A 110293-nucleotide genomic window follows, 5' to 3' on the forward strand; every position below is an offset into this window, starting at 1 on the left:
GCCCCAGCCCCGTCGCCGTCCAATAGATACCCCCCAGCAGGTGCTGCAGATACCGCTCGTCCCGGTACATCTCCGCCTGGTGCCCCAGCAGCGTCACGAACACGCGCCCCTGTTCGTGCCGGTGGTGCCAGGCCTCCAGGTGGTGCGCACCCATCCGCCGTCCGACCTGGCCCGGCCAGATCCGCGTCGGGTCATAGCTCGCCTCGTCCACCTCCAGCACGGGGTTCACCGCCACCCGGTGCGGGTTCTCGGTCACGTAGAACTCGTCGCTCCAGATCCACCGCTCCGGCAGTCCGAAGCTCGCGGGAAAGCCCTTGTCGGCGACGGTGACGACGCCCGTCTGCACCTTGGGATGGTTGACGAAGGACCGGCCGACCAGCCGCTCGTACCAGGGCCACGCCCCTGCCGGCACGATCGCGGCCCGGTGCACCACCATCGCGTTGCCGCCGCCGCGCATATAGGCCTCGAACCGCTGGCGCTGCGTGGCACTCAGCTGCTCGGCCGGCGTGTTCAGGAACAGCACCGCCGCATAGGAACTGAGGTCGCCGTCGAACACCGCCGGGTCGCTCGTCCAGGTCAGCCCGATCGAATGCAGCCGCGCCAGCTTTTCCAGGCTCTCGCGCGCGACCGGGATATATTCATAGTGATAGGTGCTGGGCGTCGCGATCACGAGCAGCTTGAACTGGTCCTCGGCCCACGCCGCGCCCGGCACCAGCCCCCAGGCCAGCACCGCCAACAGCCGCAGGATCGCCTTCATCGCCTTCTCCCCCTGTCGCCCCCTTGTAGCGAACCCGCGCCCCGGCGCGAGGGCGACCTTCGTCGCAGGGGGGCTCAGCAGGAAGCGCTAGCGAACCGCCGCGGTCCGCAGCTCGTGCACGCGCAGCCGCGGGAACACCTCTTCCAGCGGCTTGCTGTCGGGCAGAACATAGACATAGCCGCCCTTCTTCGCGAACTGCGGCCGCAGGAGCTTGCCGTAGAACGCCCGGGGCACGTTGATACAGCCGAAGGTGACGCGATTGTCCTCCGCCGTCGGCGACAGCATCCGCTCGCGGCGGCGCTCCTTCTTGGCCGCATCCGCCGGGATCGTGTGGATCGCCACCGAGGTCGCATAGTCCACCCACAGGATCCGCTCCTTGCGGAACGGGATGCCGAACTTCGCCAGGAAGCGCCCGGCCGGCGTGGTCTTCTCGGCAGGGCCGATCTCCGCCAGCTTCTTGCTGCCGACGCCCGCAGTGGCATCGTCGCCCAGGGCGATGCCGATCAGCACCGGCTCCTGCGCCAGCTGCTCGCCCTTCGCATCGAACAGCAGCATCGTGGCATTGGGCTTGTCGATGATCGCAAAGGGGAGCCCGTGGTTGTCGCCCGATGCCGTCACCCAATCGGCGACGCGGCTGGCGTCGGCGGAACGAACCGTCCCGGCCTCGGGCTCGAAGCTGGGGGCTTCCAGAGCCGGTGCTTCCTGGGATTGCGCAACCGCTGCGGCGGGAGCGGCCAGTGCGATGCCGGCCAGCACCCGGAGAAAAAAGGTCATCAAATGCAGATACTCGAAATCCGGCCGTCCCGTAAGGGACGACCGGATGTTGCGGACGGGTAGGTCGATCAGTGGCGCGGGCGCTTCGGCCGAGCCTCCTGCGCCTGGAGCCGCTGCTCCACGCCATCCACGCGGCCGTTGATCTGGTCGATCCGCTGGCCGTTCGCCTGCGCCTCGGCCAGCGCCGCCTTGGCGGTGCCGTCGGTCTCCTGCAGTCGCGCCTCCAGCGTGTCGACCCGCTGGCTCACCGGCGCGATCTGCTCGCGGACGTACGACTTGGTCGCACAGCCGCTCAGCCCCACACCAGCCACCAGGACGATCAGGGCAGGTGCGAATTTAGAGGCATTGAATGACATCGTAGTTCTTTCACTCGTTGATCTGCCGGAACAACCAAGCTGACGGAGGAAAGTTCAACAATCCCGATTGGGTTCGGATGTGCATTGCGTCAGATCAACCGACAGTGTTGCACGGTTTCAACACTTTCCTGAACATCTATTCATCCACCTGAACTGATATTCATCTAGCTGAACGAATGTTCATCTCTGCACATCACGAGCGAGATCGCGGCTAGTTTTTACCCTTGCGTCCGGCTCCTGCCGAGAAGGGATCGATCGGGATCCCGTTCGGCGCTTCCTTTTCGCGCGCACCCCCCGCGGGCTTGCCGCGCTGGCCCTCGACGCAACGGCGCAGTTCGGCGACCGCCGCCCCGCTTCCGTCCAGGCTCAGCCGCTCGACGGGCACGTTCCCGCGAAAGATCTGCAGCGTGGGGGAAGCGGCGAAGTGCGCCGGGAACTTCGCGCCGAAGTCGGTGACGAACCCCTGTTTCCCGCCAGAGGCCATGCCCACCGCGAAATGCTTGGGGAAGCTCGCCTTGGCGAGGCGGAAGGTGAGTTCCAGCCGGTCCTTCGGCTTGATCGACCAGTTGGCGTTGAGCACCGTCAGGTGGTTGGTGCCGTCGACCTCCAGCCCCAGCAGCAGCGTCGTCCGCCCCGCGCGATCATATTCGCGCGTCAGGAAGCAGCCCTTGCCGTCCCGGCTCGCCGCCACCGTCCAGGCCCCCACCTCGCGCGTCGCATAGTCGCCCGCGACCGCCGGCACCCCGGCGAGCAGCCCCACCGCAGCCCCAAGCGCAGCAAGCCCCGTCCGCAGGCCCGCCCGGCCCCGGCCGGCAACATCGATCGGTCGTCGTGGCGATCCCATGCGCGTCCTTCTCCAACCCGTTCCGCCGGCAGCGACCCATCGCACCGGCACCCAGTGCCGTTCTCTACCGGCGTTGAAGCAAAGCTGAACGCTTAAAAGGCGGCAGAGGGTGTCGGATCGGCTCGTTCAGGGCAGGCATAACTTGGGGTAAGCTGCCTTCCATCCTGAAGTTCGCCGGCGCAGAGCAAACAAAATCGTCAGTTGCTGCAGGCGACCGGTTCAGACTAAACCTCGCCGCGTTACCAATAAATCGCCACTACCTCGACATCGAGCAACCGCGCGGGGGTCGCCTGCTCTTCTACCGCTTCATTACCGCCGATGGTGACGGTTGCATTCGATAGCGCGGGGAACAGCGACAGACCGCTCTCGTTGCGGGCCTGCTGGCGCATCAAACTGTCCTCCCCCGCATCGATCATGCTCGCTGTATCGGCGGCCAGGGTGTCGTGAACAACCTGAAAAGCGCTGCGTTGGCCAGTCGCCGAAGACGCCCGCGGCAACAACCTTTCGATCTCCATTGCGAGACGATCACCTTGATCGACGCTGAGGGTGGAGCCGCTCTTCGCGAGCAAAAGATCGCGGTACACATTGAGCGCGTGGCGCAGGGCTAGTTCGTTCACGTTCACGCTCGTTCCGCCGCCAGATCTGCCAAAGGGTATCTTGCTTGCGGTCGCGATCTGCTCGTCAAAATCAGGTGCAACGACCCTGAATAGATCGCCTAGCTTGATCGCGGTCCAGGTGTCCTGAAGGCCGGTTCGGGCGACGCGTCCGAGGATGGTGAATTCGGCATCGGAGAACAGGACGCGGCGCAGATCTTTCCAATAGGCGAGGTGCTCGGTGACGCCGACGATCTCCAACGGACGGCCCGCGAGTGCCAGCCCTGCGACGCTGTCCTTACGAACTATATATTCGACACCACCAATTTCAGCCACGATATGCTCGAGAGCTTCGCAGCGGATCGGTATGAGGCCGGCAAGGAAACGCTGCAGCATCCGGTTGATCGGCATGAACGCGGCAAGCTGCCGCAACGCCCCGCTCTCCCCGAACATCTCAGGCGTTTCGTCCGCAATGCCCGCAAACTCGGTCATCATCGTTCCGAGGTGGAATATCGGATCGGCACGTAGGCGGACCCGGAACTCCACCAGCGCGCCCCGCTGGAGGTCGCCCGCCGCGACCAGGGTCGACTTGTCCTTGATCGCGAGAAGCTCTGCTTCGTCGGCGGCGGCAGCGCGTTCGTGCCCCGGCTCTACCAGGCGCAGCCCATCGATTCGGTGAAGCTCACCGAACCAGGACTGCACAGTCGCTTTGCGTGAGGTCTGCAGGGTGCTGCTATTCGAGGTCTGGTACCGCGACCCAAAATCGGCCTTGCTGAACCCTGGCGCCTTGAAGCCGACCGCGTTCTCGGTGTTGATCTGGGAGCCTTCAACATGCTGCTCGGATCGGGTGTCGGTAACCTCGCCCGTCTGCGATGATAGAAGACTGCGCAGACTGACCTCGTCCAGATAGACGAACTCACGCAACGGACGCGCGCCAGGCGAGGGTGCGGCCGACCTACGGCGCAGCCAAGGGATGCGACCTCGTACCCAGCTTATGAGACCCATGCCGCCTCCACTATCTCCTGGCGCCGTGGACGCGCCGCGGCGCGTTCGTAGGCCTGCGCTGCGTCCTCCTCAGTAATGCTGTTGCGCCCTTCCGCCGCTGCGAGGAGCGCGGCCTCGGTCCATATCGACGATAGCTGCGCGGCGGACCAGCCGTCAGTCAGCTGCGCGAGATCCTCAAGCGGGATTTCGCCGAATGTCCGCAGCTGACGCGTCCCGACCTGGAGGATGCGGTAGCGGTCATCAAGGGTCGGCATGCCAAATTCGATCTCCCAGTCAAATCGCCCAGGCCGCGTAAGCGCCGGATCGAGCGCATCGGCGCGATTGGTGGCCGCGATCACGACGACGTTCACGCCGTCCTGTCCGAAGCCATCCATCAAGGTCAGTAGTTGCGCGACGAGCCGGCGGGACGCCTCATGCGTATCCCCCGAGCGGCGTTCGGCGATGCTGTCGATCTCGTCGAAGAAGATTATAGCGCGGCCACCGGCGCTTGCTGCAGCCGCCTCAAAGATACGGCGGAGAGTTTCTTCGCTATCGCCGACCCATTTGCTGACGACGGTCGGTCCGCTGACGAGATAGAAATCGGCGCCCGACTCCTGCGCGATGATGCGCGCGAGATGAGTCTTCCCCGTGCCCGGCGGTCCAGTGAACAATACGCCTTTCACCGGCCGAGCGCCAATTGCCCTAAGCTCGTCCTGGCGTAGCATCTGTGTGTCGATCAGCTTGCGAGCACGCTCGACGACCTCCGGGTAGCCACCGAAGTCGGCGAAACCCGGTCCATTGCTGGCGGTCGAGACTTGGAACTCCTTCTGGATATCGGCTGGCTCACGGTCGAAATGTTGGCTGCGGATTGGCGTTTCGGAGATAATGGCTACGACACCGTCATCGTCCAATTCCACTGTGTTCCCAGCGGAAACTGGTAGGTCACGAGGGTTGCCGACCTGGCGTAGCGCGACGCCCTCTTCGATGACCACGTTGCCGTCATCCGTGATGTGGCGGACGATTGCGATGCCGCGGTTGTGCACCGGCCACAGATCCTGCGGCGCGCGCTCCCACCGATTATCGTACAACAGGATGATGTCACCCTTGTCGGGCATCTCGCCAGTGGTGACGGTGAACCACAGATAGCGGCCATCAACCTGCCGGCCGTGGATCTGCCCGCTTTGGTCGTCGGCACGCGCTACCTTGAGGAGCTTTGCCGTGGGTGTGGATTCGTCCGTCATGCTGGCGAGAGTAGAAAAGCGTCACCGGTAATCAATATCTCCCTGAGCGCTGATCGACGCCAGATAGTGACTGACGAGTTCGGGATCGCGCCGAATCGACCCGAACGGCGACCTCTGGGCGCATAGCCGCCGTTTTCACCCTTAAGTCCGCCCCCTCACCCCACACTCCCCACCGCCGCGCGGTCATCGCGCAACCGCAGGTACAGCGGCGTGCCCTTGGGCACCGCCAGGCTCGTGCCCGTAAACCCTTCCGGCACGCGCACCGGCTGGGCAAAGCCGCGGTCGCTCGCCACGGCGTCCAGCAGGAACAGGTCGCTGCCGGTGAGCGTGCAGCGCTCCTGCCCGTCGGCGCAGGCCACGCCCGCGATCCGCGGCAGCCGCACCAGCGTGCCGAGCGGCGCCCAGGGGCCGGCCGCCTCGCCCTGCACTACGCGATAGCGCAGCGGGCCATAGGCGGAGCCGCCCAGCGCCTCGGCCGGGGCGATGCTCGCGATCGCGATCGTCGCGTCCTGGAGCTTCACGGGCAGAAGCGTGGTCGCGCGGCCGTCCTCGGTCGCGACCTCCACCCGCTCGGTGCCGGCAAAGCGGGTCGAGCCCTGCCCCTTCAGCGCAAAGGTCAGCCGCGCGTCGTTGGGGATCACCGTGTCGCCCTCGATCCGGATCGCCATGCCCTCGGCTCCGCCGCCGCGCGCGACGGTGCGGCTCACCACCGCCGCCATCGGCCGCTGCGCCTCCACCGTGCCGTCGATCGACAGGCTGCGCCCGTCGGCCAGTACCGCCTTTGCCTGGAACGGCTGGCCCGCGGCCGGCGCCGCAACCGGCGCGGCCCCGCGCAGCACCAGCCGGTCGGCCTTGCCCTCGCGCCCCAGGTCGGCGGGCTCGAACACCGCGTCGCCGATGGTCAGGCGCGTGACCTTCTCCAGCCGCGCGCCATAGAGCGTCGCCTCGGCATCGCCGGCGTGGAAGCGCAGGCGGTCGATCCGGCTCGCCTCGGCCAGCGCCGCGATCGCGATGCTCTCCGGCTGGGCGACGCCCTGCTGCTCGACCAGCAGCGTCATCTTGCCGGGCCTGGCCTTGGCGAGCGGCAGGGTGGCGGCGATGCTGCCGTCGCCCGCGGCCTTCCACGCCACCTCCTGCACCGCCCCCGACGCATCACGCAGGGAGAGGCGGGAGACGCAGGCGGCGGCACCGCCCTCCAGCGTCAGCGCATTGTCGCGGCCGACGACCACGCCCGCGCCTTCGCCCGCGATCCGCCAGCCGCCCCGGGGTGGTTGCAGGCGGAAGCTCGGCCCGTCGAGCGGGGCAAAGCCCCAATTGCCGTGCAGTTGCGCCTCCACCGGCTCCTTCTGCCCCGCCAGCAGGTGCGCCGCGACGACATAGCCGCCGCGCAGCGCGTCCGCGCGCGCCGGCAGGTCGACGGTGGCGCCGTTGGGGCCCTTCACCCTGAGCGCCATGGCGTGGGCATAGTCGGTCGCATAGACCAGCGGCGCGCCCGTTACCGGCAGCACCAGCTCGCCCGGCGGCGCGCACAGCACCTGGTCTGCGCCGGCACGCAGCAGCGGCGGATCGACCGGCCGCACCGGCGGCAGGCCGACGACCATCACCGACTTGGGGCTCGCGAACGAGGGCGCCGTGTTGAGCAGCAAGCTCGCGCGTTCGCCGTCGAGCTGCGCCAGCGCCGGGATATAGGTGAAGCGCGTCGTCTGGAACGCGCCGAACAGCCGCGCCACGTCGCGCACCACGCCGATATACGGGCTGTAATAGCCATATCCGCCCTCGGGCGTGGCGGCGATCTGGAGCGCGAGGTCCGTCGGCGCCCCCACCAGCGTCTCGGCCAGCGAAGTGCGGGTGCCGTCGGTCAGCAGCAGCGTGTTCTCGCTCTGCCCCATGCAGGCGGCGCGCTGCTCGATCGGCTGCTGCAGGCACTCGTCGCGCACCTTGATGGAAAGCGCGCGGGTCAGCTGCTCGGTACGCGCCGGGATTTCGGCCGGGCGGGTGCGCTCGGCATCCTGGATGCCGTCCAGGAACAGGTCCAGCCGCGCCCGATCGCGCGAGGCCTGGGAAAGCTCGATCGAGGCGCGCACGAAGGCGCCGGGCTGGCGCTGCACCGTGTCCACCACCGCGTCGAAGCCGCCGCCCGTCTCCGGCACCACGAACAGCACCAGCTGCTCGGCGCCCTTGGGCACCTCCAGGTCCAGGCTGCCCTTCTTGCGCTCCCAGCTTTCCGCCTTGAAGAACCAGCGCTTGGGCGGCGGGTTGGTGGCGCCGCGCAGGAACGCCGCGACCAGCAGGTAGCGCACGCCCTGGCTCTCGGGCAGCTCGGCGGCGATCTTGATGCGGTCGCCCGCGGCGATGCTCGGCACCTTGGCGATCGGCAGGGTCGCGCCGCCGCGGGTCACCGACATGCGAAGCGCCGGGCCGGGCAGGTCGAACTGCTGGCTCTCCGCCTGCACCGCGGCCGGCAGCACCATCGCCGCCGCCGCCAGAAACGCTCCGAACCGCTGGAATCTCATGCGCAACGCCACTCCCGATGATCCTCGGCACCGCTGCCGTGCCGCCGCCCGGTGTCGATTTTAGGGCACGGCTGGCACCAGATTGGTCCCCTCGCGCCCGCATCCCTCTTTCACTAAACCGTCACGGTGCCTAAGGACGGCCGCATCGGTGGGCAACGAAAGTCGGACATGAAACTCCTCGCGGGCAACTCCAATCTTCCTCTCGCGCAGGCGATCGCAGGCTATCTGGAGATCCCCCTCACCCGCGCGAGCGTCCGCCGCTTCGCCGACGAGGAGATCTTCGTCGAGGTGCTGGAGAATGTCCGCGGCGAGGACGTGTTCGTCCTCCAGTCGACCTCCTACCCCGCCAACGACAACCTCATGGAACTGCTGATCATGATCGACGCGCTGCGCCGCGCGTCGGCACGGCGGATCACGGCGGTGCTCCCCTATTTCGGCTATGCGCGCCAGGACCGGAAGCCCGGCCCGCGCACGCCGATCTCGGCCAAGCTGGTCGCGAACCTGGTAACGGTGGCGGGTGCCGACCGCGTCCTCTCGGTCGATCTCCACGCCGGGCAGATCCAGGGCTTCTTCGACATCCCGACCGACAATCTCTTCGCCGCCCCCGTCATGTCCGCGGACGTCGCCACCCGCTATGGCGAGCACAACCTGATGGTCGTCTCCCCCGACGTCGGCGGCGTGGTGCGCGCCCGCGCGCTCGCCAAGCGGCTGGGCAACGCCCCCCTCGCGATCGTCGACAAGCGCCGCGAGAAGCCGGGCGAGTCGGAAGTCATGAACATCATCGGCGACGTACGCGGCCGCTTCTGCGTGCTGGTGGACGACATCGTCGACTCGGCCGGCACGCTGTGCAACGCCGCCGGCGCGCTGAAGGCCGCGGGGGCCGAGGGCGTGGTCGCCTATTGCACCCATGGCGTGCTGTCGGGCGGCGCCGTCTCGCGCGTCGAGAACTCGGCGCTCACCGAACTCGTCATCACCGACTCGATCGGCAACCACGACGTGATCGCCGGGGCCGCCAAGATCCGCCACATGACGATCGCCCCGCTGATCGCCGAAGCGATCCGCCGCATCGCCGAGGAAGCCTCGGTCTCCAGCCTGTTCAACTGATCGGGCGAGTTCGGACGCGAACCCTGTTCACGCTTCCTGTACCCCGGCGGAGGCCGGGGCCCAGTTGCGACGCGGCTGTTGGGTTTCGCTCCCTCGCTTCCACCTTCCCGACTGGGCCCCGGCCTTCGCCGGGGTACCGCCAGAAAGTGCACTCGGCCGGCTACCGCTCCCGCTCGGCGATCCGCGCCATCAGCGTCGTGATCCGCAGCAGCACCAGCAGCCCCGCCGCGGCAAAGCCCGCCAGCGCCAGCACCGCATAGGCCAGCGTTTCCAGCGAGTCGGCGATGCGGCTGTCGGCCGCCGCCGACTCGCGCTGTGCGATCGCCTGCGCGACGTCCGGCGTCACCTTGCCCATCGGCGTCGGCTCCACGCCGGCGAAGCTGTCCTGCCGCGGATCGACCGGCGGGATGCCGTCGGGCGGCACCGGCCGGCTCACGAGGGACCCCGGCGGCAAGGTCGGCCCGCGCGACAGCGTCGCCAGCGCCCCGATCAGCGCCAGCGTCGAAAGCCCGCTCAGCACCAGCATCGCAAAGCGGCCGAGCCGGTCGGCCATGCTCATGCGGGCGTATCCTCGGTCAGCGGCGCGTCGCGCGGATCGCCCGGCTGGCGCGCGCCCGCATTGCCGCGCCGGCGCAGCTCCGCCTTCAGCGCCTCCGGCCTGGGTGCCCACAAGAAGCCGAAGCTCACCGTGCCCTCCTTGGTCCCCACCGCATGGTGGAGCCGATGCGCCTGCATGATCCGCTTCATATAGGCCGAACGCGGCAGATAGCGGTGCGGTACCCGCTTGTGCACGATCACGTCGTGAAAGCCGAAATAGATCGCGCCATAGGCGGCGATGCCCGCGCCGATCCACGCCCAGCCCGGCCACCAGCCCAGCTGCACCCCGCCTAGGATCAGCACGAACGACGGCACCGCGAAGATCGCGGCATAAAGGTCGTTCCACTCGAACGCGCCGGTGCGCGGGCGGTGGTGGCTCGCATGCAGGAACCAGCCTGGCCCGTGCATCAGCCAGCGGTGCGCGGCATAGGCGAACAGCTCCATGCCAGCCACGGTGCCGATGAACAGCGCGATGCCGATTGCCCAGTGCATGGCCGCGATATAGCGATGCACCATGATGAGTGCGAGACTTGGATCGACGCTGGTCGCCGCCTCGGCGGCGCTCGCCGGCTGCGCCCTGCCGGAAGCGCGGGTGCGCACCGGCCTCGAACGTGCCGGCCTGTCGCCGCGCGTCTCCGCCTGCATGGCCGAGCGCATGGTCGATCGCCTCAGCCTCGCCCAGCTCCGCCGCCTCGGCGACCTGCCGCACGCCCGCGACGCCCGGTCGCTGCCGGACTTCCTGCGCGAGGTTCGCGCCCTAGGTGATCCGGAAATCCTGGGCGTCACAACCAGTTCCGCCGCGCTCTGTGCGACGGGCCTGGCGGGCTGATCTTTATTGCGACCGCTTCGCAATCGCATCAACGGCGTTCAGGGGTGGATTTACCGCACGCGCTGTGCTTAAGGCTGGCGGAATTTTTCCGTTTCTCGAACCAAGCGAGGCAGGAACTTCTCCATGAACATTCACGAATATCAGGCCAAGGAACTCCTCGCGAAGTTCGGCGCGCCGATCGCCGCCGGCTATGCCGCCTTCACCGTGGACGAGGCCGTCGAGGCCGCAGGCCGCCTCCCCGGGCCGCTCTATGTCGTCAAGTCGCAGATCCACGCCGGTGGCCGCGGCAAGGGCAAGTTCAAGGAACTCGGCCCTGATGCGAAGGGCGGCGTCCGCCTCGCCTTCAGCCTGGACGAAGTCCGCGCGCATGCGGCCGACATGCTCGGCAACACGCTGGTGACGATCCAGACCGGCGACGCCGGCAAGCAGGTCAACCGCCTGTACATCACCGACGGTGCCGACATCGCCAAGGAATTCTACCTGGCGCTGCTCGTCGATCGCGCGACCGGCCGCATCGCCTTCGTCGTCTCGACCGAGGGCGGCATGGACATCGAGGAGGTCGCCCACTCGACCCCCGAGAAGATCCACACCTTTGACGTCGATCCGGCGACCGGCTTCATGCCGCACCACGGCCGTTCGGTCGCAGCCGCACTCGAGCTGAGCGGCGACCAGGCCAAGCAGGCCGCCAAGGTCGCAGCCGCACTCTACAAGGCGTTCGAGACCACCGACGCCTCGCAGATCGAGATCAACCCGCTGGCACTCACCGAGCAGGGCAACATCCTGGTGCTCGACGCTAAGGTGGGCTTCGATTCGAACGCGATGTTCCGCCACAAGGACATCGCCGAGCTGCGCGACGAGACCGAAGAGGATCCGATGGAGCTCGAGGCGTCGAAGTACGACCTCGCCTACATCAAGCTCGACGGCGACATCGGCTGCATGGTGAACGGCGCCGGCCTGGCGATGGCCACGATGGACATCATCAAGCTCAACGGCATGTTCCCTGCAAACTTCCTCGACGTCGGCGGCGGCGCCAACAAGGAGAAGGTGACGGCCGCGTTCAAGATCATCCTGTCCGATCCGTCGGTGAAGGGCATCCTGGTCAACATCTTCGGCGGCATCATGCGCTGCGACATCATCGCGGACGGCATCGTCGCCGCGGCGAAGGAAGTGAACCTGCAGGTTCCGCTCGTCGTCCGCCTCGAAGGCACCAACGTCGAGAAGGGCAAGGAAATCCTCGCCAACTCCGGCCTCGCCATCGTCCCCGCCAACGACCTGGGCGACGCCGCCAAGAAGATCGTGGCAGAGGTGAAGAAGGTCGCCGCCTGATCCACTAGGCGCCCCCGCCCACGCGGCGGGGGCGTTTGGTTCGGGACTGAGCTGAGCGGAAGCAGCCGGCCGTCCTAGGACAGACCTAGTACCCCGGCGAAGGCCGGGGCCCAGTTGGGAAAGCGGCTGCAAAAAGGGCGCCACGCCCACCTTCCGTGCTCCTGCGCAGGCAGGAGCCCACGGTTCCAAGAGCCCCCAGCGGTTGCTCTGCCGGACCCTGGATCCCTGCCTTCGCAGGGATACGGAGGATTTCGCGGAAGGCGCGTGCGTTTCGCACCCGTCCCAAAAGCTCGACCAATTCTCGGGGCCCGCCCCGGCCAAGGACCGGGGCACCGCCTCGAACCATGGCCGCGGCGGGCCCCTTGCTATAGGGTCCCCGGCATTTCCGTTCACGGAGAGAAACACATGAAGCTGTTGGTGCCGGTCAAGCGGGTGCTTGACTATAATGTGAAGCCGCGGGTGAAGGCGGACGGGTCGGGCGTGGACCTCGCCAACGTCAAGATGAGCATGAACCCGTTCGACGAGATCGCCGTCGAGGAAGCCATCCGCCTGAAGGAAAAGGGCGTCGCCACCGAGGTCGTGGTCGTCTCGATCGGCGAGCCCAAGGCACAGGACACGCTGCGCACCGCGCTCGCCATGGGTGCCGACCGCGCGATCCTGATCACCTCGGACGTGCGTCCCGAGCCGCTGGGCGTCGCCAAGCTCCTCGCCAAGGTGGTCGAGGAAGAACAGCCGCAGCTCGTGATCCTGGGCAAGCAGGCGATCGACGACGACAACAACCAGACCGGCCAGATGCTGGCCGCGCTGCTCGGCTGGGGCCAGGGCACGTTCGCGTCCAAGGTCGAGGTCGAGGTCGAAGGCGACACCGCCAACGTCACCCGGGAAGTCGACGGCGGTCTGGAGACGGTGGCACTGCCGCTGCCCGCGATCGTCACCACCGACCTGCGCCTGAACGAGCCGCGCTATGCCTCGCTGCCCAACATCATGAAGGCCAAGTCGAAGCCCTTGGCGCAGAAGACGCCGGCCGATTACGGCGTCGACCTCACCCCCCGGATCACGATCCTCAAGGTGGAGGAACCCGCCAAGCGCGCCGCCGGCATCAAGGTCGACGACGTCGACGCGCTGGTCGACAAGATCAAGAGCCTGGGAGTGATCGCATGAGCGTGCTGGTACTGGTCGAACAGCTCGACGGCCGCGTGAAGGACGCGACGCTCGCCACCCTCACCGCTGCCGCAAAGCTCGGCGACGTGGTCGCGCTGGTCGCCGGCCACGGCGATGCCGCCGCGCAGGCAGCCGACGCCGTCGCAAAGGTCGCAGGCGTGTCGAAGGTGCTGCTGGCGAACGACCCGGCATACGCCAACATGCTGGCCGAGAATGTCGCAGCCCTGGTGGTGCCGCTGATGGCCGACCATGACGCCTTCCTCGCCAACGCCACCTCGATCGGCAAGAACGTCGCCCCGCGCGTCGCAGCGCTGCTCGACGTCATGCAGGTGAGCGACATCGTCGCGGTCGAGAGCGCCGACACCTTCACCCGCCCGATCTACGCCGGCAATGCCGTTGCGACCGTCCAGTCGAGCGACGCCAAGAAGGTCATCACCGTGCGCGCGACCGGCTTCGAGAAAGCGGCGGCCGAAGGCGGCAACGCCCCGGTCGAACTCGTCACCGCGCCGGGCGACCAGGGCAAGTCCCGCTTTGTCGGTGCCGAGACCCAGGAGTCGGCCCGTCCCGAGCTCACCAGCGCCGCGGTGATCGTCTCCGGCGGGCGGGCGCTCGGCTCCGAGGAGCAGTTCCACGCCCTGATCGAGCCGCTCGCCGACAAGCTCGGCGCTGCGATCGGCGCCAGCCGCGCGGCCGTCGACGCGGGCTTCGCGCCCAACGACTATCAGGTCGGCCAGACCGGCAAGATCGTCGCCCCGGACGTGTACGTCGCGGTCGGCATCTCGGGCGCGATCCAGCACCTGGCCGGCATGAAGGATTCGAAGACCATCATCGCCATCAACAAGGACGAGGACGCCCCGATCTTCCAGGTCGCCGACGTCGGCCTGGTCGGCGATCTCTTCCAGATCGTCCCCGAACTCACCGAAAAGCTCTAAGCCACAGGGGCGGGAGCAATCCCGCCCCTTCCTTTTACGCGGGACGCAGGCCGGCAGACGCGGGACGCCCGCCCCACACCCTACCACCGTACCCCGGCGAAGGCCGGGGCCCAGCTACGGTGCCGCCACGATAGCGCGCCCCATCCGCCACACCCCAACTGGACCCCGGCCTCCGCCGGGGTACCCGTGGTGGAGGGCGTCCGCCTGCTCGTCGGGAACACGACGGCGCAGCGCCCACGACTCCTGGGCTCCCGCCTGCGCGGGAGCACGCGGGCGGGAGCCCAGGGTACCAGCACACGACCCCCGCGATCGCCTCCCGCCTCTAAGCCATTACCCGCCGAAACCCCTTCAGCCGGAAAACCCCCTGCCCTAGTCTCCGGCCACCCTCACGCACCGGATACCTGCCATGATCCACCGCCATCTCTCGATCACCGGACGCGTTCAGGGCGTGTCCTACCGCGCGTGGATGATCGAGCAGGCTCAGGCGCTCGGCATCACCGGCTGGGTGCGCAACCGCGCGGACGGCAGCGTCGAGGCGGTGGTCGCGGGCCCGGCCGAGCAGGTGGACGCACTGGTCGCCCGCGCCCATCGCGGCCCGCCCGCCGCACGCGTAATCGCGGCCACGGTCACTGAGGCGCCGGCGGCGGTTCATCCGGATTTCGCCAAGCGCCCCACCGTCTGATCGGCCCGGCTGTCCTACACGCCGCCAAGCTGCTTCGGTGCGGCCATGGACCACGCACCCTTCCGCTTCGGCATCCCGCCTCCACCGCCAGCCGTGTGACGGCGCGTCTTGGACTAACTTTCGCCTAACCTTTCACATGCTGGGACGGTTGCGGTACGACCCGGAGAGGCTTGCGCGGCGCCAGCCGCAGCACCGCATAGCCGGCTAAAGCCGACAGCACCGATCCCGCGAGCACGCCGATCTTGACCTCGTCCACCAGCAGCGGGTCGTTCGGAAATGCGAGGCCGCCGATGAACAGGCTCATGGTGAAGCCGATGCCCGCCAGCAGCGACAGGCCCCAGATCTGCACCCAGCTGGCGCCGCCCGGCCGCGGCGCAAAGCCGGTGCGGTTGGCGATCCAGATGCTTCCGAAGATGCCGATCTGCTTGCCCAGCAACAGGCCCAGCGCGACGCCCAGCGGCAGCGGGTCGAGCAGCACGCCGGCCGAGGTCCCGGCGAGCGACACGCCGGCATTGGCGAAGCCGAACAGGGGGACGATCGCATAGGCGACCCAGGGATGCAGCGCATGCTCCAGCCGGTGGAGCGGCGAGTCGACCGCCTCGGGCGCGGCCGGGGTGGGCTTCACCGGGATCATCAGCGCGGTCGCGACCCCGGCGATGGTCGCATGCACGCCCGACAGGAAGACGAAGTACCAGAGCGCCAGCCCGAGCAGGAGATAGGGAGTGAGCGACCGCACCTTGGATTGGTTGAGCACATACATCGCCGCCAGCACCAGCCCGGCCGCGGCCAGCGCCAGGCTGGCGATGCCATCGGTATAGGCGAGCGCGATGATCGCCACCGCCCCCATGTCGTCGACGATGGCGACCGTGGTCAGGAACAGCTTGAGCGAGGCCGGTGCCCGCGACCCGAGCAGCGCCAGCACGCCGATCGCAAAGGCGATGTCCGTCGCCGCCGGCACCGCCCAGCCGCCCTGCAGCTCGGGCCGGCCGCCGGTCACCGCCAGGTACACCAGCGCCGGCACCACCATGCCGGCCGCCGCCGCGACCACCGGCAGCCGCCGGTGCTCCCAGGTGGCGAGCCGCCCGTCCACGAACTCGCGCTTGATCTCCAGCCCCACGAGCAGGAAGAAGATCGCCATCAGCCCGTCGTTGATCCACAGATGGACCGTCATCGGCCCATATTTGGAGCTGAGCACCGGGCCGGTGGTCCAGTGAAGCAGGTGGAAATAGGGCTCCGACAGGCCCGGCAGATTCGCCACCACCATCGCCAGCGCGGCCGCGGCGATCAGCAGCACGCCGCCGGCCGCCTCGCTTTTCAGGAACTCGCGAAGCGCGGAACGGGGCGAATGGGGCGTGTCTGGCATCATGGCTCCTGCTGGCGTTCCTGCCGGACTACCGTCGCAAGCGCCCAGGGGCAAACCGCGCGCCCGCTCCGGTCACGCGCGGGCGAGCGCCTCCGCGATCAGCTTGCGGCTGTTGTCGATGCCGTAGAGCGCGATGAAGCTGCCCATGCGCGGCCCCTGGCTGGTGCCAAGCAGCGTCTCGTACAGCGCCTTGAACCAGTCGCGCAGCGACTCGAAGCCGCCGGTCTTGCCGATCTCATAGACCGCGTCCTGGATCGTCTCGGCGCTCGCGTCCGCCGGCATCGCCGCCAGTTCCGCGTCCAGCCGCTGGAGTGCCGCCACCTCGACGCCCGCCGGAGCCCGCCGCTCGGGCTTGTCGGCGACGTCGCGGACATAGGCGAGCGCACGGTCGATCAGCCGGTCCAGCGCCGGGTACGCCTCGGGCGAGGCATCGGCGACATAATTCGCCAGATAGCCCCAAACCTGCTCCTTGGTCGCTTCGCCCATCACGCCGACGAGGTTCAGCAAGAGGCCGAAGGTGACCGGCAGCGTCTCTTCCGGCGGCGGGCCGCCATGGATGTGGTGCACGGGGTTGCCCAGCTGCTGCTCGACCGGCTGGCTCGGGTAGTTGCCCCGGAACTGCCAATATTCGTCGATCGCCCGCGGGATCACCCCCAGGTGCAGCTGCTTGGCCTTCTTGGGCTCGCGATAGGCGTAGAAGGCGAGGCTCTCTTCCGGGCCATAGGTCAGCCACTGCTCGAGGCTCAGGCCATTGCCCTTGGACTTGGAGATCTTCTCCCCCTTCTCGTCCAGGAACATCTCGTAGTTGAAGCCTTCCGGCGGCCGGCCGCCGAGTACGCGCGCGATCTTGGAGGACTGGACGACCGAGTCGATCAGGTCCTTGCCCGCCATCTCGTAATCGACGCCCAAGGCGACCCAGCGCATCGCCCAGTCGACCTTCCACTGGAGCTTCGACAGGCCGCCCAGCGCCGACTGGACGATGCGCTCGCCCTCGTCGTCGAACGCGATCAGCCCGGCCTCGGCATCCACCACCTCGACCGGCACCTGCAGCACCACGCCCGACTTGGGGCTGACCGGCAGTACCGGCGAATAGGTCGCCTGACGCTCCTTGCGCAGCGTCGGCAGCATCACGTCCATGATGCCCTGGTAATGGCGCAGCACGCCGCGCAGCGCCTCGTCGAAGCGGCCGGAGGTGTAATATTCCGTCGACGACGCGAACTCATAGTCGAAGCCGAAGCGGTCGAGAAATTCGCGCAGCAGCGCATTGTTGTGGTGCGCGAAGCTCTCGTGGCAGCCGAACGGATCGGGCACCTGCGTCAGCGGCTTGCCCAGGTGCTCGGCCAGCATCTCGCGGTTGGGCACGTTGTCGGGCACCTTGCGCAGGCCGTCCATGTCGTCGCTGAACGCGATCAGCCGGCTGGGCGTGTCCGACAGCTCGGCAAAGGCCTGGCGCACCATGGTGGTGCGCAGCACTTCGTTGAACGTGCCGATGTGCGGCAGGCCCGACGGACCATAGCCGGTTTCGAACACCACCGGCGCGCCGCCGGGCTTGCCATCGGGATAGCGCTTGAGGAGCTTGCGCGCCTCCTCATAGGGCCAGGCCTTGGACACGAGGGCGGCGGTACGGAGCGCGGGATCGATCATCCCGGCCCTGTAACGCCTCGGCGACGGCTTGGCCAAGCCGGATTGCGCGGCGTGCTTTCGCACTGCAACAAAGTCCGCGTTCCAGGCGTCTCCTCCGTTCACGCTTTCACCAAGGTACCGAAGTCTCGTGATCGTCAGTGCAACTCCTCGATTCCGCAACATCCTCCTGGACGTGTGGCAGCCGCTTTTCATCCTGTTCCTGTGGGACGTGGCGGTGACCGTCTTCTATTTCATCTCGCCGTTCCGCGCGCCGGCACTGCCGCTCACCCTGTTCGGCACCGCCCTGGCGCTGTTCCTCGGCTTTCGCGTCAATTCCGCCTACCAGCGCTGGTGGGAAGGCCGGGTGCTGTGGGGCGCGATGATCAACGCCTCACGCAGCCTTGCGCGCGGCTCCATGGCGTTCCTGCCGATCGACGACATCGGGCCCGCGCGGGAGCTGAAGCGCAGCATCGTGCTGCGGCACATCGCCTATGTGCACGGCCTGCGTTGCCAGCTCCGGCGCCAGGATCCTGCGCCGGAGGTGCTGCGCTTCCTGTCGCCGGCCGAGGCCGCCGATCCGCTCAGCCGCACCAACGTGGCCAATGGCCTGCTCGACGGCACGGGCCGCCGCATCGCACGGGCGATGCGCGAGGGCTGGATCGACACCATCCAGCAGACCCAGCTCGAAAGCATCCTGGTCGACATCGCCAATGCCCAGGGGGGCATGGAGCGGATCAAGAACACGCCGCTGCCCAACCAGTACCGCTTCCTCCCGACGCTGTTCGCGCGGCTGTTCTGCATCCTGCTGCCGATCGGACTGGTCGAGTCGCTCGGCTGGGCGACCCCGATCGGCTCCAGCCTGGCCGGCCTGATGTTCCTGACGGTGCTGCACATCGGCGACGACCTGGTCGATCCCTTTGCCGACACCATCCACGACGTGCCCATGACGGCCATGTGCCGCACGATCGAGATCGACCTCCTTCAGGCGATCGGCGATGCGGCACCGCCGCCGCTGCAGCCCGAAAAGGGCGTGCTGTGGTGACGCCGTTCCGCTTCCGTTCACCGGCGAGGCGTCTATAGAAGAAGCCATGCTCCCCTATCCCGCGCTGCACGCAAGCCACGGCGGCATCTGGGTCGCCACGCCCGACGGGGAGGTGCGCGGGATCAGCCGGGGCGAGGCGATCCGGCTCGCCGCCGACACGCCGACGCTGGTGCTGAACGCGCCGCTGGTGGCGCAGCGGCTCGGCTATGCGGAATTGTCGGGCCTCGACCTTCTGGAGCTCTTCGCCTTCCTGCGCCCGGCGCGCTTCATGGTCCCCACGCCCAAGGGACTCGCCGCCGTGACGGGTCTGCCCACGCCCGAGAGTGATGCGGCAGTCGCCCCCTTTCTGCGCGATGCCGCCGCCGCGCTCCTGGCCCTCCTGGAAGGCGAGTGGCCGGAACGCGAGGGGGCCTGGCACGCTGCCCAGTCCCTGTTCCGGCTGCGCTGGACCTGGGCACCTGCCGTCACCCAGCGGCTGGCGAAGCCGGAGCGCGCCGAGCGCTGGCTCTTTTCCAAGCTTCCGGAGTGGGAGGAGCGCGCGCCCCGCCCCGCCCCACGCACCATCGCCGTGGACGGCGCCGACGTGGTCGCGCGGCTCGATGCCCTCACCGGTGCCGGGGCCGAACGGCGGCACGGCCAGCGCACCTATGCTGCCGCCGCCGCCGATGCCTTTGCCCCGCGCGTGGTGCGCGACTCGCCCAATCTGGTGCTGGCGGAGGCGGGCACCGGCATCGGCAAGACGCTGGGCTATCTGGCGCCCGCGTCGCTCTGGTCCGAACGGGCTGGCGGCGCCGTCTGGGTATCGACCTATACCAAAGCGCTCCAGCGCCAGCTCGCACGCGAAGGGGAGCGACTGTTCCCCGACGAGGAGGAGCGCAAGCGGCGGATCGTCACCCGCAAGGGACGCGAGAACTACGTCTGCCTGCTCAACCTGGAGGATGCGCTGCAGGGCGGTTTCGCCGGGCGCGCGGCGATCCTGGCGCAGCTGGTCGCGCGCTGGGCCGCCTATACCGCCGACGGCGACATGGTTGGCGGCGACTTGCCCGGGTGGCTGCCGACGCTGTTCCGCCGCAACGGTTCGACCGCGCTCACCGACCGCCGCGGCGAGTGCATCTACGCAGGCTGCCCGCATTACCGGAAGTGCTTCATCGAGCGCGCGGCGCGTGCGTCCGCGGATGCCGACCTGGTGATCGCCAATCACGCGCTGGTGATGGTGAACGCCGCCCGCGGCCGCGAATCGGCGACTCGGCCCACGCGCTACGTCTTCGACGAGGGGCATCACCTGTTCGATGCGGCCGACGCGATGTTCTCGGCAGCGCTGACCGGTGCGGAGGCGATCGAGTTGCGCCGTTGGGTGCTCGGGCCGGAGGCGAAGGCCCGCGGCCGCAGACGCGGGCTCGCCGCGCGCTTGTCCGACGTCGCCAGCTACGACGACGGCGGGGCGGAAGCGATCGCAGCCGCGGTCAACGCCGCGCAGGCGCTGCCTTCCGACGGCTGGCTCGGCCGCATCAACGAAGGCGCGCCGTTCGGGCCGGTCGAGACGCTGCTCGCCGCGGTCCGGGGGCTCGTCTACGCGCGCGCACCCGATGCGGGCGAGGCGGGCTATGGGCTCGAGACGGAACTGGCCGAACCCGATCCCGGGCTCGTCGATGCCGCCGGTCCGGCGAGTGCGGCGCTGGAAGCCTTGCTGCGTCCGCTGCTGGCGCTCGGCCGCCGCCTCGAGTCGGTGCTGGCGGAAGCTCCGGACTGGATGGACGCACCGGCGCGGGCACGCATCGAAGGCGCCATCGCCTCGCTCGGCTGGCGTGCCGAAACGGTCGGGGCCTGGCTCGCCCTGATCGCGCGAATCGGTGGCCCGAACGATCCCGATTACGTCGACTGGCTCGCCGTCGATCGGGTGGAGGGGCGCGAGTACGACGTCGGGCTGCACCGCCACTGGCTCGATCCGAGCCGGCCCTTTGCCGACACCGTGCTGAAGCCGGCCCATGGCGCGCTCGTCACCTCGGCCACCCTGAAGGCCGGTGGCGACTGGTCCGTGGCGGAGGCGCGCGCCGGCGCCCCCCATCTGGAGCGGGCGCCGGCCCGGTTCGAGGCCGCGAGCCCGTTCGACTATGCCGGCCAGGCGGAGGTGGTCATCGTCACCGACGTGAAGCGTGGCGATCTGCCAGCGCTCGCCAACGCCTATGCCCGGCTGATCGCGGCGGCCGGCGGCGGCACCCTCGGTCTGTTCACCGCCATCCGCCGCCTGCGGGCCGTGCATGCGCGCATCGCTGACCGGCTGGCGCGCGAAGGCCTGCCGCTGCTCGCCCAGCATGTGGACCCGATCGACACGGGGACGCTGGTGGACATCTTCCGCGACGATCCCCGCGCCTCGCTGATCGGCACCGACGCGCTGCGGGACGGCGTCGACGTGCCCGGCGACTCGCTGCGGCTGGTCGCGATGGAGGGCGTGCCCTGGCCCAAGCCGACCGTGCTCCACGCTGCCCGCCGGCTGGCAGGGGGCGGCAGCGCCTATGACGACCGGATCGTACGTGCACGCCTCGCCCAGGCGTTCGGCCGGCTGATCCGCCGTGCCGACGATCGCGGCATGTTCGTGCTCCTCTCCGCCGCGATGCCGTCGCGCCTGCTCACCGCCTTCCCGGAAGGGACACCGGTGTTGCGCACCACGCTCGACGAGGCCGTCGAACGTGCATCGCGGCTTTCCCTCGCCCGTCCCTTGGGGCATGAGGCGGCGACCGCCTGACGCCTCGCCCGACGGAAATGCCATGAAGACCCTGACGCTGCTTCGCCACGCCAAGTCCGGCTGGGACGATCCTGTCGCGCGGGACTTCGATCGCCCGCTCAATGCGAAGGGCGCCCGCGCCGCCGAGACCATGGGCCGCCACCTGCGCAGCCTGGGGCTGGCCTTCGACCTGGTCGTCGCTTCGCCCGCGGTGCGGGTGCAGGAGACGCTCGACCATTTCGCGTCCGGCCTCGGGGAGACGCTGGCGCCCGAGTGGGACCGCCGACTCTATCTGGCGTCGGAAGCGACTCTGCTCGATGTGGTCCGAGCTCTTCCCGACGCCGCCAATCAGGTGCTGCTGGTCGGCCACAATCCCGGCCTTGAGGAACTGGTGCTGCTGCTCGCCGAGACCGGCGCACTGCGGCAGGACGTGGCAGAGAAATTCCCGACCGCGAGCGTGGCGGTGCTGGAGGTGGGCGCGCACTGGAGCGAGACGTGCGACGGCGGCGCGACGCTCCTGCGCTTCATCCGGCCCCGCGACGTCGATCCGAGCCTTGGCCCCGACGTCGGCTGACGCTCAGCGGGCGTCCGCGGCGAGCGCGTCTGCCAGCATCGTCCGGATGCGAAGCAGCGGATCCTGCGCTATCGGCTTGCCCCGCTCGGCGGCCAGCAGGTTCTGCACCCCGCGGATCGTGTAGCCCTCTTCGCTCAGCAACTGGTGGATGCGCCGCACCAGCGCGACGTCCTCGGGGCGATAGTAGCGGCGCTGCCCGGCGCGGGTGACCGGTCGCAGCTCGGAGAAGCGGCTTTCCCAATAGCGCAGCCGGTGCTGCGGAAGGCCCAGCTCGGCCGCGACCTCGCCGATCGTGCGAAAGGCCGTCGCCGATTTCTCGGACACGGCTGAAATCCTCAGCTGGCAGCGACGATGCGGTCGCGCATCATCTGGCTGGCACGGAAGGTCAGCACCCGCCGCGGCGCGATCGGCACCTCTACCCCGGTCTTGGGATTGCGGCCCACGCGCTCGCCCTTGTCGCGCAGCACGAAGCTGCCGAAGCCCGAAATCTTGACGTTCTCGCCCTTATGCAGAGCCTCGCACATGTGGCCGAGGATATCCTCCACCAGCTTGGCTGAATCGGCGCGTGAAAGCCCGACTTCCTTGTGCAGTGCCTCTGCGAGGTCCGCGCGTGTCAACGTCCCGCCCGCAGTCATGGCAAACCCCCTACCCAGTGAATGCGCCAAGCCGCGTACCACAAGGTTGCCCTTGGTCAAACCACCGGCTGCCGGCCGTGCGTCCGGCCAGCCTAGCCGATCAGAAGCGAACCACCGCCGCGCCCCAGGTGAAGCCGCCGCCCATCGCCTCGAGGACGATCAGGTCGCCGCGCTGGATCCGGCCATCGCGGACTGCCGTATCGAGCGCCAGCGGGACAGAAGCCGCCGAGGTATTGGCGTGCTGGTCGACGGTGACGACGACCTTTTCCGGTGCGAGGCCGAGCTTGCGCGCGGTCGCTTCCAGGATGCGGGCGTTCGCCTGGTGCGGCACCACCCAATCCACATCGGCGGAGGTGAGCCCAGCGGTTCCGAGCGACTCCTCCATCACCTGTGCCAGGTTGACCACCGCGTGGCGGAAGACCTCCCGCCCCTTCATCCGCAGCTTGCCGACGGTACCCGTCGTCGAGGGTCCTCCATCGACATAGAGCAGGCCATTGTGGCGGCCGTCGGCGTGGAGCTTGGTCGCGAGGATACCCGGCGCGTCCGCATCCTCGGAGTCGCGCGCTTCGAGCACTACGGCGCCGGCACCGTCGCCGAACAGCACGCAGGTCGCGCGATCTTCCCAATCGAGGATGCGGCTGAACGTCTCCGCGCCGATCACCAGCGCGCGCTGATGCGCACCCGCGCGGATCATGCTGTCGGCGACCTGGATCGCGTAGAGGAAGCCGGAGCACACCGCCGCGACGTCGAACGCGACGCAGTCGTTGATGCCGAGAGCCGCCTGAACGGTGGTCGCGGTCGCGGGAAAGGTCTGATCGGGCGTGGCGGTCGCGAGGACGATCAGGTCGATCGCGTTCGGCTCGAGACCGGCTGCCGCGATCGCCTTGCTCGCCGCCTCGACCGCGAGCGACGAGGTCGTCTCGCCTTCCTCGGCGATGTGGCGGAAACGGATACCAGTCCGTTCGACGATCCATTCGTCCGTGGTGTCGACCCGCTCCGCGAGCTCGGCGTTGGAGACGCGGCGCTTGGGAAGGGCAGAGCCGGTGCCGGCGATCACGGAGCGACGAATCATGCGGCCTTCGCTTCGATCGCTGCCAGGTCCTCAGCGATCCGATGGGTTAGATTGTTGCGCACCAGCTTGGCCGCGACCTCGATCGCGTTCGAAACGCCGGTGGCGTTCGCACCGCCATGGCTCTTCACCACCAGGCCGTTCAAGCCCAGGAAGATCGCGCCATTGTGATTGTTGGGATCGAGGTGATGCCGCAGCAGGTCGGTCGCGGGCTTAGAGATCAGGAAACCGACCTTGGAGCGTACCGAACTGCGGAAAGCACGCTTGAGCAGGTCCGCCACGAAGCGGGCGGTACCCTCGGCAGTCTTGAGCGCGATGTTGCCCGAGAAGCCGTCGCACACCACCACATCCACTTCGCCACGCGAGAGGCGGTCGCCCTCGATGTAGCCCGTAAAGGTGAGGGGCAGGTGGGTGGAGGCGCGAATCGCCGCGGCCGCATCGCGGACGCTGTCGATGCCCTTCATGTCCTCGGTGCCGATGTTGAGCAGCGCGACGCGCGGGCTCTCCAGATCCAGCACGGCGCGGGCATAGGCAGCCCCCATTACCGCGAACTGGACGAGGTTGCGCGCATCGCACTCGGCATTGGCGCCGAGGTCCAGCATCACCAGGTCGTTCTCGCCCAGGCTCGGCAGCAGCGCTGCCAGCGCCGGACGATCGATGCCGGGCATGGTCCGCAGCGCGAGCTTGGCCATCGCCATCAGCGCGCCGGTATTCCCGGACGACACGGCGGCGGCTGCCCGGCCCTTCTTCACCAGATCGATGGCGATCCCCATCGACGTGGTGCGGGCGCGACGGATCGCCTGGCTCGGCTTGTCCGAAGACCCGACCAGTTCCGGCGCGTGGACCACCTCCGACGCAGCGGTGAGATTGGGGTGCGACTGGAGACCGGCGCGAATCGCCGTCTCGTCGCCCACCAGCAGGAACCGCAGGCCCGGATTGCGGCGACGCGCCTGGGCGACGCCGGCAAGCATCACCGCAAGGCCCTCGTCACCGCCCATCGCATCGACGGCGATCCACGAGTCCTCGGCCACCACGCCAGCGCCTCCGTTTACGGTCAGGCTCAGCCTTCGACCGAGATGATCTCGCGGCCGTTATAGTGACCGCAACCCGTGCACAGGTTGTGCGGGCGCTTCAGCTCGCCGCAGTTCGGGCACTCCTGGAACGACTCGACCGAGAGCGAGTCGTGCGCGCGCCGCATGCCCCGGCGGGAGGGCGAGGTCTTTCTCTTGGGAACTGCCATGTCGGCACCTTTACCGGAAATCTAAGGATCGTTGGCCGTGAATACCCAAGTTTCGACCGGGCAAGCAGTGCCGGGCGACCGGCCGCTCGCCGGACCGGCAGCATGGGCCATGTCACGAAGCGAGCCGCGCCTATAGCGTTTTTGGCAGTGGTTGCAAGCTTGTGGCGGGAATGCGCCTCAGCGGCCGTCCGCAACTCCCCTGCCGGCCAGCACCGAATCGGCGACAAAGGGATTGGTCTGCCGCTCCTGCCCGAAGCGCCCGGGCTGCCCGTGACCGGGGATGAAGCTGGTGTCGTCGCCCATCGGCCACAGCTTGGTGACGATCGAGTCGATCAGCGCCTCGTGATTCGAGAGCGGGAAGTCCGTCCGGCCGACCGAGCCCGCGAACAGCACATCGCCCACCAGCGCGAACTTGGTACCGGGATGGTGGAAGACGACGTGGCCCGGGGTGTGCCCGGGCGTCTCGTACACGTCGAACGCGACCTCCCCCACCGTCACCTGGTCGCCTTCGACCAGCCAGCGATCGGGTTCGAACGGCACCCCGCGCAGACCCCAGCGCTTGCCGTCTTCATCCAGGCGCGCGATCCAGAAACGGTCCGCCTCATGCGGCCCCTCGATCGGCACGCGCAGGGCATCGGCCAGCGGCTTCGCCTCGCCACAATGGTCGATGTGGCCGTGGGTCAGCAGAATCTTCTCGATCGTGACGCCGTTCTGCTCGGCAGCCTGGCGAAGCCGGTCGAGGTCGCCGCCGGGATCGACAAAGGCGCCCCGCATCGTCCTGGTGCACCACAACAGCGTGCAGTTCTGCTGGAGCGGCGTCACCGGCACGATCGCCGCACGGATGGGAGAAGGCGTCATTCGGACGGGATAGGCGCGCATGCGGGCTTGCGGCAAGCGCCGCGCCGCTGCAATCCGCGGGAGGGATGCTCTTGCACGACGCCACGCCCTTCGTCCTGCTGGACGATGCCCGCCCCGGCGGGACTGCCCGGCTGTACCGGAACCCGCGTGCCGTCGTGCAGGCGGATACCCCCGAGGATGTGGGACCGCTGCTGCAAGCGCTGGAAGACGCCCGAGCAGAGGGGCAGGCGGTTGCGGGCTTCCTGAGCTACGAAGCGGGGCGGGTCATCGAGGGCATGGCAGCCGCCCCTGCCGGGGCGCTGCCGCTTGGCTGGTTCGGCATCTTCGACGCGCACGAGCAGCTGGATGCCGATGCGCTGGCCACGCTCCTTCCGGACCCCGCCGGCGCCTGGATCGGCACGCCCGAACCCGAACTCGACTATGCCGGCTATGCCGAGGCGTTCGATCGCGTCCGGGGGTGGATCGAAGCAGGCGACATCTACCAGGCCAACCTGACCTTCCGCGCGACCGCTCCCGTCCTGGGCGACCCGCGCGCGCTCTATGCCGCGATCCGGCCGCGCGCGGCGGCAGGGCATGGCGCGCTGGTGTGGACGGGTGCCGACTGGCTGCTCTCCTTCTCCCCGGAACTGTTCTTCCGGATCGAGGGCACCACCGTTTCCGCCCGGCCGATGAAGGGAACCGCCCGCCGGGACCCGGATCCGGTCCGCGACGCAGCCGCCGCAGCGGCCCTTGCCGAGGATCCCAAACAGCGCGCCGAGAATCTGATGATCCTCGACCTGTTGCGCAACGACATCGCCCGAGTGGCGGTCGCCGGCAGCGTCGAGGTCCCCGAACGCTTCGTGGTCGAGCGCTACCCGACGGTGCACCAGATGGTTTCCAGCGTGCGCGGCACCCTTGCCCCAGATACCTCTCCGGCCCAGGCGCTGGCGGCGCTGTTCCCCTGCGGCTCCGTGACCGGTGCGCCGAAGCGCCGGGCGATGGAGGTGATCGAGGCGGTGGAGCGATCGCCGCGCGGGATCTACACCGGTGCGATCGGCCGCATCGACGCGAATGGCGACGCCGCGTTCAACGTCGCCATCCGGACCCTCCACCTGAAACCCGATGCAGAGGCCGCGACGCTGGGGCTCGGCTCCGGCGTCGTCGCCGATTCGACGCCTGCAGCCGAATGGCGCGAGTGCCACGACAAGGCCCGGTTCCTGACCAACGGCCAGCGACGCTTCGATCTGATCGAGACCATGGCGTTCGATCCGCACCGCGGCATCCCGCTGCTCGAGCGACACCTGGAGCGCCTGAAGGCGAGCGCGCGGCGCCTGGGCTTCGCCTTTGATCGTCATGCCGCGCGCAACGAACTGCAAGCGGCCACCTTCCGGCTGGAGCAGCCGTCGCGCGTGCGGCTGCTGCTGTCGCCGAGCGGCGCGATCGCCGTCGAGGCAGGTCCGCTGCCGCCGGCGCCCTCCGAGCCGGTTTCCATCGCATTGGTACCGCTGCCGGTGTCCCCGGCGGATTTCCGCCTGCGCCACAAGACGAGCGACCGCCGTTTCTATGACGCCGCGCGCCAGGGGACCGGGTGCTTCGACGTGGCGTTCGTCGCCCCCGACGGACAGGTCACGGAAGGCAGCTTCACCTCCATCTTCGTCGAGCGTGAGGGCTTGCTTCACACGCCGCCGCTCTCCGCAGGATTGCTGCCCGGGGTGTTGCGGGCCGAATTGCTGGGCGCTGGAAGCGCGGTCGAGGCGGTCGTGCGACCCGCGGATCTCGCGCAAGGTTTTTACGTCGGCAATGCCGTTCGCGGACTTATTCGTGCGCGGTTGGTTGCGGAGCCCCCCTCCCCCCGCTAAGGCGCCAGCGCCTTTTCTCCAGCGGGAATTCCGATGAAGACCTCTGCCGCGCTCGACCGTATCAGCCCCTCGCCCACGCTCGCCATCACCTCCAAGGTGCTCGAGCTCAAGCGCCAGGGCGTCGATGTGATCGGGCTGGGCGCAGGCGAGCCCGACTTCGACACGCCCGACTTCGTCAAGGAAGCGGCGATCGAGGCGATCCGCGCGGGCAAGACGAAATACACCAACGTCGACGGCACGGCCGAGCTGAAGGAGGCGATCGTCGCCAAGTTCAAGCGCGACAACGGCCTCGACTATGCCGTCAACCAGATCAGCGTGAACGTCGGCGGCAAGCACACGCTGTTCAACGCGATGGTGGCGACGGTGAACCCGGGCGACGAGGTGATCGTGCCGGCCCCCTATTGGGTGAGCTATCCCGACGTGGTGCAGTTCGCCGGCGGTACGCCGGTGGTGGTGCAGGCCGGTGCCGACCAGGGCTACAAGCTGCGTCCCGAGCAGCTGGAGGCCGCGATCACCCAGCGTACCAAGTGGGTGATCCTCAATTCGCCGTCCAACCCGACGGGCGCGGCCTATACGGTCGAGGAACTGCGCGCGCTCGGCCAGGTGCTCGAGCGCCATCCGCATGTCTGGGTGTTCGCCGACGACATGTACGAGCACATCCTCTACGACAATTTCCAGTTCGCCACGATCGCGCAGGTATGCCCGTCGCTCTACGAGCGCGTGCTGACCGTGAACGGCTGTTCCAAGGCCTATGCGATGACCGGCTGGCGGATCGGCTTCGCCAGCGGCGCGGCCTGGCTCATCAAGGCGATGTCGAAGCTGCAGTCGCAATCGACCTCGAACCCCTGCTCGATCGCACAGGCGGCGGCCGTGGCCGCGCTCAACGGCGACCAGGGCTTCTTGAAGGATCGCGCCGCGGCGTTCCAGAAGCGCCGCGATCTGGTTGTCGGCATGCTCAACGTGATCGAGGGCGTGACCTGCCCGACGCCCGAAGGCGCCTTCTACGTCTATCCCGAAGTGTCGGGGCTGATCGGCAAGACCGCGCCCGATGGCCAGGTAATCGCTACCGACGAGGATTTCGCCGGCTACCTGCTGTCGGACGCCAAGGTCGCGGTGGTGCACGGCGCCGCCTTCGGCCTGTCGCCTGCGATGCGGATCAGCTACGCGACCTCGGAAGACGTGCTGCGCGAGGCGTGCTCGCGCATCCAGACGGCCTGCGCGGCGCTTCGCTAGCCGCCGTTCCGTTCCAGCTTTTTTTCCGCCGCGTCCCGACGCGGCGGAACTTCTTTGCACCGCAGCGTTTCGCGCGCGTGGCTTGCGAAGCCGCGTCGCCGATGCCAACTGGCGATGAACGGCAAGGCCAGCCCCGGTTCAGCCCCGGCGGCCTATCCCCGAACAGCGAACGACAGCGAGTCGCAAGCAACTGCAGTCCGCAGCTGCTCGCGACGCGGCAATGGAACGACTCTGATGACGCAGAACAAGCCCCGCCCCGGTTTCTTCCGGCTTTTCCTGAGCGGCTTCGCGCTTGGCGCCGTAGCGCTGGTGAGCGTGCAGGTCGCGCAACCGGCGCAGGCATCCTCCTGGGACGCGCCGGTCGAAGCCACGAACTGATCTCCAGGTGGCGCCCTTGCCCCTGTTGATCGGCAAGGACGCCCCCATATTCGCGGCATGCGCCGCATCTCTGCCCTGATCCTCCCTGCAGTCCTGGGACTTGGTGGTCCCGCCCAGGCAGAACGCGCAGTCCCGATACCGGCCGTCGAACATGAGAGCCCCTCCAGCGGCAGCCGTGCGGTCGCCGTCTTCGCAGGGGGCTGCTTCTGGGGACTGGAGGCGGTGTTCGAGCAGGTGAAGGGCGTTTCTTCCGTAATCAACGGCTATGCCGGCGGCACGCGGGCGACCGCCACCTACGCGCAGGTCTCGACCGAGCGCACCGGCCATGCCGAGGCGGTCCGCATCACCTATGATCCGCGCGTCGTCAGCTACGGGACGCTGTTGCGCATCTTCTTCTCGGTTGCGCACGATCCTACGCAGCGCGATCGCCAAGGCCCCGACCGCGGACCCAGCTATCGTTCCGCCATCTTCCCCCAGGATGCCAGGCAGCGCGCGACGGCCATCCGCTACATCCGGCAGCTGGACGCTACGAAGCGCTTTGCCGGGCCGATCGCTACCCGCATCGAGACGGGTAGGTTCTTCCCCGCGGAGGGCTATCACCAGGATTTCGCCCGCCGCAATCCGCGCTATCCGTACATCGTGCGCTGGGATGCACCCAAGGTAGCGGCCTTTCGCGCTGCCTTTCCGACACTCGCGCGCTGAGGCTCAGATCAGCGCGAGCGCCGAAAGCTCGCCGATGAGCCGCGGCGGCAGCTCGGCGATGCCTGCGCTGCCCTGGCCGAGATCCGGCGGCGCATCGGCTGCCTCCAGATAGCGCCAGCCCTGGTGCGCGCGTTTCGGGCGCGCCTGGACCAGTACGAGGTCGGCCGCGAGGTGAATCGCCACCCGGCCTCCCTCCGCCTCGCCAAAGCCCAGGATCGGCGACCGCGCGACGAGCTGGTGCTTGAGGATCCAGAACAGCGATCCGCCTTCGATCTCGGCGGCACGCTTGGGCAGGTAGCGCGTCGTCAGCGCCCCACCCTCGGCCGCGCGCAGGCGCAGCCGTTCGGCGAGGTGATCGACGCTTTCGATCGCGAACGCGACCTTGGTGAGATGAAGTGGCACGCCGTGGATCTGGGGATTGAAGCGATGGCGCTCAAGTCAGCCGGTAAGCCCGGCCACCGTTGCCAGGCCGAGGAAGGCCAGAAAGCCCATCGAGTCGGTTACCATTGTGACGAAGATCGACGAGGCCAAGGCAGGATCGGCGTTCAGCCGGTCCAGCGTCACCGGGACCAAGACTCCGGCCATCCCCGCGATGAAGATGTTGGCAAGCATCGCCGTCGCGATCACGAGGCCCAGCGTCACGTCGAAGAACGCCGCCCCGACACCCGATCCGATGATGATTGCGACGGTTAACCCGTTCAGGAGCGCGATCGAAATCTCGCGGCGAATCGCGCGCAACGTGTTGGATTGGGTGAGCTGATTGGTGGCGAGTGCGCGCACTGTGACCGCCAGAGTCTGCGTACCGGCATTGCCACCCACGCCCGCGACGATCGGCATCAACGCAGCGAGCATCGCCTTTTGCGCAATCGTCGCGTCGAAGAGAAACACGATTGTCGCGGGAACGAGGGCCGTCATCAAATTGGTGATCAGCCACCGGACACGGCTCTTGTAGCTGTCGAACACCGGCTCGTTGATGTCGCCTTCGCCCGCACCCGACAGCAGCAGCGCGTCCTCGCCCGCTTCTTCCTGGATGATGTGGACGATGTCGTCGACGGTGATGACGCCGACCAGGCGGCCGCTGCCATCGACGACGGCGGCCGAGATCAGCGCGTATTTCTGGAAGCGTAGCGCCACCTCCTCCTGGTCCATGTCGACGGGGATCAGCGTCTGCTCGCGCTTCATCACGTCGCTGACCGAGACGGAGCGCGGCGAGCGCAGAATCCAGGACAGCTGGCAGGTGCCGACCGGGCGATGCGCCGGATCGACCACAAAAATTTCCCAGAAATCGGTGGCCAGCGACTCGCTGCCGCGCAGGAAGTCGAGCACGTCGCCGACGCTCCAATGCTCGGGCACCGCGATCAGCTCGCGCTGCATCAGGCGGCCGGCCGATTCCTCGGGGTAGCTCAGCGCCTCCTCGATGGCGGCGCGATCGTCCGGGTCGAGCGCGCGCAGCACCGCGCGCTGGTCCGTCTCGTCCAGGTCCTCGATGATCGCGACCGCGTCGTCGGTATCGAGCTCGGCGGCGAGGTCCGCGACCTGATGCGGTTCGAGCGACTCGATCAGCGCATCGCGGACCCAGTCGTTCATTTCGGCCAGCACGTCGCCGTCCAGGCGATCGGCCACGGCGGAGGCGAGCGCCGGGCGCTGTTCCCCCGGCACCAGCTCGAACAGGTCGGCCAAGTCGGCCGGGTGCAGCGGCTCAACCAGCGCGCGCACCGTTTCGACATCGTCCGCTTCGACCGCATCGAGCACCGCGGAGACGAACTCGGGCTTCAGCCGGTCGTCGGCGTCGAGTTCACTTTCGGCGATTTCGTGGGCGGGAAGCTCGGTCTCGCTCATGGCTCGGCTCCCCTCGCTGGCGTTGCGCGCCCGCTCTAGCGGCGGCGGCCGCGGTTGCAACCTCCAGGCCGCGGCTCTACGGACGGCATTCCCTATTTTTCCTGATTTCCGGAGCGTTTATGTCCGATCTTCCCAGCACGCTCGTGATGACGCTCGACACGGGCGAAGTGCGTATCCGGCTGCGTCCGGACCTGGCCCCCAAGCACGTCGAGCGCATCACCAAGCTCGCCGACAGCGGCTTCTACGACAACGTCGTGTTTCATCGCGTGATCGCGGGCTTCATGGCGCAGGGCGGCGATCCAACCGGCACCGGCACCAGCGGCTCCAAGGAGCCGAACCTGCCGGCCGAGTTCAGCCGCGAGCCGCACGTCCGCGGCACCTGCTCGATGGCGCGCACGATGGATCCGAACTCGGCCAACAGCCAGTTCTTCATCTGCTTCGACGACGCCCGCTTCCTGGACGGCCAGTACACCGTCTGGGGTGAAGTGATCGAAGGCATGGACGCCGTCGACGCGCTGCCCAAGGGCGAGCCGCCGCGCCAGCCTGGCAAGATCCTCAAGGCCCGCAGCGAGGCCTGATCCCGAAAGGCCGGTCGTCCAAGGACGGCCGGCTTTTTTCTCACCCTGTGGTCGCGGGTATTATCCCCGTGAGGACGCGGGCTTTCGCTAAATATTTTGCGCGCCCAGCGCTTCGATCAGCCAATCGTGGAACAGTCGCGCCGGCTCCTGCTGCATCATGCGGGGGCGGCACACGAACCAGTGGCTGTAGGTGCTCTCCACCGACATATCGAACAGCCGGACGAGCCGCGCATCGCGTGCCTCCTCGAAATGCGATTCGAGCATGAAGGCGACGCCCAGCCCCTGCGCCGCCGCCTCCAGCATCAACGCACCGGAATCGAAGAAGTCCGTCGCCGCCGGCTCCAGATAGGGGAGTCCGGCCGCTTGCCGCCAGTCGGTGAACGTGTCCGGCATGTCGCGGTGGATCAGCGCGGTGAGCTTGGACAGCTGCTTGGGATCGGTCAGCGGCATCTCCTCCACGAGTGCGCGCGACGCGATCGCATAGACGCGGTTCCGGTCCAGGCGCCGCGAGTAGAGCGCCGGGTCGATGGTGTGGCCAAGCACGATGCCGACGTCGATGCCGTCACCGAGCCGGGCAAGGCTGTGCCCCGCCGTATCCACGTCGAGATGGAGCTCCGGATGGCGCCGCTTGAGATCACCAAGCCGCGGCATCAGCTTCTGGGTGGCGAACAGCGGCAGCACGCCCAGTCGAAGGCGCAGCAGGTCCGACCCCGCCGACATCCGCTCCACCGCGTCCGAAAGCGTATCGAGCGCATGCGAGATCATTCCCAGCAACCGCTCGCCGTCGTGGTTGAGGCGGAGTGCCTGGTGCCGCCGCTCGAACAGCGGCTTGCCGATGAAGCGCTCGAGCGCCTGAACCCGCCGGCTGAGCGCGGGACTCGACAACGCAAGCTCCTCGGCCGCCGCCTTGATCGATCCAAGTCGGGCGACGTGCACGAATGCTTCGATCGCCGTGAGAGGAGGAAGCCGCCGCATCTGCTCCTGCCTTGTTGTTGCACCGCATCATAACTGTCCCGCGCGATGGCGCTAGCACCGCCGCGCAGGAAGAGAATTAGCTCTTTGATTGCAGATTCTGCAATCGCGATATTTTCTTTCGCATTTGCACAAAAAAGCTCTGCACCGCATACGGAACAGGCCTTTCAGGCATCCTCTCCTAAACCTTTCACGGCCGGTCCTCGCGATCGGCCTTTTTTTTGCGCCTTGCCCGGCGGACCCTCGATCCTATCTCCCGCACTCGTTTCGAGAAGGTGAAAGGATGCCGATGGCCGACGACGACTCGCAAGCGCGCCGGATACAGGTGGCGAATTCGCGGCCTGAGGACAGCGGCCGCGGCATCGCGCACCTTCCCCGTGCCTTGATGACCTCGCTTGGCCTTGCCGAGGGAGACGTGGTCGAGATCGTCGGCAAGCGGACGACACCCGCCCGCGCGGTCGGCCCCTATGGCGAGGACGAGGGCCTGGATCTGGTCCGGCTGGACGGCCTGCAGCGGGCGAACGCCGGCGTGGGCGCGGGCGACTTCGTCGAGGTGCGGCGTGTCGAATCGAAGCCGGCGACGCGGGTGGTGTTCGCGCCTGCCCAGCAGAACCTGCGGCTTCAGGGGTCCAGCAACGCGCTGAAGCGCACCTTCTTCGGAAGGCCGATCTGCCAGGGCGACGTGGTGGCGACCGCCGGACATCAGCGCGTGACGGACCCTGCCATCCAGCGCTTCGTCAACGCCCCCGCCTATGCGCTGCAGGAAATCCGCCTCGCCGTCGTGTCCTCGACTCCCAAGGGCGTCGTGCACATCGACGAGAACACCGAGATCGAGCTGCGGCCCGAATATGAGGAGCCGCGCGAGGTGCGCCGCGCCGACGTCACCTATGACGACATCGGCGGCATGGCCGGCACGATCGACCAGCTGCGCGAAATGGTCGAGCTGCCGCTGCGCTATCCGGAGCTGTTCCAGCGCCTGGGCGTCGATCCGCCCAAGGGCGTGTTGCTCCATGGGCCGCCCGGCACCGGCAAGACGCGCCTGGCGCGCGCGGTCGCGAACGAGAGCGATGCCGACTTCTTCCTGATCAACGGGCCCGAGATCATGGGCTCGGCCTATGGCGAGTCGGAAAAGCGGCTGCGCGAGGTGTTCGAGGAAGCGAGCCAGAACGCACCCTCGATCGTGTTCATCGACGAGATCGACTCGATCGCGCCCAAGCGCGGGCAGGTGTCGGGCGAGGCCGAGAAACGGCTCGTGGCGCAGCTGCTGACGCTGATGGACGGGCTGGAAGCGCGCGCCAATGTGGTGGTGATCGCCGCGACCAACCGGCCGGAGGCGATCGACGAGGCGCTGCGGCGCCCGGGCCGCTTCGACCGCGAGATCGTGGTCGGCGTGCCCGACGAGCGCGGTCGTCGCGAGATCCTGGGCATCCACACCCGCGGCATGCCGTTGGGCGAGGGGGTCGACCTCACCGAACTGGCGCGAACCACCTATGGCTTCGTCGGCGCGGACCTGGCGGCGCTCACCCGCGAGGCGGCGATCGAGGCGGTGCGGCGGATCATGCCGAAGCTCAACCTGTCGGAGCAGACGATCCCGGCAGAGGTACTCGATACGCTGTCGGTCGGCCGCGACGACTTTCTGGAGGCGCTGAAGCGCGTCCAGCCCTCGGCGATGCGCGAGGTGATGGTGCAGGCACCGCAGGTCCGCTGGGAAGACGTTGGCGGACTGGACGAGGCGCAGATGCGGCTCAAGGAAGGCGTCGAGCTGCCGCTCAAGTCGCCTGACGCGTTCCGCCGGCTCGGCATTCGCCCGGCCAAGGGTTTCCTGCTGTACGGCCCGCCGGGCACCGGCAAGACGCTGCTCGCCAAGGCGGTCGCACGCGAGGCGGAGGCGAACTTCATCGCCACCAAGTCGAGCGACCTGCTGTCGAAATGGTATGGCGAAAGCGAGCAGCAGATTGCGCGGCTGTTCGCCCGTGCCCGCCAGGTCGCGCCGTGCGTGATCTTCATCGACGAGCTCGACAGCCTGGTGCCTGCACGGGGCGGCGGCATGGGCGAGCCGCAGGTCACCGAGCGGGTGGTGAACACCATCCTGGCCGAGATGGACGGACTCGAAGAGCTCCAGTCGGTGGTGGTGATCGGGGCGACCAACCGACCGAACCTGGTCGACCCGGCGCTGCTGCGCCCCGGCCGCTTCGACGAGCTGGTCTATGTCGGGGTGCCGGATCAGGCCGGCCGACGGCGGATCCTGTCGATCCAGACCGAGAAGATGCCGATCGGTGAGGATGTCGACCTGGATGCGATCGCGGCGGAGACCGAGCGCTTCACGGGTGCGGACCTGGAGGATGTGGTGCGGCGCGCGGGTCTGATGGCGCTGCGTGAGTCACTCTCCAACACCTCCGTGCGGATGTCTCATTTCCGCCAGGCGCTCGGCGAGTCGCGCGCCTCGGTCACCGCGGAAATGGAGCAGGAGTATCGGCAGATGTCCGCCAAGCTGAAGCAGGACGCGGTCGCGATTCAGCCGATCGGCTTCATCGCTCCCGGAATGGTACAGCCGCGCGGCGAAAAGCAATAACGGGACCGCGCGCCGCTTCCTGCACGGAAGCGGCGCGCGCCTTCCTTGGAAGGGCGTCGTTCGCCGCGCTGTGATACCGCATCGCGTCACGACGAAACCGTTCGGCTTGCATCTTCGTTTCGGTTTTGCGACGACAACTTCGACGCGGCTGCGGCCGCCCCGCCCAAGGATTTCCATGAACACCAGTTCCACCACCGCCAGCCGACGGAGCCCCAAGCGCGTTCCATCCCCGGCGGGCATGTTCCTGCGCGGATTCGTCAAGCATCCGGTGATGGTGGGATCGGTGATCCCCTCTTCGGGCAAGCTGATCCGCAAGATGCTGGCACCGGTCGACTGGGCCAACACCAAGGTGTTCGTCGAATATGGTCCGGGCGTGGGCACCTTCTGCCGCCCGATCCTGGAACGGATGGCACCGGACGCGCAGCTGATCGCGATCGATACCAACCCCGAGTTCATCGACTACCTGAACGGTACGATCCTCGACTCGCGCTTCTCGGCGGTGCACGCCTCTGCGGCCGACGTGGTCCAGATCGTCGCCGACCACGGGCATGCCCATGCGGACTATGTGCTGTCCGGCCTGCCGTTTTCGACCCTGCCCCCGGGCATCGGCGACAAGATCGCCACCGCCACCGCAGAGGTGTTGCGGCCGGGCGGTGCGTTCCTGGTCTATCAGTTCAGCCCGAAGGTCCGCGACTTCCTCTCGCCCAATTTCGAGCGGATCGACCATGACATGGAGTGGTGGAACGTGCCGCCGGCGCAGCTGTATTGGGCCTGGAAGGACTGAGCCTTCCGGGCGCTGCCCTTCCCGCGCTGAGATTCCCGAGGGGCCGCGTGCACAGCCACGCGGCCCCTCGTCAATTCCACTGGTTGACGCGGGGCCAGGGGCACAACACATCTAGGTTCATGGACTATCTGAACCTTTCGGAATCCGAGTGGCGCAAGCGACTGTCGCCGCAGGCCTATCATGTGCTGCGGGAGGCGGGGACCGAGCGCGCCTTTGCCGGCCATTACAACGACAACAAGGCCGACGGCATCTATCGCTGCGCCGGATGCAGCAACGAGCTGTTCGACAGCCTCGACAAATATGATTCCGGATCCGGCTGGCCGAGCTTCACCCAGCCGATCGCCGAGGATCGGGTGACCAACCACAGCGACACCAGCCACGGTATGCGTCGCGTGGAAACGCGCTGCGCGCGCTGCGACGGCCATCTTGGCCATGTCTTCCCGGACGGCCCGCCGCCCACGGGTCTGCGCTATTGCATGAACTCGGTCGCGCTCGACTTCCGCCCACGCGCGCAAAGCGGCGGCTGATCGCAAGAACGGCGTTGCGCGCTTGTGGGCGGCGCCCGCAGCGCGTAATCCGGCACGGCTTCCATGGCCACCCGCACCCGTAAACGCCCGCCCGCGCCCCGGTGGCGCCGCATCCTCCTCTGGACCCTGGGTTCGGGGCTTGCCCTGCTGTTGCTAGCCGCCCTCGGCCTCACCGTCGCGGTGATGAACGCGCGGGCCAATCTGCCGAGTTTCGGGGAACTCAAGTCATCCCCGAACGGGCAGATGATCCGGGTACGCGCGGCCGACGGCACCATCCTCGTCTCGCTGGGGCCGAGCTATGGCGAGTGGATCCCGTATGACGAGATCCCGCCAGTGATGCGCGATGCGATGGTCGCCGTGGAGGACCGACGCTTCCGCTCGCATTGGGGCGTGGACCCGGTCGCCATCGCGCGCATCATCAAGTTCGCGATCGACAACCACGGCAACGGCCGGCGCCTGCAGGGTGCGTCGACCATCACCCAGCAGGTGGCGCGCACCATCTTCCTGTCGAACAGCTATACGGTGAGCCGGAAGCTGCGCGAGGTCGTGCTGGCGCTGGCGCTGGAGCGCAAGTTCACCAAGGACCAGATCCTCGAGCTGTACCTCAACAAGGTCTATTTCGGCGGCGGCGCCTATGGGATCGACGCGGCCTCGCGGCGCTTCTTCGGCCATCCCGGCACCTCGCTGGACCTGTCGGAAGCGGCAGTCGTCGCCGGGCTGGTGAAGGCGCCGTCTCGCTATTCGCCGACCGCGGATGCCGAGGCGGCCGTCGGTCGCGCCGGCGTCGTGCTGGAGCTGATGCAGGAGACGGGCGCGATCAGCGCGAGCGAGGCCGCATCGGCCGATCCGCATGCGGTAAAGCTCGCCCCAGAGCCCAAGCAGAACAGCGTCCGCTATTTCACCGACTGGGCATTGCCGCAGCTCGAGACGCTGATCGACGAAACCGACGCGCCGCTGGACGTCTGGACCACGCTCGACCTGTCGATGCAGCGGGCGGCGGACCAGGCGATCCGCGCCAACGCGCCCGCCGGGGTGCAAGGCGCGTTGCTGTCGCTCGATCGCGACGGCGCCGTGCGGGCGATGGTCGGCGGCAAGGACTATGTGTCGTCGATCTACAATCGCGCGACCCAGGCGACCCGCCAGCCCGGTTCGGCGTTCAAGCTGTTCGTCTACCTGGCTGCGCTGGAAGCGGGCTACAAGCCCGAGGACCAGGTGGTCGACGAGCCGGTGACGATCAACGGATGGAGCCCCCGCAACAGCTCCGGCCGCTTCAACGGCTCGATGAGCCTGCGATCGGCGTTCGCCTATTCGATCAACACCGTGGCTGCGAAGCTGGGCCGCGACGTCGGCTACACCACGGTCGCCGACATGGCCCGCCGCTTCGGCATCACCACGCCCATCGACACGCGTCCGGCAATGGTGCTGGGCACCTCCGACGTGCGGCTGATCGACATGACCCGCGCCTTCGCCTCCGTGTCGCAGAAGGGCGTTGCGGTGACCCCCTATGGCATCACCCGCGTGACTGCGGGCGGATCGGTGATCTTCCAGCACCAGGTCGACACCTCGCGCGTGCTGGTCGCGCCCTACGTCGCCGCGCAGATGACGGACCTGCTCCAGACCGCCGTCGCGACCGGCACCGGCCGGGCGGCGCAGATCGGCCGGCCGGTAGCTGGGAAGACCGGCACGACCTCGTCCAACAAGGATGGCTGGTTCCTGGGCTTCTCGAGCGGGCTGACGACGGGGGTCTGGATGGGCCGCGACGATGCCCGTGCGGTCGGCGGCCTGCAGGGCGGCACTGCGCCCGCGCGTGCCTTTGCGAGCTTCATGCAGAAAGCGGTCGCCAGTCGCCCGATCGAGAATTTCGAGACGCAGGTGACACTGCCCGAGTGGCAGGAAGAACCGGACGCCGAGTCCTACTATGGCGAGCCCGACAACGGCGTGTTCGTCGACGAGAACGGCTATCCGGTTGAAGGGCCGTCCGAGCCGGAGGAGTTGCCGCCGGCACAGGTCCAGCAGCAGCCCACGCGCACGCCCTACGAAGAGCCGGCGCCGCGCGAGACGTTGGACCAGGAGTGGCTGGATCGGGCGATCGGCCGGACCGGGCCGCCGCGGGAGTCCGCTCCGTCACCGCGCCGGCCGGCACCGGGCGATCCCAGACGATCGGTCGAACGCCCGGGCTATGACCCGGACGCGCGCCCGTACCAGTGAAGCGACGCCCCGTGCGCGCGGAGCCATGCGCGCGCCGGTGCCGGATCGGCTTCCAGCAACCGCGCCACGGCGGCATGAAAGGCCGGACTGTGATTCATGTGCAGTCTATGCGCGACCTCATGCGCCACGGTGGCGCGCAGCACGAACGCAGGCGCCAGGATCAGCCGCCAGCTGTAGCGGATCGCCCCGGATCCGGTGCAGCTGCCCCACCGACCGCGCGGGTCGCCAATGGCCACCTGAGTGACGGTCACGCCCGCCCGCATGGCGTAATGCTGCGTCTCCTTCGACAGCAGCGCCAGCGCCTCGCTTCGTAGCCAGCGCTCCACGCGCGCGGGCACCCGCTCGATCGGCCCTCCGCAGCGAAGCAGATCGCCTTCACGCACGGGGCTGCGGCCGGCCTTCTCCTCCCATAAGATTCGAAGCTCGGCATCGCCGAAGGGGATGGTTTCGCCAGGGGCGAAGGGCCGCGCTTCCGGAAGCCGTGCCTGTTGCGCATCGATCCAGGCCCGCTTGCTCTCCGCCCAGGCAAGCGCCGGGCGGAGCGCCGCGCGGGCGGGGAGGGTGAGCCGGACGCGTCCCGTCGCCGGATCCACCGACAGGCGCGCGCGGCGTGCCCTTGGGTGCCGGACCACCTCAATCGGCGCGCCTGGCGCTTCGTTCACAGCGGACGATCGACCAGATGATGCTCGAGGTCGCCGGCATCGTCCTCGGAGATGGTCCACCCGCGGGTCGACTCCCCGGCAGCATGTACCGCCTCCCGGTCTCCGCAGACGAGATAATGCCAGTCGGGCAGCGGCTCGTCGTTGGCGCGCAGCCGGTAGGCGCAGGTCGAGGGAAGCCACTCGATGTGGGGGACCGATCGTGCGGTCAGCCGCACGCATTCGGAGACATAAGCGTGGCGATGGCGGTAATCGCTGCACTGCCCGGATCGGCGATCGAGCAGCCTGCAGGACACGTTGGTCGCCATCAGCTCACCCGTTTCCTCGTCCTCCAGCTTGTGCACGCAGCACTTGCCGCAGCCGTCGCACAGTGCCTCCCACTGCGCGCGATCGAGCTTGGAGAGGGGAGTATCTTCCCAGAAACGATCGCTCATCGCACCCACCGTTCGAGTTCGCGGGCGATCGCCCCGGGGCCCTGATCGGTGGGCAGCAACGCGATCGGCTGACCATCCGGGCCCATCAGATAGGCCTGGGTCCCATGATCCATCAGATATTCGGTCGCGCCCGCATCCTGGCGCTTGGCAAACGGGACCGCATAGGCACGCGCAACCTGCGCGATCGCCTCCGGCGTGCCGGTGAGGCCCACCATCCGCGGATGGAACGCAGCGACATAGCGTCCCACGACCTTGGGCGTATCCCGCTCCGGATCGACGGTGATGAAGATCGGCACGACCTTCGGAGCCAGATCCGCATGCGCGCCCTCGAACGCCTTGAGCCCGGCGGCGATCTTCTGGAGATCGACCGGGCAGACGTCCGGGCAGAAGGTGTAGCCGAAGTAGACGATGCGATAGCGTCCCGCGAAGTCAGTATCGCGAACCGTCTTGCCTGCCCCATCGGTGAGCGCAAACGCGCCGCCGATGCGCGCGCCGGCAAGCGGCGGCTCCTGGGACGGGTCGTTCGTCGCCCCCCCGCATCCGGCGAGAAGCAGCGCGAGCGACAACATCGGGACGGTGGCGAGGCGAGCGAAGCGTTCCATGGTGCGATCAGCCATGATCTGATAGGCTTGCGCTTGCAAGCAGCCCCAGCGGATGAGTAGATTTCGCCCCATGTCCCGCGTCTTGAACCTGTGTCTCGCCGCCGCTCTCGTGGCGTCTCCCTCCATCGCCTCCGCCCAGCAGCGCTCGCAAAGCTACGAGTTCCTCGAAGCGGTGCGGAAGGGAGACGGCGACAAGGTCACCAACTTCCTGAATCAGCCTGGCCAGCTGCTGATCAACAGCAAGGACCGGACCACTGGCGACGCCGCATTGCACATCGTGGCGAGCCGTAGCGACAGCGTGTATCTCCGCTTCCTGCTTTCGAAGGGTGCGGACCCGAACATCCAGGATGCCGACGGCAACACACCGGCGATGCTGGCGGTCGAAAAAGGCTTCACCGACGGATTGGATACGCTGATCCGCTACAAGGCCAATCTGAACCTTGCGAATTCCCGAGGCGAGACCCCGCTGATCCGCGCGGTGCAGCTGCGCCGCATCGATCTGGTGCGTACGCTGATCGAAGGCGGTGCTAACCCGGACCAGGCGGACGTCATGGCCGGCATGTCGGCGCGGGACTATGCCCGGCGCGACACGCGCACCCCTGCGCTGCTCAAGCTGATGGACGAAGCGCCCAAGGCCAAGAAGCCCGTCGTCGCCGGTCCGCGCCTCTAGGCGCGGGAAGCGCGAACGGCTGGCTACCAGCCCTGCACCGCGTCGGGATCGGTAACGCCGATCAGCCGACGCGCAGCGCGGCGCGCGAAGGCGAGGGTGCAGCGCTTGCGGGTGGCCGCTGCCAGCGGCACCGTCGTCGCCTCCCGCAACACCGCCGCATCGTAGCGATCGGCGACCAAGATGCCGCAACGTTCGGGCAGAAACGCCTCGGTTTCGAGGATCGCGGTGTCGAAGCCGGCCGGCACTGCCCAGAAATAGCGGTCGCAGTGGCCGAGATAGTCGGTCCACTTGCCATCCCCGAGCAGGTCGCTGCGCGACACCTTGATCTCGACGATGACGATGCGGCCCCGCCCATCGAGCGCCATCAGGTCGGCGCGGCGTCCGCCGTCCAGCGGCACTTCCGCCATGGCGGTGCAGTCGTGCCGCAGCAGCAGGCGGGTCACCCCACGGGCGACATCCGCCGCTACCAGCGGACCGGCATCGACCGTGGGCAACGCAGACGCGGCGTTCGGAACAAGCACGGAACCCATGTCGCGCTTGTTAGAACAATTCATGAACGCGGGGAAGCCCCGCGCCGCGACGATCAGCGGTAGAAGACGTGATTGCCGACCGAGGCCACGCGGGCCTTGCCCCAGCGGGGCGCGAGGCGTCGGGCGTGAAAGAACAGCGCGCCGTCAGCAGGGCTGTCCCAGAGCGCGCGCTTTGCGACATGCGCTACGGCAACCGCAGTGCGCCACGCGCTGCTGCCCGCGTTCGGCTCGGGCAGCTTGCCGCCGCGCACGAACGAGAACTGGCCCGGCTGCTTCAGCACGCCGCACGCAGTGTCCGGGAAGCGACCCGACTGGGTGCGGTTCAGGATGACTTCGGCAACGGCGAGCTGGCCGGAAAGCGGCTCACCCTTCGCCTCATAATAGATGCCGGTGGCGAGGCAGTTGATCTGCTCGTCTTCGCCTACATTCGACGGCTGCGCGGCAACCGCCGCAGCAAGCGAGCCAAAGGTGGCGGTGACGCTGGCCGTGCCCACCGCCTGAACGATCGGGGTGGAGGCAGCGAAGGTAACGGTCTGCGGCTTCAACGGGGAAGCGGCGGGGGCGGCCGTCGTTGCGACGGTGGCCAGCTGGGTAACGGGGGCTGCGGGAACCTTTGCCGCGCTCTCCACGTTAACAGTCTCGACGGATGCACGTTCTGCTTCGAACGCGAAACCCGGAGTGGTGATCGCGCCCAGCAGCGCGACACAGAGATAGAGGGCCGCGGTGCACGCGGTCCGCTTCTTGGACGACATGGATCATCATTGCTATGCGGTTGGTGCGCGACCGATCGGCATGCCGATCGCCCGGGCTTTCCCCCCGACTGCGTCACCGACCGGTATCGCACCCCGGCGCGGCACAACGCCACGAAACAGTGGAACTCCCATCGCCGCGGCAGGAGATCGAGTCAATCAGCGAAGATCGTCTCAGCGGCGAGACGTTGTGCATCTGCGACATTCACCTCGACGACCCAGAGGTCAGGATCGCTGCGCCGACGCCGCTGCCAATAGTCGATCAATGCCCCTGGATCTCCGTCCTGAGGCCCCACCTGACCAATCGCACGACGGCCGTCGGGGCCGTAGCCGCGCTCGAACAGTTGGGAGGGGCCATCGCGTTGCTCGACCAGCAGCAGCACGACTCCGGAGTCGCGGTCCCCGCGTGCCAGCACCATGGCGCTTCCGCCGGCCTGATCGACGAGCCGCACCAGGGCGTTGACCGCAAGGGCGGTCGGAAGGCGGTCGTTCACGCGGCCCGATAGCCCGGCAGGCCCGCGAGCGGGATCTGCGAGCGCATGAAGGTACCCGTACCCCGCGCCGCCTCCTCGCCATCAGCGCCGATCAGCCGGGCATCGGCAACGAACACGCGACGCTGGCCGCTGATCCAGCGTCCCTCGGCCACTACCGGCCCCGCGCGCAAGGGACGGGTGAGCAGCAGGTTGAACGCGGTCGTGAGCAGGAAGCGATCGGTGACCAGGCTGTTCGCAGCATAGAAGGCCGCATCGTCGAGCATCTTGAAATAGCTCGTGCCGTGCGCGGCGCCCGCAGCGTGATAATGGGTTTCCTGTATCTCGAAGTGGATGCGGGCCAGGCCGCTCTCCGGAATCTCTAGGCGGGACTCGAACAGCCGGTTGATCGGCGCGGCCGCGTAAAGCGACTCGAGCGCACGAAAATGGGCTTCCGCACCGGTCGGATCAGGCGGCGTCACGCGCCTCCACTCCCGTCAGCAGCGCGTACAGCGCGTCGGAGGACCCGGCGCCGCGCAGCTTCGCGCGGAAGTCCGCGTCCCGCAGCGCCCGCGACACGCGCGCCAGCGCCTTTAGATGCTCGGCACCTTCGCTGGGCGAGAACAGCGCAAAGACGAGGTCGACCGGCAGGTCGTCGACGGCCGCAAAATCAATCGGCTTGGCCATCCGCACGAACACGCCAACCACCGAGCCAAGGCCGGGGATGCGGGCGTGGGGGGTCGCAGTACCGTTGCCGAACCCCGTCGATCCCAGTCGCTCGCGATGCGTCAGAAGATCGCATGCCGCGCGCGCGTCCACGCCGGGCACGGTCGCAGCGACCGTGCCCAACTGCTGGAACAACGCCTTCCGGTTCGCGGCTGGCACGCCGGCCAGCACGCGATCGGGCGTCAAGAGATCACTGAAGTCGATCATCAGGCGACTGGAATCTCCGGCAGCCCTCAGGCCGCGCGGTTGGGCTCGACCCAGCCGATCGTGCCGTCATGGCGCCGATAGACCATGTTGAACGCGCCGGTGCCGCTGTTCTTGAACAGCAGCGCGTTGGTGTTGCGCAGGTCGAGCATCATCACCGCGTCGGAAACGCTGGCATCCGGCACGTCGACACGCGTCTCGGCGATGATCAGCGGTGCGTCGGCCTCTGCCTCTTCCTCGGCCTGGTTGCCGCCGAAGACGGTGTAGCCGGCGTTGTCGAAGTCGTCATAGGCGCCCGCCTGGGCGAGGGCAGTGGCCTCCACCGCGTTGCGGTCCTTCAGACGGCGGCTATAGCGGCGCAGCTGCTTTTCGATCTTGTCGGCGGCGCCGACGAAGGCACCCTGCGCGTCCTGACCCGAGTTATGCCCCTTGAGCACCAGACCCTGGGTGACGTGCGCGACGATGTCGCAGGTGAAGCCGTTGTCGTGGGGCCCCTTGCCGAAGGTCGCCGTCGCGGAGATCGCGCGCGCGAAATATTTGTCGGCGATGCCCTGGAGGCGCTCCTGGACCAGCTGCTTCAGCGCGTCGCCCGTGTCGACCTGATGCCCTGAAACCCGGATGTCCATACTTCTCTCCACTTATTGAACCGGCCTAGGCACAGTGCCCAGACCCGTCAACCAGCCGCCCCGGCAAGCCACAACGGCTGTTTGACCGTCTCTAGAAACGCTGCATGGGCCGCCAGTTCCGCATCGCTCGCGGCGAAAACCCGTGGCGGGCGCACCTTCGGCGCTGCAACGACGATGGTTTCCTCCACCTGCGGCGCTGCCGAGGCGAGCCCGAGCCCGATCTGGCGCCCCCCCATCAGCTCGACATAGACCTGCGCCAGAAGCTGCGCGTCCAGGAGCGCGCCGTGCAGCACCCGGCGGCTGCGATCGATCCCGAAGCGGACGCACAGGGCGTCAAGCGTATGCTTGGCGCCGGGATGGCGGCTGCGCGCGATCAGCAGCGTGTCGACCATGCGGTCCATCAGAATCGCCGAGCGTTTGCAGAGGCCGAGTTCCCCATTGAGGAAGCCGAAATCGAACGAGGCGTTGTGCGCGATCAGCGGGCTGTCGCCCAGGAACTCGAGCAGCGCGTCCACGCCCGCGTGGAACGCCGGCTTGTCCGCAAGAAAGGCGTCGGAGAGGCCGTGCACCGCCTGCGCCTCGGCCGGCATGGGGCGACCGGGGTTGAAATAGGCGTGGAACACCCGGCCGGTCTCGACCCGGTTGAACAGCTCGACACAGCCGATCTCCACCAGCCGATCGCCGCCTGAGAAGCTGAGGCCCGTGGTTTCGGTATCGAAGACGATCTCGCGCATCCGACCGCTATTCCCCGTAAGAACCGGACAGGCAAGCGATCACGCGGTGAACCGCAGCCCGGGTCTCGGCGAGCGGAACGTCCGTCGGAATGACGAAATCGGCGCGGGCGCGCTTCTCGGCATCAGGCAACTGGCGTGCGAGGATCGCCTCAAGTCGCGCGGGCGTCATTCCGGCGCGCGCCAACACTCGCTCCCGCTGCACCTCGGCGCTCGCGCTCACCACCGCCACCTTGTCGACATAGGCTTCGCCCCCAGTCTCGTAGAGCAGGGGAACATCGAACAGCAGGATGGGCGCCGATCCATGATCGCGGACAAAGGCGGCCCTTTCCTCGGCGACCGCAGGGTGAACGATCGCCTCCAGCCGGCGGAGCGCCGCCGGGTCGGCGAGCACCGCTTCCCCCAGGGCCGTGCGATCGACGCCCTCCGCCCCGGTCGTGTCGGGGAATGCTGCCTCGATCGCTGCGACCAGGCGCCCGGCCGGCCCCTGCAGCCGGTGCACGGCGGCATCGGCGTCGAACACGGGAATACCGGCCTCGGCAAACATCGCCGCCACGGTCGACTTGCCCATGCCGATGGAGCCGGTGAGGCCGAGGCGGATCATGCCAGCAGCAGCGCGCGCAGCTCCTCGTCCCGGTCGCGCGGGGGCTGGGCGTCGAACAGGATCTCGAACGCGAGCGCCGCCTGGCCCACCAGCATCTCCAGCCCGTCGACCGTTTCCAGCCCGCGCGCGTGCGCGGCGGTGAGCAACGGCGTCTCCAGCGGCGCATAGACGATGTCGTAGACCACCGCGTCCTCGGGCAGGGGGGCGAGATCGAGGTCGAGCGGCGGCTGTCCCGTCATGCCCAGGGCACTGGCGTTCACCAGCAGCTTGGCGGCGGGCACCGGCGCCGAAAGCGGCAGCGCATCGCCCTTCAGGCCGAAGCTGGCGAGCAGGGCCGCGCCCTTGAGCGGGCTGCGGTTGAGCAGCGTGACGCGGCCGACATTCAGCTTCGACAGCGCGAACAGGATCGCGCGCGCCGCGCCGCCCGCGCCGATGACGCACACCGGGGCGCCCTCGAGCGGCAGGCCGGCGATGGGCGCGTAAAAGCCACCGGCGTCGGTGTTGGTGCCGACGAGGTGACCGTCTCCGTCGCGAAACACCGTGTTGATCGCGCCGATCGACTGGCGAACGCCGCCCCGATCTTCGACATGGTCGAGCGCCGCGGTTTTGTGGGGCAGGGTGATATTGCAGCCGCGCCAGGCGGGATCGGCACGCCGCGCGTCGAAATACGCCTTCAGTCCCTCCGCCTCGACGCGGATCGCGCGATAATCGCCGTCCATGCCGAGCGCGTCGAGCCAGAAGCGGTGGATGCGGGGCGACTTGGAATGGGTGATCGGGTCTCCGATCACCTCGGCATAGGGTTGCGTCACGACAACAAGACTCCTCTGTCCCGCAGATAGGCGGCGAGCGGCAGCAGCGGCAGGCCCAGGATGGTCCAGTGATCCCCGTCGATGCGATGGAACAGCTGAGCACCCATCCCCTCGACGCGATAGCAGCCGACGCAACCCGAGATCGCCGGCCACTCCGCGTCCAGATATGCATCGATGAAGGCATCGCTCAGCGCCCGCACGTGCAGACGCGCATGGCCGATGTGGCGCCAGACCGGGCGCCCGCCCTCCACGATCACCGCCGCGCTGTAGAGATCATGCTGGGCGCCGGAGAGTCGCCGCAACTGGGCGGCCGCGTCGTCCCGATCGGCAGGCTTGTCGAGCAACCCGCCGTCCGGCGCGGCGACGACCGAGTCGGCACCGAGCACCAGGCCACCGGAGACGCGGGTCGCCGCGCGCATCGCCTTCAGTTCGGCAAGCGCATCGGCGAAGTCGCGCGCCCCAAGCCCCCCGGCCGCGAGCGCTGCCTTGGCCGCCTCTTCGTCGAGCCCGTTGGCCACGGCATCGTGGGCGATCCCGGCCGCAGCGAGCATCGCCCGGCGCGACGCGCTTTGCGATGCGAGCACCAGGCGTGGAGCGTCCGTCATTGCCGCCCCCCTTTCCGTTCCTGATAGAGGGTGATGATCGCCGCCGCCGTTTCCTCGATCGAGCGCCGGGTGACGTCGATAACGGGCCAGCCATTGTCGGCGAACATGCGCCTGGCGAACGCGATTTCGCGCGCGACGGAATCCTGCTCGACATAGTCGGTGTTCGCGGCCTGGTTGAGCGACAGCAGCCGGTTGCGCCGAATCTGGATCAGCCGGTCGGCACTGGTAGTGAGCCCCACGATCATCGGGTGCTTGAGCGAATAGAGCGCCGGCGGCGGCGGCGATTCCACCACGATCGGGATGTTCGCAGTCTTGTAGCCGCGGTTGGCGAGATAGATGGACGTCGGCGTCTTGGAGGATCGCGACACGCCTGCCAGCAGGATGTCGGCCTCCTCCCATTCCTCCCACAGCACGCCATCGTCATGGGCGATGGTGAACTGAATCGCGTCGACGCGCGCGAAATAGGCCGCGTCGAGGATATGCTGCCGTCCCGGACGCGCTTTCGCCTCCTGCCCCAGCAGACTGGATAAGGCATGGCTGACGCCATCGAGCGGCGCCACCGCCGGCAGGCCCATCACCCGGCAGCGCGCCTCCAGCGTCTTGCGGATCTCCGCGTTGACTAGCGTGAACAGGACGATCCCCGGATTGTGGGCGATCTCCTGCAGGATGCGCTCGAGGTGCGTCTGGCTGCGCACCATCGGCCAGAAGTGCCGGAGCGTCTCGACCCCGTCGAACTGCGCCAGCGCCGCCTTGGCGATGTTCTCAAGCGTCTCGCCCGTCGAGTCCGACAGGAGGTGCAGGTGCAGCCGCATGGCTCAGCGGGACAAGGCTGTGGACAACATGGGGATAAGCGCTAGCGCAACGCGAACACGCGGCCAAGCGGCGCGATCCGTCCACATTCCCCCGGATTCGTCCACAGCTGCATCGACAGCCACCGGTTCCATCACCAGCCTGTGGATAACGTGGATAGGTGAATCCGAATCTGAGGGCCTGCGTGAGTCTGCCCACGTCAAGCTGTTGGCAATTTGGGGACAGAGGCATAAACCCCAGCATCCCCACGCCAACAACCTCCACCTCCTTCATTCTTTGAATCTTCTTTTCTGTAGAGGCACGACGCTGACTCAGATTCCGACGCCCAAGCCGCTGCTCGAAACCCTGCGCGGCAATCGCCAGGCCGTCCCTCCGCTGTGGCTCATGCGGCAGGCCGGGCGGTACCTTCCCGAATATCGGGCGTTGCGTGCCGAAAAGGGCGGATTCCTCGACCTGGTGAACGACAGCGAAGCAGCCGCGGAAGTGACTCTGCAGCCGCTGCGTCGCTTCGGATTCGACGGTTCGATCCTGTTTTCCGACATCCTGGTGGTGCCGAACGCGTTGGGGCAGGACCTGTGGTTCGAGACCGGGGAGGGGCCGCGGCTGGCGCCCAAGATCGACCGGGCGACGCTTTCGTCCCTGCAACCCGCACCTGAGCGGCTGGAGCCGGTCTATGGGACGGTGCGGCGCGTAAAGGCAGCGCTCGACCCGGCGGTGACCTTCCTGGGCTTTGCAGGAGCGCCCTGGACGGTCGCGACCTACATGGTCGCCGGGCAGGGCAGCCGGGAGCAGGCGGAGGCGCGGCGGCTTGCCTATCTCGATCCCGAGCTGATGACGGCACTGGTGGACCGGATCGTCACGCTCACCACCGACTATCTCTGCGCGCAGATCGAAGCCGGGGTCGATGCCGTGCAGCTGTTCGACAGCTGGGCGGGGAGCTTGTCGCCGGAGCAGTTCGAGCGTTGGGTGATCGCCCCGACCACACGCATCGTCGAAGCCGCGAAGGCGCGCCATCCCGACACGCCGATCATCGGCTTTCCGAAGGGCGCGGGGGGCAAGCTCGTCGCCTATGCCGAAGCCACCGGCGTCGATGCCGTCGGGCTGGACGAAACCGTCGATCCGGTCTGGGCCAATGCCGCATTGCCGCGCGATCTTCCGGTGCAGGGCAACCTGGATCCGCTCGCCCTGATCGCCGGGGGCGAGACGCTGGACCGGGCGGTCGACCGCATCCTGGCTGCCTTCGCCGATCGTCCGCACATCTTCAACCTGGGCCATGGCATCCAGCAGGACACGCCGATCGCCCATGTCGAGCAGCTCGTGGCACGGGTTCGCAGGAGCCAAGCATGACCAACTTCCTCGGCACCGCCTATCTCTGGGTGAAGGCCGCGCACGTCATCTTCATGGTGTTCTGGATGGCGGGCCTGTTCATCCTGCCGCGCTACCTGGTGCATCACCAGGAAGGCCTCGACGATGCTGCCGAGCGGCCGCGCTGGGTTGCCCGAGAGGCGAAGCTGCGGGCGATGATCCTTACCCCCGCGCTGGTCGCGGTGTGGCTGCTGGGCCTGGCGCTGGCCGCCAACGCCGGGCTTTTCGATGGTCAGCCGGGCCTGGGCTGGCTGCACGCGAAGCTGCTCTTCGTGCTGCTCCTGACCGGCTACCACGGCTGGGCGGTCGGCTACACCAAGAAGCTGGCGGCGGGGCGGCCCACGCTCGCGTCCTCGCGCCTGCGCATGCTCAACGAAGTGCCGGCGCTGCTGCTGGCGGTAATCGTCGCCCTGGCGGTCGTGAAGCCCTTCTGATCCTCCCGGGATCGTTTCGGCGGACAGGCCGCGCTGCCGATCGCAGCGCGCCTCCGTCCTTGCTTGACTTGGGCACAGGGCGCACCTAACTCGCGACAACGAACGGTTGCCCTCCGGCACTCGCGCGTCCTCCTCCAGCATCGTTTCGCGCCTTCCCTTCTCGCCGATCGACGCTCCTCCCTTATCCGCATCAACGCCACTCGGATCAGCTCCATGCACCTCAAGGACCTCAAGAAGCACGCGCCGGCAGACCTCGTCACGATGGCGGAGGCACTAGGTGTCGAAGGCGCGTCGACGATGCGCAAGCAGGACCTGATGTTCGCGATCCTGAAGGCGCAGGCCGAGAATGGCGATCAGATCATGGGCCTGGGCACGATCGAGGTGCTGCCCGATGGGTTCGGCTTCCTGCGCTCGCCCGAGGCAAACTATCTCGCAGGTCCGGACGACATCTATGTGTCGCCCAACCAGGTCCGCAAGCACGGCCTGCGCACCGGTGACACCGTCGAGGGCGAGATCCGCGCCCCCAAGGACGGCGAGCGCTACTTCGCCCTGACCAAGCTGGTGTCGGTCAACTTCGACGATCCCGATGCGGTCCGTCACCGCGTCAACTTCGACAACCTCACGCCGCTGTACCCCGAGCAGAAGCTGACGCTCGACCAGCTCGACCCGACTTCCAAGGACAAGTCGGCGCGCGTGATCGACATCGTCGCACCGCAGGGCAAGGGGCAGCGCTCGCTGATCGTGGCGCCGCCGCGCGTCGGTAAGACGGTGCTGCTGCAGAACATCGCCAAGGCGATCACCGACAACCACCCCGAAGTCTTCCTGATCGTGCTGCTGATCGACGAGCGGCCCGAGGAAGTGACCGACATGCAGCGCTCGGTGCGCGGCGAAGTCATTTCCTCAACCTTCGACGAGCCGGCGACCCGCCACGTCCAGGTGGCCGAGATGGTGATCGAAAAGGCCAAGCGCCTCGTCGAGCACAAGAAGGACGTCGTGATTCTGCTCGACTCGATCACGCGTCTGGGCCGCGCCTACAACACGGTCGTGCCGTCGTCGGGCAAGGTGCTGACCGGCGGTGTCGACGCGAACGCGCTGCAGCGTCCGAAGCGCTTCTTCGGTGCGGCGCGCAACATCGAGGAGGGCGGCTCGCTCTCCATCATCGCGACCGCGCTGATCGACACCGGCAGCCGCATGGACGAGGTGATCTTCGAAGAGTTCAAGGGCACCGGCAACTCCGAGATCGTGCTCGACCGCAAGGTTGCAGACAAGCGCATCTTCCCGGCGCTGGACGTCGGCAAGTCGGGCACCCGCAAGGAAGAGCTGCTGGTGGACAAGGCCAAGCTGTCGAAGATGTGGGTGCTGCGTCGCATCCTCATGCAGATGGGCACCATCGACGCAATGGAGTTCCTGCTCGACAAGATGAAGGACTCGAAGACCAACGAGGACTTCTTCGACTCGATGAACCAGTAAGCGCTTCTTTTTTGACAAACGGACCGGTCCGCCGGCCGACCGTCACCCGATGGGTTCGGTCGGCTCGCGGGCCGATCGCGTTTTTGGCGCACGCCGGCGCCTGGCGACGACGAATTGTTACGAACCATTGCTGGAAAAGCCGGCGCCTGTCGTTCGGACTAGGCGCTCGCAGAGCCGCAGACTAGGATTTCGCAATGCTAGACCTTCTTTCGCACCTCAGTGTGGCCGCCACGGCGGTTCCAGCGGGGCCGGGCTCCCCGGCCGAGATCTGGAACCACATCATCTCGGACTTCAGCAACATCGGCTCGCCGTCGGCGCTGTCGGCGTTCCTGCAGGTCCTGATGATCGACGTGGTGCTCGCTGGCGACAACGCGATCGTCGTGGGCGCGCTAGCGGCCGGGCTGCCGGTCGCACAGCGCAAGAAGGTCATCCTGATCGGCATCATCGCCGCGCTGGTGCTGCGGATCGCCTTTGCGCTGGTGGTCAGCTGGCTGCTCGGCATCATCGGTCTGATCTTCGCAGGCGGCGTGCTGCTGCTGTGGGTGGCCTGGAAGATGTGGCGTGAGCTGCGGCCCGCCGGCGGCCCGGGCTCCCCTGAAGTTTATGGCGACGAGACGGAGAGCATCCGTCCGGCGAAGAGCTTTGCGGCAGCGGCCTGGGCGGTGGCGGTCGCCGACGTCTCGATGAGCCTCGACAATGTGCTCGCGGTGGCCGGTGCGGCGCGGGACCATCCGGGCATCCTGATCATCGGCCTGCTGCTGTCGGTCGCGCTGATGGGCATCGCCGCTAACCTCATCGCCAAGTACATCGAGCGCTATCGCTGGATCGCCTATGTGGGATTGGCCGTGATCCTCTACGTCGCGGTGAAGATGATCTACGAGGGCATCACCGATCATCATATCGGCCTGCTCCAACTGTTCGGTTGAGCGGCCGAGACCGGAAAAGAAGGAGAGGGGCGGCCGTGGTGGCCGCCCCTTTTCGTTTCAGGCGAGCGCTTCGGAAAGGAACGCGGCTGTCCGACCGTCTGCGAGTCGCGCGGCGGCATCGGAGCGACGGTCCCCCAGCTCGGTCGCGAAGCCGTGATCCTCGCCGGGATAGTCGTGCAGCGTAACCTTGGGGTGATCGTCGAGGCCGGCGTGCATTGCCGCCTGCACTTCGGCAGGAACGAAGTGATCGGCCCCGGCGATGTGCAGCATCAGCGGCCTGGCGATGGCGTGCTTCTCACCAAGCAGTCCGTCGATGCCGACAGGATAATAGCCGACGCTCGCATCCACGTCCGTGCGCGCAGCCGTCATATAGGCGAGCCGACCGCCCAGGCAGAATCCGATCGCACCCACCTTGCCGTCGGAAAAAACGAGCGTTCGCGCCAACCGGATCGTTGCCTCGATGTCCGCAATGGCGGTGTCCTGATCGAACTGCCCCATCAGATCGAGCGCATGCTGCATCTCCTCCGGCACATCGGGATTGAGGTCCACGCCCGGCGCGATCCGCCAGAACAGATCCGGTGCGACCACCAAATAGCCTTGTTCCGCCAGCCGGTCGCATTTGGCACGGATTCCGGCGTTCACGCCGAAGATCTCCTGGATCACGACGATCGCTGCACGCGGCGTGTCTGCCGGATCGGCGCGGTAGGCGGTGAATTGGCTCGTGCCGTCGAGCGTGTCGATGGTGATCGTTGCCATGGAGGCTCCTTTGGTTCGAAAGATGCGGCGTTTGCAGGGAAGCCTGCGTCCGGCGCATAGCAGCAGGACGCTAGGCAATGGCGCCGGGGCCCTCAAGCGGAGACAGCCAGTGAAGATCAACGTCGAGGTGGATTGCACGCCGGAAGAGGCGCGGCGGGCCATGGGCTTGCCGGACTTCACGCCGGTGCACGAGCGCTATGTCGCGATGCTGAGCGAGTCGCTCGAAAAGGGGGCGAGTCCGGAGATGCTGGACACGCTGATGCGCCATTGGGCACCGATGGGGGAGGCCGGCATGAGCTTCTGGCGCAAGATGTTCGAAACGGCGAGCCGATCCGGCTGAGCCGATGGATACGATCTTTGCGGTTTCGAGCGGCCAACCCCCGGCCGCGATCGCGCTGCTTCGGATGAGCGGCCCGAATGCCGTTGCTGCGGCGGAGGCGCTGGCCGGCACGCTGCCGCCACCGCGCCGCGCGGGGCTGCGGGCATTGCGCGACCCGGCCGATGGCGGGCTGCTGGATCGTGCGCTGCTGCTGTGGTTCCCGGGACCGCACACGGCGACCGGCGAGGACTTGGTGGAGCTCCACCTGCACGGCGGGCGCGCGGTGGTGCGGGCGGTCGAGGGATGCCTTGCCCGCCAGCCCGGACTGCGCCCCGCGGAGGCGGGGGAATTCACGCGTCGTGCGCTTGCCAACGGCCGCCTGGATCTGAGCGAGGCCGAGGGGCTGGGCGACCTGCTGATGGCCGAGACGGAGGCGCAGCGGCGCGCGGCGCTTGCCACTGCGGAAGGCGCGGTTCGGCGGCAGGTGGAGATTTGGCAGGCGCGCCTGCTGATGCTCGCCGCGCAGGTCGAAGCGATGCTCGATCATGCCGATGAGGACGATGTCGCCGACGATCTCGGCGCCCTTCAGGATATCCGCTCAGGGTGTGAGGCGCTGGGTGCCGAACTGGTCGAGGTGCTCGCAGCCCCTCCGGTGGAGCGCCTGCGCGACGGGATCCGCGTGGTGCTCGCGGGACCGCCCAACAGTGGCAAGTCGACGCTGCTCAACGCACTTGCCGATCGCGAGGCGGCGATCGTTTCCCCGATCGCGGGCACCACGAGGGACCGTATCGAAGCGGCGGTGGTCCGCAACGGGGTCGCCTGGCTGCTGACCGATACGGCCGGACTGGCAGAGCGGACGGACGATCCGATCGAGCGGATCGGCATCGCGCGAGCGGAGGAGGCGATGCGCAGTGCCGATCTGCTGCTGTGGCTCGCCGACGAGCCGGCGCCAGCGATCGAAGGGGTGGAGGTGCTGGCGCTCCATCCGCGTGCCGACGTGCCGGGGCGAGCGGAGGTACCCCCGGGTCGCATCGGTCTTTCGGTCGCGCAGGGGTGGGGCATCGCCGAGCTCTGGTCGGAGATGGAGCGTAGGGCCCGCGGGCTGCTGCCGCGCGAGGACATGCTGGCGCTCAATCGGCGGCAGCGGGATCTGCTCCGCGATGCTGCAGATACGCTCGCCGATGCTGCCATGCACCATGATCCGCTGCTGCTTGCCGAGGAGCTGCGCCGGGCACGCGCGGCCTTTGATCGCGTGACGGGCCGCGCGGATGTCGAGGGCGTGCTCGACGCATTGTTCGGGCGGTTCTGCATCGGCAAGTGAGTGTTCCACGTGGAACGCTTTGACGGCCGCGCGGTGGCGCAGTAGCGCACAAGCATGTCTCCATTCGATGTGATCGTGGTGGGCGGCGGGCACGCCGGCACCGAGGCCGCAGCCGCGGCCGCCCGTCGTGGCGCGCGCACGGCGCTGCTGAGCTTCGACCTTGGCAGGTTGGGAGCCATGTCGTGCAACCCCGCAATCGGCGGGTTGGGCAAGGGCCACATCGTCCGGGAGGTCGACGCGTTCGACGGACTCATTGCGCGCGCGGCCGATCAGGCGGCGATTCACTACCGGATGCTCAACCGCAGCAAGGGTGCTGCCGTGCAGGGTCCGCGCGTCCAGGCCGACCGCGTTCGCTACGCGGCGGCGATCCAAACGATGCTTCGTGCGCAGCCGAACCTGACCCTCATCGAGGGAGAGGCGGAAGAGCTGCTCGTGCAGCAGGGAAGCGTTGCCGGCCTGTTGCTTGCCGATGGCACGCGGCTGAGTGCGCGCGCGGTAGTGCTCGCCACCGGGACGTTCCTGGGCGGGCGGATCTTTCGCGGGGAAGAGCGCGAGGAGGGCGGCCGCGTCGGGGAACGCGCGGCAACCGTCATGGGCGTGCAGCTGCGCGACCTCGGTTTACCGATGGAACGGTTGAAGACCGGCACCCCGCCGCGGCTCGATGGCCGTACGATCGACTGGGCGGCCCTCGACGAACAGCCATCGGATGTCGAGCCTTGGACCATGTCGCCGATGCAGTCCGGCCGGGTGCTGCCGCAGCTGTTCTGCGCGGTCAGCCGCACGACCGAAGAGACACATGCGATCATTCGGAGCGGTCTGGATCGTTCGCCGCTGTTCAGTGGCGCGATCGGGGCGCCGGGTCCGCGCTACTGCCCGTCGATCGAGGACAAGGTGCATCGCTTCGGCGATCGGGACGGGCACCAGATCTTCCTGGAGCCCGAAGGGCTCGACACCCCGCTGGTGTATCCGAACGGCATCTCGACGTCGCTGCCGGTGGACGTGCAGGAGGCGATGATCCGGAGCATTCCGGGGCTGTCGCATACCCGCATCGTGACCCCCGGCTATGCAGTCGAATATGACTATGTCGATCCGCGCGCCCTCGATCCGAGGTTGGCGCTTGGGGCGATGCCGGGGCTCTTCTGTGCGGGGCAGATCAATGGCACCACCGGCTATGAGGAGGCTGCCGGGCAGGGGCTGGTCGCGGGCGCCAATGCTGCTGCCTATGCTTGCGATTTGGCGCCGCTGCTACTCGATCGCGCGTCCAGCTATATCGGCGTGATGGTCGATGACCTGGTACTCCAGGGGGTGAGCGAACCCTATCGTATGCTCACGGCGCGCGCCGAGTATCGGCTGACCCTGCGCGCCGACAACGCCCCGACGCGCCTTTCGGGAATTGCGGAGGAGGCGGGTCTGTTGGGACCGGAGCGGCTCGCCTGGGTACGTGCCCGTGCCGCGGGGCGCGCGGAGCTGGAACAGCGCTTTGACACGCGACTGTCGGCTAGCATGGTTGCAGCGAATGGCGGGCAGGTGAGCCAGGACGGCGCCGTGCGCAGCGTTCGTGAATGGCTGCGCTTCCCCGGCGTTGCGCTCGAGCAACTGCTGCCGGAGGGACTTGAGGCAACTCCCGACGCGTTGCTCGCGGAAGCAGTCGAAGACGCGCGTTATGCCCCCTACATCGAGCGGCAGCAGGCGGAGCTCGCGGAGATGCGGGCCAATGACCACATCCATCTGCCCGAAGACTTCGGCTATGCGGCGGTGCCCGGACTGTCGGCCGAAATGGTGCAACGTCTGTCGACGGCGCGACCCACGACGCTTGGCGCCGCGTCGCGCGTGCGCGGGGTGACGCCGGCGGCGCTTGCTGCGGTGCTGGTCCATGCCCGAAAGGTGGTCGCGTGATGACCGAAGACGAAGCCCGCAGCTGGTTCGCGGACCGCTATGACGCCGCGCACGTGGAGCGCGTCGCTCGCTTCCTGGAGATCGTGCGCGAGGAGAGCGGGCGGCAGAATTTGGTGGCCGCCTCCACGCTTGCGAACTTGTGGTTCCGCCACGGCCTGGATTCTGCGCAGCTGGTCGAGCTGGCGGAGGGCAGGGAAGGGCTCTGGATCGACATCGGCACGGGCGGTGGCTTTCCCGGCATGGTGGTGGCGATCCTGCGCGACTCGCCCACCCTGCTCGTCGAGCCGCGGCAGAAGCGCGCAAGTTTCCTGCGGGACGCTGCCGAGGCGCTGGGCCTGTCGAATGTTCGGGTCGAACAGAAGCGGGCGGAGAGCGTCGCGCCGCAGCCACCGGCAGCGATCGTCAGCGCGCGTGCGGTCGCAGCACTGCCATCATTGTTCGGCGGTGCGGCGCACCTGACCGATCGAGAAACGTTGTGGCTGCTGCCGAAAGGGCGATCGGCTCGATCCGAGGTGGAAGCCTTAACCGGTTCATGGCAAGGTCTGTTTCACGTGGAACACAGCCTCACCGATCCGGAATCGCTCATCGTGATTGCACGCGGGATTACCCCAGCATGATCTGCATCACCATCGCCAACCAGAAGGGCGGCGTCGGCAAAACGACGACCGCCATCAACGTCGGGACGGCACTCGCCGCCACGGGACTGCGAGTCCTGCTGCTCGACCTCGACCCGCAGGGCAACGCCTCGACCGGGCTCGGCATCGGCCGCAACGATCGTGAGCGATCGACCTATGACCTGTTGCTCGGCGATACGACCCTTCAGGAAGCGGCGATCCCGACGCAGGTCCCGCTCCTCGACATCGTGCCGGCGACCGTCGATCTCTCGGGAGCCGAGATTGAACTGATCGAGTTCGACGCACGTACCCACCGCCTGGATCGCGCGCTGCAACGCGGTGGCGAGCGCTGGGACGTGATCCTCGTCGATTGCCCGCCTTCCCTGGGGCTGCTCACCGTCAACGCGATGGTGGCGGCGCATGCGCTTCTCGTGCCGCTGCAATGCGAGTTCTTTGCGCTGGAAGGGCTCAGCCAGCTGCTCACCACTGTCGAGCAGATCCGTGGCCGCTTCAATCCGGGCCTGTCGATCCTGGGCGTGGTGCTGACGATGTACGACCGCCGCAACCGCCTTACCGACCAGGTATCGGACGACGTCCGCTCGGTGCTCGGCAAGGTCGTGTTCGACACGGTGATCCCGCGCAACGTCCGCCTGTCGGAAGCACCCAGCCACGGCATGCCGGCACTGATCTACGATCATCGCTGCGCCGGCTCCGAAGCCTATATCGCCCTGGCACGCGAAGTGATCGGTCGCCTGCCCAAGCTCGCGGAGGCCGCATGACCGACAACACTGCACCCGCCCGCAAGCCGCGCCCGGGGCTTGGCCGCGGGCTGAGTTCGCTGCTGGGAGACAGCACGCGTGAGGCACCGGTCTCCGGCGTGGAGCGACAGCCGAGCGGCATCCGGCTGCTTCCCGTGACGGCGATGGTCCCGCATCCCGATCAGCCGCGGCGGCACTTCGACGAAGCGGCCCTCGATGATCTAGCCGCCTCGATCGCGTTGCGCGGCCTGATCCAGCCCATCGTCGTGCGACCGCACGGCAAGGAATATCAGATCGTCGCCGGCGAGCGCCGCTGGCGCGCGGCGCAGCGAGCCCGGCTGCATGAGGTTCCGGTGCTGGTCCGGGAGCTGAGCGACGCAGAGACGATGGAAATCGCTCTCGTCGAGAACATCCAGCGGCAGGATCTCAACGCGATCGAAGAGGCGGACGCCTATCACAAGCTGATCGGCGAGTTCGGCCATACCCAGGACGCGCTGGCGAAGCTGGTGCACAAGTCGCGCAGCCACATCGCGAACCTGCTGCGGCTGCTCGATCTGCCGGCACCCGTGCAGCAGCTGGTGGTGACCCAGCAGCTGAGCATGGGCCACGCCCGCGCGATCATCGGTGCGCCCGATCCGGAAGCGCTCGCGGATCGCGTGATCGCCAAGGGTCTTTCGGTGCGCGAAACCGAACGGCTTGCCCGCGAAGCCAAGCCACAGCCGCTTGGCGGCGCGCAGCCGCGGGGCAGCCGGGGCGGCGGCGGCGCAACCGATGGGGACGCGGACATCCTGGCGCTCGAGCAGCAACTGGGCGACGCGCTCGGCCTCAACGTGCGCATCGCGCATGGGGAGAAGGGGGGAACGCTGACGATCAGCTATTCGACGCTCGACCAGCTCGACATGGTATGCCAGCGGCTGAGCGGCGACGTGATCTGAGGCAGTTCGCCTCGGCCTAAGCTTAGAGCTGGTGGCCGGTGCGGTCGCGTTTGGTTGCGAGATAACGCTCGTTATGGGGATTGGGCGGAAGCGCATGGCGCACGCGCTCGGTTACCGTAACCCCGGCGGCCTCGAGCGCGGCAACCTTGGCCGGATTGTTGGTCAGCAGGCGGATCTGCCGCTGGCCGAGCAGCTGGAGCATGCGTCCGGCGGTGCGGAAATCGCGGGCGTCGATGGCGAAGCCCAGCCGCGTGTTGGCGTCCACCGTGTCGAACCCTTGGTCCTGCAGCGCATAGGCACGCAGCTTGTTGACCAGGCCGATGCCGCGTCCTTCCTGGCGCAGATACAGCAGGATTCCCCAGCCACTCTCCGCAATGGCGGCGATCGCCGCGTCCAGCTGGGGACCGCAGTCGCACTTGAGGCTGCCGAGCGCATCCCCGGTCAGGCATTCGCTGTGCAGCCGCACCAGCGGCGGCTGACCATTGGGCGTGCCGATCAGCAGCGCGATATGCTCGCCGGGGGATTCCGGGGTCCGGAAGGCGACGATCTCGGCCATCTCCGCACCGGCAACCGGCAGGCGCGCGCGGGTCGCGATGGCGAGCCGGGCGGGATCCTCGTGCGCTGCGACGTCCGCGGGCGTCACGGCTTCCGCGCCGGTCTCCTGGCCTAAACGAAGGAAGAAGGCGGGCAGCACCCCCGCGAGCCGCGCGAGCTGCAACGCGGTCTGCGCGGCATCAGGCGAGGGGAGTGGGATGGCGTGGAACGGACCCTTGAGGGGAGTTGCAAGGTCGAGCTGCGGATCGGCGAGCGCGGTCGCGGCCGCGAAGTCGAGCCACGGTGCGCGGTCAACCAGCACCGGCGAATCCGGGACGGCGGCGTCGCGCTGGTTGGCGAGCTTCAGCGTGGCGGCGCGACCGGCAGAAAGCAGCACCGACGCGGTTGCACCCGGATCAAAGGCCACAAGCCGCAGCGGGTCGGCGGTCTCGATTGCCAGCACGGTGATGGCTGCCTCGGCGTCGAGGACAGCCACAGGCCAGCCCCGACGCAGCGCGTCGATGGCGCGGGCAACGGCGCGGGGGTCGGTCAAAGCGCGAACTCGGTGAGGATCGGGATATGGTCGCTGGGCTTCAGCCAGCTGCGGCAATGCTCGAACACCTTGTGACCGGTCGCCTTGGCGGCGACGTCGCGGCTCGCCCACATGTGATCGAGCCGGCGGCCGCGATCGGAGGCTGCCCAATCCTTTGCGCGATAGCTCCACCAGGTGAACAGCCGCTCGGGCGCAGGAGTGAATTGGCGACCAAGATCCACCCAGTCGTTCGCCGCCTGTAGGCGAGCCAGCGCCTCGATCTCGATCGGCGTATGGCTCACCACGTCGAGCAGCGCCTTGTGGCTCCACACATCGCTTTCGAGCGGGGCGACGTTGAAGTCGCCGACCAGCAGCGTCGGGATGCCCGACAGGCCTTCCGACCAGCGCGTCATCCGCTCCAGGAAGTCGAGCTTTTGGCCGAACTTGGGGTTCACCTCCCGGTCCGGCACGTCACCGCCGGCGGGGATGTAGACGTTCTCGAGCCGAAGCCCGTTTTCCAGGCGCACGCCAATGTGCCGCGCCTCGCCATTGGCCTGCCAGTCGAGCCGGTCGTCCTCCACCAGCGGCACGCGGCTGAGGATCGCGACGCCATGGTGCATGCGCTGGCCGTTGATCGCGATGTGGGTGTAACCGAGCGCGCGGAACGGTGCGTGCGGGAAGTCCTCGTTCACCACCTTGGTTTCCTGAAGGCACAGGATGTCGGGCGAAATTTCCCGCAGGAACCGCTCGACGATCTCCATCCGGAAACGAACCGAGTTGATGTTCCACGAGGCGATCGAAAGAGGCGCAGTCATCGCCCGCGATGTAGCGATGGGGACCGGAAGGCGCCAGAGCGCGGCGCGTTTGTCGCAGAAATGGAAAGGCCCTCGTTCCGGGGGCATGGAACGAGGGCCGACCTAGCGTTCGTCACGCAGGCAGGAATTGAGAACCCGGGCAACAGGGGGGAAAATCCCGGACGCGCCTCAACTCCGCAAGACACCCTCTAAAGGGTGAAAGCTGTCGCCAGAATGAATGGATCGAAAGAATCCGTTCAGCGGCGGTTGGTGCCGCGGCGCGGCTCGTTGAAGCGGAACGCGCTGTCCGCGACCGGCACGTTGAACCGCTGGTTGGACAGGCGGATCGTCGTGCGGTTGTTCTGCGCGTCCAGCGTCACCCAGCCCTGGAGCATCAGCCCGGCGGGTGCCGAGGGGTTGCGCGCAAAGATCAGGGTGATTCGGCCATATTCCGGATGCTTGGGATCATAGGCCTCGACGCTCACGACGCGGGAGTCGCTCTCCGGAAGCACGCGGGCATAGCGCGATGCATCACGGGACGGATCGAGCAGGATGCCGAGCGGCGAGTTGCCGATCGGCCAACGCTGCTTCTGTCCGACCTGATAATCCAGGAAATAGAGGGACTTGCCATCCGAAACCACCAGGATCGGCACGCCCTTCTCATACTGGAAGCGGATCTTGCCGGGCTTCTTGAGCGTCAGCGTTCCGGTCAGCACCTTACCCGCGCGGTCGGTCTGGGTGAACGCCGCCGTCATCGAGTTGGTCTGCGCCAGATGCTGCTGCACGGTCGCGAGCGTGACGGGGGCCTGCGCGTGCACGGCGACGGGCGCGGCAAGCGCGATCGCGGCGGCGGGGGCGAGAAAGCGAATGGGTCGTCTCCAGATCATGGGGCCAGGATTAGGCGTGGGGGATTGAACGCGTCGTGAACTCGCCGGTTTCCTGGCGTTCAGCCGGATTGCCGCCGCCTCAGGCCAGTGGCCTGCCGTCCGGATCCATCAGCACCTCGCGCCGGCCGACATGGTCCGGACGCGAGACGAGCCCTTCCTTCTCCATGCGCTCGATCAAGCGGGCGGCCGAGTTGTAGCCGACGCGCAACTGGCGCTGCAGCCAGGAGGTAGAAGCCTTCTGGCTCTCGGCGACGAGCTGGCACGCCTTGCGATAGAGCTGGTCCTCGGGGCTGTCGTCGCCGGTGGGGGCACCATCCAGGCTGAAGCCGCCGTCCTCGCCGGGATCGTTGGTGACCGCGTCGATGTAGTCGGGCTCGCCCTGCGAGCGCCAGAAGTCGGCCACGGCCTGCACCTCGTCGTCGGACACGAACGGGCCGTGAACGCGCGCGAGCTGCTTGCCGCCGGGCATGTAGAGCATGTCGCCGCGGCCCAGCAGCTGCTCTGCTCCCTGCTCGCCCAGGATGGTGCGCGAATCGATCTTGGACGTGACGTGGAAGGAGATTCGGGTCGGCAGGTTCGCCTTGATGACGCCGGTGATGACGTCGACCGACGGGCGCTGCGTCGCCATGATCAGGTGGATGCCGGCGGCGCGGGCCTTTTGCGCCAGGCGCTGGATCAGGAACTCGACTTCCTTGCCCGCCGTCATCATCAGGTCGGCGAGCTCGTCGACGATCACGACGATCTGCGGCAGCGGCTGCAGGTCGAGCGTCTCTTCCTCGTACATCGGCTGGCCGGTTTCCGGGTGATAGCCGGTCTGCACCTTGCGGCCGAGCTTCTGGCCCTTGGCCTTGGCGGCGCGGACCTTTTCGTTGAACGAGCCCAGCGAACGGACGTTGACCGACGCCATCATGCGATAGCGGTCCTCCATCGTCTCGACCGCCCATTTGAGCGCGCGCACCGCCTTGGGCGGATCGGTCACCACGTCGGCGAGCAGGTGGGGGATGCCCTTGTACATGCTGAGTTCCAGCATCTTGGGGTCGATCATGATCATCCGGCACTGGTTCGGCGTCAGCCGGTAAAGCAGCGACAGGATCATGCAGTTGAGGCCCACCGACTTGCCCGAGCCGGTGGTGCCGGCGACCAGCAGGTGCGGCATCGGCGCGAGATCGGCGACGACGGGATCGCCGGCGATGTTCTTGCCCAGCACGATCGGCAGCTGCGCATTCTGATCGGCGAAGCTCTGGCTCGCCATCAGCTCGTGCAGGTTCACCGTCTCGCGGCGCGCGTTCGGCAGCTCGATGCCGATCACGGTGCGGCCGGGGATGGTGGCGACACGGGCGGAGATCGCCGACATGTTGCGGGCGATGTCGTCGGCGAGCTGGATCACGCGGCTGGCCTTGATGCCCGGAGCCGGTTCCAGCTCATACATGGTGACGACGGGGCCGGGCGAGACCTTCACGATCGCGCCCTTGACGTTGAAGTCGTCCAGCACGCTTTCGAGCAGGCGCGCGTTGCGCTCCAGCGCCGCCTTGTCGACCGAGGGGCCGCTGTTGGGCGGGGGCGGGGCGAGCAGCTCGATCGAGGGCAGCTCGAAATTGTCGCGCAGGTCGAGCGATTGCTGCGTGGACTTGGGTTGCGCGGCCGGCGAGGGCGCGGCGACGCGGTCCTCGATCGTCGGCGGCGGGCGGCGTTCGGGCTCCGCGAGCTTGCGTGGGCGGGGTTCGAAGGGAAGGTCTTCGGCGTCTTCGGGATCGACCGCGATGCGGCGGCTGCCGGCGAGCGGCATCGCCTCTTCCTCGTCCTCGCCGTCGACCAGGTCGGCGGCCGCGCTGCGGCGGGGCAGGCGGAGCGCGCCGGCGGGCAGCTCGATCGTCATGCCGCGGCCCCACAGCACCACGCCTGCGATGCCGACCAGCAGTCCCACGACCCGCTGCGTCCACAGCACCGCCGTTGCATCGGGAATGAGGCGGATCAGCCCCTGGAGGAGCGAGGCGAGCGACCAGCCGACCACGCCTCCCCAGCCGCCCGGAAGCGCCGTCACCGCCTCGTGCGAGACGAAGGAGAGGGCAGTGCCCATCAGCGCGACGCCCAGCACGCAATCGCGCAGCATCGCGCCCCAGCGGCCGACGGGCACGTCGCGCCACAGGCGGACCGCGATGATGATGCCGAGCGGAATCAGCAGTCCGACCGCCACGCCGAAGATCGTCAGCAGCAGGTCCGCGACATAGGCGCCGGGTGCGCCCACGCGATTGCCGATGGTGGCACCGGCGGCGGTGTTCAGCGACGGATCACTGGGGTGATAGGTGACCAGCGCCACCGCCACGAGCAGCATCAGCACGAACAGCGCCGCTGCCCCGATCATCGCACCGCTGCGAACGGCCCCCGCGCGCATCGCGTCGCGCCACACCATCGGTTGCGCCTGGCTGGCCATGACCTTCTTCCCGCTCGAATATCTTAGAAAAACCGGCAAGATGCATCGCGCGCGCCGACTCCGCCGTCAAGGCGGCGGCGATCGGCCCGGCCCTTTGCGCGGGCGGCTTTCCGCACTACACCGGCGGCCATGCAGCAAGCGGACGTCCTTATCCTCGGCGGCGGACTGGTGGGCAGCACGCTCGCCGTCGCACTCGCCGCCCATGGCCTCACCGCGATCGTGATCGATCCCGCCGATCCGGCGGTGATCCTCGCGCCCGGCTTCGACGGCCGCGCCTCGGCGATCGCAAGCGCCAGCCATCGCATGTTCGAGGCGCTGGGCATCGCGCAGCAGCTGGAGGGCAAGGGCTGCCCCATCCGCGCGATCCGCGCGACCGACGGCCTGGCACCCGGCGCGCTCGACTTCGTGCCCGATGCCGACGCGCCGCCGCTCGGCGTCATGTACGAGAACAAGGCGATCCGCCGCGCGCTGCTCGAAGCGGCCGAGGCCGCGCCGGGCGTGGACCTGCGGATGCGCACGCGTGCGGTGTCGGTCGATCGCGGCCCCAACGGGGTGACGGTGGTGACCGACAAGGGCGATACGCTCACCGCGCCGCTGCTGATTGCGGCCGAGGGGCGCAATTCCCCGACGCGCGAGGCGGCGCGGATCCGGACGGCGCGCTGGAGCTATGACCATGTCGCGATGATCGCGACGCTCAACCACGAGCACAGCCACGAGAACGTCGCCTACGAGATCTTCTATCCGGCGGGCCCGTTCGCGATCCTGCCGATGAACGACGACGCCAACGGCCATCGTTCGGCGATCGTCTGGACGGTCGATGCCAAGGACGCGCCGGGGTTGCTCAAGCTGTCGGACCGCGGCTGGCTGGCCGAGGCATCCAAGCGGATGGGCGGGTTCCTGGGGCATCTGGGGCCGCTGTCGCCGCGCTCGAGCTATCCGCTCGGCTTCCACCATGCCGCGACGATCACCGCCGACCGGCTGGCGCTCGTGGGAGACGCGGCGCACGGCATCCACCCGATCGCGGGGCAGGGGCTCAACCTGGGGCTGCGCGACGTGGCCGCGCTGGTAGAGGTGCTGGTCGAGGGCAAGCGGCTGGGCATGGACCTGGGCGATCCGCACCTGCTCAAGCGCTATGGCCATTGGCGCGGGCTCGACACGCTGGCGGTGGCGACGGCGACGGATGGGCTCACGCGGCTGTTCGGCATCCCCGGCAAGACCGCGAGCGCGGTGCGCCGGTTCGGGCTCTCCGCGGTCGATCGCATCCCGCCGCTCAAGGCGCGCTTCATGGCCGAGGCCCGCGGCGAGACGGGGCAGCTGCCGAAGCTGTTGCAGGGCGAGCTGGCCTAAGCGCACTCCGTGCTCCTGCTTGCGCAGGAGCACGGTTGGTTCAAAGGAGCGGCTACCGTTCCGCCGCGTCGCGTTGCTCGGCCTGTGCCGGTGCCGCTTGCGGCCGAGTCATGATGAAGCTTCCGCCCCAGGCGCCGGGTACCTGCCAGCTGCCGGTGATCTCGTCGCCTTCCGCGTTCACCGTCCCGCGATATTCGACGACGTCATAGTCCTCGCTCACGGGCGCGTAGAACTTGGTGAAGCGCACCGCCCGGCCATCGCGGGTGCCGTCGAGCGCGGAGGTGAGATGGCGCCCGACCAGGATCACCGCGTCGATCTCCTCGATGGTGCCGCCGAGCCGACCGCCCGTGTCCGTGAGGCTCGCGCGGAAGCTGGTGGCCGGCAGATCCTCGGGATAGTTGAAGATGCCGAGCCAGACGCCGCTCAGGTCCGCGTCGCTCATGCGTCGAGCGGGCGGGCTTCCTCGACCAGCATGACGGGGACGCCGTCGCGGACGGGATAGGCGAGCCCTGCCGCCTCCGAGATGAGTTCCTGCGCATCCTCGTCCCAGCGCAGCGGCGTGCGCGTCACCGGGCACACCAGGATCGAGAGCAGCCAGGGATCGAGCGTCTTGGTCATTGCAGGGTCCTGCCTTCTTCGTCGCCGTGCCGGCCGAAGAACTGCATCAGCTGCACGATCAGTTCCGCGCGTCCCGACAGCGTGTCCGCTTCCAGCAGCGCCTGCTTGGACGCGGGATCGAACGGCGCGATCTGGGCGATGCCATTCACCAGCGTCTCGTCGTCGAGGCGCGACACCGATTCCCAATCGACCGCATAGCCCTGCACCTCGGCGAAGCGGCGAGACTCCATCTCCAGCGAGGCGCGCTCTGCGATCGCGAGCGTGCCGCTGGGCTGGTTCGGAAGCAGTTCCGCCTCGACCTGACGGAACGGGGTCGCCACATCGAGCTCCTGGAGCACGCGGAAGCGCGCAAGGCCTTCCAGCACGATGTCGAAGCGGCCGTCGGGCAGCGCCTCCACGTCGATGATCTGGCCGACGCAGCCCATGCCGAACAACGCCGGGCGCTCGCCGTCCCCGCGCGGCTGGATCATGCCGATCCGCCGGTCGCGGGCGAGGGCGTCGGACACCATCGCCCGATAGCGCGGCTCAAAGATGTGCAGCGGCAGGTGCATGCCCGGAAACAGCAGCGCGCCCGAAAGCGGGAAGATCGAGACGCGGGTCGCCATTCGCTCAGCCGAACAGGACGGCGGAGAGCTTGCGGCGCTGCGCCGATACCCACGGGTCTTCCAGGCCGACGGCTTCGAAGAGCTTCAACAGCTGCTGGCGGGCAGCGCCCTCGTTCCATTCGCGGTCGGCAGCGATGATCGACAGCAGCGTGGCTGCGGCCGAATCGCGGTCGCCTGCCGCCATCTGCCCGCCGGCGAGCCGGAAGCGCGCGTCCAGGTCCTCCGGATTGGCGGCCACCTCGGCGGCGAGGCCGGCGAGATCGTCCACCGGCTGCGCTTCCCGCGCCAGCGCAAGGGCGGCACGGGCGCGCTCGACCTCGGGGTTCTTCGCGGCCTCGGCAGGGAGGGCGGCGATCGCGGCCTCTGCCTCCTCGCTGCGGCCGAGCGCCATCAGCGCACGGACGCGGCCGATGGCGACGCCGGCATGCTCGGGCGCGATCTCGGCAACCTGGTCGAAGATCGACAGCGCGCGCTCGGCATCGCCGCCGGCAAGCACCTCCTCGCCCATCTGGACGAGGGGCTCGATATCGGCACCGGCATCTTCGCCCGCGGCGCCGGGTTCCACCGGCAGCTGGCGCAGGATCTGGTCGAGCATGCCCTTGAGCTGGCTCTCGGTGCGGGCCTGGGTCAGGTCGGCGACCAGCTGGCCCTGGAACATCGCATAGACGGTGGGGATCGACCGCACCTGGAATTGCGAGGCGATAAACTGGTTCTTGTCGGTATCGATCTTGGCCAGCACCACGCCCTTGTCGGCATAGGCGGCGGCGACTTTCTCAAGCACGGGGCCGAGCGCCTTGCAGGGCCCGCACCATTCCGCCCAGAAATCGATGATCACCAGCTTGGTCATCGACGGTTCGACGACGTCGCGGCGGAAGGCTTCCACGGCCTCCTTCTCGGCGGCGGACAGTCCAAGCGTGGCCAAGGCGTGCTCCTGTTGCGATTGCGGTCAGTTTCGGTCGCCTATGTGGGCGCTGGGATGCGGCAGGCCAAGTCTTTTCGAAAAAGTGCAAGAAGGGGGTTGTCGGGTCCAAAAGTCGCTGCTAGTTGCCCCACCTCGCCGGGGCACACCGGCGAAACGCCAGAGAGCGGGCGTAGCTCAGGGGTAGAGCACAACCTTGCCAAGGTTGGGGTCGAGGGTTCGAATCCCTTCGCCCGCTCCAGTCGCCGTCATGATGTGGCGGCGCCACATCATGAAATGATCGGCGACACCGGCCGGCGCCGCACGAGCGGCGACCGACGTCGTGGCTTCGCCACGGCGCACTCCTCTTCTTCATACATCTCCAGATGCCAATCGGCTTGCGCCGTCCTCTTGCCGCGTCCTAGCTCCGCATTCCAGCGGTGCAGGAGAGCGGCATGACGAACAGCAGCGCCCCGGTGCGGGTCGGGATCGGCGGATGGAGCTTTCCGCCGTGGCGCGGCACCTTCTATCCGGAGGGGCTGGCGCAGAAGCGCGAGCTGGAGTTCGCGTCGCGCGCGCTGACCGCGATCGAGATCAACGCGACCTATCATGGCAGCCAGAAACCCGCGAGCTTCGCCAACTGGGCCGAGACGGCACCCGATGGCTTCGTCTTCGCGGTCAAGGGATCGCGCTATGTCACGAATCGCAAAGTGCTGGCGGAAGCGGGCGAATCGATCCAGCGGTTCCTGAACCAGGGAATACTCGAACTCGGGGACAAGCTCGGGCCGATCCTGTGGCAGTTCATGGCCACCAAGCAGTTCGATGCAGAGGATTTTGCCGCCTTCCTGCGGCTGCTGCCCGAGAAGCACGAGGGCGTGGCGCTGCGGCATGCGGTGCAGGTGCGTCATGCAAGCTTTGCCGTACCGGAGTTCGTCGCGATGGCGCGCGATGCGCATGTGGCGATCGTGTTTGCCGATTCGGCGAGCTATCCCGCGATCGCCGATGTCACGGCAGACTTCGTCTACGCACGGCTGGAAGCGGCGGAGGAGGCGGAGCCGGAGGGCTATGCGCCCGCAGCGCTCGACCGCTGGGCCACGGCCGCCCGGACCTGGGCTACGGGCGGCGTGCCCGAGGGGCTGCCTTATGTCGACGCCGCGCCGCCGCCGGTAGAGCCGCGGGAGACGTTCGTCTTCTGCATCAATGGCGCCAAGGTGCGTGCGCCCGCGGCCGCACAGGCACTGATCGCGCGGCTGGGCTGAGGGGGACGCATGCCGCTCTACGCAATCGACGGGCTGGCGCCGCAGCTGCCCGAGGACGGATCGAGCTGGGTCGCGCCCTCGGCCGACGTGATCGGCGATGCCCGGCTCGGGCGCGAGGTGGGGGTGTGGTTCGGTGCCGTGATCCGCGCCGACAACACGCCGATCCTGGTCGGCAACCGCACCAACATCCAGGAAGGGGCGATGCTGCACTCCGATCCGGGTAGCCCACTGACGGTGGGGGCGGGGGTGACCATCGGCCATCATGCGATCCTTCACGGCTGTACGATCGAGGACGATGTGCTGATCGGCATGGGGGCGATCGTGCTCAATCGCGCGGTCATCGGAGCCGGATCGCTGGTGGGGGCGGGGGCGCTGGTGACCGAAGACAAGGTCTTCCCGCCGGGCAGCCTGATCGTGGGCAGCCCCGCGCGGGCGGTAAGGAGCCTGGACGAGGCGGCGATCGCCGGCCTGCGCCGCTCCGCGGACGGCTATGCGGAGCGCCAGCGGCGATACGCACAGGGGCTGACGCGAATCGACTGAGCGTGCCAGGTTGGGACGAAGTTGAGGAAGTTGAGGCTCGAACGCATCTTTGTCCTGTCCTTTCCTGACCACGCGACTCGGTGTGCCAGCGCGGAGCCGAGTAGGACAGGGTGGAACGGGGTGACGGATCAACAGTCGGGGTGGGCCTCTCGATCTTCCCCTCTTACCGTTCGCCTCGAGTAGCCATCGAGCTTGTCGAGATGGCGTATCGAGAGGTCAGCGCTCGCGGTTCTCTCGATACGGGCTCTCGACAAGCTCGATCCCTACTCGAGATGAACGGGATTGGGGAACGGAATGGGCGATCGTGGTAATCGCCGGACGGCCTAGAACGCCGCGATCCCCGTGATCGCGCGGCCCAGGATCAGGCCGTGGACGTCGTGCGTGCCTTCATAGGTGTTCACGGTCTCCAGGTTGATCGCGTGGCGCAGCACGTGGAATTCGGCGGAGATGCCGTTGCCGCCGTGCATGTCGCGGGCGACCCGGGCGATCGCCAGCGCCTTGCCGCAGTTGTTGCGCTTGAGCAGCGAGATCGCCTCGGGCGCGAGGGTGCCGTCATCGAACATGCGGCCGCAGCGGAGCGCCGCCTGAAGGCCGAGCGCGATCTCCGTCTCCATGTCGGCGAGCTTGATCTGGACCAGCTGCTTGGAGGCGAGGGGCACGCCGAACTGGTGGCGATCGAGCGTATAGGTGCGCGCCGCGTGGAAACAGGCCTCGGCCGCGCCCATCGCGCCCCAGCCGATCCCGTAGCGGGCGCGGTTGAGGCAGCCGAAGGGGCCCTTCAGCCCCTCGACGTCGGGGAGCAGCGCGTCCTCGCCGACTTCGACACCGTCCATGACGACCTCACCGGTGGCGGAGGCGCGCAGCGACAGCTTCCCCTCGATCCTGGGCGCGGACAGGCCCTCGAGCCCCTTGTCGAGCAGGAAGCCGCGGATCTTGCCGCCGTGCGCATCGGACTTCGCCCAGATCACGAACACGTCCGCGATCGGCGCGTTGGTGATCCAGGTCTTGGTGCCCGACAGGCGATAGCCGCCGTCGATCGCCTCTGCGCGGGTGCGCATGCCACCGGGATCTGAGCCGGCATCGGGCTCGGTCAGGCCGAAGCAGCCGACCCATTCACCGCTGGCGAGGTTCGGGAGGTATTTCCGCCGCTGCGCTTCCGAGCCATAGGCGTGGATCGGGTGCATCACGAGGCTGGACTGCACGCTCATTGCCGAGCGGTAGCCGGAGTCCACCGCCTCCACCGCGCGCGCGACCAGGCCGTAGGAGACATAGCCGAGGCCGGCGCCGCCATATTCGGCCGGAATGGTCACGCCGAGCAGGCCCAGAGCCCCCATCTCGTGCAGGATGTCGCGGTCGAACTCTTCGTTCAGATAGGCCTGGGTGACCCGCGGCAGCAGCTTTTCCTGGGCATAGCCCTGGGCGGTGTCGCGGACGAGGCGTTCCTCGTCGGTCAGCTCCGCGTCGAGGCCGAACGGGTCTGCCCAGTCGAACCGGCCCATGTCGGCCATTGCCGCTTCCTTCTTCAGGCGCCGGTCTGGTTCAAGCCGGCTTCGTCGTCCTGGACGGGATCGGAAGCGGCCGGCGCCGCTTCGTCCGCTGCTGGCTGGGTGGCGGGCGGCACCGGAAGCGGCGCCGGCGGGACGGAGAGGGTGCCGCCGCCCTGGATCGCCACCGTCTCGATCGCATTCAGCGCCTGGCGCGCGGCGATGTAGCGGCGGGCCGCGTCCATCCAGCTTTGCGCATTGGCGGCACCGGGCATGCGCGCGATTTCCGCCAGCGCGCCTTCCACCTGGGCTGCGTCCAGTCGGCGGCGCGCACGGGCGAGGCGGTCGGCCGGCAGCATGCTGGGGCTTGCATCCTGGCGGATGATGATCAGCTGCGACAGTTCGCGGCGGATGCCCTGCCACCAGCTTTCGTCCGGACCGCCGCCCGAAAGCTTGGGCGCGATCGTGTCGAGCGCGAGGCGGAGGTCTTCCAGCGTCACCGGCTGGCGCGCGGCGGCGATGACGGTCGCCACCGCCTGCGGCTCGGCCGCGGCGAAACGCTGGCGCAGCTGGTCCTCGATATAGCCGAGCGCCAGACCGCGATCGAGCGCGCGGCGGGCGGCAAAGGCGACCAGCAGCCCTTCGGCGCGGGTCGCGAAGCCCGAGGCGACCCGTGAGCTGGTGTCGACATTGGCGAGCCGCGCCTCGAGCTCCGCGATGTGCGCGGCGAGCACCTGCTCACGCTGCGACAGCGTGGCGATGTCGGCCGGGCGCTGCGCCGGCGGGGCGGCGTTCTGCGGGGTGGCAGGCAGCGGTGTGCTCTGGACCACGGGTGGGGTGGCCGCGGGACCAAGGCCGATCCAGGCGCCGAAGCGGTGGACCAGGCCGGCCATGGCCGCCAGTCCGAGCACAAAGGCGAGGATCGCGACCCACAGCATGGTGTTCCCGCGCGGCTTGCGGGGAGCCCCCGTGGCGGAGGACGCCGTTTCCATCGTCATGCCGTCCTTATCCTCGCGGCGGTGCGCGCGGTCAATCGGCGAGGCGGATTGCAGCCGTAACCAGCGCCGGATCGGTGGGAACCGACGCGACGGCGACCGCGTCCCAGCCGTCTCCGGCCGCCTCGGCAGCCGCGGGGCTGATGGCGACGAGCCGCAGGGTGGAGAGGGCCACTCCGGCTTCGGCAAGCACATGCCGGAGCCGCTCGGCGGCGCGAGGGGAGTGGACCAGGGCGACGCTGCCGGCGAGGCGGCGAACGGCGTCCAATGACGGGGCCAGCGGCGTGCTGGCATAGACCGCGATCGTGCGGGAGACGGCGGGATGCTCCGAGAGGCGGAGAGACTCGCCGCCCAGCCACAGGGCGCGACGGACGCCTGCCGCCCAGGCAGTGTCGAGGAGCGTCTTGGCCCCCTCCGTCCCGACCCGAACGACGCTCAAGCCGATGCCTGCGGCAGCCCGGGCGGTCGCTTCTCCCACGGCCCAGACCGGGAGCATGGCCAACTCGGCGAGCTGAGGCCCCGCGTGCCGAACCGTGTTCGCGCTGGTCAGGACGAGCGCGTCGTGGTCCGATGCGGCAACCAGCGGCCATCCCCGTTGCTCCACGTGAAACAATGGCGTGCGCAGTGGCTGGTAGCCCGCAGCCGTGATCCGCTCAACGGTGGCCGATGCGCCGGGTTCCGGGCGCAGCACCGCGAGGGGGCGGCTCATTCGCCGGCGAACAGCCGCCGCACGCTGTCGGGTGCGCGGGCGAGCAGGTCTTGCGCAAGGGCCGGTGCCAGCCCGACGTCGCCGACCGAGCCTTCCGTCGATCCGGTCACGTGGGCGCTGCCGTCCTGCGCATAGAGTTCCGCGCGCAGCGTCAGGCGGTTGCCCTCGATCGTGGCGAGTGCCGCGACGGGGGAGTGGCAGTCGGCGCCGAGCGCCTCCAGCAGCGCGCGTTCGGCCGACACCGCCGCGCGGGTATCGGCGTGGCTGATGGCACCGACGAGTTCGCGGGCGCGGGCATCCTCGGCCCGCACCTCGATGCCGACGGCGCCCTGCGACGGGGCGGGAAGCATCACGTCGAGCGGCACCGGGGTGCCCACGTCTTCGCGGCCGAGCCGAACCAGTCCGGCTGAGGCGAGCAGCGTCGCGTCCACTTCCCCCGCGGCGAGCTTGGCGAGGCGGGTCTCGACGTTGCCGCGGAACAGCACGATCTTTGCGTCGGGGCGATGGCGGAGCACCTGGGCGGCACGGCGTGGCGAGCTGGTGCCGACGACGGCCCCCTGCGGCAGGTCCGCGAGCGCGGCGACGCCGAGGATGCGGTCGCGGACATCGGCGCGGGGCAGCATCGCGGCGATGGCGATGCGGGTCGGGCGGATCGTCTCGACGTCCTTCATCGAATGGACGGCGGCGTCGATCTCCTCTTCCAGCAGCGCGCGGTCGAGCTCCTTGGTCCACAGCGCCTTGCCGCCGATCTCGGCAAGCGCACGGTCCTGCACGCGATCGCCGGTGGTGCGGATGGGAACGATCGCGATCTGCTCGGGCGACCAGCCATGGGCGGAGGCGAGCGCGTCGCGGGTCATGTGCGCCTGCGCCATCGCCAGCGGCGATCCGCGCGTTCCGAGACGGAAGAGGGGAGCGGTGTCCATGGAGGTTGGCGTAGGCAAGCGGCCGCGCTTCGACAAGCCGCCCCTTCGACAAGCCACCTCTGAGCGGATAGAAGCGGGGCCATGTCCGCCCCCCTGATCCTCGGGCTCGAATCGAGCTGCGACGAGACCGCTGCCGCGCTGGTTCGCGGCGACCGCACCATTTTGTCGCACAAGCTTGCCGGCCAGGAGGCGCATCACGCCCCCTTCGGCGGGGTCGTGCCGGAGATCGCCGCGCGCGCGCACGTCGAGGTGCTGGGACCGCTGGTCGAAGCGGCGCTGGCCGAGGCGGGCGTGACGCTTGCCGACGTCGACGCGATCGCCGCGACCGCAGGGCCGGGGTTGATCGGCGGGGTCATGGTGGGGCTGGTGACTGGAAAGGCGCTGGCGCTGTCGGCGGGCAAGCCGCTGGTCGCGGTCAATCATCTGGAGGGGCATGCGCTGAGCCCCAGGCTCGCCGATCCGGATCTCCAGTTTCCCTATCTGCTGCTGCTGGTGTCGGGCGGCCATTGCCAGCTGCTGCTGGTGGAGGGCGTCGGCGCCTATCGCCGGCTGGCGACGACCATCGACGATGCCGCGGGCGAGGCGTTCGATAAGACCGCCAAGCTGCTCGGGCTGGGCTTCCCCGGCGGGCCGGCGGTGGAACGGGCGGCGGCCGACGGCGATCCCCGTGCGGTGCCGCTGCCGCGGCCGCTGGTGGGATCGGGCGAGCCGCATTTCTCGTTCGCGGGGTTGAAGAGCGCGGTGCTGCGGGCTCGCGATGCCGGCATCCATGCGACGCCGGACATCGCCGCCTCGTTCCAGCAGGCGGTGGTCGACTGCCTGGTCGATCGGACCCGGCGCGCGCTGGGACGGATCGCCCCGCCGACCGCGCTGGTGGTTGCCGGCGGCGTCGCCGCCAATCGCGCGGTGCGGGGTGCGCTGGAGCAGGTCGCGGCCGAGCAAGGCCTGCGCTTCGTGGCGCCGCCCTTGTGGCTGTGCACCGACAATGCCGCGATGATCGCCTGGGCCGGTGCCGAGCGCTTCGAAGCGGGGCTCACCGATCCGCTCGACGTGCCGGCACGGGCGCGTTGGCCGCTGGATCCGGAGGGGGAACGCGTGCGCGGGGCGGGGGTGAAGGCATGAGCGTGCTGGGAGTTCTTGGCGGCGGTGCCTGGGGCACGGCGCTGGCGCAGGTGCTGGCGAGCGGCGGCCACGATGTGCGGCTGTGGGTGCGCGAGCCGGAGGTGGTGGAGGCGATCAACGGGACCCACGAGAACCCGCTGTTCCTCCCCGGCAGTACCCTGTCCGACCGCATCGAGGCGACCGGGGACATCACCTGGGCCGCGGAGGCGGAGGCGGTGCTGGTGGTGACGCCCGCGCAGCATATGCGCGCGGTGCTCGCCGACTTGCCGCGCCACGGTCAGCCGCTGATCCTGTGCTCCAAGGGGATCGAGGCGGGAACCCTCAAGTTCCTGCACGAAGTGGCGGGCGAGGCCGTCGATGGGTCTCCGGTGGCGGTGCTGTCTGGGCCGACCTTTGCGCACGAGGTCGCGGCCGGGCTGCCGACGGCGGTGACGCTGGCGGCCGAGGATGCCGCCCTTGCCCACCACTTGGCGGCAACCATCGCCCAGCCGACGCTGCGCCCCTATGTCTCGACCGATGTAGTCGGCGCGGAGGTGGGCGGCGCGGTCAAGAACGTGCTGGCGATCGCGTGCGGCGTGGTCGAGGGCGCAGGGCTCGGGCAGAATGCGCGGGCGGCGGTGATCGCGCGCGGCTTTGCGGAGATGACGCGCTTCGGCTTGGCGCGCGGCGCACGAGCCGAGACGCTGTCGGGGCTGTCGGGGCTGGGTGACCTGGTGCTGACCTGCTCCTCGACGAGCTCGCGCAACTTCTCGCTGGGCGTGGGGCTGGGGCAGGGGCGCCCCGCGGAGGAGCTGCTTTCCGATCGCCGGACGGTGGCCGAGGGCGCGCATACCGCGCCGGTGCTGGCGCAAGCGGCGGCCGCCGCCGGCGTGGACATGCCGGTCACCGAAGCCGTGTGCCAGTTGCTGGACGGGGCGGACGTGGGCCGGGTAGTCGAGGCGCTGCTGAACCGTCCGCTGCGCGAAGAAGGCTTCTGACGCGGTGCCGGAGGTGCCGCCCATCTCCGGCCTGCTCGAAACCGCGCTCTACGTCGCCGACATGGCGCGTGCGGCCGACTTCTTTCGTGAGGTACTGGGATTGCGGCCGATGCTCACGGGCGAGCGATTGACGGCGTTCGATGCCGGCCGCTCGGGCGTGCTGCTGCTGTTCCTGGCAGGCGCATCTACGGAGGACATGCCGGGTGCCGGCGGCGTGGTCCCGGGCCATGACGGGAGCGGCCCGGTGCACATGGCGTTCGCGATTCCCGCCGGCAGCGAAGATGTGTGGCGGGCGCACCTGGCGGCGCAGGATGTGGCGCTGCGCAGCGAAGTGGTGTGGCCGCGCGGCGGGCGCAGCCTCTACTTCGAGGACCCCGACGGGCATGTCCTGGAACTCGCCACGCCGGGTCTCTGGCCCAACTACTGACCGGCTCCGGCCACGCGCCGGAGCCCGGGATCAGTCGCCCTTCTTGGCAGCCTGGACGGCGGCAGCCGGATCCACCGACGGCGCACCCGACGCCGGGGTGGCGGCATTCTCGAGGTCGGCGGTCGGCGCACCCTCGGCCACATTGTCCTCGGCCTGGGTGGCCGGAGCCTCGCCTGCGGCGGGTGCGGCCGGAAGCGGCAGGTTCGAGCCCTGGGAATTGAGATAGGCGACGACGTTTGCGCGATCCTCGGCATTGCCGAGGCCCGCAAAGGTCATCTTGGTGCCCGGCGCGTATTTACGCGGCGAGGTCAGCCAGGCGTCCATTGCGTCGAAGTCCCAGTTGCCCGGAACCGACTTCAGCGCGTCGGAATAGGCGAAGTTCGGCAGGTGGCCGTGCGGCTTGCCGATGACACCGTAGAGGTTCGGGCCGATGCCGTTCGCGCCACCTTGGTTGACGGTGTGGCAGGCGGTGCACTTCTTGAACACCTCGGCGCCCTTGGCCGGATCGGCCGAGGCGAGCAGCGTCGCGAACGGGACCGCCGAAGCGCCACCGGCGCCTTCGCCTTCCACCCCCTCGATTGGATAGCCCATCTTTTCGGGGCGTCCGCCTTCGAAAATCATGCCGCTGGCGACGGTCAGGCCCAAAGCAGCGGCCAGACCAGCCAAAGTCCAGCCAGCGATCGTGTTCATCCGATTGTCCATGCCGCCGCCGATTTCTCGCTAAACAAGGGAAGATTGTTACGCTTTACGTCGGTCTGCCCTTGCGTCGCAAGCAGGCCTTGCGTCGTTGACATCGCGCAACTAATCGCCTGCCCCCATGCAGAGCTATGCCGCACCGGCGCGGGCCCTGGTCGCGCGCATGACCGAAGCGGCGCGCGCAGCCCCCGAACGTGCCGTCGCCTATCAGGGCGCACCGGGCGCGAACTCCCATGTCGCCGCCAACCAAGCGCTGCCGGACGGGCTGCCGCTGCCGTGCTTCAGCTTTGCCGATGCGGTGGAGGCGGTGCTGAGCGGGGCGGCCGGATGCGGCATCATCCCGATCGAGAATTCGCTGCACGGTCGTGTCGCCGACATGCATTTCCTGCTGCCCGAATCGGGCCTGGTGATCGTGGGCGAGCATTTCCTGCCGATCCGTCACACGCTGATGGGGTTGGGCCGGCTGGATCAGGTGACCCAGGCGACCAGCCACGAGCAGGCGCTGGGACAGTGCCGCCGCTGGCTGGCCGAGCGCGGGATCGCGCCGGTCGCCTATGCCGACACGGCCGGTGCGGCGGCGCTGGTGGCGGAGACCGGGGATCCGAGCCTGGCCGCGCTGGCGCCGCCGGGGGCGGCCGAGCTCTACGGGCTCAACGTGCTCGCCAGCGACATCGCCGATGCTGCGCACAATACGACCCGATTCGTGATCCTGGCGCGCGAGGCCAACGGCGGGCGGGTGGAGGGGCCGGCGATGACCAGCCTGGTGTTCGAGGTGAAGAACGTGCCGGCGGCACTGTTCAAGGCGCTGGGCGGCTTTGCGACCAACGGCGTCAACATGACCAAGCTGGAGAGCTATCAGCGCGACGCGAGCTTCACCGCGTCGGAGTTCTTCGCCGACATCGAGGGGCAGCCGGGCGACGTCGCGGTCGACCGTGCGCTCGACGAACTGCGCTATCACAGCAAATGGGTGCGGCTGCTCGGCAGCTATCCTCGCGCCCGCGAGCGCGGCTGACTGACTAGCCCTGCGCGTCCAGCCAATGGGCGAGCAGGCTGTAGGCGATGGCATAGTCCGGCGGGGCGTCGAATCGAGCGCCTTCGGCCCGGGCGAGCGCATCGGCGACCTCGTCGCGGGTCGCCCAGAAGGCGTCCTCCAGCTCGTTTGTGTCGAGCGTGATGCGGTCGTCGAGCGCTTCGCCGATGCAGGCGAGCATCAGCTGCGAGGGGAAGGGCCAGGGCTGGCTGGCGGCGTAGCGGACGGCACCCACCGGCACGCCCGCTTCCTCCATCACTTCGCGGCGGACGGCTTCTTCCAGCGATTCGCCCACCTCCACGAAGCCGGCGAGCGCGGAATAGCGGCCGGGTGCCCAGGCGGCCTGGCGGCCGAGCAGGACGCGGCCGTCGTGTTCGGCCAGCATGATGACGACCGGGTCGGTGCGCGGGAAATGCTGCGCAGCACAGGCCGGGCAGCGGCGCGCCCAGCCGGCGCGGAACAGCTCGGTCTGGCTGCCGCAATTGGCGCAGAAACGGTGGCGGCGGTGCCAGTCGACGAGGCTGCGCGCGGCCGCATAGGTGGCCGCGTCGGCTGCCGGCATGGCGGCGAGCACCCCCATCAGGTTCGGCGAGCGGCTGACCGGAGATCCTTCCGCATCGAGGGCAGCGACGAAGCGCGGGACGCCCGCGTCATAGCCCAGGAACAGCGGCGTCACGTCGGCCGGAAGCGTGCCGAGCGCGTCCCAGACCATGCGGCCGTCGGCGTCCACTTCCGGTTCGAGGGCGCGCAGGCGCAGCAGCTGGGCGCGCGGATCGGCAAGCGCGGCGGCGAGCGCCTCCGGATCGTCGCGCTCGCGATCGGCGCGGTCGAGGGTGCCGCCGGTGAAGCCGATCATCGCTGGAGGTCCGTGAGCAGCGCGCGCGTCAGATCGGCACGCAGCGGCCAGCGATCGGCGGGGAAATAGTTGACCATCACCGTCCCCCGAAGCTGGCGGGCGGGATCGACGAAGGCGATCGTGCCGGCGGCACCGCCCCAGCCATAGGTGCCCTTGCCGAGGCCGCCGGGCACGTCCTCCAGATACACCGAGCCGCCGGCTCCGAAGCCCATCTTGGGTGCATTGGTGCCGCCGGTGCTCGCGTCGACGCCGCCGAAGGAGACGCCGGACGGGAGCAGGTTCGACATGGCGAGCGCGACCGTCTCCGGCTTCATCACGCGCTTGCCGTCCAGCGTGCCGCGGTTCTGGAGCATGTGCAGGAAGCGATCATAGTCGCGCGCCGACGAGACGAGGCCGGCGCCGCCATAGGGGAAGCTCGGCGCGTTCAGGAAGATCGAGGTCGCTGCCGGATCAAGCGGCACTGCGCGATCGCCGACGAAGACATAGTTGGTCGCGAGCCTTCCAGCCTGGTCGGCGGGCACCTGCCAGTAGGTGGAGGTCATGCCGAGCGGGCCGAACATGCGCGTCTCAAGGAAGCGTTCGAACGACATGCCGCTCGCGACTTCGATGACGCGGCCCATTAGGTCGAGGCTGACCGAATAGCTCCATGTGCTGCCCGGATCGGCGATCAGCGGCAGGGTGGCGAGGCGATCGGCGAATTCGGCGAGCGACTTCGGCCGCACGCGCAGCATCTCGGTCTCGACCTTGGCATTGATCGCGGCGGGGACGATGCCGAGCCGCTCATATTCGTGGAGCAGCGGCCCCTTGGTGACGATGGAATAGCCCAGGCCCGCCGTGTGGGTGAGCAGGTGGCGGATGGTGATCGGGCGCGCGGCGGGGCGGCTGGCGAGGCTGCGCTCCGGATCGGTCAGCACGCGCATCTTGGCGAAGGCGGGAAGGAAATCCGACACCGGCTGGTCGAGCCGCATCTTGCCGTCCTCGATCAGCATCATCGCCGCCATCGCCGTGATCGGCTTGGTCATCGAATAGACGCGCCACAGCGAATCGGGGGTGACGGCGGCGCCGCCGTCCGAAAGGCTTCCCCTGGCAACGAAGCGGGTGTCGCCCGGACCGCCGATCGCGACGGCGATGCCGGGCGCGCGGCCGGCGGCGACATAGCGGTCGGCGACCGATTCGACGCTCGGGAGTGCCGGGGCGGAGGGCTGGCGGGTGGGGGCGACCTGCGCGGTTGCGATCGGCGGGGCGACCAGCGCCAGCGCCGCGATGCCTGCCATCCACGTCCGTGCCGTCATCGCAATCCCTCCATCAGCCGCTGTGCGCGGACGAACACCGTCGGCATGCCTGCTTCGTCGAGCGAGTCGATCGGCCACCATTCGCCGTCCGGTACGGGCATGTGGGCCGGCAGCGTGGCTGCCGCAACCGTGCAGCTCAGGCGGAAGTGGGTGAAGCCATGGGCGACGGCGCCCATCGTCTGCCACTCGGCTTCCACCGGTGCCTCGGCCAGGCCGGGTGGCGTCTCCGCCCAGGGGCCGGTCGGCAGCGCGCGCATGCCCCCAAGCAGGCCCTTGGCCGGGCGGCGGACGAGCAGCACCTGGCCTTCGTGTTCGAGCCAGAAGATGGTGCCGTGGCGGTGCGGCTTCTCGCGCTTTGGCGCCTTCAGCGGAAAGGCTTCGGGGTCGCCGGTGGCGAAGGCGTCGCACTGGGTGCGCAACGGGCAGAGCAGGCAGCGTGGCGCGCGCGGGGTGCAGATGCCGGAGCCGAGGTCCATCATCGCCTGGGCGAAGTCGCCGGCGCGCATTTCGGGCGTGATCGAATTGGTTGCCGTGCGGATCGCGGGACGCCCGGCGGGGAGCGGCTGGGGGAGGGCGAACAGCCGCGCGACCACCCGCTCGACATTGGCGTCGACCACCACCGCGCGCCGGCCGAAGGCGATCGCGGCGATGGCGGCTGCGGTATAGGCGCCGAGGCCTGGGAGTGCGCGCAGGCCCTCCTCGGTGTCCGGCAGCACGCCGCCATGGTCGCGCGCCACGGCACGGGCGCAGGCGAGCAGGTTGCGGGCGCGGGCGTAATAGCCGAGCCCCGCCCAGGCGGCCATCAGCTCGGCATCCTCGGCGGCGGCGAGGCTTGCGAAATCGGGCCAGCGGGCGACGAACTTCTCGAAATACGGGCGCACGGTCGCGACCTGGGTCTGCTGGAGCATCACCTCCGACAGCCAGACGCGATACGGATCGGGCGCGGGGGTGCCGGGCGGGGCACGCCACGGTAGGCTGCGCGCATGGGCGTCGTACCAGTCGAGCAGGGCGGGAGCGATTGCAGAAAGGTTGGCGGGCACCCCGCGCCTATGGCATGGGGAAGCCTCCATGACGACGCCCCCCAAAGCCCCCACTGCCACCAAGGCCCGGCCTCCCAAGGAGGAGCCGAAGCGCCACGGCTATGCGCGCGCGGTGGCGGACCTGTTGCCGGACATCGGCCGGGCGGCGTTCCGCAAGTTCGGCTTCATCCAGAGCGCGGTCGTGAGCCGCTGGCCCGAGATCGTCGGCGAGCGCTACGCACGCGTCTCGGCACCCGAATCGATCCGCTTCCCGCAGGGGCAGCGCACCGACGGGGTGCTGACCCTGGTGGTGCACGGCGCGCACGTCACCATGATGCAGCACATCGGCCCCGAGATCGTCGAGCGGGTGAACCGCTTCTTCGGCTATGCCGCGGTCGGCCGCATCGCATTCCGGCAAGGCGACGTTCGCCGCGCGCAGCGGGTCGCGCCGCCGCGGCCGCAGCCGACGCACGTGCCCGCCGAGCTGGGCGACAGCCTGCGCACCATCGCCGACCCGGAGCTGAAGGCCGTGCTTTCGGCATTGGCGGCCGGCGTCGCTGCGCCGCCGACGCCGCTTTCGATTCCGGTTCTGGGAAAGGTTCGTTGATGCGGTTGCTGGGGGTGCTCGCGGGTGTGCTCGCGGGGCTGGTGATGACAGGCGGCGCGGAGGCGCAGCCGGCACGCGACTGGCGCACGGTGACCGTCAAGGCGGCAAGCGGCGGTTTCCAGATCGGAAACCCCAAGGCGCGCGTCACGCTGGTCGAATATGTCAGCTACACCTGCCCGCACTGCGGCCATTTCATCGAGGAATCGAAGGCGCCGCTCCACGACGGGCTGGTCCGCAACGGCCAGGTCCGGGTGGAGATCCGCAACTTCGTGCGCGATCCGCTGGACCTTGCGAGCGCCTTGCTTGCGCGCTGCGGCGGGACGGCGCGGTTCGCGCGCCAGCACGCGCTGATCTTCGCCAACCAGAAGGCGCTGCTCGATAAGGCGATGGCGTTTCAGGCCAAGCCCGATTCGTTCAAGGGCGCGACGACGCTCGAGGCACGGCTGCGGCGCATCGCCGCGGGTTCGGGGTTGACCGCGCTGATGACGCGCAGCGGGCTTTCCGCGCAGCAGGCGGACCGCTGCCTGGTCGATCCGGTCGCGCGCGGCGAACTGGTCGCGGCGACCGAGAAGGTCCAGGGCCGCATCCAGGGCACGCCGAGCTTCGAGATCGACGGCAATCTGCTCGCTGCCAACAGCTGGGCCGAGGTCGAGCCCCCGCTGCGCCAGGCGCTGCAGCGCTGAACCCCCTTTCTCTTCACGGAGCCAATATCATGCGTATCGCTCTCCCCCTGCTGCCCCTTCTCCTGCTCGCCGGTTGCGGTGGTGGGGACGCGGGCTCCGGCAACAGCGGCGCGCCCGCGCAGAAGGTCGCGGCAGTGGCGGCACCGGCCGGCACGAGCTGGGCCGAGACGGTGTCGGTGACGCCGGAGGGCGGCTATCGCATGGGCAACCCGGATGCGCCGATCAAGCTGGTCGAATATGGCTCGCGCACCTGCCCGACCTGCGGCCAGTTCGGGCGCGACTCGGTGCCGGCGCTGGCGGACACCTATGTCGCGAGCGGCAAGGTCTCCTACGAATTCCGCGACTTCGCGGTGCATGGCGCGCCGGATCTTGCCGCCGGCCTGCTCGGCCGCTGCGGCGGGACGGGGCCGTTCTTCCCGATCCTGGACCAGATGTACGCCAATCAGAATGCGGTGCTGGACAAGCTCCAGGCGCTGCCGGAAAGCTTCCAGGCGCAGGTGCAGCAGATGCCGCCGGCACAGGCGGTGTCGCTGTGGGCGCAGCAGCTGGGCTACATCGACTTCGTCAAGCAGCGCGGCATCCCTGAGGTAAAGGCGCGCCAGTGCCTGGCCGACCAGAAGGGGCTGGAGGCGCTCGTCAAGATCACCGAGGACGCCGCCGACAAGGTGACGGGCACGCCCAGCTTCTTCCTGAACGACAACAAGCTGGACGCGGTGAACTGGACGCAGGTCGAGGCGGCGCTGCGGGACGCCGGCGCCTGATCGCCCACTAACGGGGCGCGTGCGGCGATGCGGATCCGGCGGCTGCGCCTGTCCGGCTTCAAGAGCTTCGTCGACGCGTCCGACCTGGTGATCGAAGCGGGGCTGACCGGCGTGGTCGGCCCCAACGGCTGCGGCAAATCGAACCTCCTCGAGGCGCTGCGCTGGACCATGGGCGAGAATAGCGCCCGGTCGATGCGCGGGGCGGCGATGGAGGACGTGATCTTCGCCGGCACCGCGACGCGCCCACCGCGCGACTTCGCCGAGGTGTCGATCCTGGCCGACGAGGTCGGGCCGGAGGGCGAAGAGGTGGAGGTGGTCCGCCGGATCGAGCGCGGTGCCGGCTCCGCCTATCGGATCAACGGTCGCGACGTGCGGGCCAAGGATGTGGCGCTGCTGTTCGCGGACGCCGCGACCGGCGCGCATTCGCCGGCGCTGGTGAGCCAGAACCGGATCAGCGCCGTCATCTCCGCCAAGCCGGCCGAGCGGCGCGCGATGCTGGAGGAAGCGGCGGGGATCGCCGGGCTTCACGTCCGCAGGCGCGATGCCGAGAACCGGCTGCGCGCGACCGAGATGAATCTGGCGCGGTTGGCCGAGGTGCTGGCGGACCAGGACGGCCGCATTGCGCAGCTCAGGCGGCAGGCGCGGCAGGCGGAACGCTATCGTGAATTGTCGGGCCGCATCCGGGTGGCGGAGGCGCGGCTGATCTTTGCGCGCTGGCGCGATGCGGCGGCGGCCGCGGATGCCGCGCGGGCGGAGTCGAAAGACGCGGACGCGCTGGTGGTGAGCCGCACGGCCGAACAGGCGGCAGCGGAAGCGGCGCAGACGGCGGCGGTGGCGGCGCTCGCCACCCACCGCAGCAGTGCCCAGGCGGCGCGGGACGCACTGTCGGAGGCGACGCACCGGCGCGAGGCGCTGGTGGCGCAGCGCGGGGCTGCCGAACGGCGCTTGCGCGAATTGGAGGCTGCGATCGCGCGCATTGCCGAGGATCGCGGGCGCGAGGGCGCGCTCGCGAGCGATGCGGCCGAGGCGCTCGCGCGACTTGCGGCCGAGAGCAAGGCGCTGGAGGGCGAGGCGGCGGCGGCCGATGCGGCGCTGCCGGAGCTGGCGGCGGCGCTGGCGGCGGCCGAGCAGGCGAGTCGCGATGCCGAGGTGGCGCTTGCCCAGGCACTCGCGCGGCAGGCGAGCGAGCTCGCCGACGTGCGTGTCGCGCGCGCGGCACTGCAGGCGGCGCAGGCCCGGCTGGAGCGCGCGACTCGCGACGAGCGGCGCATTGCGGCGGAACTGGCGGCGCTGGCCGATGCGGCGCCGCTCCACGCCGCGCGCGCGGCGGCGGCGGAGGCGCGGGACAAGGCGCTCGGCGGGATCGAGCAGGCGCGGGCGGCGCTGGCGGCGGCGGACGCGGAAGAGCGGGCGCAGGCCGGCCGGCGCGAGGCTGCGCAGGCGGCGCGGGCGACCGCGGCAGCGGAACTGGCCGCGCTCGATGGCGAAGCGGCGGCGCTGGAGCGCGCGCAGCGGCGCGGCGGGCGCGAGCGGCTGCTCGACCGGCTGGAGGTGGCGCCCGGCTATGAGCGCGCGCTGGCGGCGGCACTGGGCGACGATGTCGAGGCTGGGCTCGATGCGGCGGACGAGCGCTATTGGGGCGGGGCCGAGGCGACACGGGACGACCCGTCGCCGCCGCCGGGGGTTTCCCGGCTTTCGGGGCAGGTGGTGGCACCCGAGGTGCTCGCGCGGAGGCTCGGCCAGGTGTTCGTGTGCGAGGCCGACACCGGCACTGCACTGGCGGTGGGCCAGCGGCTGGTGACGCTCGACGGCGCGCTTCGGCGCTGGGACGGGTTCCGCGCGGTGGCAGGCGGCGGCGCGGCTGCGGCAGAGCGGCTGGAGCGCGCGAACCGCCTGCGCGCGATCGCGGCGGCGCGTCCGCAGGCTGCAGCGGCGGTCGAGCAGGCGGCGGCGGCGCTCACCGACGCGGAAGCGGCGATACGCGCGGCGAAGGCGCAGGCGGCCGACGCGCGGCGCAGCGTGGAATCGCACGAAGCGGCCGCGCGCGAGGCGGCGCGCGCGGAGGACCGGGCGACCGCGGCGATCGAGCGCGCGGAGTCGCAGCGCGCCGATCTCGCCGCACGCCAGCGCCGGGCGGCGCTCGACCTGGAAGAGGCGGTGGGCGAGGCGACCCGGGCGGAAGCGGCGGTGGCGGCGCTGCCGGACGGGAGCGGGACTCAGGCGGAGGTCGCTCGGCTGTCGGCCGAGGCGGAGGCGCGGCGCGGCGGGGTGGCGGACGCACGCGCGGCGGCGGCCGAACGCGAGCGGGCGGCCACGGCAGCGCGGGCGCGGATCACGGCGGCGACGGCGGAGGCCAAGGGCTGGAAACAGCGCGCAGGCGAGGCGGTGCGGCGCATCGCCGATCTCGACAAGCGCGCCGCCGACAGCGCGCGCGAGCGCGACGCGATCGCCGGGCGGCCGGATGCGCTGTCGCTGGAGATCGACACGGTGACGGCGGCCTTGCTGGGGGCGCGCGAGGCGGTGGACGCCGCCCAGCGCGAAGAACATGCCGCCGAACAGGCGCTACGTGCGGCGGACACGGCGCTGCGGGCGATCGGCGAGGCACTGGCTGCGGCTCGTGAGGCGCGTGCGGGCGCGGCGGCGCGCGCGGAGAATTATGATCAGCGGCGGGTGGAGACGGCGCGGCTGTCGGGTGAACGCTTCGAATGCCCGCCGCCGTTGCTGCCGGAGCGGCTGGAGTTCGAGAGCGCCGAGGTGGCGACGCCCGAGGCCGAGGCGGCGGCGCACGACCGGCTGACCGCGGAGCGCGAGCGCATCGGGCCGGTGAACCTGGTTGCGGATCGGGAGCTGGCGGAACTCGATGCCGCACGCGCGAGCGGCGACCGCGAGCGCGCCGAGCTGGAGCTGGCGGTCAATCGCCTGCGCGGGTCGATCGGCATCCTCAATCGCGAGGGGCGGCAGCGGCTGCTCGCGGCCTTTCATGCGGTGAACGAGCATTTCCAGCGGCTGTTCGGCACGCTGTTCAACGGCGGTCAGGCGCATCTGGCGCTGGTCGATTCGGACGATCCGCTGGAGGCGGGGCTGGAGATCCTGGCGCAGCCGCCGGGCAAGCGGCTCCAGTCGCTGACGCTCTTGTCGGGCGGCGAGCAGGCGTTGACGGCGGTGGCGCTGATCTTCGGGCTGTTCCTGACCAGCCCGGCGCCGATCTGCGTGCTTGACGAGGTCGACGCGCCGCTCGACGATGCCAACATCGATCGCTTCTGCGATCTGCTCGAGCGGATGACCGAGGAGACCGAGACGCGCTACCTGATCGTCACCCACAATGCGGCGACGATGAGCCGGATGCACCGTCTGTTCGGGGTGACCATGGTCGAGCAGGGGGTGAGCCGGCTAGTGTCGGTGGACCTGCGCGGGGCCGAGACCTTGCTGGCGGCGGAGTAGCGGCATGAGACGCTGGGTGTTCCCCGGATTGCTGATGGTCCCGGCCGCGGTCGTGGCCGCGCCGCAGGGGCTGCCCGGGCATTATTATCTGTCGGGTATGACCGAGGTGGGATCGGAGCTGCTGCTGCGCGGCGACGGCCGCTACCGGTGGTTCCTGGCCTATGGCGCGCTGGACCTGGCGGTGGAGGGGAGCTGGACGCGCAGCGGCGACACGCTGACGCTGGTGGCCGATCCGGGCATGCTGGCGGAGAACGGCATGGAATCGATCTTTGCGCGCATGCAACTGCGGATCGAGAAGGACGGCGCGCTGGTGCCGACGGAGAATCTGCGCGGAGCGTATCGTAAGGCCGGGTAGGCGATGGCCTGCTCCTTCGGGAGCGAAACCTTTGTAAACGTCCGATCCGTGCGTCAGCTACTGCGGTATTTCTGCGCACGCAGGAATCCGGGGCCAAGCAGAACAACCGCTTGCGGTGGATGACGCCCTGGGCTCCCGCCTGCGCGGGAGCACGGTTCCGGATTGAAGGCTCCGCAGGCCTGCATCCGCGTACCCCGGCGGAGGCCGGGGCCCAGTTGGGGGGCGTTGGTGAGGTGCGCCGGCCCTTGATGGGCCATCGCAACTGGGCCCCGGCCTCCGCCGGGGTACGGTACCCTCCGTGGGAGCCTATGCCAGCCGCGCCTTTGGAAACCGCGTCATGCGGCAGGCGAGGTCGGCTTCGCCCGAGGCGACGAGCCAGGCGTCGCCGGCGTCGACGATGCCGGTCGTGAACACCACCGGCTGCGGCAGATAGGCTTGGTGCGCAAACGGCGCGATTAGGTCGGGCGCGGCCTCCAGCACCGGCACCGTCTCCTCGCGCTCCAGGATGCGGGTGGGATCGTCGCCGTCGAGCAGCGCGCGATAGGTGCGATAGACGCCGACTGCGCCCTGCTTCTCGACGCCGTGGTAGAGCAGCATCCAGCCGCGGACCGTGCGCACCGGCGGGGTGCCGCCGCCGAGCTTGGAAGCGGCCGCGGCCTTCAGCGGTCGGATCGCAAAGTCGGCGACCGGGCGCCAGTGCAGCATGTCGGGCGAGGTCGCGAGGTTGATCGCCGGGCCGCCGGCATCGGCGTCGTCGGGCGGCATCGCGAACCAGGCGTCCGACAGCGGCCGGGTAAGGGCGAGGTGGCGGTCACCGACCGTGCCCTCGAACGGGATCATGTCCTTGTTGCCGTGGTCGAGCACCATTCCGTGGGAGCGCCAAGCAAGGCCGTCGTCGGAGTCGTACATGGCGGTGCACAGCCGCCCGCCGGACACCGCGCACACCGTCATCCACCAGCGATCGCCGATGCGGACGATGCGCGGGTCCTCGATGCCGTATTCGCCGTGGCGCGCATCGGGTTCGATCGCGCGGTCGTAATGAACGGCGACGATGCGCTCTCCTTCCGGGTCGAGCTCGACGGGCAGCAGCCACGACAGCGAGGTCAGCCCCAGGAAGGGATAGGCGCCGCCAGAGAGCACGAAGAAGCGCGGGTCGGCCACGTCTGCACCCGCGGCGTCAAAGGCGTCGAGCCGGTAGCCGGCGGGCGTCCAGCGGATCGAGCGGACCTGGCCGTCGCGGATCGGCTCGGCCAGCGCCTCGGCCACGCGCACCATCAGCAGCAGATTGCCGTTGGCGAGGCGGGTGAGGCCGGGGTTGAAGGCGCCGAGCACGAAGGTCGGCTCGGCGATGCCGCGGCGAAGGGGCGAGCGGGAAAGATCGATGTCGTCGGGGGCGAAGACGATCCGGTCGTCCGCCATGGTTCAGCTCGCCTGGAACCGGGTGTGGTGGCGGATCACTTCCTCGATGATGAAGCGCAGGAACTTCTCGGAGAATTCCGGGTCGAGGTCGGCGTCGCGGGCGAGCGCGCGCAGCCGGGCGATCTGGCGTTCCTCGCGGCCGGGATCGGCGGGGGGAAGATCCTTTTCCGCCTTGTAGCGGCCGACCGCCTGGGTGACCTTGAAGCGCTCCGCCAGCATGAACACCAGGGCGGCGTCGATGTTGTCGATGCTCTGGCGATAGCGGGCCAGCGTGTCGTCGGTCATCCTATTCCCTCCCTTGGTGCGCGCGCGGGCGCTTTTCGCGTCGCTTTCGGGCATGCGCAAGCCCGCCGGCCTTGCGTTCGTCCCGCGATGCAGCCACATCGGCCGGGCATGAGTGCCACCGTACACCGCCTCACCCCGACCGGTCGCGTGAAGGACCCGTCGCTCGATCCGATGATGACGCTCGTCGCCGGGGACATGGCGGCCGTCAACGCGGTGATCGTCGATCGCATGCAATCCAAGATCCCGCTGATCCCGGAACTGGCCGGCCACCTGATCTCGGGCGGCGGCAAGCGGATGCGCCCGATGCTGACGCTCGCGAGCGCGCAGCTGCTGGGGTACCACGGCACGCGCCACCACCTGCTCGCAGCGGCGGTGGAGTTCATCCACACCGCAACGCTGCTCCACGACGACGTGGTCGATGGCTCCGACCTGCGCCGCGGCAAGCGCACCGCCAACATCATCTGGGGCAATCCGGCGAGCGTGCTGGTCGGCGACTTCCTGTTCAGCCGCTCGTTCGAGCTGATGGTCGAGGCCGACAGCCTGGCCGCGCTCAAGATCCTGTCGAACGCCTCGGCGGTGATCGCGGAAGGCGAGGTCAACCAGCTGACCGCCGTGCGCCGGGTCGACCTGCACGAGGACCGCTACCTCGACATCATCGGCGCCAAGACCGCCGCGCTGTTCGCCGCCGCCTGTCGCATCGCCGCGGTGGTCGCCGACCGGCCGCAGGCGGAGGAGCTGGCGCTCGACGCCTATGGCCGCAACCTGGGCATCGCGTTCCAGCTGGTGGACGATGCGATCGACTATGTCTCGGACGCGTCGACCATGGGCAAGGACGCGGGCGATGACTTCCGCGAGGGCAAGATGACGCTGCCGGTGATCCTCGCCTATGCGCGCGGGGACGAGGCGGCACGCGGCTTCTGGCGCGACGCGGTGTCAGGCAGGCGCGCGAGCGATGCCGACTTCGCGCATGCCATCGAGCTGGTGCGCGGCAGCCGCGCTGTCGAGGACACGATGGCGCGGGCGCGCCACTATGGCCAGCGCGCGATCGAGTCGCTGGCGCCGTTTGCCGACGGCGCGGCCAAGGACGCGATGGTCGAGGCGGTCGAGTTCGCGGTCGCACGGGCGTACTAACTTGTACCCCGGCGGAGGCCGGGGCCCAGGTGGGATAGCGGCCGATGCAGGCGGCTTCATCCGCCGAGCCTTCCCAACTGGACCCCGGCCTCCGCCCGGGTACGGTTCGGAGGGGGGAGGAAGCGGCCCTTACGCCGCCCGCTTCTCCAGCGCCGAGGCGGCTTCTTCCATCAGCGTGGCGATGATCTCGGCGACCGGCTCCTCGGTCTTGACCATGCCGACCGACTGGCCGGCCATCACGCTGCCATGCTCGACGTCGCCGTCGATCACCGCACGGCGCAGCGCGCCCGCCCAGTAATGCTCGATCTGGAGCTGCGCCTCGGCCATCGCCAGCGCGCCTTCGTCAAGCGACTGGGCGACTTCGCGCTGCTTGGCGGTGAACAGCTCCGAGCCGGCGTTCTTGAGCGCGCGCACCGGGATCACCGGCAGGCGCGGGTCGATCTGGACGCTGGCGACCGCATCGCGGGCGGAGGCGCGGAAGAACGCCTTCTTGAAATTGGGATGCGCGATCGACTCGGTCGCACACGCAAAGCGCGTGCCGAGCTGGACGCCGGCGGCGCCCATGTCGAGATAGCCGGCGATCGCCTCGCCGCGGCCGATGCCGCCGGCGACGAATACCGGGACCTGTTCGGCGATCTCGGGTAGCATTTCCTGCGCGAGCACGCTGGTGGAGACCGGGCCGATGTGGCCGCCGGCCTCCATCCCCTCGATCACCAGCGCGTCGACGCCGGAGCGGATCAGCTTTTTCGCAAGCGCCAGAGCCGGCGCGAAGCAGATGACCTTGGCGCCCGACGCCTTGATCGCGCCGAGGCTGCCAGCCGGCGGAAGCCCGCCCGCGAGCACGACATGGCCGACCTGGTGGCGGGCGCACACTGCGATCAGTTCCATCAGCTGCGGGTGCATGGTGATGAGGTTGACGCCGAACGGCTTGGCCGTGAGCGCCCTGGTGGCGGCGATCTCGGCATCGAGCAGCTCGGGCGTCATCGCGCCGCACGCGATCACGCCGAACCCGCCGGCGTTGGAGATGGCGGCGACGAGGTTGCGCTCGGACACCCAGGACATGGCGCCGCACAGGATAGCGGTCTCGGTGCCGAGGAAGGCGGCGCCGCGGGCCATGCGACGGGCGAGGCGCTCGGCGCCGACGGAGGAAGTGGTAGTCATTTCGCGCCCCTAGCGTAGCGGATGGCGTTGAGCAAAGGAGACAAGCGATGCGGCAGGCGATCGGCGAGCTGGAGGTGCCCACGCGGGGGCAGGGGCTGGTGGAGGTGACGCGCGAGGTGTGCGGCTGGGTGGCCGAGCAGGACATGGCGACCGGGCTGCTGACGCTGTTCTGCCGGCACACCTCGGCATCGCTGCTGGTGCAGGAAAATGCGGCGCCGGAGGTACGCGACGACCTCCTGGCCTATTTCGCACGGATCGCGCCCGAGGACCGCAGCTATGCGCACGACGACGAGGGGCCGGACGACATGCCTGCGCACCTGCGCACGGCGCTGACGGGGGTGCAGCTGTCGATTCCCGTGGCGAATGGCCGCCCGGTGCTCGGCACTTGGCAGGGGATTTATCTGTTCGAGCACCGCCGCGCGCCGCATCGGCGGCGGATCGCGCTGCACCTGCTGGGGGAGTGAGCTCGCCGCCCGGTCAGGCGGCGGTGTCCTCCGCGTCCAGGCCATAGGCGGTGTGGAGCACGCGCACCGCCAGCTCGGTATAGTCTTCCTCGATCAGCACGCTGACCTTGATCTCCGAGGTGGTGATCGCCTGCACGTTGATGCCGCGGTCGCCCAGCGTCTTGAACATGGTGGAGGCAACGCCTGCATGGCTGCGCATGCCGACGCCGACGACCGAGATCTTGGCAACGCGGGTGTCGTGGACCAGCCGGTCGTAGCCGATCTTGCCCTTCTCGCGATCCAGCACGTCGAGCACCCGGGGAAGCTCGGCCTGGTTGATCGTGAAGGTGACGTCGGTCGAGCCGGTCGAGTGCGCCACGTTCTGCACGATCATGTCGACGTTGATGCCGGTGTCGGCGAGCGGGCCGAAGATGGCCGCCACTGCACCCGGGCGATCGGGCACCTCGGTCAGCGTGATCTTGGCCTCGTTCTTGTCGTGCGCGATGCCGGTAATGAGCTGGCGTTCCATGTCGTCCACTTCCTCTTCGCCCACGATCATCGTGCCCGGTTCCGCCGCCGCATCCGCGTCAGCAAAGGACGAGAGCACCTGGACGCGGACCCCTTCCTTCATCGCGAGCCCGACCGAGCGCGTCTGCAGCACCTTGGCGCCGACGCTGGCGAGCTCCAGCATTTCTTCATAGGTCACGCGCTTCAATTTGCGTGCCCGGGGCACGATGCGCGGGTCGGTGGTGTAGACGCCGTCGACGTCGGTGTAGATGTCGCAGCGGTCCGCCTTCATCGCCGCCGCCACCGCGACCGCCGAGGTGTCCGATCCGCCACGGCCGAGCGTCGTCACCCGGCCATTGTCCGCCAGCCCCTGGAAGCCTGGGATCACCGCGACCTCGCCGCCGGCCGTGGCGGCGAGCAGCGCCTGGGTGTCGATCTCGCCGATGCGGGCGGAGGCATGGGCGTCCGAGGTGTGGATCGGCAGCTGCCAGCCGAGCCAACTGCGCGCGGGCACCCCGATCGCCTGCAATGCGATCGCAAGCAGCCCGCTCGTCACCTGCTCGCCCGAGGCGACCACCACGTCATATTCGCGCGGGTCGTAGAGCGAGGAGGCTTCGCGGCAGAAATTGACGAGCCGGTCGGTCTCGCCGGCCATGGCGGAAACGACGACGGCGACCTGGTTGCCGGCTTCCCACTCGCGTTTCACGCGCTGGGCGACGCTGCGGATGCGCTCGATCCCGGCCATGGAGGTGCCGCCGAACTTCATCACGATGCGTGCCATGTACCGAGCGCCTCACCCCCTTGGGAACGTCGGGTTGCGCTGATAGGGAGGCGTCATGGTTATGGCAAGCGACGCGGCGCCCGAAGCGCGGGCAGCGAACGGCAGCGTGGTGGCGGCGGAGGCCGCGCATTTCGGCAAGCTGGCTGCGGACTGGTGGAACCCGCATGGCTCCTCGGCGATGCTGCACCGGCTCAACCCGGCGCGACTGGGCTTCCTGCGCCAGGCGATCGACGCGCATTGGGATGGTGAGGCCCAAGGATTCACGCCGCTGGCCGGCAAGACCGCGCTCGACGTCGGCTGCGGCGCCGGACTGCTCGCTGAGCCGCTCGCCCGGCTGGGCGCGGCGGTGACGGGGGTCGATGCGGCGCCGGAGAACATTGGCGCGGCGCGGGCGCATGCCGAGGCGCAGGGGCTCGCGATCGACTATGTGGCCGGCGGCGTTGAGGCGGTGGCGGGGCGGCAGTTCGACCTGGTCACCTCGCTGGAGGTGATCGAGCATGTCGCCGATCCTGCCGGATTCGTGGCCGGGCTCGCGGCGGCACTGGCGCCGGGCGGGTTGATGGTGGTGTCGACGCCCAACCGCACGCCCTTGTCGCGGCTGGCGATGATCACGCTGGCGGAAGGGATGGGCGCGATCCCGCGCGGGACGCACGACTGGGACAAGTTCCTGACCCCGGACGAGCTCACCGCGCTGCTCCGGGCCGAGGGGCTGACGGTGGGCGAGGTGCGCGGGCTTTCCTTCTCGGCGTCGCGCGGCTTCACCATCTCCAACGACACCCGGCTCGATTATCTCGTGACCGCCTGGAGGGGCTGAGGCGGTGGCAGCGCTCGACCGCTTCGTGGAGGCGCAGGCGGGCGTGTGGGCGCAGGCGCTCGCCGAGCTGAAGGCAGGGCGCAAGACCAGCCACTGGATGTGGTTCGTGTTCCCGCAGATCGCCGGGCTCGGCCGCAGCGAGACCGCGCGCTTCTATGCGATTTCGGATGTGGCCGAGGCGCGGGCCTATCTCGCGCATCCGCTGCTGGGAGCCCGGCTGCGCGAAGCGGCGGCGGCGCTGCTCGCGCATCGTGGGCGGTCGGCCGAGGCGATGCTGGGCGGGATCGATGCCATCAAGCTACGTTCCTCGATGACCCTGTTCGAGGCGGTGGCGCCGGAGGAGCCGGTGTTCGCGGCGGTGCTGGAGGCCTTCTTCTCGGGCCAGCGCGATCCGGAGACGGTGCGCCGGATCGGCTGACGCGGCCGCGGGAACTTCGCGCGGCGCGATCCTTTGTTTGCGGGCAACGCGCCAAGGAGCCCGCATGACCGACATTCGAGACGCCCATACTCAGGTCCTATCGCTTGCCGGTAGGCGGGTGGCGATCACCGGCGGCACCACCGGCATCGGCCGCGCGATCGCGGTGCTGCTCGCCTCGGAAGGCGCGCAGGTGTTCGTGTGCGGGCACGATTCGGACCATCTGGCCGATGCGCTCGCCCGCATCCGAGAGGTGGGCGAGGGCGATGGTGCGGTGCTCGACCTGGCGGAGCCGGACCATGCCCGCGGGTTCCTGGAGATCGCGCGCGAGCGGCTGGGCGGGCTGGACGCCGTGGTGCTGAACGCCGCCGTCGCCGCGTCCGGTATATCGGAGACGAGCGAGGCGGAGCTGCGGCATGCGATCGCGCTCAACTTCACCGCCTATCTGCTGGGCTCGCACGCCGCGGCCGATCTGCTGGAAGGCGAGGGTGACCTGGTGCTGGTGGGATCGATGAGCGCGCATGTGCTCGGCCCCGGTTCGACCATCTACGCCGGGATCAAGGCGGGCATCGCCGGCTTCTCCGAGGCGCTGCGGCGGGAGCTGGGGCCGAAGGGGATCCGGGTCGGCCTGGTGGAGCCGGGCAAGACCGGGTCCGACATGCAGCTGCCCGACGTGCCGGTCGAGAAGCAGCGCGAGCAGATCCGCGAGGAGACCATGCTGCGCGCCGAGGATATCGCGGTAGGCGTCCACTACATGCTCACCCAGCCGCGCCGCACCGTCGTGCAGCAGGTGGTGATTACGCCGCGCGCGCAGGCGGCCGAATGAACTTCGACGTCGACCGGCTGGTCTTCACCCCCGACGACGTGGACCTTTCACGGTCGCCGCTCGCGGGGCATCTCGACGCCGAAACCTATGTGCTGGGGGCGTTCAATCCGGGCCTGACTCGGTTGCCGGGCGGCAACCTGCTGATGATGGTTCGGGTGGCCGAGGCGCTGCGCAAGCCGATCCGCGGGGGCAAGGTCCATGCGATCCGCTGGGAAGGCGAGGAGGGAAGCTCCGGCCGCTATGTGCTCGACGGCTGGCCGCTCGAGCATGCGGACACCGCCGATCCGCGCAAGTTCCTGCTCCAGGGCAACAAGTGGCGGGTGATGGCGCTGACCTCGCTGTCGTGGCTGCTGCCGGTCGAACTCTCGCCCGACGGGCTGGAGGTGGTCGCCGTGCACTATGACCGGGCGGTGGCGCCGCAAGGTAGCTGGCAATGCTATGGCGTCGAGGATGCGCGGATCAGCCGCGTCGATGGTCGCTATTCGATGACCACCTGTTCGGTGAGCCCGGAGCGGCATTCGACCACGTTGTACAGTTCGGAAAATGGGCTCGACTGGCGGGTCGAGGACATGGTGCTCGACCACCAGAACAAGGACATGCTGATCTTCGAGGGCCAGGTCGACGGCCGCTACTGGGCGCAGACCCGGCCGCTGGGCGACCTGTACTTCGCCTATCCGCCCGACAGCGAGTGGCGCGCCGGGCCGTCGATCAACCTCGCGACCTCGCCCGACCTCTTGCACTGGAAGCCGTGCCGCAAGCCCGGCATCCGCCCGCACGCCGCGACGGTCGCCACCGCGCGCATGGGCGGCGGCACCCCGCCGATCCGGACCGAGCGCGGCTGGCTGAGCCTGTGGCACGGGGTTGAGCCGCACGAGATCGTCGGCATCTATCGCACCTATTGGACGATCCTGGACGCCGACGATCCGAGCCGTACCGTCGCCACCCAGCACCCGCCGCTGCTGGAGGCCAATCCGGAGCTAACCCGGCCGCTGGAGGACCAGATGTACGTGCGCGACGTGGTGTTCACCACCGGCATCGCCGAGCATGGCGACGTCTATGTGGTCGCGTCCGGGGAGGCGGACCTGGCGTGTCGGATCACGCATATTCCGAAGTCGGTGTTCGCCTGACACGACGGCCCAAAAAACTGCTTTAGTGTAATAGGACACCGCGCTAGCATCCTCTCCTCGGGGTGAGGGGAATTGAGAATGCTGGAGCTACGCAACGTCAGCCACGTCTATGGCAACGGGACGCGCGCGCTGGATGACGTGAGCCTGTCGGTGCCGACGGGCATGTTCGGGCTGCTGGGGCCGAACGGGGCGGGCAAGTCGACGCTGATGCGCACCGTTGCCACGCTGCAGACGCCGACCAGCGGCAGCATCACCTTTGGCGACATCGACGTGATCGCGGAGCCGGAGCGGCTGCGCGAGACGCTGGGCTACCTCCCGCAGGACTTCGGCGTCTATCCGCGCGTCTCCGCCTACGACATGCTCGACCACATGGCGGTGCTGAAGGGCATCGCCTCTGCTGCGGACCGGAAGGCGACGGTCGAGACGCTGCTCAACCAGGTCAATCTGTGGAACGTCCGCAAGAAGGCGATTGCGGGCTTTTCGGGCGGCATGCGCCAGCGCTTCGGCATCGCCCAGGCGCTGATCGGCAACCCGCGCCTCATCATCGTCGACGAGCCGACCGCCGGCCTCGACCCGGAGGAGCGCAACCGCTTCCTCAACCTGCTGGCCGAGATCGGCGAGAACGTTGTCGTGATCCTCTCCACCCACATCGTCGAGGACGTGGCGGATCTCTGCCCGCGCATGGCGGTGCTGGCCGCGGGCAAGATCCGGCTGGAGGGGGCGCCCCTGGAACTGATCGAGCAGGCGCGCGGCACCGTCTGGGCCAAGGCGATCCGACGCGATGAGTTGACCGAGGTGCGGGAGCGGTACGAACTGATCTCCACCCGCTTGTTTGCGGGGCGCACCATCGTCCACATCCTGTCCGAGGTCGATCCGGGCAACGGCTTCGAGCCGGTGCGCGGCGGGCTGGAGGACGTGTACTTTGCGACCCTGGCGCGCACCCGCCGCCCCGTCGACACCGCCGCCGCTGTCGCGGCCTGAGGGGAGGGCGTCCATGTTCGCCAAGATCGCGGGGTTCGAACTCCGCTACCAATTCGGCAGCCCGGTGTTCTGGGTCGTCGCGGCGCTGTTCTTCCTGCTGACCTTCGGGTCGGTCGCGAGCGAGAACATCCAGATCGGCGCGGGCGGCAACGTCCACGCCAACAGCCCCTTTGCCATCGTCCAAATCCACGCGATCTTTTCGCTGTTCTTCATGTTCGTGACGACTGCGTTCGTCGCGAACGTGGTGGTGCGCGACGATGAATCGGGCTTCGGCCCGATGGTGCGCACGACGCGCGTCACCCGGTTCCAGTATCTGATGGGGCGCTTCACCGGCGCCTTCCTGGCCGCGGCGGTGGCGTTCCTGGCGATTCCGCTGGCGATCTGGGTCGGGTCGCTGATGCCCTGGATCGATCCGGAGCGGCTGGGGCCGACGATCCCCGCCGCCTTCGCCTGGGCCTATTTCGTGGTGGCGCTGCCGAACCTGTTCCTTACCGCGGCGATCTTCTTTGCGGTGGCGACGGTCACGCGATCGATGATGGGCAGCTATGTCGGCGTCATCGTCTTCCTGGTCCTCTATGCCGTGATGAGCACCATGATCGGGCAGCAGCCGGAGTGGCGGCAGGTCGCGGCCTATGTCGAACCCTTCGGCGTCGCCGCGATCAGCAACGCGACCCGCTATTTCACCGCGGCGGAGCGCAACGCGATCCTGCCGCCGCTGGACGGTGCGCTGCTTGCCAACCGACTGATCTGGATCGGTGTCGCCCTGGCGGCGCTGGGCTTTGCCGTGGGGCGGTTCCGCTTTGCCGAGCGCGGCATCTCCAAGCGCCGCTTGCGCAAACAGGCGCGGCGCGAGGCGAAGCTGGGCCAGACCGCGCCGCGGCTGGTCGATCGGCTGCCCGCGCCCCAGCCGGACGGGGCGACCTGGGCGCGCCTCCTCACCCGGTGCCGCTTCGAGATGGCGCAGGTGTTCCGGAGCCCCGCCTTCCTGGTGCTGCTGGTCGTCGGCCTGTTCAACACGGTCGGCGCGCTGCTGTTCGCGGGCGAGATCTATGGCACGCCGGCGCGACCGCTCACCTTTGCGCTGATCGAGACGCTGACCGGCGGCTTCGGGCTGATCCCGATCATCATCGCCATCTATTATGCGGGCGAGCTGGTCTGGCGCGACCGCGACCGCAAGATCCACGAGATCATCGACGCGACCCCGCTGCCCAACTGGGCCTATATGGTGCCCAAGGCGCTGGCGGTGACGGGGGTGCTGTTCACCACCCTGCTGGCGGCGGCGGTGGCGGCGATGCTGGTGCAGCTGATCCGCGGCGGCGGCGAGGTGTCGCTCGCCGAATATTGGCGCTGGTACCTGCTGCCGCAGACCGTGGACATGGTGCTGCTGGCGATCCTTTCGGTGTTCGTCCAGGCGCTCAGCCCGAACAAATACGTCGGCTGGGCGATCATGGTCGTCTACATCGTGGCCACGCTGACGCTTAGCAACCTGGGCTACGAGCATCCGCTCTATCTCTATGGCGGCGGGCCGACGCCGCAGCTGTCCGACATGAATGGCGACCAGGTCGGCGGTGCCGCCGCCTGGTGGGTGCGCCTCTATTGGGGAGCCGCGGCGGTGATCCTGGCGACGCTCGCCCATCTGCTGTGGCGGCGCGGCACCGAGACCCGGCTGCTGCCGCGGTTGCGGCGGGTGCCCGCGCGCCTGCGCGGCGTGCCGGGGGTCATCATCGGCGTTGCGCTGGTGGCGTTCGTGGGGGTCGGCGCCTTCATCTTCTACAACACCAACGTCCTCAACGCATACCGCACCCGCGACGCCAACGAGCAGCGGATGGCGGAGTATGAAAAGAAGTACCTGCGCTACGAGAACGTCGCGCAGCCTTCGCTCACCGACGTTCGGCTGGCGATCGACCTGCATCCGTCCGAGCGGCGGATGGCGGTCGACGGGCTCTATCGCTTCGTGAACGACAGCGGCCGGCCGATCGAGACGCTGCACGTGCGCCTGCCGGATGCGGACACCAGGCTCGCCTCCGTCACCGTGCCGGGCGCCAGGCTGGTGAGCAACGACACGGAGTTCCAGTACCGGCTGTATCGCTTCGGCCAGCCGCTGGCGCCGGGTGCGACCGGCACGCTGCAGTTCCGCACCGAGCGGTCGCAGCGCGGGTTCCGCGCCACCGGCGAGGATACGCGGCTGGTGGCCAATGGCAGCTTCCTCAACAACTTCGACTTCGCGCCGCAGCTGGGGATGAACCGTGCAGGGCTGTTGACCGATCGGGTGACCCGCCGCCGCTACGGCCTGCCGTCGGAGCTGCGCATGGCCAAGCTGGAGGACCTCTCGGCCCGCCAGCGCAACTATCTGGCCAATTCCGACTGGGTGAATTCGGACATTACCGTCACCACCGATGCGCCGCAGGTGCCGATCGCGCCCGGCCGGCGGGTTTCGGACACGACCCAGGGCGGGCGGCGGACCGCGCATTTCGTCTCGACGGCGCCGATCCTGGCCTTCTTCTCGGTCCAGTCCGCCGACTATGCGGTGCGTCGGGACCGGCAGGGGCCGGTGCAGCTGGAAGTCTATTACCAGCCGAACCACGGCTTCAACGTGGACCGGATGCTCCAGGCGATGAAGCTGTCGCTCGGCTATTACGACAAGGCGTTCGGGCCCTATCAGTTCACCTATGCCCGCATCATCGAGTTCCCGGGCTATGACAGCTTCGCCCAGGCGTTCGCGGGCACCGTGCCCTACTCGGAGAAGATCGGCTTCATCGCCGACACGCGCGATCCGGACGAGATCGACTATGTCACCTATGTCACCGCGCACGAGCTGGGCCACCAATATTGGGCGCACCAGCTGATCAGCGCGGACCAGCAGGGCGGCACCGTGCTGGTGGAGACCATGGCGCAATATTCGGCGCTGATGGTGATGAAGCACCTGTACGGCGAGGATAAGATCCGCCGCTTCCTGAAGTACGAGCTCGACAATTATCTGCGCTCGCGCGGCAGCGAGGCGATCGAGGAGCTGCCGCTCGATCGGGTCGAGAACCAGGGGTACATCCACTACCGCAAGGGCGCGGTGGTGCTGTACCTGCTGCAGGACCGGCTGGGCGAGGAGCGGGTGAACGCGATGCTGCGCACGCTGCTCGACCGCCACCGGTTCAAGGGTGCGCCCTATGCCAACGCGATGGAGCTGGTCGACGGCTTCCGCGGACTGGCGCGCAACGCCGGCGAGCGGCAGCTGGTGGACGACCTGTTCGACCGCATCACCCTCTATGACCTCAAGCTCAAGGGGGCCAAGACCCGCAAGCTGCCCGATGGCCGGTATGAGACGGTGCTGACGATCGAGGGCGGCAAGGCCTATGCCGATGGGCGCGGCAAGGAGACGCAGGCGGCGCTGGACGACCAGATCGACGTGGGGCTGTTCACCGCGCGCCCGGGGCTGGGATCGTTCGATCGCGGCGATGTGCTGGTGATGGAGCGGCGGCCGATCCGCAGCGGGGTGCAGCAGCTGCGGCTGGTGACGGCGAAGCAGCCGGCGTTCGCAGGCGTCGATCCGTACAACAAGTACATCGACCGCAACAGCGACGACAATGTCGGGGCGGTGGAGTAGGGGCGGGTCCGCCGGGGGGCGCTCCCCCGGCGGAGCGCCTGAAAAAATTGACAATTGCGCGCGTTCGGGATAGGCGCCACGCCTTTCCTGCTCCGTGCATTATTTGAGGAAGCGACCATGGCGCGCGTCACCGTCGAGGATTGCGTCGACAAGATCCCCAACCGGTTCGACCTGGTGCTGATGGCAGCCCAGCGTGCGCGCCAGATTTCCGGCGGCGCCGAGCTGACGCTCGATCGCGACCGCGACAAGAACCCGGTGGTCGCGCTGCGCGAGATCGCCGAGGAGACGGTTCGGCCCGACCACCTCAAGGAAGCGGTCATCACCAGCATGCAGAAGGTGCAGATCGACGACGAGGAAGCACCCGACGAGATCGGTTCGCTGTCGGCATCGGCCGAGGCGCTGCGCCTCACCGCGGCCGCGCCGCCGCGCAATCAGAACGTCGGTGGCGACTACGAGGGCTGATCCCTCCACGTCGAAGGCCTGAAGAAGGGCGGCTCCGCTGGGGCCGCCCTTTCTTTTTGCGCGGAAGAGGGGTGTATCCTCCCGCAGTTCCTGCGGCATGTGCTCCTGCGCAGGCAGGAGCCTAGAGCCAGGAGGGGCAGCGCCCGTCACCCTGGGCTCCTGCCTGCGCAGGAGCACGCGTTCTCCCTGTGCCCACCGCACGTGCAAAAAAAGGCCGGTACGTTTCCGTACCGGCCCGAGGTCGTCCGCAGGAGGAACGTCGGGGGCGGCGGGCCCGTGCCCGCCGCCGATCTCAGTAGTTGTAGGCGCGCTCGCCATGCTCGCCGAGGTCGAGGCCCTCGATCTCGACTTCGGGGCTGACGCGGCCGCCGGTCACTGCCTTGGCGATGAAGAAGGCGATGGTGGTGCCGATCGCGGCCCAGGCGATGGTGACGACCACCGCGAGCAGCTGCACGCCGAGCTTGGCGCCCATGTCATAGTCGGCAGCGCCGGGGCCGCCGAGCGACGGGGCGTAGACGATGGCGGTGCCGATCGCGCCGACCATGCCGCCCACCCCGTGGATGCCGAAGGCGTCCAGCGAGTCGTCGTAGCCGAGCTTGGGCTTGAGGAAGGTTACCGCGAAGTAGCAGACGATCGAGGCGACCGCGCCCAGCACGATGGCGCCGAACGGACCCGAGTTGCCGGCGGCAGGCGTCACCGCGACCAGGCCGGCGATGATGCCCGAGCAGAAGCCCAGCGCCGATCCCTTGTGGCCCGAGAAGCGCTCCGCCAGCATCCAGAACAGGCCGGCCGAGGCGGTGGCGACGAAGGTGTTGATCATCGCGAGGGCCGCCGAGCCGTTTGCCTCCAGCGCCGAGCCGGCGTTGAAGCCGAACCAGCCTACCCACAGCAGGCCGGTGCCGATCATGGTCAGCGTCAGGCTGTGCGGGGCCATGCGCTCGGTCGGATAGCCGATGCGCTTGCCGATCAGGATCGCCAGCACCAGCGCCGAGACACCGGCGTTGATGTGCACCACGGTGCCGCCGGCGAAGTCCAGCGCGCCCATGTCGAAGAACCAGCCGCCGGTCGCCCAGACCATGTGCGCGATCGGCAGATAGACGATGGTGAGCCACACCAGCGCGAACAGCATGACGGCGGAAAATTTGATCCGCTCGACCACCGAACCCAGCACCAGCGCGATGGTGATCGCGGCAAAGGTCATCTGGAAGCAGATGAAGACATATTCGGGGATCTCGACCCCGGCGGTGAACGTCGCCGCCTGCGAGGCCGGCGTCACGCCCGCCAGGAAGGCCTTGCCGAAGCCGGCGATGAACCGGGCCGGCAGCGCGCCCTCGGGCCCGAAGGCCAGGCTGTAGCCGTACATGACCCAGATCAGCATGGCGAAGCAGGCGACGGCGCCGATCTGCGTCATCACCGACAGCATGTTCTTGGTGCGGGCGAGGCCGCCGTAGAACAGCGCCAGGCCGGGCAGGATCATCGCCAGCACCAGCACCGTCGAAATCATCATCCAGGCGGTGTCGCCCTTGTCGACGGTGGCGGCGGGCGCGGCGGCTGCCGGTGCCTGCAGGGCCGCGTCCTGCGCCCAGGCGGGCAGGGCGGCGAAGAGTGTCGTGCCCGCGGCGATCGCCAGGCCAGTCGGAAGCTTCATGATGTCCCCCTTCATCACAGCGCGGTCTCGTCGGTCTCGCCGGTGCGGATGCGCACGGCCTGACCGACGTCGAGTACGAAGATCTTGCCGTCGCCGATGGCGCCGGTGTTGGCCGAGGCCTGCACCGCCTCCACCACCCGCGGCGCGACATCGGACGCGCACACGATCTCGATCTTGATCTTGGGCACCATGTTGGTGCTGTACTCGGCGCCCCGGTAGATTTCGGTCTGGCCCTTCTGGCGGCCGAAGCCCTTGACCTCGGTGACGGTCATGCCCGCCACTCCGACTTCGGTCAGCGCCTCCCGCACGTCATCGAGCTTGAACGGCTTGATGATGGCGATGACGAGTTTCATATCGCGCCCCCTCGCTATGGTCCCGAGGGGTTCCTACGCAAAGGCCGTGCCAGACGGAGGCAAGGCGCCCCGCTGAGGCGCGGGAGGTGCCGCTGCTCGTTACGCCAGCGACAGGACCGATGCAGCTTTAGGCAGCTGCCCGAAAATCAGGCAGCGCGTTCGACGATCGCGCGGGCAGCGGCGAGATCCTCGTCGTCGACCATCACGCGGGTGGGGATCAGCAGCCAGCTGCCGTCGGCAATGCTCGCCTCTCCATCGAAGGCGACGGCGGGGATGCCTTCGCTCTCCAGCCGCCCGACCAGGATCTGTGCCTCGATCCTGGCGAAGCGGCCGAGTTCGACGAGCGCCATCAGGCGGCGGTGCCGCCGACCGTCAGCCCCTCGACCAGCAGGGTCGGCTGGCCGACGCCGGCGGGGACGCTCTGCCCGCCCTTGCCGCACATGCCGACGCCCTCGTCGAGCGCGAAGTCGTTGCCGATGCCGGTCACCTTGGTGAGCACGGTCGGGCCGTCGCCGATCAGCGTCGCGCCCTTGATCGGGGCGCCTAGCTTGCCGTTCTCGATGCGATACGCCTCGGTGCAGGAGAAGACGAACTTGCCCGAGACGATGTCGACCTGGCCGCCGCCGAACGACTTGGCGAAGATGCCCTTCTTCACGCGCGACAGCAGTTCGGCGGGATCGTCGTTGCCGCCGCGCATGAACGTGTTGGTCATGCGGGGCATGGGGGCGTGGGCGAAGCTCTCGCGCCGGCCGTTGCCGGTCGGGGCGACGCCCATCAGCCGGGCATTGAGGCGATCGTGGATATAGCCCTTGAGGATGCCGTCCTCGATCAGGATGTTCTCCTGGGTGGGCGTGCCCTCGTCATCGATCGACAGCGATCCGCGACGATCGGCGATTGAACCGTCGTCCACCACCGTCACGCCTGGGGCGGCCACGCGCTCCCCGATGCGGCCCGAAAAGGCGCTGGTGCCCTTGCGGTTGAAGTCGCCTTCCAGGCCGTGGCCGATCGCCTCGTGCAGCAGCACGCCGGGCCAGCCCGGCCCGAGCAGCACGGTCATTTCGCCGGCGGGCGCGTCGACCGCGTCGAGGTTGACCAGCGCCTGGGCAAGCGCGGTGTCGATCGCGCGGTTCCAGGTTTCGGGCTGGAACAGGTCGTCGTAAAGATAGCGGCCGCCGATTCCGAAGCTGCCGGTTTCGCGGCGGCCGTTCTGCTCGACCACCAGCGAGACGTTGAGGCGGACCAGCGGGCGTACGTCGGTGGCGACGAAGCCGTCAGGCCGCACGATCTCGACCACGCTCCACGAACCGCTGAGGCTGACGCTCGCCTGCACGACTCGCGGATCCCGCGCGCGGGCGGCGGCGTCGATCGTCTGGCACAGGTTCACCTTGTCGGCGAAGGGGACCAGGTCGAGCGGGTCGGCGGCGGTATAGAGATGGCGGTTGTTGCCGCGCGGTGGCGGCGCCTTGGCACCCTTGGCAAGATCGATCAGCGCCATGGTCTCGCCCGCGCGCAGGATCGCGGCTTCGCTGATCTCATTGGCGTGGGCAAAGGCGGTGGTCTCGCCCGACACGCCCCGCAGGCCGAAGCCCGAGGCGGTGTCGTAGCTCGCGGTCTTCAGCCGGCCATCGTCGAAGCCGAACGCCTCCGCCCGGCGATATTGCAGGTAGAGCTCCCCATCGTCGGCCTGCGCGAGCGTGCGCGCGGCGAGGCGGGAGGCAGCGGCGGGGTCGAAGCCGTCGCGATAGAGGAAGGCGCGGGGATCGGAGGGGGTCATGCCCTCCGATATAGGAGACCTAGAGGCTGGCGCCAGACGCGATGTCGGGGAGCGTCGACTGGTCGACGCCGTCCGCGGGGCCGCCGATCAGCACGAAGCGGCGGTCGCAATAGCCGCAGTCGACATAGCCATGCTCGTCGATCTGCAGCCACACGCGCGGGTGGCCGAGCGCAGGGGCGATCTCCCCGGCACCGTCGCAGGCGACGCGGGGGGTGGTGACGCGGAGGACTTCGGACGGCGGAATCATGGGAGAGGCGATAGCAAGGCGCCCGGCGCTCGACAATGCTGGAGCGTGCCCGATCGCCGTTTCGCAACGCCGGGGATTGGCGATTCGTGCCGCGAGGCCTATCCGCTTGCGCTATGACCCAGGCCGCGATCAGCATCCGAGACCTTTGCAAAACCTATGCGGGCGGCAAGCGCGCGCTCGACGGCGTCACCTTCGACGTGCCGCGCGGGGAGATCTTCGGACTGCTGGGGCCGAATGGCGCGGGCAAGTCGACGCTGATCAACACGCTGGCCGGGCTCGTGCGCAAGACCAGCGGCACGGCGGAGATCTGGGGCTTCGACATCGATCGCCACCCGCGCAACGCCAAGGCGTCGATCGGGATCGTGAACCAGGAGATCACCTTCGATCCCTTTTTCACGCCCTCCGAGACGCTGGAAAACCAGGCGGGCCTGTACGGCGTTCCGAAGGCGCAGCGGCGGACGATGGAGCTGCTGCGCGCGGTGCACCTGGAGGACAAGGCCGACGCCTATGCCCGCAGCCTCTCGGGCGGCATGAAGCGGCGGCTGATGGTCGCCAAGGCGATGGTGCACTCGCCGCCCGTGCTGGTGCTCGACGAGCCGACCGCGGGCGTCGACATCGAGCTTCGCCAGCAGCTGTGGGCCTATGTCCGCCAGTTGAACGACGCCGGGGTGACGGTGGTGCTGACCACCCATTACCTGGAGGAGGCCGAGGAGCTGTGCGATCGCATCGCGATCATCAATCACGGCCGCCTCATCGCCAACGAGCCGACCCGTGCGCTGGTGGGGATGGCGCAGGAGAAGCTGGTCGAGGTGACGGTCGACCGTGATCTCGCCGCGCTGCCGGAGGCGAGCTGCTTCAGCAAGATCGAGCGCAAGAGCGACCGCGTGCTGGCGATCACCTACCGCAAGGACGTGGCTAATGCCGGCGAGGTGCTCGCCGCGGTGACGCGCGACGGCTATGGCATCGTCGACGTCTCCACCAAGGAAGCCGACCTGGAGGACGTGTTCCTCAACCTGACGCGCGCCCACGGGTGAGCGATCCCCGCCAAAGCGACGTCCTGATCGTCGGGTCGGGCGCGGCCGGGCTGACCGCCGCGCTCAACCTGGCGGAGCGGTTCCAGGTGACGGTGCTCGCCAAGGGGCGGCTGGACGAAGGCTCGACCGCCTGGGCACAGGGCGGGATCGCGGCGGTGCTGGAGCCGGGCGACACGTTCGAGAACCACATCGAGGACACGATGGTGGCGGGCGCGGGGCTCAACGACCGCGCCACGGTGGAGTTTGTTGTCGAGAACGCACCGGCGGCGATCGAGCGGCTGGCCGAACTCGGCGTGCCGTTCAACGACGGCGACGGGGACGATCGCTGGCACCTGACGCGCGAGGGCGGGCATTCGCACCGCCGCATCGTCCATGTCGACGATGCGACCGGTCGCGCGGTGCAGGAGGCGCTGATCGCCGCCGCCCAGGCGCATCCCAACATCACGCTGGTGCCCGACATGGTCGCCGTCGACCTCGCCACCAGCCGCCACGAGCTGCGCTATTCGGGCGCGGGCCGGGTGTGGGGCGCCTATGCGCTCGATCGCACGACGGGACGCGTTGCGCTGTTCACCGCCCGTGCGACGATCCTGGCGACCGGGGGCGCGGGGCGGACCTATCTCTTCTCCACCGCGCCGGGCGGGGCGACCGGCGACGGCATCGCCATGGCGTGGCGTGCGGGATGCCGCGTCTCCAACATGGAGATGATGCAGTTCCACCCGACCTGCCTCTACAATCTGGAGGTCAAGAACTTCCTGATTACGGAAGCCGTGCGCGGCGAGGGCGGGCGGCTGCTCAACCCGCGCACCGGCCACCGCTTCATGCCCGACATCGATCCGCGCGCGGAACTCGCCCCGCGCGACGTGGTGGCGCGGGCGATCGATGCGGAGATCAAGCGCTTCGGCCTCGACTACGTCCATCTCGACATCAGCCATATGCCGGCGGACTTCGTGCGCGGGCATTTCCCCAACATCCACGACAAGCTGCTGGGGCTGGGCATCGACATGACGCGCCAGCCGATCCCGGTGGTGCCGGCGCAGCATTATACCTGCGGCGGGATCGTCGTGGACCTGGACGGGCGCACCGACCTGCCGGGCCTCTATGCGGCGGGCGAATGCACCGAGAGCGGGCTGCACGGCGCCAACCGGCTGGCGTCCAACTCGCTGCTCGAATGCTTCGTGTTCGGCGAGGCGGCAGCCCAGCATATCGCGACCCACTGGGACGAACTCGCGCCGCCGCCGCCGATCCGCCCCTGGGACGAAAGCCGGGTTGCGGATTCGGACGAGGAAGTCGTCATCAAGCAGAACTGGACCGAGATCCGCCGGTTCATGTGGAACTACGTCGGCATCGTACGCACCACCAAGCGGCTGGAGCGCGCGCAGCACCGCATCGCGATGCTGACCGAGGAAGTGAACGACTATTACGGCCATTTCCGGGTGACACCGGACCTGATCGAGCTTCGCAACCTGCTTCAGTCGGCCGAGCTGATCGTGCGCTGTGCGCTCCATCGCAAGGAGAGCCGTGGGCTGCACTATACGCTCGACTATCCCGAGACGCTGCCGGAGGCGGTCGACACGGTGCTGGTGCCCTGAACCCCGGCGCTACCGAAGCTCTTGGAATCCGGCGCCCTTTCGCAAATCTTCACCATTCATCGCTGCTGAGGGGTCGTTCGCCGCAAGGCCTCCGCGGCAGCGCTTGCGACCCCGTGGGTTGTGACAGCATGGTAGAAGGGTGCGAGGGGCCCAGAGAAACGTGACGTCCGGACAGCAGTTCACCGCTACGCAACGGGCCCTGATCCTGCTGGGATCGGCGCCGTTCGTGCTGATGGGCTGCGCCGTTCATGAAGCCCGGCAGCAGCCGGTATCGCTGCTGCCCCCACCGGGCTCTGCCACCTCCAGCTACCGGGTCGCAGTGCCCGTGCCGCCGCCGCCCCCGCCGCTTCCGCAGGCACCGGCCGACCTGACGCGCGCGATCACGACGCTGCTCGCCAATTTCAACGGGACCGCCGCCGCCGCCGTCACCAGCATCGATTCCGGCTGGACCGTCGCCTACAACGGCAACCGCCCGATGCCGCAGCAGAGCGTGAGCAAACTGTGGGTCGCGATGACCGCGCTCGACCTGCTCGACCAGGGCAAGCTGACGCTCGACGACCCGGTGGTCGTGCGGCGCGAGGACCTGACCCTGTTCCACCAGCCGATCGCATCGCTGGTGAAGGGCGACGGCTATCATACCACCGTCCGCGAGCTGATGCGCCGCGCGCTCACCATGAGCGACAACACCGCCAACGACCGGCTGCTGACCTATGTCGGCGGGCCGAACGCGGTGCGCGCGTTCCTGGCGCGGCGCGGGATCCAGAACATCCGCTTCGGCCCGGGCGAGCGGCTGCTGCAGAGCAAGACCGCCGGGCTCACCTGGCGGCAGGAATACTCGCTTGGCGGCGGCTTCAACCAGGCGCGCAGCGCGCTGCCGCAGAGCGTCCGGATCGCCGCCTTCAACGCCTATGTAGCCAATCCGCCCGACGGTGCCGGCGCGACCGCGATCGCCGAGGCGCTGATGCGGCTCAAGCAGGGCAAGCTGCTCTCGGCCAACTCCACCCGCTATCTGCTCGACACCATGGCGGCGTCGCGGACCGGGCGCGCGCGCCTGCACGCGGCACTGCCCCCCGGCTGGACGCTGGCGCACAAGACCGGCACCGGCCAGGACCTGATGTCGCGCAACGCCGGCTTCAACGATGTCGGCATCCTGACGGCACCCGACGGCCGCAGCTATGCGGTGGCAGTATTGATCGGCGACACGCGGGCGCCGATGCGCGACCGCCAGCAGCTGATCCAGCAGGTCGTCCACGCGCTGGTCGCCAACCGCAGCTGATCCGGCGCGACGTGCCGTGCCCGGGGTGCGCCCCGCCGGCCGCCATGCCCCCCTCGTAACCGGCCGGCCGCGCTGCTATCTCGGCGGCCATGCCCCATCTCTACCTCGTCGACGGCTCCGGCTACATCTTCCGCGCCTATCACCGGCTGCCGCCGCTCACCAACAAGCATGGCGAGCCGGTGGGGGCCGTCTATGGCTATACCACCATGCTGTGGAAGCTGGCGGACGAGCTCCACAAGGCGGAGGGGCCGACCCACATGGCGGTGATCCTCGACAAGTCGTCGAGCACCTTCCGCAACGAAATGTACGACCAGTACAAGGCCCACCGGCCGCCGCCGCCGGAGGACCTGAAGCCGCAGTTCCCGATGATCCGCGACGCGACCCGCGCCTTTTCGCTGCCGTGCATCGAGGAAGAGGGCTGGGAAGCTGACGACCTGATCGCCAGCTATGCCAAGGCGGCGCTGGCGCAAGGGTGGCAGGTGACGATCGTCAGTTCCGACAAGGACCTGATGCAGCTGATCGAGCCGGGTCTCGACATGCTCGACACCATGAACAACCGCCGGCTGGACGCCAGCCATGTGGTGGAGAAGTTCGGCGTGCCTCCTTCGCAGCTGGGCGAGGTGCTGGCCCTGATGGGTGACAGTGTCGACAACGTGCCGGGCGTGCCGGGCATCGGCCCCAAGCGCGCGGCCGAGCTCATCACCGAATATGGCGACGTTGAATCGGTGCTCGCCGCGACCGACTCGATGAAGAAGTCGAAGATGCGCGACAATCTGGTCGAGCATGCCGAGGCGGCGCGCCTGTCGCGCAAGCTGGTGACGCTCGCCTGCGACGTGCCGCTGCCCGAACCGCTCGACGGGCTGGAGCTGCAGGGCATCCCGGACGCGCCGCTGCGTGCATTCCTGGAGCATCACGGCTTCCGCACGCTGCTCAACCGCCTGTCAGCCGTGGCCGATCCGCCCGCGGAAGCGCCGGTCGCGCCAGTGGACGACGATGCGGACGCGCCGTGCGATCACGACGCGTACGAGACGGTGGTGGACGAGGACGCGCTCGACCGCTGGATCCAGGTGGCGCGCCACCAGGGCTGGGTAGCGATCGACACCGAGACGACGGGGCTGGACGCGACC

The 110293-nt window shown here is 68.8% G+C and carries 114 protein-coding genes and 1 tRNA gene (1 of these 115 cut by a window edge); 55 read left to right on the top strand and 60 right to left on the bottom strand.

The genetic code is table 11. From position 1 onward, the window contains the following. The 7 genes from VPH46_RS03140 to VPH46_RS03170 form a co-directional block, all read right to left on the bottom strand. Window positions 1-757 (bottom strand): ThuA domain-containing protein (locus VPH46_RS03140; RefSeq protein ID WP_416608830.1); only part of this gene is annotated, 757 nt, incomplete at its 3' end. Between the two features lie 87 nt (window positions 758-844). Further along, window positions 845-1531 carry a hypothetical protein gene (locus VPH46_RS03145; RefSeq protein WP_416608832.1) on the bottom strand — a complete coding sequence of 229 codons (687 nt, stop codon included), beginning with the start codon at window positions 1529-1531 and terminating at the stop codon, window positions 845-847. Window positions 1532-1599: 68 nt separating this feature from the next. Continuing rightward, the gene (locus tag VPH46_RS03150) at window positions 1600-1887 is read right to left on the bottom strand and encodes a hypothetical protein (RefSeq protein WP_129342666.1); all 288 of its coding nucleotides are present in this window, start codon (window positions 1885-1887) and stop codon (window positions 1600-1602) included. A gap of 211 nt (window positions 1888-2098) precedes the next feature. Continuing rightward, window positions 2099-2731: a hypothetical protein gene (locus VPH46_RS03155; protein WP_416608835.1), complete on the bottom strand. Its 633-nt coding sequence runs from the start codon at window positions 2729-2731 to the stop codon at window positions 2099-2101. A 239-nt stretch (window positions 2732-2970) separates the two neighbouring features. Beyond that, window positions 2971-4248, bottom strand: a complete 1278-nt coding sequence (locus VPH46_RS03160; RefSeq protein ID WP_416608837.1) for a hypothetical protein — start codon at window positions 4246-4248, stop codon at window positions 2971-2973. Window positions 4249-4316: 68 nt separating this feature from the next. Continuing rightward, the gene (locus VPH46_RS03165; protein WP_416608839.1) at window positions 4317-5549 is read right to left on the bottom strand and encodes an ATP-binding protein; all 1233 of its coding nucleotides are present in this window, start codon (window positions 5547-5549) and stop codon (window positions 4317-4319) included. Window positions 5550-5704: 155 nt separating this feature from the next. Then, the gene (locus VPH46_RS03170) at window positions 5705-8062 is read right to left on the bottom strand and encodes a hypothetical protein (RefSeq protein WP_416608841.1); all 2358 of its coding nucleotides are present in this window, start codon (window positions 8060-8062) and stop codon (window positions 5705-5707) included. 168 nt (window positions 8063-8230) lie between these two features. On the opposite strand from VPH46_RS03170, the gene VPH46_RS03175 reads away from it, so the two are divergent. Beyond that, complete coding sequence (locus VPH46_RS03175) at window positions 8231-9166, top strand: ribose-phosphate pyrophosphokinase (RefSeq protein WP_239434013.1); 936 nt, start codon at window positions 8231-8233, stop codon at window positions 9164-9166. Window positions 9167-9326: 160 nt separating this feature from the next. Here VPH46_RS03175 and VPH46_RS03180 read toward each other — a convergent pair whose 3' ends face one another. Together VPH46_RS03180 and VPH46_RS03185 are read right to left on the bottom strand one after the other, a co-directional pair. Then, the gene (locus VPH46_RS03180; RefSeq protein ID WP_132884608.1) at window positions 9327-9725 is read right to left on the bottom strand and encodes a hypothetical protein; all 399 of its coding nucleotides are present in this window, start codon (window positions 9723-9725) and stop codon (window positions 9327-9329) included. Then, window positions 9722-10255, bottom strand: a complete 534-nt coding sequence (locus VPH46_RS03185) for a beta-carotene hydroxylase (protein ID WP_416609270.1) — start codon at window positions 10253-10255, stop codon at window positions 9722-9724. Before VPH46_RS03185 ends, VPH46_RS03180 begins: the two co-directional genes overlap by 4 nt. A gap of 25 nt (window positions 10256-10280) precedes the next feature. Between VPH46_RS03185 and VPH46_RS03190 the strand changes: the two genes are divergently transcribed. From VPH46_RS03190 to VPH46_RS03210, 5 genes are all read left to right on the top strand, one after another. After that, window positions 10281-10592: a hypothetical protein gene (locus VPH46_RS03190; protein ID WP_416608844.1), complete on the top strand. Its 312-nt coding sequence runs from the start codon at window positions 10281-10283 to the stop codon at window positions 10590-10592. A 123-nt stretch (window positions 10593-10715) separates the two neighbouring features. Then, window positions 10716-11918, top strand: a complete 1203-nt coding sequence (gene sucC, locus VPH46_RS03195; RefSeq protein ID WP_125962514.1) for an ADP-forming succinate--CoA ligase subunit beta — start codon at window positions 10716-10718, stop codon at window positions 11916-11918. Window positions 11919-12323: 405 nt separating this feature from the next. Further along, on the top strand, window positions 12324-13079 hold the full coding sequence (locus VPH46_RS03200; protein ID WP_416608846.1) for an electron transfer flavoprotein subunit beta/FixA family protein: 756 nt from the start codon (window positions 12324-12326) through the stop codon (window positions 13077-13079). Beyond that, the gene (locus tag VPH46_RS03205; protein ID WP_416608848.1) at window positions 13076-14011 is read left to right on the top strand and encodes an electron transfer flavoprotein subunit alpha/FixB family protein; all 936 of its coding nucleotides are present in this window, start codon (window positions 13076-13078) and stop codon (window positions 14009-14011) included. The genes VPH46_RS03200 and VPH46_RS03205 overlap by 4 nt, the downstream gene beginning before the upstream one ends. A gap of 406 nt (window positions 14012-14417) precedes the next feature. Continuing rightward, window positions 14418-14693, top strand: a complete 276-nt coding sequence (locus VPH46_RS03210) for an acylphosphatase (protein ID WP_416608850.1) — start codon at window positions 14418-14420, stop codon at window positions 14691-14693. Window positions 14694-14817: 124 nt separating this feature from the next. Here the strand turns inward: VPH46_RS03210 and nhaA are convergent, their stop codons facing one another. Beyond that, on the bottom strand, window positions 14818-16056 hold the full coding sequence (gene nhaA / locus VPH46_RS03215; RefSeq protein WP_416608851.1) for a Na+/H+ antiporter NhaA: 1239 nt from the start codon (window positions 16054-16056) through the stop codon (window positions 14818-14820). A 72-nt stretch (window positions 16057-16128) separates the two neighbouring features. Continuing rightward, on the bottom strand, window positions 16129-17700 hold the full coding sequence (locus VPH46_RS03220) for a lysine--tRNA ligase (protein ID WP_416608853.1): 1572 nt from the start codon (window positions 17698-17700) through the stop codon (window positions 16129-16131). Window positions 17701-17827: 127 nt separating this feature from the next. Here VPH46_RS03220 and VPH46_RS03225 point away from each other — a divergent pair, with 127 nt between their 5' ends. From VPH46_RS03225 to VPH46_RS03235, 3 genes are read left to right on the top strand one after another with little or no spacing between them, the layout of a single operon-like run. Next, window positions 17828-18721 carry a bestrophin family protein gene (locus VPH46_RS03225; protein WP_239434004.1) on the top strand — a complete coding sequence of 298 codons (894 nt, stop codon included), beginning with the start codon at window positions 17828-17830 and terminating at the stop codon, window positions 18719-18721. A 46-nt stretch (window positions 18722-18767) separates the two neighbouring features. Then, window positions 18768-21464, top strand: a complete 2697-nt coding sequence (locus VPH46_RS03230; protein ID WP_416608856.1) for an ATP-dependent DNA helicase — start codon at window positions 18768-18770, stop codon at window positions 21462-21464. 22 nt (window positions 21465-21486) lie between these two features. Then, window positions 21487-22017, top strand: coding sequence for a SixA phosphatase family protein (locus tag VPH46_RS03235; RefSeq protein ID WP_416608858.1), 531 nt, complete (start codon window positions 21487-21489; stop codon window positions 22015-22017). 3 nt (window positions 22018-22020) lie between these two features. Here VPH46_RS03235 and VPH46_RS03240 read toward each other — a convergent pair whose 3' ends face one another. The 6 genes from VPH46_RS03240 to VPH46_RS03265 form a co-directional block, all read right to left on the bottom strand. After that, a complete protein-coding gene (locus tag VPH46_RS03240) occupies window positions 22021-22350 on the bottom strand; it encodes a MerR family transcriptional regulator (RefSeq protein WP_416609272.1) in 330 nt (109 codons plus the stop codon). A 2-nt stretch (window positions 22351-22352) separates the two neighbouring features. Beyond that, complete coding sequence (locus tag VPH46_RS03245; RefSeq protein WP_125960166.1) at window positions 22353-22652, bottom strand: integration host factor subunit alpha; 300 nt, start codon at window positions 22650-22652, stop codon at window positions 22353-22355. A gap of 100 nt (window positions 22653-22752) precedes the next feature. After that, window positions 22753-23724 carry a beta-ketoacyl-ACP synthase III gene (locus VPH46_RS03250; RefSeq protein ID WP_416608861.1) on the bottom strand — a complete coding sequence of 324 codons (972 nt, stop codon included), beginning with the start codon at window positions 23722-23724 and terminating at the stop codon, window positions 22753-22755. After that, window positions 23721-24752: a phosphate acyltransferase PlsX gene (gene plsX, locus VPH46_RS03255; RefSeq protein WP_132882985.1), complete on the bottom strand. Its 1032-nt coding sequence runs from the start codon at window positions 24750-24752 to the stop codon at window positions 23721-23723. Before plsX ends, VPH46_RS03250 begins: the two co-directional genes overlap by 4 nt. Before the next feature lie 29 nt (window positions 24753-24781). Continuing rightward, on the bottom strand, window positions 24782-24961 hold the full coding sequence (gene rpmF / locus VPH46_RS03260) for a 50S ribosomal protein L32 (RefSeq protein ID WP_125960169.1): 180 nt from the start codon (window positions 24959-24961) through the stop codon (window positions 24782-24784). A gap of 177 nt (window positions 24962-25138) precedes the next feature. Further along, complete coding sequence (locus tag VPH46_RS03265) at window positions 25139-25819, bottom strand: MBL fold metallo-hydrolase (RefSeq protein WP_416608863.1); 681 nt, start codon at window positions 25817-25819, stop codon at window positions 25139-25141. A gap of 65 nt (window positions 25820-25884) precedes the next feature. On the opposite strand from VPH46_RS03265, the gene pabB reads away from it, so the two are divergent. The 4 genes from pabB to msrA all read left to right on the top strand — a co-directional run bounded on the left by pabB (window position 25885) and on the right by msrA (window position 29970). Further along, a complete protein-coding gene (gene pabB / locus VPH46_RS03270) occupies window positions 25885-27657 on the top strand; it encodes an aminodeoxychorismate synthase component I (RefSeq protein ID WP_416608865.1) in 1773 nt (590 codons plus the stop codon). A gap of 33 nt (window positions 27658-27690) precedes the next feature. Beyond that, window positions 27691-28890 (top strand): pyridoxal phosphate-dependent aminotransferase, encoded by a 1200-nt coding sequence (locus VPH46_RS03275; protein ID WP_416608866.1) that lies wholly within the window; start codon window positions 27691-27693, stop codon window positions 28888-28890. 114 nt (window positions 28891-29004) lie between these two features. Then, the gene (locus VPH46_RS03280; protein ID WP_416608868.1) at window positions 29005-29268 is read left to right on the top strand and encodes a hypothetical protein; all 264 of its coding nucleotides are present in this window, start codon (window positions 29005-29007) and stop codon (window positions 29266-29268) included. 57 nt (window positions 29269-29325) lie between these two features. Beyond that, the gene (gene msrA / locus VPH46_RS03285) at window positions 29326-29970 is read left to right on the top strand and encodes a peptide-methionine (S)-S-oxide reductase MsrA (protein WP_416608870.1); all 645 of its coding nucleotides are present in this window, start codon (window positions 29326-29328) and stop codon (window positions 29968-29970) included. Between the two features lie 3 nt (window positions 29971-29973). Here msrA and VPH46_RS03290 read toward each other — a convergent pair whose 3' ends face one another. Then, window positions 29974-30372: a DUF1489 family protein gene (locus VPH46_RS03290; RefSeq protein ID WP_125960174.1), complete on the bottom strand. Its 399-nt coding sequence runs from the start codon at window positions 30370-30372 to the stop codon at window positions 29974-29976. A gap of 36 nt (window positions 30373-30408) precedes the next feature. After that, a complete protein-coding gene (gene mgtE, locus VPH46_RS03295) occupies window positions 30409-31809 on the bottom strand; it encodes a magnesium transporter (protein WP_416608873.1) in 1401 nt (466 codons plus the stop codon). Between the two features lie 119 nt (window positions 31810-31928). Between mgtE and VPH46_RS03300 the strand changes: the two genes are divergently transcribed. After that, entirely contained in the window at window positions 31929-32387 is a 459-nt protein-coding gene (locus VPH46_RS03300; protein ID WP_129342715.1) for a peptidylprolyl isomerase, read from the top strand. 87 nt (window positions 32388-32474) lie between these two features. Here VPH46_RS03300 and VPH46_RS03305 read toward each other — a convergent pair whose 3' ends face one another. Then, window positions 32475-33362: a LysR substrate-binding domain-containing protein gene (locus VPH46_RS03305; protein WP_125960177.1), complete on the bottom strand. Its 888-nt coding sequence runs from the start codon at window positions 33360-33362 to the stop codon at window positions 32475-32477. 286 nt (window positions 33363-33648) lie between these two features. On the opposite strand from VPH46_RS03305, the gene VPH46_RS03310 reads away from it, so the two are divergent. The 4 genes from VPH46_RS03310 to VPH46_RS03325 all read left to right on the top strand — a co-directional run bounded on the left by VPH46_RS03310 (window position 33649) and on the right by VPH46_RS03325 (window position 39450). Continuing rightward, the gene (locus VPH46_RS03310) at window positions 33649-35931 is read left to right on the top strand and encodes a CDC48 family AAA ATPase (protein ID WP_239433996.1); all 2283 of its coding nucleotides are present in this window, start codon (window positions 33649-33651) and stop codon (window positions 35929-35931) included. A gap of 175 nt (window positions 35932-36106) precedes the next feature. Beyond that, window positions 36107-36715, top strand: coding sequence for a class I SAM-dependent methyltransferase (locus VPH46_RS03315; protein ID WP_239555258.1), 609 nt, complete (start codon window positions 36107-36109; stop codon window positions 36713-36715). A 119-nt stretch (window positions 36716-36834) separates the two neighbouring features. Continuing rightward, window positions 36835-37242: a peptide-methionine (R)-S-oxide reductase MsrB gene (gene msrB, locus VPH46_RS03320; protein ID WP_125960179.1), complete on the top strand. Its 408-nt coding sequence runs from the start codon at window positions 36835-36837 to the stop codon at window positions 37240-37242. A 63-nt stretch (window positions 37243-37305) separates the two neighbouring features. Beyond that, window positions 37306-39450 (top strand): PBP1A family penicillin-binding protein, encoded by a 2145-nt coding sequence (locus tag VPH46_RS03325; protein ID WP_416608877.1) that lies wholly within the window; start codon window positions 37306-37308, stop codon window positions 39448-39450. Here VPH46_RS03325 and VPH46_RS03330 read toward each other — a convergent pair. The 3 genes from VPH46_RS03330 to VPH46_RS03340 are packed head-to-tail and all read right to left on the bottom strand — an operon-like array spanning window position 39420 to window position 41160. After that, entirely contained in the window at window positions 39420-40112 is a 693-nt protein-coding gene (locus tag VPH46_RS03330) for a M48 family metallopeptidase (protein ID WP_416608879.1), read from the bottom strand. The genes VPH46_RS03325 and VPH46_RS03330 overlap by 31 nt on opposite strands. Further along, window positions 40109-40543 (bottom strand): YcgN family cysteine cluster protein, encoded by a 435-nt coding sequence (locus VPH46_RS03335; RefSeq protein WP_129342729.1) that lies wholly within the window; start codon window positions 40541-40543, stop codon window positions 40109-40111. The genes VPH46_RS03330 and VPH46_RS03335 overlap by 4 nt, the downstream gene beginning before the upstream one ends. Continuing rightward, window positions 40540-41160 carry an SCO family protein gene (locus tag VPH46_RS03340; protein ID WP_416608881.1) on the bottom strand — a complete coding sequence of 207 codons (621 nt, stop codon included), beginning with the start codon at window positions 41158-41160 and terminating at the stop codon, window positions 40540-40542. Before VPH46_RS03340 ends, VPH46_RS03335 begins: the two co-directional genes overlap by 4 nt. 55 nt (window positions 41161-41215) lie before the next feature. On the opposite strand from VPH46_RS03340, the gene VPH46_RS03345 reads away from it, so the two are divergent. After that, window positions 41216-41815: an ankyrin repeat domain-containing protein gene (locus tag VPH46_RS03345; protein WP_125960184.1), complete on the top strand. Its 600-nt coding sequence runs from the start codon at window positions 41216-41218 to the stop codon at window positions 41813-41815. 23 nt (window positions 41816-41838) lie between these two features. On the opposite strand, the gene VPH46_RS03350 is transcribed toward VPH46_RS03345, so the two are convergent. The 11 genes from VPH46_RS03350 to VPH46_RS03400 all read right to left on the bottom strand — a co-directional run bounded on the left by VPH46_RS03350 (window position 41839) and on the right by VPH46_RS03400 (window position 48681). Continuing rightward, a complete protein-coding gene (locus tag VPH46_RS03350) occupies window positions 41839-42345 on the bottom strand; it encodes an MmcB family DNA repair protein (protein WP_416608883.1) in 507 nt (168 codons plus the stop codon). Between the two features lie 53 nt (window positions 42346-42398). Further along, complete coding sequence (locus VPH46_RS03355) at window positions 42399-43097, bottom strand: cell wall hydrolase (RefSeq protein ID WP_239433989.1); 699 nt, start codon at window positions 43095-43097, stop codon at window positions 42399-42401. A gap of 152 nt (window positions 43098-43249) precedes the next feature. Next, window positions 43250-43588 (bottom strand): DUF1491 family protein, encoded by a 339-nt coding sequence (locus tag VPH46_RS03360; RefSeq protein ID WP_416608885.1) that lies wholly within the window; start codon window positions 43586-43588, stop codon window positions 43250-43252. After that, window positions 43585-44046 (bottom strand): PaaI family thioesterase, encoded by a 462-nt coding sequence (locus VPH46_RS03365; RefSeq protein ID WP_416608887.1) that lies wholly within the window; start codon window positions 44044-44046, stop codon window positions 43585-43587. The genes VPH46_RS03360 and VPH46_RS03365 overlap by 4 nt, the downstream gene beginning before the upstream one ends. Further along, complete coding sequence (locus VPH46_RS03370) at window positions 44033-44497, bottom strand: PTS sugar transporter subunit IIA (protein ID WP_416608889.1); 465 nt, start codon at window positions 44495-44497, stop codon at window positions 44033-44035. Before VPH46_RS03370 ends, VPH46_RS03365 begins: the two co-directional genes overlap by 14 nt. 26 nt (window positions 44498-44523) lie before the next feature. Further along, on the bottom strand, window positions 44524-45120 hold the full coding sequence (hpf, locus tag VPH46_RS03375) for a ribosome hibernation-promoting factor, HPF/YfiA family (protein WP_125960189.1): 597 nt from the start codon (window positions 45118-45120) through the stop codon (window positions 44524-44526). A 47-nt stretch (window positions 45121-45167) separates the two neighbouring features. After that, window positions 45168-45854: a DNA polymerase III subunit epsilon gene (gene dnaQ, locus VPH46_RS03380; RefSeq protein WP_125960190.1), complete on the bottom strand. Its 687-nt coding sequence runs from the start codon at window positions 45852-45854 to the stop codon at window positions 45168-45170. A 7-nt stretch (window positions 45855-45861) separates the two neighbouring features. Continuing rightward, window positions 45862-46455, bottom strand: coding sequence for a dephospho-CoA kinase (gene coaE, locus VPH46_RS03385; RefSeq protein WP_416608893.1), 594 nt, complete (start codon window positions 46453-46455; stop codon window positions 45862-45864). Beyond that, a complete protein-coding gene (locus tag VPH46_RS03390; RefSeq protein ID WP_416608894.1) occupies window positions 46452-47264 on the bottom strand; it encodes a shikimate dehydrogenase family protein in 813 nt (270 codons plus the stop codon). Before VPH46_RS03390 ends, coaE begins: the two co-directional genes overlap by 4 nt. Further along, the gene (locus VPH46_RS03395) at window positions 47261-47869 is read right to left on the bottom strand and encodes a Maf family protein (RefSeq protein ID WP_416608896.1); all 609 of its coding nucleotides are present in this window, start codon (window positions 47867-47869) and stop codon (window positions 47261-47263) included. The genes VPH46_RS03390 and VPH46_RS03395 overlap by 4 nt, the downstream gene beginning before the upstream one ends. After that, a complete protein-coding gene (locus VPH46_RS03400) occupies window positions 47866-48681 on the bottom strand; it encodes a pyruvate, water dikinase regulatory protein (RefSeq protein WP_416608898.1) in 816 nt (271 codons plus the stop codon). Before VPH46_RS03400 ends, VPH46_RS03395 begins: the two co-directional genes overlap by 4 nt. A gap of 304 nt (window positions 48682-48985) precedes the next feature. Between VPH46_RS03400 and hemE the strand changes: the two genes are divergently transcribed. The 4 genes from hemE to VPH46_RS03420 all read left to right on the top strand — a co-directional run bounded on the left by hemE (window position 48986) and on the right by VPH46_RS03420 (window position 52874). Further along, the gene (hemE, locus tag VPH46_RS03405; RefSeq protein ID WP_416609274.1) at window positions 48986-50026 is read left to right on the top strand and encodes a uroporphyrinogen decarboxylase; all 1041 of its coding nucleotides are present in this window, start codon (window positions 48986-48988) and stop codon (window positions 50024-50026) included. Next, the gene (locus tag VPH46_RS03410) at window positions 50023-50478 is read left to right on the top strand and encodes a CopD family protein (protein WP_416608900.1); all 456 of its coding nucleotides are present in this window, start codon (window positions 50023-50025) and stop codon (window positions 50476-50478) included. The genes hemE and VPH46_RS03410 overlap by 4 nt, the downstream gene beginning before the upstream one ends. Window positions 50479-50691: 213 nt before the next feature. Continuing rightward, complete coding sequence (rho, locus tag VPH46_RS03415) at window positions 50692-51948, top strand: transcription termination factor Rho (protein ID WP_125960196.1); 1257 nt, start codon at window positions 50692-50694, stop codon at window positions 51946-51948. 194 nt (window positions 51949-52142) lie between these two features. Beyond that, window positions 52143-52874: a TerC family protein gene (locus VPH46_RS03420; RefSeq protein WP_125960197.1), complete on the top strand. Its 732-nt coding sequence runs from the start codon at window positions 52143-52145 to the stop codon at window positions 52872-52874. A 57-nt stretch (window positions 52875-52931) separates the two neighbouring features. Here VPH46_RS03420 and VPH46_RS03425 read toward each other — a convergent pair whose 3' ends face one another. Next, window positions 52932-53630 carry a dienelactone hydrolase family protein gene (locus VPH46_RS03425; RefSeq protein WP_416608902.1) on the bottom strand — a complete coding sequence of 233 codons (699 nt, stop codon included), beginning with the start codon at window positions 53628-53630 and terminating at the stop codon, window positions 52932-52934. A gap of 109 nt (window positions 53631-53739) precedes the next feature. On the opposite strand from VPH46_RS03425, the gene VPH46_RS03430 reads away from it, so the two are divergent. The 6 genes from VPH46_RS03430 to VPH46_RS03455 are packed head-to-tail and all read left to right on the top strand — an operon-like array spanning window position 53740 to window position 59473. Continuing rightward, window positions 53740-53970: a DUF6489 family protein gene (locus VPH46_RS03430; RefSeq protein ID WP_132882964.1), complete on the top strand. Its 231-nt coding sequence runs from the start codon at window positions 53740-53742 to the stop codon at window positions 53968-53970. A gap of 4 nt (window positions 53971-53974) precedes the next feature. Beyond that, window positions 53975-55270, top strand: a complete 1296-nt coding sequence (mnmE, locus tag VPH46_RS03435; RefSeq protein WP_416608905.1) for a tRNA uridine-5-carboxymethylaminomethyl(34) synthesis GTPase MnmE — start codon at window positions 53975-53977, stop codon at window positions 55268-55270. Between the two features lie 54 nt (window positions 55271-55324). Next, window positions 55325-57166, top strand: coding sequence for a tRNA uridine-5-carboxymethylaminomethyl(34) synthesis enzyme MnmG (gene mnmG, locus VPH46_RS03440; protein WP_416608907.1), 1842 nt, complete (start codon window positions 55325-55327; stop codon window positions 57164-57166). Further along, window positions 57166-57783 carry a 16S rRNA (guanine(527)-N(7))-methyltransferase RsmG gene (rsmG, locus tag VPH46_RS03445; protein WP_416608909.1) on the top strand — a complete coding sequence of 206 codons (618 nt, stop codon included), beginning with the start codon at window positions 57166-57168 and terminating at the stop codon, window positions 57781-57783. Before mnmG ends, rsmG begins: the two co-directional genes overlap by 1 nt. Then, on the top strand, window positions 57780-58559 hold the full coding sequence (locus tag VPH46_RS03450) for a ParA family protein (RefSeq protein ID WP_125960202.1): 780 nt from the start codon (window positions 57780-57782) through the stop codon (window positions 58557-58559). Before rsmG ends, VPH46_RS03450 begins: the two co-directional genes overlap by 4 nt. Beyond that, window positions 58556-59473 carry a ParB/RepB/Spo0J family partition protein gene (locus tag VPH46_RS03455; protein WP_416608912.1) on the top strand — a complete coding sequence of 306 codons (918 nt, stop codon included), beginning with the start codon at window positions 58556-58558 and terminating at the stop codon, window positions 59471-59473. The genes VPH46_RS03450 and VPH46_RS03455 overlap by 4 nt, the downstream gene beginning before the upstream one ends. A gap of 22 nt (window positions 59474-59495) precedes the next feature. Here VPH46_RS03455 and ribA read toward each other — a convergent pair whose 3' ends face one another. The 4 genes from ribA to VPH46_RS03475 form a co-directional block, all read right to left on the bottom strand. After that, window positions 59496-60560: a GTP cyclohydrolase II gene (ribA, locus tag VPH46_RS03460; RefSeq protein ID WP_416608913.1), complete on the bottom strand. Its 1065-nt coding sequence runs from the start codon at window positions 60558-60560 to the stop codon at window positions 59496-59498. Continuing rightward, the gene (locus tag VPH46_RS03465; protein ID WP_317893303.1) at window positions 60557-61354 is read right to left on the bottom strand and encodes an exodeoxyribonuclease III; all 798 of its coding nucleotides are present in this window, start codon (window positions 61352-61354) and stop codon (window positions 60557-60559) included. The genes ribA and VPH46_RS03465 overlap by 4 nt, the downstream gene beginning before the upstream one ends. A gap of 236 nt (window positions 61355-61590) precedes the next feature. After that, window positions 61591-62220 (bottom strand): LolA family protein, encoded by a 630-nt coding sequence (locus tag VPH46_RS03470; RefSeq protein WP_416608916.1) that lies wholly within the window; start codon window positions 62218-62220, stop codon window positions 61591-61593. A gap of 79 nt (window positions 62221-62299) precedes the next feature. Beyond that, window positions 62300-64651: a DNA translocase FtsK 4TM domain-containing protein gene (locus VPH46_RS03475; RefSeq protein ID WP_416608918.1), complete on the bottom strand. Its 2352-nt coding sequence runs from the start codon at window positions 64649-64651 to the stop codon at window positions 62300-62302. A 129-nt stretch (window positions 64652-64780) separates the two neighbouring features. On the opposite strand from VPH46_RS03475, the gene VPH46_RS03480 reads away from it, so the two are divergent. After that, window positions 64781-65998, top strand: a complete 1218-nt coding sequence (locus VPH46_RS03480; protein WP_239433972.1) for a UbiH/UbiF/VisC/COQ6 family ubiquinone biosynthesis hydroxylase — start codon at window positions 64781-64783, stop codon at window positions 65996-65998. 52 nt (window positions 65999-66050) lie between these two features. Here the strand turns inward: VPH46_RS03480 and VPH46_RS03485 are convergent, their stop codons facing one another. Genes VPH46_RS03485 through VPH46_RS03500 form a run of 4 tightly spaced genes read right to left on the bottom strand, consistent with a single transcriptional unit; the run spans window position 66051 to window position 68128 of the window. Then, window positions 66051-66440 carry a hypothetical protein gene (locus VPH46_RS03485; protein ID WP_416608920.1) on the bottom strand — a complete coding sequence of 130 codons (390 nt, stop codon included), beginning with the start codon at window positions 66438-66440 and terminating at the stop codon, window positions 66051-66053. Beyond that, on the bottom strand, window positions 66437-66616 hold the full coding sequence (locus VPH46_RS03490) for a Trm112 family protein (protein WP_125960210.1): 180 nt from the start codon (window positions 66614-66616) through the stop codon (window positions 66437-66439). The genes VPH46_RS03485 and VPH46_RS03490 overlap by 4 nt, the downstream gene beginning before the upstream one ends. Then, complete coding sequence (locus tag VPH46_RS03495; RefSeq protein ID WP_132882952.1) at window positions 66613-67221, bottom strand: LON peptidase substrate-binding domain-containing protein; 609 nt, start codon at window positions 67219-67221, stop codon at window positions 66613-66615. The genes VPH46_RS03490 and VPH46_RS03495 overlap by 4 nt, the downstream gene beginning before the upstream one ends. Window positions 67222-67225: 4 nt before the next feature. Then, complete coding sequence (locus VPH46_RS03500) at window positions 67226-68128, bottom strand: tetratricopeptide repeat protein (RefSeq protein WP_416609275.1); 903 nt, start codon at window positions 68126-68128, stop codon at window positions 67226-67228. 178 nt (window positions 68129-68306) lie between these two features. Between VPH46_RS03500 and VPH46_RS03505 the strand changes: the two genes are divergently transcribed. The 3 genes from VPH46_RS03505 (at window position 68307) to VPH46_RS03515 (ending at window position 69918) form a co-directional block, all read left to right on the top strand. Continuing rightward, a tRNA-Gly gene (locus VPH46_RS03505) sits at window positions 68307-68381 on the top strand. A gap of 193 nt (window positions 68382-68574) precedes the next feature. Further along, window positions 68575-69378: a DUF72 domain-containing protein gene (locus tag VPH46_RS03510; RefSeq protein ID WP_416608923.1), complete on the top strand. Its 804-nt coding sequence runs from the start codon at window positions 68575-68577 to the stop codon at window positions 69376-69378. 9 nt (window positions 69379-69387) lie between these two features. After that, window positions 69388-69918, top strand: a complete 531-nt coding sequence (locus tag VPH46_RS03515; RefSeq protein WP_416608925.1) for a gamma carbonic anhydrase family protein — start codon at window positions 69388-69390, stop codon at window positions 69916-69918. A gap of 323 nt (window positions 69919-70241) precedes the next feature. On the opposite strand, the gene VPH46_RS03520 is transcribed toward VPH46_RS03515, so the two are convergent. Genes VPH46_RS03520 through hemC form a run of 4 tightly spaced genes read right to left on the bottom strand, consistent with a single transcriptional unit; the run spans window position 70242 to window position 74029 of the window. Further along, complete coding sequence (locus VPH46_RS03520) at window positions 70242-71426, bottom strand: acyl-CoA dehydrogenase (RefSeq protein WP_416608927.1); 1185 nt, start codon at window positions 71424-71426, stop codon at window positions 70242-70244. 14 nt (window positions 71427-71440) lie between these two features. Beyond that, entirely contained in the window at window positions 71441-72400 is a 960-nt protein-coding gene (locus tag VPH46_RS03525) for a hypothetical protein (protein ID WP_416608929.1), read from the bottom strand. Window positions 72401-72431: 31 nt separating this feature from the next. Further along, window positions 72432-73106, bottom strand: coding sequence for a uroporphyrinogen-III synthase (locus VPH46_RS03530; protein ID WP_416608931.1), 675 nt, complete (start codon window positions 73104-73106; stop codon window positions 72432-72434). Next, window positions 73103-74029 carry a hydroxymethylbilane synthase gene (gene hemC / locus VPH46_RS03535; protein ID WP_416608933.1) on the bottom strand — a complete coding sequence of 309 codons (927 nt, stop codon included), beginning with the start codon at window positions 74027-74029 and terminating at the stop codon, window positions 73103-73105. Before hemC ends, VPH46_RS03530 begins: the two co-directional genes overlap by 4 nt. 81 nt (window positions 74030-74110) lie before the next feature. On the opposite strand from hemC, the gene tsaD reads away from it, so the two are divergent. The 3 genes from tsaD to VPH46_RS03550 are packed head-to-tail and all read left to right on the top strand — an operon-like array spanning window position 74111 to window position 76555. Beyond that, complete coding sequence (gene tsaD / locus VPH46_RS03540; protein WP_416608935.1) at window positions 74111-75151, top strand: tRNA (adenosine(37)-N6)-threonylcarbamoyltransferase complex transferase subunit TsaD; 1041 nt, start codon at window positions 74111-74113, stop codon at window positions 75149-75151. Continuing rightward, window positions 75148-76128, top strand: coding sequence for an NAD(P)H-dependent glycerol-3-phosphate dehydrogenase (locus VPH46_RS03545; RefSeq protein ID WP_416608937.1), 981 nt, complete (start codon window positions 75148-75150; stop codon window positions 76126-76128). The genes tsaD and VPH46_RS03545 overlap by 4 nt, the downstream gene beginning before the upstream one ends. Before the next feature lie 13 nt (window positions 76129-76141). Then, window positions 76142-76555, top strand: a complete 414-nt coding sequence (locus VPH46_RS03550) for a VOC family protein (protein WP_416608939.1) — start codon at window positions 76142-76144, stop codon at window positions 76553-76555. A 30-nt stretch (window positions 76556-76585) separates the two neighbouring features. Here the strand turns inward: VPH46_RS03550 and VPH46_RS03555 are convergent, their stop codons facing one another. Further along, window positions 76586-77257: a c-type cytochrome gene (locus tag VPH46_RS03555; protein WP_416608941.1), complete on the bottom strand. Its 672-nt coding sequence runs from the start codon at window positions 77255-77257 to the stop codon at window positions 76586-76588. Window positions 77258-77372: 115 nt separating this feature from the next. On the opposite strand from VPH46_RS03555, the gene VPH46_RS03560 reads away from it, so the two are divergent. Then, a complete protein-coding gene (locus VPH46_RS03560) occupies window positions 77373-78263 on the top strand; it encodes a prephenate dehydratase (protein ID WP_416608943.1) in 891 nt (296 codons plus the stop codon). A gap of 4 nt (window positions 78264-78267) precedes the next feature. Here VPH46_RS03560 and nudC read toward each other — a convergent pair whose 3' ends face one another. Genes nudC through VPH46_RS03575 form a run of 3 tightly spaced genes read right to left on the bottom strand, consistent with a single transcriptional unit; the run spans window position 78268 to window position 81469 of the window. Beyond that, a complete protein-coding gene (nudC, locus tag VPH46_RS03565) occupies window positions 78268-79137 on the bottom strand; it encodes an NAD(+) diphosphatase (RefSeq protein ID WP_416608945.1) in 870 nt (289 codons plus the stop codon). Then, a complete protein-coding gene (locus VPH46_RS03570) occupies window positions 79134-80429 on the bottom strand; it encodes a serine hydrolase domain-containing protein (protein WP_416608947.1) in 1296 nt (431 codons plus the stop codon). Before VPH46_RS03570 ends, nudC begins: the two co-directional genes overlap by 4 nt. Further along, on the bottom strand, window positions 80426-81469 hold the full coding sequence (locus tag VPH46_RS03575; RefSeq protein ID WP_416608950.1) for an A/G-specific adenine glycosylase: 1044 nt from the start codon (window positions 81467-81469) through the stop codon (window positions 80426-80428). Before VPH46_RS03575 ends, VPH46_RS03570 begins: the two co-directional genes overlap by 4 nt. A 28-nt stretch (window positions 81470-81497) precedes the next feature. Here VPH46_RS03575 and VPH46_RS03580 point away from each other — a divergent pair, with 28 nt between their 5' ends. From VPH46_RS03580 to VPH46_RS03600, 5 genes are read left to right on the top strand one after another with little or no spacing between them, the layout of a single operon-like run. Next, on the top strand, window positions 81498-82055 hold the full coding sequence (locus VPH46_RS03580; RefSeq protein WP_416608952.1) for a DUF721 domain-containing protein: 558 nt from the start codon (window positions 81498-81500) through the stop codon (window positions 82053-82055). After that, window positions 82055-82738 (top strand): DsbA family protein, encoded by a 684-nt coding sequence (locus VPH46_RS03585; protein ID WP_416608954.1) that lies wholly within the window; start codon window positions 82055-82057, stop codon window positions 82736-82738. The genes VPH46_RS03580 and VPH46_RS03585 overlap by 1 nt, the downstream gene beginning before the upstream one ends. Before the next feature lie 29 nt (window positions 82739-82767). Further along, window positions 82768-83499: a thioredoxin domain-containing protein gene (locus VPH46_RS03590; RefSeq protein ID WP_416608956.1), complete on the top strand. Its 732-nt coding sequence runs from the start codon at window positions 82768-82770 to the stop codon at window positions 83497-83499. Between the two features lie 27 nt (window positions 83500-83526). Continuing rightward, window positions 83527-86940 (top strand): chromosome segregation SMC family protein, encoded by a 3414-nt coding sequence (locus tag VPH46_RS03595; protein ID WP_416608958.1) that lies wholly within the window; start codon window positions 83527-83529, stop codon window positions 86938-86940. A 4-nt stretch (window positions 86941-86944) separates the two neighbouring features. After that, window positions 86945-87295 (top strand): hypothetical protein, encoded by a 351-nt coding sequence (locus VPH46_RS03600; protein WP_416608960.1) that lies wholly within the window; start codon window positions 86945-86947, stop codon window positions 87293-87295. A 306-nt stretch (window positions 87296-87601) separates the two neighbouring features. Here VPH46_RS03600 and VPH46_RS03605 read toward each other — a convergent pair whose 3' ends face one another. Both VPH46_RS03605 and VPH46_RS03610 read right to left on the bottom strand, forming a co-directional pair. Further along, a complete protein-coding gene (locus tag VPH46_RS03605; RefSeq protein WP_416608962.1) occupies window positions 87602-88714 on the bottom strand; it encodes a glycosidase in 1113 nt (370 codons plus the stop codon). A 3-nt stretch (window positions 88715-88717) separates the two neighbouring features. After that, a complete protein-coding gene (locus VPH46_RS03610; protein ID WP_125960230.1) occupies window positions 88718-88999 on the bottom strand; it encodes a chorismate mutase in 282 nt (93 codons plus the stop codon). Window positions 89000-89107: 108 nt separating this feature from the next. Between VPH46_RS03610 and VPH46_RS03615 the strand changes: the two genes are divergently transcribed. Beyond that, window positions 89108-90130, top strand: coding sequence for a polyprenyl synthetase family protein (locus VPH46_RS03615; protein WP_416608964.1), 1023 nt, complete (start codon window positions 89108-89110; stop codon window positions 90128-90130). A gap of 129 nt (window positions 90131-90259) precedes the next feature. Here the strand turns inward: VPH46_RS03615 and VPH46_RS03620 are convergent, their stop codons facing one another. Then, window positions 90260-91291 carry an NAD(P)H-dependent flavin oxidoreductase gene (locus VPH46_RS03620; protein WP_416608966.1) on the bottom strand — a complete coding sequence of 344 codons (1032 nt, stop codon included), beginning with the start codon at window positions 91289-91291 and terminating at the stop codon, window positions 90260-90262. Between the two features lie 47 nt (window positions 91292-91338). Between VPH46_RS03620 and VPH46_RS03625 the strand changes: the two genes are divergently transcribed. Next, window positions 91339-91755 (top strand): secondary thiamine-phosphate synthase enzyme YjbQ, encoded by a 417-nt coding sequence (locus VPH46_RS03625; RefSeq protein WP_416608968.1) that lies wholly within the window; start codon window positions 91339-91341, stop codon window positions 91753-91755. A 13-nt stretch (window positions 91756-91768) separates the two neighbouring features. On the opposite strand, the gene VPH46_RS03630 is transcribed toward VPH46_RS03625, so the two are convergent. Further along, window positions 91769-93022: an aspartate kinase gene (locus VPH46_RS03630; protein ID WP_416608970.1), complete on the bottom strand. Its 1254-nt coding sequence runs from the start codon at window positions 93020-93022 to the stop codon at window positions 91769-91771. Between the two features lie 61 nt (window positions 93023-93083). Here VPH46_RS03630 and ubiG point away from each other — a divergent pair, with 61 nt between their 5' ends. The 7 genes from ubiG to rpoZ all read left to right on the top strand — a co-directional run bounded on the left by ubiG (window position 93084) and on the right by rpoZ (window position 101245). Continuing rightward, entirely contained in the window at window positions 93084-93836 is a 753-nt protein-coding gene (gene ubiG, locus VPH46_RS03635) for a bifunctional 2-polyprenyl-6-hydroxyphenol methylase/3-demethylubiquinol 3-O-methyltransferase UbiG (RefSeq protein ID WP_416609277.1), read from the top strand. Between the two features lie 4 nt (window positions 93837-93840). Next, window positions 93841-94254 carry a DUF1810 domain-containing protein gene (locus tag VPH46_RS03640; RefSeq protein ID WP_416608973.1) on the top strand — a complete coding sequence of 138 codons (414 nt, stop codon included), beginning with the start codon at window positions 93841-93843 and terminating at the stop codon, window positions 94252-94254. Window positions 94255-94318: 64 nt separating this feature from the next. Next, window positions 94319-95077: an SDR family oxidoreductase gene (locus VPH46_RS03645; protein WP_416608975.1), complete on the top strand. Its 759-nt coding sequence runs from the start codon at window positions 94319-94321 to the stop codon at window positions 95075-95077. After that, on the top strand, window positions 95074-96204 hold the full coding sequence (locus tag VPH46_RS03650) for a glycosidase (RefSeq protein ID WP_416608977.1): 1131 nt from the start codon (window positions 95074-95076) through the stop codon (window positions 96202-96204). Before VPH46_RS03645 ends, VPH46_RS03650 begins: the two co-directional genes overlap by 4 nt. Window positions 96205-96282: 78 nt before the next feature. Then, complete coding sequence (locus VPH46_RS03655) at window positions 96283-97185, top strand: ABC transporter ATP-binding protein (protein WP_416608979.1); 903 nt, start codon at window positions 96283-96285, stop codon at window positions 97183-97185. A gap of 13 nt (window positions 97186-97198) precedes the next feature. Next, the gene (locus tag VPH46_RS03660; RefSeq protein WP_416608981.1) at window positions 97199-100783 is read left to right on the top strand and encodes an ABC transporter permease/M1 family aminopeptidase; all 3585 of its coding nucleotides are present in this window, start codon (window positions 97199-97201) and stop codon (window positions 100781-100783) included. A gap of 117 nt (window positions 100784-100900) precedes the next feature. Further along, complete coding sequence (gene rpoZ / locus VPH46_RS03665) at window positions 100901-101245, top strand: DNA-directed RNA polymerase subunit omega (RefSeq protein WP_239433941.1); 345 nt, start codon at window positions 100901-100903, stop codon at window positions 101243-101245. A 292-nt stretch (window positions 101246-101537) separates the two neighbouring features. On the opposite strand, the gene VPH46_RS03670 is transcribed toward rpoZ, so the two are convergent. The 5 genes from VPH46_RS03670 to VPH46_RS03690 form a co-directional block, all read right to left on the bottom strand. Continuing rightward, complete coding sequence (locus tag VPH46_RS03670; RefSeq protein WP_416608983.1) at window positions 101538-102893, bottom strand: ammonium transporter; 1356 nt, start codon at window positions 102891-102893, stop codon at window positions 101538-101540. A 14-nt stretch (window positions 102894-102907) separates the two neighbouring features. Beyond that, on the bottom strand, window positions 102908-103246 hold the full coding sequence (locus VPH46_RS03675) for a P-II family nitrogen regulator (RefSeq protein WP_125960242.1): 339 nt from the start codon (window positions 103244-103246) through the stop codon (window positions 102908-102910). A gap of 146 nt (window positions 103247-103392) precedes the next feature. Further along, window positions 103393-103596, bottom strand: a complete 204-nt coding sequence (locus VPH46_RS03680; protein WP_416608985.1) for a DUF2007 domain-containing protein — start codon at window positions 103594-103596, stop codon at window positions 103393-103395. Continuing rightward, window positions 103596-105020, bottom strand: a complete 1425-nt coding sequence (gene tldD / locus VPH46_RS03685) for a metalloprotease TldD (RefSeq protein WP_416608987.1) — start codon at window positions 105018-105020, stop codon at window positions 103596-103598. The genes VPH46_RS03680 and tldD overlap by 1 nt, the downstream gene beginning before the upstream one ends. A gap of 19 nt (window positions 105021-105039) precedes the next feature. Next, window positions 105040-105267, bottom strand: coding sequence for a zinc-finger domain-containing protein (locus tag VPH46_RS03690; protein WP_125960245.1), 228 nt, complete (start codon window positions 105265-105267; stop codon window positions 105040-105042). A 113-nt stretch (window positions 105268-105380) separates the two neighbouring features. Here VPH46_RS03690 and VPH46_RS03695 point away from each other — a divergent pair, with 113 nt between their 5' ends. From VPH46_RS03695 to polA, 4 genes are all read left to right on the top strand, one after another. Then, window positions 105381-106301 (top strand): ABC transporter ATP-binding protein, encoded by a 921-nt coding sequence (locus tag VPH46_RS03695; RefSeq protein ID WP_416608990.1) that lies wholly within the window; start codon window positions 105381-105383, stop codon window positions 106299-106301. Then, entirely contained in the window at window positions 106298-107890 is a 1593-nt protein-coding gene (gene nadB, locus VPH46_RS03700; RefSeq protein ID WP_416608992.1) for an L-aspartate oxidase, read from the top strand. The genes VPH46_RS03695 and nadB overlap by 4 nt, the downstream gene beginning before the upstream one ends. Before the next feature lie 232 nt (window positions 107891-108122). After that, window positions 108123-109166, top strand: coding sequence for a serine hydrolase (locus tag VPH46_RS03705; protein WP_416609279.1), 1044 nt, complete (start codon window positions 108123-108125; stop codon window positions 109164-109166). A gap of 89 nt (window positions 109167-109255) precedes the next feature. Next, on the top strand, window positions 109256-110293 hold the 5' portion of the coding sequence (gene polA / locus VPH46_RS03710; RefSeq protein WP_416608994.1) for a DNA polymerase I. It continues 1731 nt past the right edge of the window; the window shows 1038 of its 2769 coding nt (coding positions 1-1038); its start codon is at window positions 109256-109258; its stop codon lies off the right edge, out of view.

Source organism: Sphingomonas sp. MJ1 (PH-R8) (genome assembly GCF_048058635.1).
Classification (GTDB): domain Bacteria; phylum Pseudomonadota; class Alphaproteobacteria; order Sphingomonadales; family Sphingomonadaceae; genus Sphingomonas.

Bases quoted from the DNA above. Each gene is read 5' to 3' on its own strand.
- VPH46_RS03145 (WP_416608832.1), bottom strand. From the start codon at position 1,531: ATGACCTTTTTTCTCCGGGTGCTGGCCGGCATCGCACTGGCCGCTCCC.
- VPH46_RS03150 (WP_129342666.1), bottom strand. From the start codon at position 1,887: ATGTCATTCAATGCCTCTAAATTCGCACCTGCCCTGATCGTCCTGGTG.
- VPH46_RS03155 (WP_416608835.1), bottom strand. From the start codon at position 2,731: ATGGGATCGCCACGACGACCGATCGATGTTGCCGGCCGGGGCCGGGCG.
- VPH46_RS03165 (WP_416608839.1), bottom strand. From the start codon at position 5,549: ATGACGGACGAATCCACACCCACGGCAAAGCTCCTCAAGGTAGCGCGT.
- VPH46_RS03170 (WP_416608841.1), bottom strand. From the start codon at position 8,062: ATGAGATTCCAGCGGTTCGGAGCGTTTCTGGCGGCGGCGGCGATGGTG.
- VPH46_RS03175 (WP_239434013.1), top strand. From the start codon at position 8,231: ATGAAACTCCTCGCGGGCAACTCCAATCTTCCTCTCGCGCAGGCGATC.
- VPH46_RS03180 (WP_132884608.1), bottom strand. From the start codon at position 9,725: ATGAGCATGGCCGACCGGCTCGGCCGCTTTGCGATGCTGGTGCTGAGC.
- VPH46_RS03185 (WP_416609270.1), bottom strand. From the start codon at position 10,255: ATGCACTGGGCAATCGGCATCGCGCTGTTCATCGGCACCGTGGCTGGC.
- VPH46_RS03190 (WP_416608844.1), top strand. From the start codon at position 10,281: ATGAGTGCGAGACTTGGATCGACGCTGGTCGCCGCCTCGGCGGCGCTC.
- sucC (WP_125962514.1), top strand. From the start codon at position 10,716: ATGAACATTCACGAATATCAGGCCAAGGAACTCCTCGCGAAGTTCGGC.
- VPH46_RS03200 (WP_416608846.1), top strand. From the start codon at position 12,324: ATGAAGCTGTTGGTGCCGGTCAAGCGGGTGCTTGACTATAATGTGAAG.
- VPH46_RS03205 (WP_416608848.1), top strand. From the start codon at position 13,076: ATGAGCGTGCTGGTACTGGTCGAACAGCTCGACGGCCGCGTGAAGGAC.
- VPH46_RS03210 (WP_416608850.1), top strand. From the start codon at position 14,418: ATGATCCACCGCCATCTCTCGATCACCGGACGCGTTCAGGGCGTGTCC.
- nhaA (WP_416608851.1), bottom strand. From the start codon at position 16,056: ATGCCAGACACGCCCCATTCGCCCCGTTCCGCGCTTCGCGAGTTCCTG.
- VPH46_RS03220 (WP_416608853.1), bottom strand. From the start codon at position 17,700: ATGATCGATCCCGCGCTCCGTACCGCCGCCCTCGTGTCCAAGGCCTGG.
- VPH46_RS03230 (WP_416608856.1), top strand. From the start codon at position 18,768: ATGCTCCCCTATCCCGCGCTGCACGCAAGCCACGGCGGCATCTGGGTC.
- VPH46_RS03235 (WP_416608858.1), top strand. From the start codon at position 21,487: ATGAAGACCCTGACGCTGCTTCGCCACGCCAAGTCCGGCTGGGACGAT.
- VPH46_RS03245 (WP_125960166.1), bottom strand. From the start codon at position 22,652: ATGACTGCGGGCGGGACGTTGACACGCGCGGACCTCGCAGAGGCACTG.
- VPH46_RS03250 (WP_416608861.1), bottom strand. From the start codon at position 23,724: ATGATTCGTCGCTCCGTGATCGCCGGCACCGGCTCTGCCCTTCCCAAG.
- rpmF (WP_125960169.1), bottom strand. From the start codon at position 24,961: ATGGCAGTTCCCAAGAGAAAGACCTCGCCCTCCCGCCGGGGCATGCGG.
- VPH46_RS03265 (WP_416608863.1), bottom strand. From the start codon at position 25,819: ATGACGCCTTCTCCCATCCGTGCGGCGATCGTGCCGGTGACGCCGCTC.
- pabB (WP_416608865.1), top strand. From the start codon at position 25,885: ATGCTCTTGCACGACGCCACGCCCTTCGTCCTGCTGGACGATGCCCGC.
- VPH46_RS03275 (WP_416608866.1), top strand. From the start codon at position 27,691: ATGAAGACCTCTGCCGCGCTCGACCGTATCAGCCCCTCGCCCACGCTC.
- VPH46_RS03280 (WP_416608868.1), top strand. From the start codon at position 29,005: ATGAACGGCAAGGCCAGCCCCGGTTCAGCCCCGGCGGCCTATCCCCGA.
- msrA (WP_416608870.1), top strand. From the start codon at position 29,326: ATGCGCCGCATCTCTGCCCTGATCCTCCCTGCAGTCCTGGGACTTGGT.
- mgtE (WP_416608873.1), bottom strand. From the start codon at position 31,809: ATGAGCGAGACCGAGCTTCCCGCCCACGAAATCGCCGAAAGTGAACTC.
- VPH46_RS03300 (WP_129342715.1), top strand. From the start codon at position 31,929: ATGTCCGATCTTCCCAGCACGCTCGTGATGACGCTCGACACGGGCGAA.
- VPH46_RS03305 (WP_125960177.1), bottom strand. From the start codon at position 33,362: ATGCGGCGGCTTCCTCCTCTCACGGCGATCGAAGCATTCGTGCACGTC.
- VPH46_RS03310 (WP_239433996.1), top strand. From the start codon at position 33,649: ATGGCCGACGACGACTCGCAAGCGCGCCGGATACAGGTGGCGAATTCG.
- VPH46_RS03315 (WP_239555258.1), top strand. From the start codon at position 36,107: ATGAACACCAGTTCCACCACCGCCAGCCGACGGAGCCCCAAGCGCGTT.
- msrB (WP_125960179.1), top strand. From the start codon at position 36,835: ATGGACTATCTGAACCTTTCGGAATCCGAGTGGCGCAAGCGACTGTCG.
- VPH46_RS03325 (WP_416608877.1), top strand. From the start codon at position 37,306: ATGGCCACCCGCACCCGTAAACGCCCGCCCGCGCCCCGGTGGCGCCGC.
- VPH46_RS03335 (WP_129342729.1), bottom strand. From the start codon at position 40,543: ATGAGCGATCGTTTCTGGGAAGATACTCCCCTCTCCAAGCTCGATCGC.
- VPH46_RS03340 (WP_416608881.1), bottom strand. From the start codon at position 41,160: ATGGCTGATCGCACCATGGAACGCTTCGCTCGCCTCGCCACCGTCCCG.
- VPH46_RS03345 (WP_125960184.1), top strand. From the start codon at position 41,216: ATGTCCCGCGTCTTGAACCTGTGTCTCGCCGCCGCTCTCGTGGCGTCT.
- VPH46_RS03350 (WP_416608883.1), bottom strand. From the start codon at position 42,345: ATGGGTTCCGTGCTTGTTCCGAACGCCGCGTCTGCGTTGCCCACGGTC.
- VPH46_RS03355 (WP_239433989.1), bottom strand. From the start codon at position 43,097: ATGTCGTCCAAGAAGCGGACCGCGTGCACCGCGGCCCTCTATCTCTGT.
- VPH46_RS03370 (WP_416608889.1), bottom strand. From the start codon at position 44,497: ATGATCGACTTCAGTGATCTCTTGACGCCCGATCGCGTGCTGGCCGGC.
- hpf (WP_125960189.1), bottom strand. From the start codon at position 45,120: ATGGACATCCGGGTTTCAGGGCATCAGGTCGACACGGGCGACGCGCTG.
- dnaQ (WP_125960190.1), bottom strand. From the start codon at position 45,854: ATGCGCGAGATCGTCTTCGATACCGAAACCACGGGCCTCAGCTTCTCA.
- coaE (WP_416608893.1), bottom strand. From the start codon at position 46,455: ATGATCCGCCTCGGCCTCACCGGCTCCATCGGCATGGGCAAGTCGACC.
- VPH46_RS03395 (WP_416608896.1), bottom strand. From the start codon at position 47,869: ATGACGGACGCTCCACGCCTGGTGCTCGCATCGCAAAGCGCGTCGCGC.
- VPH46_RS03400 (WP_416608898.1), bottom strand. From the start codon at position 48,681: ATGCGGCTGCACCTGCACCTCCTGTCGGACTCGACGGGCGAGACGCTT.
- VPH46_RS03410 (WP_416608900.1), top strand. From the start codon at position 50,023: ATGACCAACTTCCTCGGCACCGCCTATCTCTGGGTGAAGGCCGCGCAC.
- rho (WP_125960196.1), top strand. From the start codon at position 50,692: ATGCACCTCAAGGACCTCAAGAAGCACGCGCCGGCAGACCTCGTCACG.
- VPH46_RS03420 (WP_125960197.1), top strand. From the start codon at position 52,143: ATGCTAGACCTTCTTTCGCACCTCAGTGTGGCCGCCACGGCGGTTCCA.
- VPH46_RS03425 (WP_416608902.1), bottom strand. From the start codon at position 53,630: ATGGCAACGATCACCATCGACACGCTCGACGGCACGAGCCAATTCACC.
- mnmE (WP_416608905.1), top strand. From the start codon at position 53,975: ATGGATACGATCTTTGCGGTTTCGAGCGGCCAACCCCCGGCCGCGATC.
- mnmG (WP_416608907.1), top strand. From the start codon at position 55,325: ATGTCTCCATTCGATGTGATCGTGGTGGGCGGCGGGCACGCCGGCACC.
- rsmG (WP_416608909.1), top strand. From the start codon at position 57,166: ATGACCGAAGACGAAGCCCGCAGCTGGTTCGCGGACCGCTATGACGCC.
- VPH46_RS03450 (WP_125960202.1), top strand. From the start codon at position 57,780: ATGATCTGCATCACCATCGCCAACCAGAAGGGCGGCGTCGGCAAAACG.
- VPH46_RS03455 (WP_416608912.1), top strand. From the start codon at position 58,556: ATGACCGACAACACTGCACCCGCCCGCAAGCCGCGCCCGGGGCTTGGC.
- VPH46_RS03465 (WP_317893303.1), bottom strand. From the start codon at position 61,354: ATGACTGCGCCTCTTTCGATCGCCTCGTGGAACATCAACTCGGTTCGT.
- VPH46_RS03470 (WP_416608916.1), bottom strand. From the start codon at position 62,220: ATGATCTGGAGACGACCCATTCGCTTTCTCGCCCCCGCCGCCGCGATC.
- VPH46_RS03475 (WP_416608918.1), bottom strand. From the start codon at position 64,651: ATGGCCAGCCAGGCGCAACCGATGGTGTGGCGCGACGCGATGCGCGCG.
- VPH46_RS03480 (WP_239433972.1), top strand. From the start codon at position 64,781: ATGCAGCAAGCGGACGTCCTTATCCTCGGCGGCGGACTGGTGGGCAGC.
- VPH46_RS03485 (WP_416608920.1), bottom strand. From the start codon at position 66,440: ATGAGCGACGCGGACCTGAGCGGCGTCTGGCTCGGCATCTTCAACTAT.
- VPH46_RS03490 (WP_125960210.1), bottom strand. From the start codon at position 66,616: ATGACCAAGACGCTCGATCCCTGGCTGCTCTCGATCCTGGTGTGCCCG.
- VPH46_RS03495 (WP_132882952.1), bottom strand. From the start codon at position 67,221: ATGGCGACCCGCGTCTCGATCTTCCCGCTTTCGGGCGCGCTGCTGTTT.
- VPH46_RS03510 (WP_416608923.1), top strand. From the start codon at position 68,575: ATGACGAACAGCAGCGCCCCGGTGCGGGTCGGGATCGGCGGATGGAGC.
- VPH46_RS03515 (WP_416608925.1), top strand. From the start codon at position 69,388: ATGCCGCTCTACGCAATCGACGGGCTGGCGCCGCAGCTGCCCGAGGAC.
- VPH46_RS03520 (WP_416608927.1), bottom strand. From the start codon at position 71,426: ATGGCCGACATGGGCCGGTTCGACTGGGCAGACCCGTTCGGCCTCGAC.
- VPH46_RS03525 (WP_416608929.1), bottom strand. From the start codon at position 72,400: ATGACGATGGAAACGGCGTCCTCCGCCACGGGGGCTCCCCGCAAGCCG.
- VPH46_RS03530 (WP_416608931.1), bottom strand. From the start codon at position 73,106: ATGAGCCGCCCCCTCGCGGTGCTGCGCCCGGAACCCGGCGCATCGGCC.
- hemC (WP_416608933.1), bottom strand. From the start codon at position 74,029: ATGGACACCGCTCCCCTCTTCCGTCTCGGAACGCGCGGATCGCCGCTG.
- tsaD (WP_416608935.1), top strand. From the start codon at position 74,111: ATGTCCGCCCCCCTGATCCTCGGGCTCGAATCGAGCTGCGACGAGACC.
- VPH46_RS03545 (WP_416608937.1), top strand. From the start codon at position 75,148: ATGAGCGTGCTGGGAGTTCTTGGCGGCGGTGCCTGGGGCACGGCGCTG.
- VPH46_RS03555 (WP_416608941.1), bottom strand. From the start codon at position 77,257: ATGGACAATCGGATGAACACGATCGCTGGCTGGACTTTGGCTGGTCTG.
- VPH46_RS03560 (WP_416608943.1), top strand. From the start codon at position 77,373: ATGCAGAGCTATGCCGCACCGGCGCGGGCCCTGGTCGCGCGCATGACC.
- nudC (WP_416608945.1), bottom strand. From the start codon at position 79,137: ATGATCGGCTTCACCGGCGGCACCCTCGACCGCGCCGATCGCGAGCGC.
- VPH46_RS03570 (WP_416608947.1), bottom strand. From the start codon at position 80,429: ATGACGGCACGGACGTGGATGGCAGGCATCGCGGCGCTGGCGCTGGTC.
- VPH46_RS03580 (WP_416608952.1), top strand. From the start codon at position 81,498: ATGACGACGCCCCCCAAAGCCCCCACTGCCACCAAGGCCCGGCCTCCC.
- VPH46_RS03585 (WP_416608954.1), top strand. From the start codon at position 82,055: ATGCGGTTGCTGGGGGTGCTCGCGGGTGTGCTCGCGGGGCTGGTGATG.
- VPH46_RS03590 (WP_416608956.1), top strand. From the start codon at position 82,768: ATGCGTATCGCTCTCCCCCTGCTGCCCCTTCTCCTGCTCGCCGGTTGC.
- VPH46_RS03595 (WP_416608958.1), top strand. From the start codon at position 83,527: ATGCGGATCCGGCGGCTGCGCCTGTCCGGCTTCAAGAGCTTCGTCGAC.
- VPH46_RS03600 (WP_416608960.1), top strand. From the start codon at position 86,945: ATGAGACGCTGGGTGTTCCCCGGATTGCTGATGGTCCCGGCCGCGGTC.
- VPH46_RS03605 (WP_416608962.1), bottom strand. From the start codon at position 88,714: ATGGCGGACGACCGGATCGTCTTCGCCCCCGACGACATCGATCTTTCC.
- VPH46_RS03610 (WP_125960230.1), bottom strand. From the start codon at position 88,999: ATGACCGACGACACGCTGGCCCGCTATCGCCAGAGCATCGACAACATC.
- VPH46_RS03615 (WP_416608964.1), top strand. From the start codon at position 89,108: ATGAGTGCCACCGTACACCGCCTCACCCCGACCGGTCGCGTGAAGGAC.
- VPH46_RS03620 (WP_416608966.1), bottom strand. From the start codon at position 91,291: ATGACTACCACTTCCTCCGTCGGCGCCGAGCGCCTCGCCCGTCGCATG.
- VPH46_RS03625 (WP_416608968.1), top strand. From the start codon at position 91,339: ATGCGGCAGGCGATCGGCGAGCTGGAGGTGCCCACGCGGGGGCAGGGG.
- VPH46_RS03630 (WP_416608970.1), bottom strand. From the start codon at position 93,022: ATGGCACGCATCGTGATGAAGTTCGGCGGCACCTCCATGGCCGGGATC.
- ubiG (WP_416609277.1), top strand. From the start codon at position 93,084: ATGGCAAGCGACGCGGCGCCCGAAGCGCGGGCAGCGAACGGCAGCGTG.
- VPH46_RS03645 (WP_416608975.1), top strand. From the start codon at position 94,319: ATGACCGACATTCGAGACGCCCATACTCAGGTCCTATCGCTTGCCGGT.
- VPH46_RS03650 (WP_416608977.1), top strand. From the start codon at position 95,074: ATGAACTTCGACGTCGACCGGCTGGTCTTCACCCCCGACGACGTGGAC.
- VPH46_RS03655 (WP_416608979.1), top strand. From the start codon at position 96,283: ATGCTGGAGCTACGCAACGTCAGCCACGTCTATGGCAACGGGACGCGC.
- VPH46_RS03660 (WP_416608981.1), top strand. From the start codon at position 97,199: ATGTTCGCCAAGATCGCGGGGTTCGAACTCCGCTACCAATTCGGCAGC.
- rpoZ (WP_239433941.1), top strand. From the start codon at position 100,901: ATGGCGCGCGTCACCGTCGAGGATTGCGTCGACAAGATCCCCAACCGG.
- VPH46_RS03670 (WP_416608983.1), bottom strand. From the start codon at position 102,893: ATGAAGCTTCCGACTGGCCTGGCGATCGCCGCGGGCACGACACTCTTC.
- VPH46_RS03675 (WP_125960242.1), bottom strand. From the start codon at position 103,246: ATGAAACTCGTCATCGCCATCATCAAGCCGTTCAAGCTCGATGACGTG.
- VPH46_RS03680 (WP_416608985.1), bottom strand. From the start codon at position 103,596: ATGGCGCTCGTCGAACTCGGCCGCTTCGCCAGGATCGAGGCACAGATC.
- tldD (WP_416608987.1), bottom strand. From the start codon at position 105,020: ATGACCCCCTCCGATCCCCGCGCCTTCCTCTATCGCGACGGCTTCGAC.
- VPH46_RS03690 (WP_125960245.1), bottom strand. From the start codon at position 105,267: ATGATTCCGCCGTCCGAAGTCCTCCGCGTCACCACCCCCCGCGTCGCC.
- VPH46_RS03695 (WP_416608990.1), top strand. From the start codon at position 105,381: ATGACCCAGGCCGCGATCAGCATCCGAGACCTTTGCAAAACCTATGCG.
- VPH46_RS03705 (WP_416609279.1), top strand. From the start codon at position 108,123: ATGGGCTGCGCCGTTCATGAAGCCCGGCAGCAGCCGGTATCGCTGCTG.